Source organism: Terrabacter lapilli, from assembly GCF_039531305.1.
Classification (GTDB): domain Bacteria; phylum Actinomycetota; class Actinomycetes; order Actinomycetales; family Dermatophilaceae; genus Terrabacter; species Terrabacter lapilli.
The window spans coordinates 1098762-1203979 of sequence record NZ_BAAAPU010000007.1; the positions used below are offsets into that span (position 1 = coordinate 1098762).

Below are 105218 nucleotides of genomic sequence, written 5' to 3' on the forward strand. Positions count from 1 at the left end.
AGGCGGCCACACGTGGCCTCTCGACGGGTCAGGGGGTGGTCGTGGTGGGGGTGCCGTGCTCGATCTGGGTCAGGACGTCGGCGTCCTCGTCGTCCTCGTGGTCGAAGCTGACGCCGGAGTCGTACTCACCGGTGACGAGGTAGATGACGCGGCGGGCCACCGACACGGCGTGGTCGGCGAAGCGCTCGTAGTAGCGGCCGACGAGCGTCAGGTCGAGGATCGCGCTGCGCGACCACGACGTGTTCTCGTCGAGCAGCGCGGCGAAGAGCTCGCGGTGGAGGTCGTCCATCGCGTCGTCGTCCTTCTCGAGCGCGATGGCGGCCGCGACGTCCTTGCTCGCGATGATCGACCCGCACTTGGCGACGATCGCCTCGGCGACCTGGCCCATCTGCAGGATGTGCGAGCGCAGCTCCGGCGGCACGGCCGACTCGGGGGTGCGCAGGCGGGCCACCTTGGCGACGTGGCGGGCGAGGTCGCCCATGCGCTCGAGGTCCGAGCTCATGTGCATCGCCGTCACGACGATGCGCAGGTCGGTGGCGACCGGCTGCTGCCGGGCGAGCAGGTCGATCGAGAGCTCGTCCAGCTCGATGCGGATGTCGTCGAGCTTGCGGTCGGCCTCGATGACCGACTCGGCGAGGTGGACGTCGGCGTCGAGCAGCGCGGTCGTGGCACGGGAGATCGCCGACCCCGCGAGCCTGGTCAGCTCGACGAGCTGGTCCGAGATCTTGTCGAGGTCCTCGTGGAACTGGTCGCGCATGCTCTTCCTGTCGGTTGCCGGGCGGGCCGTCGGTGCGGTCGTCGGGGTGGTCGTCGGGGTGGTGCCGTCCGGGACCAGCGTGCCACCGCCGGAGGTGCGCGGACGGCATACGGGACGAGGGACACAGGTCCCGCACCGGTAGAGGTTCTCAAGGCTGCGTGAATGCGTGGGGACGCTCAGGTGAACAGTGGGTTCGTGTCGCGCACGCCGCGAGGCGGCGTGGTCGGCGAGCGCCCGCGCCGTGCGTACGCTGAGTGTCGTGGATCCGACGACCGCGGCAACGCTCGGTGGCATCGCCGGCCTCGCCCTGGGCGGCGTGGCCATGGTAGCCGTACGCCTGTCCGACCGGTCCGCAGCGGCCGAGGCTCCCGTCCCTCCCGCCCCGCCGTTGCCTCCCGGGGTCGGCGACGTCATCGCGGTGCTGCGCTCGAGCGGCATCCTCGTCGACTCGTCCGACCGGGTCGTCAACAACTCGCCGGCGGCCGTGGCCCAGGGCCTCGTGCGCGGGCAGGAGCTCGTCCACCCGGAGCTGCTCCACCTCGCGCGCGCGGTCCGGCGCGACGGGGTCATCCGCGAGGCCGAGCTGACGCTGCAGAAGGGCATCGGTGACGGGCGCCTCGTCGTCGCGGCGCGAGTCGCGCCGCTGGGAGCCGACCACGTGCTGCTCCTCGTCGAGGACCGGTCGAAGGCCGCTCGCGTCGAGGAGATCCGCCGTGACTTCCTCGCCAACGTCAGCCACGAGCTGAAGACCCCGGTGGGTGGCATCTCGCTGCTCGCCGAGGCCGTCCTCGACGCCCACGACGACCCGGAGGCCGTGGCCCGGTTCGCCAGGCGCATCAGCGTGGAGTCCGACCGGCTCACGCGCCTCGTCAAGGAGATCGTCGAGCTCTCGCGCCTGCAGGGTGCCGACGTCATCAAGGACCCCACCCTCATCGACGTCGGCGCCTGCGCACGCGATGCGACCGACCGCAGCCGCCTCATCGCCGACGAGCACCGCATCGAGCTCGTCACCGCGATCGACGAGGGCTGCGAGGTGTGGGGCGACGCCGAGCTCGTGACGACGGCGATCAGCAACCTCGTCGGCAACGCCATCGCCTACTCCGACTCGGGCACGCGTGTCGGCGTGATGGTGCGCCGCGCCCGTCAAGGCGTCGTCGACGTCTCGGTGACCGACCAGGGCCTCGGCATCGCGCCCGAGGAGCAGGAGCGGATCTTCGAGCGCTTCTACCGCGTGGACACCGCACGCTCGCGCGCCACCGGCGGCACCGGCCTGGGCCTCGCCATCGTCAAGCACGTCGCCGACAACCACGGCGGCAACGTGTCGGTGTGGTCCGAGCCCGGCCGCGGCTCGACGTTCACCATCGAGCTGCCCGCAGCCAACGCGTCCGCAGCCATCGAGCCCCCTGCTCCGGCCGTGCCCGCCGCGCGTGCCGCCAGCGCCGACGCACCGGTGACACAGAGCGCCGCAGGTGCCGAGGACCGCCTCGACACAGCAGACCCCGAGCACCACATCTCCGCCTGACGGCAGCCCGACCGGCTGCTGCCCGACCCCCGAGAGGCACGCCCTTGAGTCGCATTCTCATCGTCGAGGACGAGGTGTCGTTCTCCGACCCGCTGTCCTACCTGCTGAAGAAGGAGGGCTACGACGTCGCGGTGGCCGAGACCGGCCCCGACGGTCTGGCCGAGTTCGACAAGAACGGGGCCGACCTCGTGCTGCTCGACCTCATGCTGCCAGGCCTGTCCGGGGTCGACGTGTGCCGGGCGCTGCGCCAGCGCTCCTCGGTGCCGGTCATCATGCTGACCGCGAAGGACAGCGAGATCGACAAGGTCGTGGGCCTCGAGATCGGCGCCGACGACTACGTGACGAAGCCCTACTCGAGCCGTGAGCTGCTCGCCCGCGTCAAGGCGGTGCTGCGCCGACTCGCCGAGCCGGAGGACCTGATGCCGTCGACGCTCGAGTCGGGGCCGGTCCGGATGGACGTCGAACGGCACACCGTCACCGTGGACGGCCGATCGACGTCCTTGCCGCTCAAGGAGTTCGAGCTGCTCGAGATCCTGCTGCGCAACTCGGGCCGGGTGCTGACGCGGATGCAGCTCATCGACCGCGTCTGGGGCAGCGACTACGTCGGCGACACCAAGACCCTCGACGTCCACGTCAAGCGCCTGCGCGCCAAGATCGAGCCCGACCCGGCCAACCCGGTCCACATCGTGACGGTGCGCGGGCTCGGCTACAAGTTCGAGGCCAGCTGAGCCGTCCCCCGCCTCACCGTCGCGAGACGCGGCCCCGCCGTCCATGCGACGCATCCCGGAGCGGCAAGCGCGACGCCCGGCACCACCGAGTGGGCCGGGCGTCGTGAGCGCGAAGCGACGAAGGTCAGCTGCCCGTCGGGGCGGGCGTCACCGTCGAGTAGTAGTCGGTGGCAGGCAGGACCGGCACCTGGACGACCGCCGTGCCGCCGGTGCTGGACACGATCTTGAGGGGGACGAGGCGCCCGGGCTTGGCGTTGACCTGGCTCAGCTGCAGGCCCTTGTCGGCGAAAGTCACCTGCTCGGAGGGCTTGAGCTGCAGCTCGGAACCGGTGGGAGGCGTCGCCGCGGTGGGGTCGGCCTGGACCGAGATCTGGACGGTGACGTCCTGCTTGCCGTAGTTGTAGGCCGACCCGTTGACGACGACCGGTCCGGTGCCGTCGCCGACGAGGGAGAGGTCGCGCAGTGCCAGGTCGCCGACATTGGTGTTGACGCCGTCCGCAGGCTGGTAGGACACCTGGGTCTGCAGGGGCGAGTTGAGCTCGCAGCCGGCCGTGACGGCAGCCAGGGCGACACCGACGAGCACGGCCGACGCGCGGCGGACGGAGGGACGACGCGCGGGGGTCGGGGCGAGGAATCGACGCTTCACGGGCGACAGCCTACCCACGCGCGTCCGCGCGTACCCGTCGGGTTCCCACCGGCGTGCCGGGGGTCGGCGCCGGCGGGTGCAGCATGCCGACGTCGGTTCTGTCAAGACGTCAGATTCGGTGCCTCTGACCGCCTCTGTGGCTCTGACCTGCGCAGATGCCAGATCCTGAGATCGCGATGGACCGCGCTTCGTGATAATCTGGAGGTCGCGAAAGGGGAAAACAGCACATGGTTTTCAAGGTCGGCGAGACGGTCGTGTACCCCCACCACGGGGCTGCACTGATCGAAGAGATCAACACACGCACGATCAGGGGAGAGGACAAGCTCTACCTGAAGCTCAAGGTCGCCCAGGGTGACCTGACGATCGAAGTGCCAGCCGAGAACTGCGACCTCGTGGGTGTCCGCGACGTGGTGGGCCAGGACGGTCTGGACCGCGTGTTCGAGGTGCTGCGCACCCCGCACACGGAGGAGCCCACCAACTGGTCGCGTCGCTACAAGGCGAACCTCGAGAAGCTGGCGTCGGGCGACGTCATCAAGGTCGCAGAGGTCGTTCGCGACCTCTGGCGCCGTGACCAGGACCGCGGTCTGTCGGCCGGCGAGAAGCGCATGCTCGCCAAGGCGCGCCAGATCCTCGTGTCCGAGCTCGCGCTCGCGGAGAAGACCGACGAGGAGAAGGCCGAGACCATCCTCGACGAGGTCCTCGCGTCCTGACCCGGGCAGCTCCCTGAACAACGAGACCGGAGCCGGTCGCGTCGGCGTCATCGTCGTCGCGGCCGGCTCCGGTTCGCGTCTGGGGGCCGGGGTCCCCAAGGCGTTCGTGCCCCTCGAGGGCGTTCCCCTACTGGGGCACGCCCTGCGGGGGGCACTGTCGTGTGCGGCCGTCGACGAGATCGCCGTGGTGGCACCGGCCTCGCACCGCCAGCAGGCGCACGCGATCGCCGAGGGCGTATGCCGTGGGCTCGGGTCGTCGACGCCCGTCACCGTCGTGGTCGGCGGGGCCGAGCGCGGCGACTCGGTGGCCGCCGGGCTGCGGGCGCTCGGCGCGGACGTCGACGTGGTGCTGGTCCACGACGCGGCGCGCTGCCTGACACCGGTCGACGTCTTCGACCGGGTCGTCGCGGGCGTGCGGTCCGGGGTGGTCGCGGTCGTGCCCGGCGCGCCGGTCGTCGACACGATCAAGCAGGTCGACGCCGACGGTTTCGTGGTGGCCACCCCCGACCGCGCGGCCCTGCGGGCAGTGCAGACGCCGCAGGGCTTCCGCAGGGACGTGCTCGAACGGGCCCACGCCGGGGGGAGCGACGCCACCGACGATGCCGGGCTCGTGGAGCGGCTGGGGGAGCGCGTGCTCGTCGTCGACGGCGACCCGCGGGCCCTCAAGGTCACCACCCCCGCCGACCTCGAGGCGGCCGCCCGCCTCCTCACCGCGCCCTGACGTAGCCGACCGCACCCGCTCGTCCTGTCGTTCGAGGTTTCGGCGATCACCGGTGACCGCTGAACCCCTCGAATCGGGCAGACGCCTATCCTCGGCACCGTGACGAGCGAGCAGACGACCGACCACTCCACCAGCACCCGGCCGCTGGCCCTGATCACCGGTGGTGGCACCGGCATCGGTGCCGCCATCGCCCGGCGCCTCTCGCACGACGGCTACGACGTCGTCGTTGCCGGACGCCGCCGCGAGAAGCTCGACGCTGTGGTCGCCGCCATCGAGACCGACGGCGGCACCGCCCGTGCGCTCGTGCTCGACGTGACCGACGCCGACTCGGTGGCCCGGGGTGTGGGCTCGCTCGAGCGCTGCGACGTCGTGGTCAACAACGCCGGGGGCGCCCTCGGCGTCAGCCGCGTCGAGGACTCCGACCCCGAGGAGTGGCAGACCATGTATGCCACCAACGTCGTCGGCACCCTGCGGGTCACGAAGGCCGTGCTGCCGATGCTGCGCCGGTCGCCGCGCGCGACGATCGTCGACATCAGCTCCATCGCCGGCGAGCGCGTCTACGAGGGCGGCGCCGGCTACGTCGCCGCCAAGCACGGCACCTCGGTCGTCTCGGAGACCCTTCGCCTCGAGCTCAACGGCGAGAACATCCGGGTCGTCGACATCCGGCCCGGCATGGTGCACACCGAGGAGTTCTCGCTCACCCGTCTGCACGGCGACCGGGCCGCGGCCGACAAGGTCTACGAAGGGGTCGACCGTCCGCTCGTGGCCGAGGACGTCGCCGAGTGCGTCGGCTTCGTCGTGGGCCTGCCGCAGCACGTCAACATCGACACGATGGTCATCAAGCCGGTGGCGCAGGCGGCCCCGCACAAGGTGCACCGCGGGTCCATCGACTGGAAGACCGCGCGGTGACCACCCCTTCCGGCGAGGCCGCCCACCCCGCCGACCCCGCCGGGCCGGGCGGACCGGGCCCGACCCCAGCGCTCCCGCGCGTCGGCATCGGCGTCGACGTGCACGCCTACGCTCCCGAGGGGTCGGACCGCGAGCTGTGGGTCGCGGGCCTGCAGTGGCCGGGGGAGCGGGGCCTCGACGGGCACTCCGACGCGGACGTCGCGGCCCACGCGGCGTGCGACGCGATCTTCTCGGCCGCGGGGATCGGCGACCTCGGCGCGCACTTCGGCACGTCGCGTCCCGAGCTCGCAGGCGCCTCGGGCGTCACCCTCCTCGCCGAGGCTGCGCGCCTGGTCCGGGAGGCGGGCTACGAGATCGGCAACATCGCGGTGCAGGTCGTCGGCAACCGGCCCAAGGTCGGCACCCGGCGCGCCGAGGCCGAGGCGGCGCTGTCCGAGGCGGCCGGAGCGCCAGTGTCGGTCAGCGGCACCACGACCGACGGGCTCGGCCTGACCGGGCGCGGCGAGGGCGTCGCAGCCATCGCGACCGCGCTCGTGGTGCGCCGCCGCGGGGGCTGACCTGCATCGACGGATGCTTGGTCGTGCGCCGCAACGGGTACACCGACAGGTGGAGCGGCGACTGCCTGCCCCATCGGGGTGACCAGGAGGACGGCATGACTACCAGCACCATCATCTGGATCATCGTGGCGGTGATCGTCGTGATCGCGGTCATCGCCTTGGTGATGTCCCGCAGCCGAGGCCGGCACGTGGAGGCCAAGCGCGACAAGGCTGCCGAGATCCGGCAGGAGGCCGCCGAGCACGACCAGGAGCTGCGCGAGCGCGAGGTCAGCGCCACCGAGGCCAAGGCCCGTTCGGAGCTCGCCCGTGCGGAGGCGGAGAAGCGTCGGCTCGAGGCCGAGCGCCTCGAGGCCGAGGCCCGCGAGCACTCGGGCGACGCCGAGGCGGTCCGGCGCGAGCGTGACGAGCGGATCCGCCAGGCCGACCTGCACGACCCGGACGTGCGCACCGACAAGGAGGGCTACCGGGTCGACGAGGACGGCAACCGCCTCGAGGAGACCCGGGGGACCGACGGCCTCGGCACCGAGAACCACGTCAACGACCGTGACTACGGGACCGGCGCGCACGAGGAGACCGGCGGCACGACGCGCGACCGCTGAGGCGACCTCGCTGAGGCGACCACGCGGCATACGCGACCGGGCGGGTCCGAACCGCCCACTCGACGTAGCGACGTGCCCACCCGACTTCTGGCGAAGTCGGGTGGGCACGTCGCTACCGCCCGCCGGGACGGCGCGGGCGTTTGGCAGGATCGAGGCGACCGTACCGACGAGGCCGAAGGAGCCGTCATGCCCCAGACCGTCAAGGGCGTCATCAGCCGCAGCAAGGGGGCGCCCGTCGAGGTCGTCGACGTCGTGGTGCCCGACCCGGGCCCGGGCGAGGCCGTCGTGAAGATCGAGACGTGCGGTGTCTGCCACACCGACCTGCACTACCGCGAGGGCGGCATCAACGACGACTACCCGTTCCTGCTCGGGCACGAGGCGGCCGGCTACGTCGAGGCCGTCGGCGAGGGCGTCACCGAGGTCGCGCCCGGCGACTTCGTCATCCTCAACTGGCGCGCCGTGTGCGGCCAGTGCCGCGCCTGCGCCAAGGGCAAGCCGTGGTACTGCTTCAACACGCACAACGCGAAGCAGAAGATGACCCTGACCGACGGCACGGAGCTGACGCCGGCGCTGGGCATCGGGGCCTTCATCGAGAGGACTCTCGTCGCCGCGGGCCAGTGCACCAAGGTGCCCGAGGCCGACGCCGCCGCGGTGGGCCTGCTCGGCTGCGGGGTCATGGCCGGGTTCGGCGCGGCCGTCAACACCGGAGGGGTGACCCGTGGCGACTCGGTCGCGGTCATCGGCTGCGGCGGCGTCGGCAACGCCGCCATCGCCGGGGCCCGGCTGGCCGGTGCGACGACCATCGTGGCCGTCGACATCAGCGACGCGAAGCTCGAGCAGGCGAGGAAGTTCGGCGCCACCCACACGGTCAACAGCGCCGAGACCGATCCCGTGGAGGCGATCCGCGGCCTGACCGGCGGCAACGGCGCCGACGTCGTCGTCGAGGCGGTGGGACGCCCCGAGACGTACGAGCAGGCCTTCTACGCCCGTGACCTCGCCGGCACTGTGGTTCTCGTCGGCGTCCCGACGCCCGACCAGCAGGTCACCCTGCCGATGATCGAGATCTTCGGCCGCGGCGGCGCCCTGAAGTCCAGCTGGTACGGCGACTGCCTCCCGAGCCGGGACTTCCCCATGCTCGTCGAGCTCTACAGGCAGGGCCGCTTCGACCTCGACGCCTTCGTCAGCGAGCGCATCGGCCTCGGCGACATCGAGGCGGCGTTCGAGAAGATGCACGCCGGCACCGTGCTGCGCTCGGTGGTGGAGCTGTGAGCGCCGACGACGCAGGCTCAGGGCAGACCCCGGCGTCGCCGGCCGCGGTCCGGGTCGACCACACGACCACCGAGGGCACGTTCAGCCTCGACGGCGGCACGTGGGAGGTCGAGAACAACGTGTGGGTCGTCGGCGACGACACCGAGTGCGTCGTCATCGACGCCCCGCACGACGCTGCCCCGATCCTCGACCTCGTCGGCGACCGGCGCCTGACCCACGTCCTGCTGACCCACGCGCACGACGACCACGTCACCGTCGTCCCGGAGCTGCTCGAGGCCCACCCCGACGCCGTGGTCGCCCTCCACCCCGACGACCGGGTGCTCTGGGACCAGGCCCATCCCGACCTGGCGCCGACGCGCGACCTGGCCGACGGCGACGTGGTCCACGTGGGCGACGTCGAGCTCGCGGTGCTGCACACGCCGGGTCACGCGCCCGGCGCCTGCTGCTTCTACGCGGCCGACCTCGGCGTCGTCTTCACCGGCGACACGCTCTTCCAGGGCGGCCCGGGCGCCACGGGCCGGTCGTTCTCCGACTTCCCGACCATCGTCGAGTCGATCCGGGAGCAGCTGCTCTCCCTGCCGCCCGAGACCGTCGTGCTCACGGGACACGGCGACTCCACCACGATCGGCGCCGAGAAGGACGACGTGGAGGAGTGGGTGCGCCGGGGCCACTGAGCCCACGTCGGCCGCGCGAGCCGGCCACCCGGCATACGCCATCACCCCGCGGTGACGAAGCGCGAGGGCGTATGCCGCGTGGTCGGGCGCCGTGCGCCGCGCCGATAGACTGCGCCGGGTGAGCCTACGACTGTTCGACACCGCAACCCGGGAGCTGCGCGACTTCACGCCGCGCGAGGCGGGCAAGGTCGGCATCTACATCTGTGGCCTCACGACGCAGGGTGCGCCGCACATCGGGCACATCCGGTTCGCCGTCGCCTTCGACGTGCTGCGCCGCTGGCTCGAGATCGGCCACCGCTACGACGTCACGCTGGTGCGCAACGTCACCGACATCGACGACAAGGTGCTGCGCAAGGCCGCCGAGGCCGGTGAGCCGTGGTTCGCCCTCACCTACCGCAACGAGCGGCTCACGGCGCAGGCGATGGACGCGCTCGGCATCGAGCCGGCCACCTACGAGCCGCGCGCGACCGGGCACGTGCCCGACATGGTCACCCTCATGGAGACCCTGATCGAGAAGGGGCACGCCTACGTCGCCCCCGACGGCAGCGGCGACGTCTACTTCGACGTGCGCTCGTGGCCCGACTACGGCTCGCTCACCGGCCAGTCCCTCGACGACATGGCCAGCGCCGACGACGCCGACCCGCGTGGCAAGCGCGACCCCCGCGACTTCGCCCTCTGGAAGGGCCACAAGTCCGACGAGCCCGAGAGCGCCTCGTGGCCGACGCCGTTCGGCGCCGGCCGCCCGGGCTGGCACCTCGAGTGCTCGGCCATGGCGCGCCGCTGGCTCGGCGACGAGTTCGACATCCACGGCGGCGGGATCGACCTGCGCTTCCCGCACCACGAGAACGAGCAGGCCCAGTCACGGGCGGCGGGCCTCGGCTTCGCGCGCTACTGGCTCCACAACGCGTGGGTCACCGTGAAGGGCCAGAAGATGGGCAAGTCGCTCGGCAACGCCCTCGAGGTGCTCCACCTGCTCGAGGAGACGCGGCCGATCGTGCTGCGCTACTACCTCACGGCCGCGCACTACCGCTCGACGATCGAGTACCACCCCGGCTCCCTCGACGAGGCCGCCGCAGCCGTGGAGCGCATCGAGGGCTTCCTCGAGCGGGCCGGCCGGCGCGGTGCGATCGAGCCGGTCGCTCCCGCCGAGCTGCCCGCCGCGTTCGTCGAGTCGATGGACGACGACCTGGGCGTCAGCGGCGCGCTCGCCGTCGTCCACGACACCGTTCGGGCCGGCAACAGCGCGCTCGACGAGGACGACGACGAGGCGGCCCTGGCCGCGGCCGGCGCCGTCGTCGCGATGACCGAGGTGCTCGGCGTCAACCCGCTGGCGCCCCACTGGGGCTCGGGCACGAGCCGGGAGGACGCCGCCGCGGAGCACGCCCTCGAGGCGCTCGTGCGCGCCCAGCTCGACGCGCGCCAGGCCGCCCGCCAGGAGCGCGACTTCGACCGCGCCGACCAGATCCGCGACCAGCTGACCGCCGTTGGCATCGAGATCACCGACACCCCGTCCGGCGCGCAGTGGTCGCTCGCGCGTGCACCCCGCAGCGAAGCGGGCGCGGCCACGGACGCCGCATCATCCTCGACCCACCTCATCAGCGCGGCCCGCGGGGCCGAGAAGGCACAGGGCTGACATGCCAGGCAACTCCCAACGTCGCGGCGCCGTCCGCAAGAGCAGCAAGGGCGCGACCGTCGGGTCCGGCGGCCAGCGCCGTCGCGGGCTCGAGGGCAAGGGGCCCACGCCCAAGGCGGCCGACCGCGAGTACCACCCCGCGCACAAGCGGGCCAAGGCCGTGGCCAAGCGGTCGGGCTCCGGCTCGGCGTCCGGCCCCCGGGGCGCGTCCCGTCCCAAGAGCCGTTCCAAGGCCTCGAGCGAGATGGTCTACGGCCGCAACTCCGTCGTCGAGGCGCTGCGCGCCGAGGTGCCGGTGGCGACCATGTACATCGCCACCCGGATCGACACCGACGACCGCGTCCGCGAGGCCCTCAAGCTCGCGACCGAGCGCGGCCTCGCCATCCTCGAGACGCCGCGCGGCGAGCTCGACCGGCTCACCGACGGCGGGGTCCACCAGGGCCTGGCGCTGCAGGTGCCGCCCTACGACTACGCCCACCCGAGTGACCTGCTCGACCCCGAGATGCCCGGCATCCCGCTCGTCGTGGCCCTCGACGGCATCACCGACCCGCGCAACCTCGGCGCGATCGTGCGCTCGGTGGCGGCCTTCGGCGGCCACGGCGTCGTCGTGCCCGAGCGTCGCTCGGTCGGCATGACCGCCTCGGCGTGGAAGACCTCCGCCGGCGCTGCCGCCCGCATCCCGGTGGCGCGCGCGAGCAACCTCACGCGGGCCCTCGAGGAGTTCAAGAAGGCCGGCTTCTTCATCCTCGGCCTCGACATGGACGGCGACGTCGAGCTGCCCGACCTCGCGCTCGCGAGCGAGCCGCTGGTGATCGTCACCGGTTCCGAGGGCAAGGGCCTCTCCCGGCTGGTGCGCGAGACGTGCGACCAGATCGTCTCCATCCCGATGAGCTCGGCGGTCGAGTCGCTCAACGCCGGGCTGGCGACGGGCGTGACGCTCTACGAGATCGCCCGCCAGCGCCGCCGCTGACGTAGGCCGCGTGCGGTATGGGGCTGTGAACTCGGGAACTTCGGGCGTACCTCCCACGCTGTTCACGGTGGCGCTCGATAGAGTGCTGCCGAAGTCAACTACGCCCTGTAGTACAACTGGGGCGCACCGCTGAGCGCTGCCGTCGGGCAGCCGGAATCGAGGGACGTACTCGTGGCGAACACCAACCGCGCCGAGACGGCAGCCCGAGCAGCGCAGCTGCGCGCCGAGGCCGCCCGCCAGGACCGCCAGCGCAAGCAGGTGATCGCCGCCGTCGTGGCCGTGGTCATCGTGGTGCTCGCGGTGGTCGTCGGTGTCGTGGTCGCGAACCGGCCCAAGGACGCTCCGGCCGCAGCCGGCACCAGCAGCGGGGCGGCGGCGCTCGCGACGCTCGAGAAGCTGCCGGCGTCGGTCTTCGACAAGGCGCCGGCGCCCAACCCGTCGCAGGCGCCGGCCAAGCTGCAGGGCGGCACGCCGCTGACGCAGGACGGCAAGCCGAAGGTCCTCTACATCGGCGCGGAGTACTGCCCGTACTGCGCGATGGAGCGCTGGGCCCTGATCGGGGCCATGTCGCGCTTCGGCACCTTCAGCGGCATCACCGAGACCACGAGCTCGAGCTCCGACGTCCACCCGGACACCCCGACGTTCTCGTTCAAGGATGCGAAGTTCACCAGCGACGTCCTCGCGTTCGAGGCCGTCGAGACCCAGGACCGCAACGGCAAGCCGCTCCAGACCCTCGACGGTGAGAACGCGGCGCTCTTCCAGAAGTTCAACCCCGGCGGCGGTATCCCGTGGATCGACTACGCCGGCACGCACGCCACCTCCGGTGCGACGGTCGACGCCAACGCGATCGACGGCAAGACCTACGACCAGATCATCGCGGGCATCCAGGACCCGACCTCCGACATCGGCAAGACGATGACGCCCGCCATGAACATGATCACCGCGCAGCTCTGCGAGGCGACCAAGGGCAAGCCGGCCGACGTCTGCACGAGCGAGGGTGTGCAGTCCGCCTCCGTGCTGCTGAAGCGGTGACGTGGGATGAGCTCGCTGCGTGACGAGGTCGCCTCGGGGGAGGGCGTCGGCGCCGGGGCGCCGGCCGACGGACGGGCGCGCCCGGGCTGGCTGGCGCCCGTGTCGCTGGCACTCGCCGCGGTCGGTCTCGGCGTCTCGGCCTACCTGACCTTCGAGCACTTCACGGCGAACGCGACGCTCGCGTGCAGCATCGGCGGCCTCATCGACTGCGCCAAGGTCACGACGAGCGCCTGGAGCACCTTCATGGGGGTGCCGGTCGCCCTGCTCGGCCTCGTCTTCTTCCTGGTCACGCTGGTCCTCTGCCTGCCCCGGGTGTGGCGACGCCCCGAGGGCTGGCTCGACGCGGCCCGTCTCGGCTGGCTCACGGTCGGGCTCGGGATGGCGCTCTACCTGGTCTGGGCCGAGCTCTACCGCATCCACGCCATCTGCCTGTGGTGCACCGTCGTGCACGTGGTGACGTTCCTGCTGTGGATCACGGTCCTCTTCGGCCAGATCCTCTCCGGTCCGTCCGGCGAGCGGGCCCTTCCGGACGGAGGTATGCCGTCGCGCTGAGTCGCGACGGCCCTGATCGAGCCGGCACGGTCCACGCCTACCTCGACGACCGTCCGCGGAGCCGCCGGATGCGGTAGACCGACGTCGGCGCCAGCACGCCGGTGCCCACGACGGCCAGTCCCGCAAACGCCCAGTCCCCGAAGCCGGTCCCGGCCTGGTCGACGACGGACCCATCGGTCGCGAGCACGACGATCGAGAGCATCGCGAGCAGGGCCACGACGACGGTGGCTGCGACGGTGCCCATCGCGAAGAGCCCGTATACGAAGCGCAGTGACCGACGCACGGGCCGCGGGTGGCGGTACGCCTCGACCATCGCCTCGACCATCGCCTCGAGGAGTCCGCGAGGCAACGGCGCCGGCTCGAGGCGCTCCTCGCCGTCGAGCGGGACGTGGCTCTCCTGGGACAGCACCTGTGACGCGACCGGCGGCAGGCCGAGGAGCCGCGTGAGCTCCGCCAAGGGTTCGGGTCCGGGCCGGTGCAAGAGCGCCCGGAGGCGGGACGCGTCGTCGGGCGAGAGTGGATGTGGTGAGAGGGCTTGCACTGCCTCGGCCGCTGCGGTGGGGTCCTCGTCCGGAAGCCCGACGCTCTGCCATGGGTCGTTCCAGTCCCACGAGGCTGCCCGCCTCCCACGAGCGATACGGAAACCCTGGTGGAGACCACGTCTCCACAGCAGGATCGTCACATCCCGACTGCCGCCGGCATCGGCGAGGGCCCAGCCTGTGTCCGTGAGGTCGGCCACCTCGTCGGTGGGCGCGACTAGGATCCAGTCGTCCCGGCGGACGAGCCGCAACGGGCCCTGCGTTCGAGCCAGCAGCCGCACGAGCGACGGGTCGCACCTCGTGACGACGACGGATCGATCGGGCGGGGGAGGCTCGAGGGGCGGGAGCTCGAGAAGCCGTTCGAGGTCCCAGAGCAGTGCCTCGAGATCCAGGTCGCCGGCCAGGGTCTCGGCCACGTCTTCCGGTCGTGCGTCGCCGCGGAGGCCGAAGAGGAACGTCAGCGCGGCGGCCGCCTCATCGGACCGTGCCAGCGGCTCCGACCACCTGCGCGCGACGAGGGTGGGCTCGCCGTCGGCAGGGTGGATGCCGATGGTGAGCCCGTCGCCACCCTCGGACAGCACGACGTGGGACTCGGCCGGTCTCACGGGCAACGCATCGGCGCTCTCGTCGAGCCAGGCCGCGGTCCACCCGGTTGCGGATGAGGGGCCGACCCTGCCGGGGATCGCGGCATCGCGCAGGATGGCGACCGCCCGGGGCCGTGGGGCGTGGACGAGCAGGAGCACCACGGCATCCAACCAGAGAACGCCGGAGTGCTTAGGGTGCAGTCAGTCGAGCCGGCTGATGACCGGCATCTCCTCGGTGTCGACGCCCAGGATCGCCTTCTCCTCGGGCTTGGCCGGGAGCACCGTCGCGACGTAGTCGCGCAGCGCCTCGTCGATCGGGGTGTCGTGGCCCGCACGCTCGCTCATGTACCAGCGGTGCTCGAGCACCTCGTGGAAGATCTCGGCCGGCTCGAGGCGACCCCGCAGCTCGCGCGGCACGGCACGGGTGACCGGCTCGTAGACGTGCGTGAGCCAGTCGTGCGCGACGATCTCCTCGTCCTCGCCCTGGCGGTCGGTCGCGGCGGCGTACGCGTCGAGGTCGTTGAGGAGGCGGCGCGCCTGGTTCTCGCCGACGTCGAGTCCGGTCAGGCGCAGCAGGCGGCGCGAGTGGTGCCCGGCGTCGACGACCTTCGGCGTGATCGTGATCTCGGCGCCCCCGATGTCGGTGGCGATCGACAGCTCGTCGACGTCGAACCCGAGCTCGTTGAGGCGGCGGATGCGCTCATCGACGCGCCACCGGTCCCCGCCCTCGAAGCGCTCGCTGCCGGTGAGGGCCTCCCACAGCGTGTGGTAGCGCTCGATGATCGAGGCCGACACCTCGAACGGGTCGGCGTGCTCCTCGAGGAAGCCGCCGGCGGCGAGGTCCATCAGCTCGCCGGCGATGTTGACGCGGGCGATGTCGAGGTCGTGCTCCCGCTGCCCGTCGGAGAGCTTCGCGTGCAGCTCTCCGGTCTCGGCGTCCACGAGGTAGGCCGCGAAGGCACCCGCGTCGCGACGGAACAGGGTGTTGGACAGGGAGACATCGCCCCACCAGAAGCCCTCGAGGTGCAGGCGCACGAGGAGCAGCGCCAGGGCGTCCATCAGGCGTATGGCCGTGTCGGGCCGCAGGTTCTGGCTGTAGAGCGCGCGGTAGGGCAGGGAGAACTGCAGGTGGCGGGTGATCAGGCAGGCGTCGAGCGGCTCACCGTCAAGGCCCGTGCGGCCGTGCACCACGCCGAACGGCTCCACGCAGGGGACGTCGAGGCGACGCAGGTTGCGCAGCATGGCGTACTCGCGGTCGGCGATGTCGTCCTTGATCTCCTTGACCGCGAGGACCCGGGCGCCGCTCTTGACGAAGCGCACCACGTGGCGGGAGATGCCGCGGGGGAGGGCCGCGAGGTAGCTCTCGGGCCAGTCCTCGAGCGGTGTCGACCAGGGGAGGTCGAGCAGGGCTGCCTCGGGCCTCGCGGTCGTGATGTCCAGGCTCACGCGATCATCGTGGCACGCCGGCGCGACAGGCGTCGATCCGCCCAGAGCGCAAGGGAGCCGAGGCCGAGGAAGAGGACGGCGATGAGCGCGCAGTTGAGCAGCGTCCAGCCGTAGCCGATCTTCGCGACGTCGAGGAAGGGGTAGGGGTACCAGCCGACGAACGGGCCGAGCGCGAGCGCGGACGTCGACATCGTCACAGGCGGAGCCTAGGAGCCGTCTTCGCCGGAGCGCAGGATGTGTCGAACGTTGTGCGACAACGACGCCGGGCCGGCACCCACGAGGGGTGCCGGCCCGGCGGCATACGTTCTCTGCTCGCGTCTGGGACGCGTCAGCAGACGCGTCGGTCAGTCGCCGACGCGAAGACCCGACTCGGAGTTGAAGACGTGCACGTGGCCCGGCTTGGGCTTGAGGTAGATCTTCTCGCCCTTCTCCGGGGGGCGACGACCGTCGACGCGGGCGATGAACGGCACCGCGCCGGCGTTCTCGCCGGTGGCCTCGAGCAGCTTCTGCTCGGTGGAGCCGTAGATGTAGGCGTCGGCGCCGAGCTCCTCGACGACGTCGACCGTGACGGGGATGCCCGAGGCGTCGGACGACAGCTCGAGGTCCTCGGGACGCACGCCGATCGTGACGTCGCGGCCGATGCCGGAGAGGTCCTCGCGGGCGATCGGCACGGTGTGGCCGTGCAGGTCGACACCCGCCTCGTTGACCGGGACGTTCATCAGGTTCATGGCGGGGGAGCCGATGAAGCCGGCGACGAAGACGTTGGCCGGGTGGTCGTACATGCGACGCGGGCTGTCGCACTGCTGGAGGATGCCGTCCTTGAGGACCGCGACACGGTCACCCATCGTCATGGCCTCGACCTGGTCGTGCGTGACGTAGACCGTCGTGACGCCGAGGCGGCGCTGCAGCGAGGCGATCTGCGTGCGGGTCTGCACGCGCAGCTTCGCGTCGAGGTTGGACAGCGGCTCGTCCATGAGGAACACCTGGGGCGAGCGCACGATGGCGCGACCCATGGCGACGCGCTGGCGCTGACCACCGGAGAGGGCCTTCGGCTTGCGGTCGAGGTAGGGCGTGAGGTCGAGGATCTTGGAGGCCTCCTCGACGCGCTTGCGGATCTCCGCCTTGTCGACGCCGGCGATCTTGAGCGCGAAGCCCATGTTGTCGGCCACCGTCATGTGCGGGTAGAGCGCGTAGTTCTGGAAGACCATCGCGACGTCGCGGTCCTTGGGGGACAGGTTGGTCACGTCGCGGTCGCCGATCAGGATGCGCCCGGCGTTGACCTCCTCGAGGCCGGCCAGCATGCGCAGGGAGGTGGACTTGCCACATCCGGAGGGACCGACGAGGACGAGGAACTCGCCGTCCGCGATCTCGATGTTGAGCTTGTCGACCGAGGGGACGGGGTTGCCGGGGTACTGCCTCGTCGCGTTGTCGAACGTCACTGTTGCCATGGCTTCATTGCCTTCCTTCACCGGCAGGAACGTGCCGGACGATCCGTTGTAAAGGTGGTGCCGGCCCGGGTGGAACGGCACCTGCATCATGTCCCAGAAGCACCTGCTTCGCCAGCCCCGCGTCCGGTGCGCGGTTCGGGCGTCTTCGTGGTCCTTCGACGGTTGTGTCCAGAACGTTGCAAAAACTTGCTGCAAGCGGCTGGCACCCATCTGAAACTTCTTGCTACATTCCGGGCACCGGTGGCGGCGTGTGCCACCTGGCTTCAAAGGAGAATCCATGCACAAGCGTGCGCTCGGCGCTGCTGCCGTCACGGGTGTTGCCGCCCTGGCCCTCAGCGCCTGCGGTGGGTCCAGCCCCACCACCCCGTCCAACACGGCCGCCGGGACCGGCGCCGGCTCGAGCAAGTCCGCCACGACGACCGGCACCCCCGAGACGCCGAGCGGCACCGCCGCTCCCGTCCGTGACGCGAACGTCGACCTGGTCATCTGGACCGACGCCGACCGCTCGAAGGCCGTGCAGAAGTACGCGGACCAGTTCGCCGCCGAGAACGGCGTCACGGTCAAGGTCCAGATCTCGACCGACGTGCGCGCGCAGTTCAAGGACGCCACCAAGGTGGGCAAGGGCCCCGACGTCATCGTCGGTGCGCACGACTGGCTGGGTGAGCTCGTCCAGAACTCGACCGTCGCCCCCGTGAGCCTCAGCTCCGACGTCGCGGCCAAGTTCCTGCCGAGCGCCATCGCCGCCACGAAGTTCAACGGCCAGTCCTACGGCGTTCCCTACGCCGTCGAGAACATCGGCCTGATGTACAACAAGGACCTCGTCCCCAACGCGCCGAAGACCATGGACGAGCTCGTCGCCACGGGCCAGAAGCTCGTCAAGGAGGGCAAGGCCAAGCAGGTCATGTCCCAGTTCGTCTCCAAGGTCGGCAACGCGTACTTCGCCTACCCGTACCTCTCGGCGTTCCCCGACGGTGGCATCTTCGGCACCAAGCCCAACGGCGACTACGACCCGAACAAGCTGATCGTCAACAGCGCCGGCTCCGTCAAGGGTGGCGAGGAGCTCGCCAAGCTGGGCAAGGAGAAGGTGCTGTCGACCAACGTCGACGACACCAACCAGGACGCGCTCTTCGACACGAAGGCCGCCCCGTTCATGATCTCCGGCCCCTGGAGCGTCGCGAAGGCCAAGGAGGCGGGCATCAACTACGGCATCGCCCCGCTGCCGAGCATCGCCGGCGGCGGCACGATGAAGCCGTTCCTCGGTGTCCAGATGTTCTACGTGTCGAGCAAGGCCAAGAACGCCACCCTCGCGCAGGAGTTCGTCACGAACTACATCCCGCGCAAGGACGTCCAGCTCGCGCTCTTCGAGGTCGGCAAGCGTCCGCCGGCCCTCAAGGAGGCCTACGACCAGGTCGCCGCGAGCGACCCCGACGTCAAGGCGTGGTACGAGGCCGGCGTCGAGGGCAAGCCGATGCCGAACATCCCCGCGATGAACTCGGTGTGGGGCCCGTTCGGCCAGGCGACCGCCGACATCATCTCCGGCAAGGCCGGCGCCCAGGCTCGCCTGGACGCCGCTGCCAAGGAGATCGCGGCCAACATCGCGAAGGGCTGAGCCTCGTCGCTCTGCTCACGGGTTCCGGGGTCCGCCGCCACGGCGGGCCCCGGAGCCGGGCCCGAACGGGCCGTCAGGGGGCTCCTCAGGGGCTCCCTCTCGTGCATCTACGGCAACGGCGCCGGCTCGGCGCAAAAGGACGTGTGACATGACCAAGCCCATCGCGCTCGCGATCAAGTGGGTTCTCATCCTCGCGGTGATGGCCGGCATCCTCTGGATCGCCACCCAGCTCGCCGCCGCCGGCAACACGATGGCCGTCATCATCGCGGGACTGGTGGGGATGGGCATCCTCGCGGTCTACGCGACGAGGCGCGCCGTCCCGCTGAAGTACCTCGTGCCGGGCCTGCTCTTCATGGCCCTGTTCCAGCTGTGGCCGGTGCTCTACACCGCCAACCTCTCGCTGACGAACTACGGCGACGGGCACCTCTACAGCAAGGAGGCCTCGGTCAAGGACATCGTCGCGCAGTCGGTGCGCGAGGTGCCGAACACCCCCCGCTACAAGATGTCGATCGCGACCAAGGGTGGCGCCGACCCCGCCACCGGCGACCTCGTCCTGCTGCTGACCAAGCCCGACGGCTCGATGTACGTGGGCGACAAGTCGGGCCTGCAGCCGCTGCCCCCCACCGGTGTCGAGAAGACCTCCATCGGGAAGATCACCAAGGCGCCCGACTACACGGTCCTCACCGCCCGCCAGGCCAACCAGCGCAGCAAGGACCTCTCGACCATCGCCGTGCCGACGAGCGACGGGGGCGGCATCAAGCCGGTCGGCCTCTCCGAGGCGTACGAGGGCCGCTCCACCGTCACGTACGACGCCGCTGCCGACAAGCTGACCGACAGCTCGACCACGCCGCCGACGGTCTACGCGCCCAAGGACGCGCGGTGGGTCAACGTCGCCGACCCGAGCCAGTCCTACCCCCAGGGCTGGAAGGAGAGCGTCGGCCTGTCGAACTACACGCGCATCTTCACCGACTCGACGATCCGCGACGGCTTCCTCGGCATCTTCATCTGGAACGTCGTCTTCGCGGTCGTCTCGGTGCTGTCGACGTTCCTGCTCGGCATGCTGATAGCCCTGCTCTTCAACGACCCCCGGCTTCGGGGCAAGGGCATCTACCGGTCGCTGCTGATCCTTCCCTACGCGCTGCCCGGTTTCGTGACGGCGCTGGTGTGGAAGGGCATGTTCAACCAGGACTACGGCATCATCAACCAGACGCTGCACCTGGACGTCGACTGGCTCGGCACGCCGTTCGGGGCCAAGGCCGCCATCCTCATCACGAACCTCTGGCTGGGCTTCCCCTACATGTTCATCGTGTGCACCGGTGCCCTGCAGTCGATCCCGCAGGACGTGCGTGAGGCCGCCACCATCGACGGCGCCAACGCCTTCCGGACGCTGCGCTCGATCATCATGCCGCTGCTGCTCGTGGCCGTCGGGCCGCTGCTGCTCGCCTCGTTCGCCTTCAACTTCAACAACTTCGGGCTCATCTACCTGCTGACCAAGGGCGGCCCGTTCAACGGCCAGGACACGAGCATCGGCTCGAGCGACCTGCTCATCACGTACGCGTACCGCCTGGCCTTCTCGGGCAGCGCGCCCAACTACGGCTTCGCGGCCGCCGTGTCGGTCGTCATCTTCCTGCTCGTGGCGCTGATGAGCATCCCGGGCTTCCGTCGCACCAAGGCCCTCGAGGAGGTCAACTGATGTCGACCCTGAACGCTCCGATGCCGGCGGGCGCCACCGTCGAGACCGTCGAGGAGACCCGGACGGGGACCCCCACCCCCGCCTCGCCCAAGCGCAAGGGCCTCGGCGGCTCGGTGTGGTGGCGGCACGCCCTCGGGATCGTCGCCCTCATGTGGGCCCTCTTCCCGATCCTCTTCATCTACTCCGCGGCCACCAACCCGAGCGGCACGCTCAACACGGCGAGCCTTCTCCCGTCGGGCTTCTCGACGAAGAACTTCACCGACCTGTTCAACGACAGCTCGCGCCCGTTCTGGACCTGGTACAAGAACTCGATGGTCATCTCGCTCACGGGCGCGTTGGCCGCCGTCTTCCTCGGCGCCCTGGCGGCGTTCGCCTTCTCGCGCCTGCGGTTCAATGGCCGCCGCCCCGGCATGATGGCGCTGCTGCTGACGACGTTCTTCCCGGCGCTGCTGGCCATCGTCGCGACCTACATCATCTTCGCGGCCATCGGTGACGCGCTCCCGGCCTTCGGCCTCAACACGACGACCGGCCTCGTCCTCGCCTACCTCGGCGGCGCGCTCGGCGCCAACGTGTGGCTGCTCAAGGGCTACTTCGACACCGTGCCGCGCGAGCTCGACGAGGCGGCCATCGTCGACGGCGCCAGCCACGTGCGCATCTTCTTCACGATGACGCTGCGCCTCGTCATGCCGATCCTCGTCACGGTGTTCATGCTCGTCTTCGTCGGCCTCTACGGCGAGTTCATGCTGGCCAGCGTCTTCCTCACCGACGTGGACAACCAGACCCTCGGCGTGGGCCTCTACGGGATGACCCTCGGAAACAACGCCAACGAGCTCTTCGGGCGGTTCACGGCCGGCGCGCTGCTCGGCTCGATCCCCGTGATGCTGCTCTACCTGGCCTTCCAGAGGCAGCTCGTCGGGGGCCTGACGACGGGCTCCGTGAAGTGACCCCTGCCCCGGCCCGCCAGCAGAGCTGGCTCGGCGAGCCGCACCACGACGGGTCGGGGCGCTACGTCTCCAACCTGACGCCGCGCCTCGGCGACCGCGTCGACGTGCTCGTCCGGGTCCCGCTCGAGGCGCACGTCGACGCCGTGCACGTGCGCACGGCCCCCGACGGCGAGGCGACCTTCGCGCCGGCCCGGAAGGTCCGCACCACGGCCGCCGACGACTGGTGGCGCGCGACGCTGACCTGCCACAACCCGGTCACGAGCTACCGCTTCCTGCTGACCGGTGGCCCGACGAAGTACGCGTGGCTCAACGGCACCGGCGTGCACCACCGCGACGTGCCCGACGCGAGCGACTTCCGGCTCGTGGCCCACGACGCCCCACCGCCCGCCTGGGCCCAGGGCGCCGTCGTCTACCAGATCTTCCCCGACCGCTTCGCCCGCTCCGCCGGTGCCGACCAGCGCGAGGCGCCCGACTGGGCCATCCCGGCCGACTGGTCCGACCCGGTGGACACGAGCCCGAAGGCGGTCGCCCACCAGCTCTACGGCGGCGACCTCGACGGCGTCACCGAGCACCTCGACCACCTCGTCGACCTCGGCGTCGACGTCGTCTACCTCACGCCGTTCTTCCCGGCCCGCTCCAACCACCGCTACGACGCCTCCTCGTTCGAGGAGATCGACCCGCTCCTCGGCGGAGCCCCGGCGCTGCGCCGGCTGACCAAGGCGGCCCACGAACGCGGCCTCAAGGTCATGGGCGACTTCACGACGAACCACACCGGCGACGCGCACGAGTGGTTCCTCGCGGCCACCGGGCCGGGCGGCCGACGCAGGCCCGAGCGCGACTACTACATCTGGGAGGACGGCACCTACGTCGCCTGGCTCGGGGTGCCCTCCCTGCCCAAGCTCAACCACCTCAACGCCGCGCTGCGCCGCCGCATCTTCGAGGACCCCAAGGGGGTCGTACGCAAGTGGCTGGGTCGCTCAGGCGGCCTCGACGGGTGGCGGGTGGACGTCGCCAACATGACGGGCCGCTGGCGGGCCACCGACGTCAACCACGACGTGGCCCGTCAGATGCGCGACGTGATGGGACGTGTCGCGCCGGAGGCCCTGCTCGTCGGCGAGCACTTCCACGACTACACGCCCGACATGCCCGGCGACGGGTGGCACGGCGTGATGAACTACGCCGGCTTCTGCAAGCCGGCCTGGACGTGGCTGCGCCAGGAGCCGAAGAACCCGCGCTTCCTCGGCGCGCCGGTGCCGCTGCCGCTGCTCGACGCCGGAGCGGTCGTCGACACGATGCGCGACTTCACCTCCCGCATCGCGTGGCAGTCGCTCGTCCACTCGTTCAACCTCGTGGGGTCACACGACGTGCCCCGGATCCGCACGCTGGTCGGTGCGGAGTCGGTGGAGGTCGCCGCAGGACTGCTCTTCACCTTCCCCTCGATGCCGATGCTGACGTACGGCGACGAGATCGGTATGGAAGGCACGTTCGGCGAGGACGGGCGTCGGCCGATGCCGTGGGACGAGACCGCTTGGGACACCGAGACGCTCGCGACCTACCGCGGGCTCATCAGCGCGCGGAAGCAGTCGGTGGCCCTGCGCCACGGCGGCCTCCGCTGGGTGCACGCCGAGGGCGACGTCATGGTCTACCTCCGGGAGACGCTCGACGAGGTGGCCCTGGTCCACGTCGCGCGGGACGCCCACGAACCGGTGGTCCTGGACGCTCGCCACCTCGCCGGTGTCGAGAACGGCTCTCCGCTCTACGGGCCCGCGCCCAAGGTGGGCGCCAGTGCTGTCACACTGAGCGCTTCCGGGCCCGGGGTCAGCATCTGGACGTGGCGTCCGGCCGACGACGGCCCGCGGCACGTCCGACGAAGGGGGAGGTGACGTGAAGGCACGTCTGCGTGACATCGCCGATCAGGCGAACGTGTCCGAGGCGACGGTCTCGAGAGTGCTCAACGGCAAGCCAGGCGTTGCGGAGTCGACCCGGCAGGCGGTGCTGACGGCGCTCGACGTCCTGGGCTACGACCGCCCGAGTCGCCTGCGCCGCAAGAGCGCCGGGCTCGTCGGGCTGATCGTGCCCGAGCTGACCAACCCGATCTTCCCCGCCTTCGCGCAGATCATCGAGAACTCCCTGGCGCAGAACGGCTACACGCCCGTCCTGTGCACGCAGGTCGCCGGGGGAGTGCACGAGGACGACTACGTCCAGATGCTCCTCGAGCGCGGTGTCGCGGGCATCATCTTCATCTCGGGGCTGCACGCCGACACGACGACCAAGCCGGACCGCTACGTCGCCCTGCGCGAGCGCAACCTGCCGCTGGTGCTCGTCAACGGCTACATCGAGGGCGTCGACGCGCCGTTCATCAGCAACGACGACGTCGCCTCGATGGGCCTGGCCCTCGAGCACCTCGTGAGCCTCGGCCACCGCGAGATCGGCCTGGCGGTCGGCCCCGACCGCTACGTCCCGGTCATCCGCAAGATCGCGGGCTTCCGCCACTCCATGCAGGAGCTGACCGGCCGCTCCGACGTCGACGACCTCATCGAGCGGTCCCTCTTCTCCGTCGAGGGTGGGGCGTCCGCGGCGGGCCGTCTGCTCGACCGCGGTGCCACCGCGGTCGTCTGCGGCTCGGACCTCATGGCGCTCGGTGCCATCCGCGAGGCGCGCAAGCGTGGCCTCAACGTGCCGCGGGACTTCTCGGTCGTGGGCTACGACGACTCGACCCTCATCGCCTTCACCGACCCGCCGCTCACGACCGTGCGCCAGGCCGTCAACGCGATGAGCGCGGCCACCGTTCGGGCGCTGCTCGACGAGATCGCCGGGCAGCCTTCTCCGCGAGCGGAATACGTCTTCCGCCCCGAGCTCGTCGTGCGAGGCTCGACGGGCGCCGTGCGGCGCCACTGACGGCTCGGGCCGGCAGGGCGGCATACGCACTGAGGCTCCGGTCGTCCGGGCGCGCGTATGCCGCCGGGTCGAGCCCGCGGGTCAGCCCGCCCGGTGGGCAGCGGCGCAGGCGTCGTGCAGCTGCGTCAGCAGCCGCGCCACGGCCGGCTCGTCGTCGACGCGGTAGCGGGCGGCGGTCGAGCCGGTGCCGACCTTGACGGTGACGTCGTCGGGGCGGCGCATCCGGGTGAAGGCGTCCTCGTCGGTGACGTCGTCGCCGAGGTAGAGGCGCGCGACGGCGTCGACGTGGCGGCCGAGCGCCGTCACGGCGGAGCCCTTGTCGGCGTGGGACACGGACAGCTCGAGGACCGACTTGCCCTTGAGCACCTTGACCCCGGGGTGGTCCAGCGCGACGCGGCGTGCGTCGGCGATCGCCGCGTCACCGGTCTCCCGTGGGAGTCCGCGCACGTGCACGACCACGGCCGCGGACTTGTGCTCGACGTTCGCGAGCGGGTGGTGCTCCTTGACGAGCGCCTCGATGTCGGACCGCAGCTCGGTGAGGGTCACCTCGTCGTCGGGCGTCACGGCTGCGGCCTCCATGGCCTCGCGCACCGCCTCGCTGGAGGACTCCGCGCCATGGCTGCCGATGAGGACGATCGGCTCGTCCTCGCCGATCCCGGTGAGGGTGCGCAGCGTCCCGAGGTCGCGGCCGGACACGACGGCCACGTGCACGTCTGGAAGGGCGGCCAGCGCCCGCAGCGTCTCGATGGTTCCGGGCAGCGGCGTGGCCTGCATCGGGTCCGCGACCAGGGGCGCGAGCACCCCGTCGTAGTCGGTGGCGACCAGCACCCTGGCCGTCGCCGCCGCCCGGGCGAGGGCCTGCTCGAGCGGCTCCTGGTCCTTCACGAGCGGACCCGCGTGCGGTTGTCGGGCTCGGGCATCCGCGGTGTCTCCTCGGCGTGGGGCACGGGACGCTCACGCGGCTCGGGCACCGGCAGCTCGGGCGCCGCGGCGAGGGCCGCGAGGTAGCGGGCCGCCCAGCGCTGCACGTCGTGGTCGGAGACCCGGCGGCGCAACGCCTTCATGATGCGCTGCTTGTCCTTGGCTGGGGTGTTGATCGCCCGCAGGATGGTCTGCTTGAGGCCCTCGATGTCGTGCGGGTTGCACGCGAAGGCCTGGTGGAGCTCGTGCCAGGCACCGGTGAACTCCGAGAGCACGAGCGCGCCACCGAGGTCGTGCCGGCAGGTGACGTACTCCTTGGCGACGAGGTTCATCCCGTCGCGCAGCGGGGTGACGAGCATGACGTCGGCTGCGAGGAAGAGGGCCGCCATCTCCTCGCGCGGGTAGGAGTGGTGCAGGTAGTGCACGGCCGGGGCCCCGATCTTGCCGAGCTCGCCGTTGATGCGGCCGACGGTCTGCTCGATCTCGGCGCGCAGGAGGCGGTAGGCGTCGACGCGCTCGCGGCTGGGCGTCGCCACCTGGACGAGGGTGACCTCGGGTGGCCCGACGCGGCGCTCGCCCAGGAGCTCCTCGTAGGCCTTGAGCCGGTGCCGGATGCCCTTGGTGTAGTCGAGCCGGTCGACGCCGAGCATGAGGACCTCGGGGTCGCCGAGGCTGGCGCGGATCTCCTTGGCGCGCGCCATGACCTCGGGTCGCCTGGCCAGCTCCTCGAGGCCTTTGAAGTCGACCGAGATCGGGATCGCCGCCGCGCGGACCTGGCGGTTCTGGCCCTCGACGGTGACCCGGTCGCGCCTGGTCTGGGCCCCGAGGAGCTGGCGGCAGGCGCGGATGAAGTTACGGGCGTCGGCCTGGCGCTGGAAGCCGAGGAAGTCGGCCCCGAGCAGGCCGGTGAGCAGCTGGGTGCGCCACGGCAGCTGGGCGAAGAGCTCGACGGGCGGGAACGGGATGTGGTTGAACCACCCGATGCGCACGTCGGGGCGGAGCTCACGCACCAGCGCCGGGACGAGCTGGAGCTGGTAGTCCTGCACCCAGACCGTGGCGCCCTCGGCGGCCACTTCGGCGACCGCCTCGGCGAAGCGCTGGTTGACCCGCTGGTAGCTCGACCACCACTCACGGTGGAAGCTCGCGGGCACGATGACGTCGTGGTAGATCGGCCACAGGGTGTCGTTGGAGAAGCCCTCGTAGTAGTCGCGGACGTCCTCGGCCGACAGCGGCACCGGGTGCAGGTAGATGCCGTCCTCCTCGAACGGCTCGGGGGCGTCGCCGGCGTCGCCGGCCCACCCCACCCAGGCGCCGGGCTGCGTGCGCATGACCGACTCCATGGCGGTGACGAGGCCGCCGGGGCTCCGCCGCCACTCCACTTCGCCGTCATCGGTGACGATCTTGTCGACGGGCAAGCGGTTCGCCGCGATGACGAGGTCGTAGGTCGGCCGGTCGGGCGACACGCAATCAACTCCTGCACTCGAGGGCGTTTGCCGCGTCCGGCGACCCGCGGGCACCGGCCCGCGACCCGAGTGACGCGATCGCGTCTCACTCTAACGACGTAACGGTGGCGGCCGGGTGCCTTGCGGCCCTAGGGTCGAGTCAGGGCATCTCCGGCGCATCTCGGCGTGGTGGGGTGGGCCGCCGGAGGCGCATCGCACAAGGTGAAGGAGTCGCCGTGAAGATTTCGGACGTGCTGCGCCACAAGGGCAGCGAGGTCATCACCATCAAGCCGGGTGAGACGGTCTCGACACTGCTCGCCCTGCTGGCTGAGCACCGCATCGGAGCCGTCGTGGTGAGCGCCGACGGGACGACCGTGGACGGGATCGTGAGCGAGCGCGACGTCGTGCTCCACCTCCACTCGACGGGGACCAGCGTGCTGGACGGCCCCGTCTCGCGGATCATGACGAGTGACGTGACCACCGGGTCCGCCGACGACGACGTGGCCGACCTGGCCGGCACCATGACCGAGGAGCGCGTGCGGCACGTGCCCATCGTCGACGCCGACGGCAGGCTCACCGCCATCGTGTCGATCGGTGACATCGTCAAGCACCGCCTCTCGGAGCTGCAGTCCGAGCGCGACCAGCTGAGGGACTACATCAGCCACTGAGGGGTCGGCGCCCGACCCGGCGACCATGGCTTCCGCGACGCGGGCAAAGCGGGAGACTTCGGGGCGCGCTGTGGGTGTGTCCCGGCCACGGCGCCGCGGTCGCATACCGTAGGGACATGACTGCGTACGACCGGACCGCGCGGGTGCCGAGCCCCCGGCCCGGCACCCGCACCGGCGCGCTGCCCACGGCAGGGGGCGCAGCGGTCCAGCGGCCGGCGGCAGCGCAGCGCATCGGGCCCTACCGCCTCATCGAGGAGATCGGCGAGGGCGGGATGGGCGTGGTCCACCTGGCCCTCGACCCGAGGGGACGTGCCGTCGCGATCAAGGTGCTGCGCTCGCACGTGGCCCACGACGCCGATGCCCGCCAGCGCCTGGCCCGCGAGGTCGACACGCTCTCTCGCATCCGCGACGCCCGGGTCGCGACCGTCATCGACGCCGACGTCATGGCGCCGCGCCCCTACATCGTGACCCGCTACGTCCCGGGGCCCGCCCTCGACGAGGTGGTCGAGGAGCACGGCGCCCTCGCGCCCGCCGACCTGCTGCGTCTGGCGTGCGGCGTGGCCGAGGCCATTCGCTCCATCCACGCCTGCGGGGTCGTGCACCGCGACATCAAGCCGGGCAACGTCCTGCTCGAGGACGGCGACCCGGTGCTCATCGACTTCGGCATCGCCCACCTGCAGGACGACGTGCGCCACACCGTGGGGGGCCTTGTCATGGGGACCCCCGGCTACCTCTCGCCCGAGCTCGTCGAGGGCGCGGCCATCACCGACGCCACCGACTGGTGGGGCTGGGCGGCGACGATCACGTATGCCGCGTCCGGCCGCCCGCCGTTCGGGCGCGGCCGCATGGACGCCGTCCTGGCCCGGGTCCGTGCCGGGGCGGTCGACCTCGACGGCGTCGACCCGCGCCTGGTGCCGCTGCTGCGAGCCTCCCTCTCGCCGGACCCGCGCCGGCGCCCGCACGCCGACGAGGTCATCGCCGCCCTCGAGCTCTATGCCGCTGGACAGGCCGCCACCGTCCCCACGCCCCGGGGCGGGCTGTGGGACGACGGCCGCGGCGCCGCCACGCCGGGGGAGACCCAGGTCGTCGAAGGGGTCGGCACCGCCGTCCTGCCACCGGTGGCTCGCACCGCCGTCCAGCCGGCCATCGACCGGGTCGCCCCGTCGCTGCCGCCCGAGTCGGCGCGGTGGGCGCCGCCCACCTCGCGGCCGCGGGTGCCCCCGCCCGCGCCACCGGCCCGCGACCGGGGCTGGGACGACCTCCCCGACGAGCCGGGGCAGTGGGACGACGAGGAGGACTGGGAGGACCACGAGCCCGTCCAGCGCGAGGGCGACCCGCGGATCGGGATGCCCATGCGCACCGGCCTGCTCGCAGCCGCAGCGGTCGCCTGGGTCGGTGCCCTCATGGCGTGGCCCGGCATGGCCCTCGTGACGATCGCGGTCCTGTCCGCCGTGGCGCGAGCGACCGACCGTTCGGTGACCGCGCTGGTGCTCCGGCGCTACGACTTCGGGCGTCGGCGCAGCGACGTGCCCTTCGCCGTGGTCTCCAGCCCCTGGCACCTCGTCGTCGGAGCCGTCGCCACCGTGGTGGGGCTGCTCCTACCGGTCGCGGTCGCGCTCGCCGGCGTCTTCGCAACGGCCTTGATGCTGGCCGGAACCCAGGGGACCGACCTCGGGCCCGGCTCTCCCGCAACGCTGGCCGTCGGGGGCGCCATCGGCCTGCTCATGCTGTGGTGGGGCCCCGGCGGTGCCTCGCTGCGTCGTGGCTCGCGCTCCATGGCCCGCCGACTGGTGCCGGCCGGCCTTGCGGTGCAGGTGGTTTCGGGCGTCCTCATCGTCTTCGGTGCCGTCGCGGCGCTGGTCGCGCTCAGGCACGGCGCCAGCTTCTCGTGGAACCCGTTCGGCGCCAGCCCGTTCGGCCGCTGACCGGCTCGCGCAGCTGAGCCTGCAAGGGCGCACGGTGGGTCCGACGCGACCGCGTGGGACCGCGCCCGACGCATACGGCGTCTGTGTGCCCGCCGTGGGGACACCATGCGGTTCGTGTGCGCGTGTAGCGCACGGCTGCCCAACTGTGGGCCACGAACAGATCACGAAATTGTCTCGACGTGGGTTGTGCGGCGTTGAAACGTCACGTACCGTCAGTGCTCGGCGGCACCCCGGCCTTCGGGCCGGATGGGGGAATCGACATGTGTCCCTGCTCCGCTTCGTCGCGTCCGGCTCCACCCGTGCGCTCTCCACAACTTCACATGGACACCCAAAGAATCCGATCCCTGAGCGCGCCGAGCCTCGCCAGCCAGGGATGTAGCCCACACCGGTGGGCCGGGCGAGGACGGGGGACCCAGTGTGGCCAGAGAGTTCCCGTGCAACGACGCACGAGCACGACATCTGGCCTGGGGGTGAAGTCGCTTCCGCGACAGGGCACCTGACGCCCCAACCCGACAGCTAACCCCGCAGGCGCACGTCAGGAAGGAACACCACCAATGCAGTACCTGTCCAAACATGCTGCGGCGAAGAAGATCTCTGTGAAGCAGCGCCTTGCGGGAGTCGGCATCGCCGGAGCGGCCACCATCGTCGGCGGCCTCGCCACGGCGGGTTCGGCCAAGGCATCCTCGGTCTGGGACGCGGTCGCCGCGTGCGAGTCCGGCGGCAACTGGGCCATCAACACCGGCAACGGCTTCTACGGCGGCCTGCAGTTCACGAAGAGCACCTGGCTCGGCTTCGGCGGCGGCGCCTACGCATCGCGCGCCGACTACGCCTCGCGTGAGGCGCAGATCGCCGTCGCGCAGCGCGTCCTCGCCGTGCAGGGCCCCGGCGCCTGGCCCGTCTGCTCGGTGCGTGCCGGCCTGAGCCGCTCCAACGGGGGCGCCACCTCCAGCAACATCACCGCTTCGCGTTCCACGCAGCGTGCCCCGCTGACCACGAAGTCGACGGTCACGAAGAAGTCGGTCAGCAAGAAGAAGTCGTACGCCGGCACCTCCACGGTGAGGAACACGGCCCGGAACACGGCGACCGGCCCGTCGATCACCGTTCGCAGCGGCGACACCCTGGGCGAGCTCGCCCAGCGCTACCACGTGGCCGGTGGGTGGAAGGCCCTCTGGAAGGCGAACGGGGCCCGGGTCACCAACCCGAACCTCATCTTCGTCGGCCAGGTTCTGCGCCTGCCCTGAGTTACTGGTAGAACTGAGCCGGACGGCCTCGCGCGACCAACCCCTGGGTTGCGCGGGGCCGTCCTTCTGCGTCCGGCCCTCCCTCGGCCCCACGCTCGGGTGGGGCGATCGTTTGGGCGTATGCCGCCGCGCTCGGTTACGCTTTCGCCCGTCCCGGGGCTGTGCCGCGGGCCCGCTGGCGTGGCGCAATCGGTAGCGCACCTGTCTTGTAAACAGGTGGTTAGGGGTTCGAGTCCCCTCGCCAGCTCTCTGACCGGCACAAACATGCCTGAAGCTCCCCTTCCCGCCCGGCTGGGGCGAACCCGTCCACTGTCCTGGGTCCGTCGAGCCTGATGAGGGCGAGCCGCTGACCTACTTCCGCGACGCTCCTTGGCTGAGGGAGAGGGCACCGACCGACGAGGCCCTCAGCGGCGGACGACTACTCGTCCGCCGCTCTGAGGTGGGTCTCAGCCGAAGTACGGCGACGAAGGCGCCCAGAGGACATGCGTCTGGCCGTTCTGTGAGGTGCCGCCGCTGACGGGCACCCAGCTCTCGAGATCGCCGGCGTATCTGAAGAGATCAGATACGGCGGGGTCCGTCGGTGACTGCGGGTCAACTCCGTGGGCAGCGGTCCACGAGCCCCACTGGCCCGAGAAGGCGGCGGTCTCGAGGGCACCCATGACGGCCGAGGAGGAGCCACGCGACACGACCATGACCCGGCCGGATTTCGTGATGGCCACTGATGGCGCTCCGACCGTGCCCGCGGGCAGCTCGCGCCACGGACCGCTCCTGCCGTCGGCGGTGAGCGGGAGCGTCCGGATCCGAACCACCCCGTCGGTGCCGCGATAGGCCAGGACCCCGTCCAGGCCTCCTGGGTACGCCACCAGCGACGGCGTCGTCGCAACTCCGGTTGCCTCGGTCGTCCAACCGTGCAGCGTGCTGCCCTCGAAGCGGCCGAGGCGCAGGTCGCCGCCGCCTGTGACCACGCCGACCACGAGCTGCGCCCCGCCCGCGCGCGCGACCATGACCTGGACCGGGGCGAGCCCATCGATCCCGGTGTAGAGCCAAGGCAGGAACTCCCCTGTGTCGAGGAGCTGCCGCTTGACCCACAGCCGGCCCTGTGCGTCGACAGCGAAGTGGTACGCCGTCGTGCCGATCGATCCCGACGACGGCGAGGTGACCATGCGGCCGCCTTCGTCCGTGCTGGGGAGCAGGCTGAAGGTCGAAGGGCGCTGGAGCGCTGCGTGCATGGTGCCACCGGGACCGGTTGCCAGGACCGAAGCACGGCCATCGGTCAGCCGGGTCACCGAGGGAGTGCCGGCCGCACCGGGGAAGTCTGCGGTGACCTGTCCCAGGCCGCCGCTCTCGCCGTCGAACCGGCCCCAACGGAGCCCAGACCCGCTTTCGGGGATCATCACATCGACGGTGGGCGACGTGTTGACCGACGTCAGGCCCGGTCGGTCGGTGGGCGCGGTCCGCGGCGTGACCGTTGCCGGGACGAACGACGTGGTGTTGCGGCAGGCGTTGCTGCCCGCGGTCACCTGGCGCATGTTCTGCCAGCCCATGCCGATGCGACGGCCCGACACAACCCAGCTGGCGGTGTCCTCGCGGTAGCGGTACTGGCGCAGGTCACCACCGGAGGTGACCGCGAGCAGCACGTCCCCGCCGGGCGAGGTGAGCTTGGTGTAGATGTTCCACCCGGCGCCGACCGAACGCCGCTCGGAGAGGATGCGATCGCTCGTGGTCTCGTAACGGACCCGGTCGAGGGCGCCGTTGGTCCGGCGGACGAAGAGCACTCCGTCGCCGGCTCCCACGAGGGCCGCCCGGCTCGGGTCCGCCTGCAGCACCAGATCCTTGAGGGCAACGAGGCCCGTGTGGTCAGCGTCGAACCGGTAGGAGCGCAGGGCTCCGGCGTCGTCGAGGACGAAGATCGTGCCGCGCTCGTCCGCGGCTATCCGCTGGGCCCGCGACGCCGCAGCGAACTCGCCGAGGAACCCGAACTTGCGGCGCTGGACGTCCCATGTGCCGGCGGTCGTGCGGTGGTAGACGTACAGTCCGTCGGATCTCAGCGCGTAGACCCACCCGGACGGCCCGGCGAGGACGCGGCCGTAGACCTGCCAACCGCTCCCGATCGCCGATCGTGTCCCGAAGGCCGCCGAGCCGCTGGCCGCGTTGCCAAGGGGGTACTGGAAGAGCGTGCCGGCCGTGTCCACGGCGAGCACCGGTGCGGTCGACGCGCACGTGACGGTGTCGGCGGCGGCCGCCGCGCTGGTGGCGGTGAACGCCGCGGCCAGGGCCAGCGCGATGGTGGCGGCGCGGGCGCGCGTCATCGACTTCGGTGACATGTGTGTGTTCCTTCTCGACAAGCCGGGGCTGGGCCTCAACGGTTCGGTGCACACCCTAGGCTGGCGTGGGCCCCATCGGGGGCTTGGCTGCCGTCACCCTTTTCGGCGCGACCTGGAAGGCAGGTGGGGGCCTCCGTCGCAGGGCAGCCACACCCCACCGGCGTGGTCCCACGGGTGGCGTGAGGAAGTCCCGACCCGAGGGGGCACCGCCGCGGCGGTTGCACGATCGGCGGCCCGTGCACGCCACGCTGCCGGAGATGCGTCGAACCCAGCTCTCCGGCGTCACGGCCCTGCTGATGGTCGCGGTCACAGGTCGACCTCCAGCGCATCGGCACCCCTGTGTCGCCGATGGACAGGACCTTGGCCTCTGGGGCCTGATGCTCCAGGCGCGCAACATCGAGATCGGGAGACATGGGCACACGCTCTCCCAGCGCGAGCGAAGCCACCAGATGTGAAGGAGACGCCGATGCGCAAGGTCTCGAGGTCCGAAGCTGCATCCCACACGGCCATCCCGGGGTACGCCGACGCATACGAGCAGGAGATCGGCGACTGGACCGTCACCCTGGAGAGCGACCTCAGCGACATGGACCTCGCCCCGTTCTTCAAGGGGGCGCCGAACGACCAGTGCCAAGCCCACCACATGGGCTACGTCGTCAAGGGGCGGTTCGGCTACCGGATCGGCGACGGCGTAGAGGAGATCTTCGAAGCAGGCGAGGCGTTCGTGATCGAGCCGGGGCACACGCCGATCATGTTCGCGGGAGGAGAGTTCGTCGCCTTCACCCCCACGGACGAGGCCAAGCAGGAGGCCGCGGTGATGAGGCCCAACATCATGAAGTACGCGAAAGAACACGGGATCGAGCTGTAGACGAAGGGCTCGGCGCCGGGAACCTCGACGCCGTACTCCGCTGCTGCCTCCGGCTCCCGTCACGGGTCACCCTCGCTCAGTGCGCCTGAGAGGGGAGCCACGCGTAGCGTCGCTCCAGGGCGGCGCTTCGACCTCACTCTTGAACGACGCCGGAGCGGCCGCCGCGTCCTTGTCCGAGTGGACGAAGAGCGCGTCGAGGACCGTCATCAGCCTCCTCGGTGGGTCTGTCAGCTCTCGGTGCCGTTGGGCCGGTCCTGCTCGATCTCTTCGTCATGGGAGATCGGCCCCTTCTCGGCCTCTCTCGGTCGCTCGAAGAGGTTGGTGAGCCAACGGCGCTTGGGCGCTCGATGGCGTCCAGGCTGCAACTGATCGTCATCCTCGTCGGCAGGGGTGGCGTCCCCGTCCGAGGGCATGTCCGGTCGATCGGTCATCGAGGTCATCGAGGTCAGTGAGGTCGGTGAGGTCGTCGGGGTGGCAGAGGAGGCCGTGACGGCGTCGTCCGTGGCCACCCGAGCGGCATCGACCAGCTCCTCGGGGCGAGTGCCGAGGGGGAGCTGCAGCGCGTCCGCGAAGGCTGCTGCGCTGGCCGGCCGGTCCTCCGGCTTCTTCGCCAGTCCGGCCATCACCGTGGTGCGGAGCGGCTCGGGAACCGAGTCGGGCAGCGGCGGCGCGGGCCGGATGACGTGGGCCAACGCCGTGGTGATGACCGAGTCCCCGTCGAAGGGCGGCTGCCCCGTGAGCAGCTCGTGACCGATGACCGCCAGCGAGTAGAGGTCGCTGGCCGGCGTGGCGGGTTGGTTCTGCGCCTGCTCGGGCGACACGTAGTGGGCGGTCCCGAGGAACTCGCCGGCCTGCGTCAGCTGCGAGCCCTCGAGCGCCCGCGCGATGCCGAAGTCGGTGAGCCGCGCGTAGCCGTCGGCGTCCACGACGATGTTTGCGGGCTTCACGTCCCGGTGCACGACGCCGGCCTCGTGCGCGGCCTTCAGTGCGATCGCCATCTGGTAGAGGATGTCCCTCACCTCGGCAGGTGGCAGCTGCTTGCGCTCGCGGATGATGGCCGACAGCGGCTTGCCCTCGACGAGCTCCATGACGAGGTACGCGCTGTGCTGGCCCTCCCCGAAGTCGTGCACCGTGACGATGTTCGGGTGCTGCAGCGAGGCGCTGTGCAGGGCCTCGGCCCGGAAGCGCTCCAGGAAGCTCTCGGCTTCCTGGGCGTGCGGGCGCAGGACCTTGACGGCAACCGGCCGGTGCAGCGTCTCGTCCGTCGCCCGCCAGACCTGACCCATGCCACCGGTGCCGATCACCGTCTCGAGCCGGTAGCGCCCGGCGATGAGGAGTCCGGGTTCGTAGTTCACCGCGACCCACCGGGGCCGGCCGCAGGCGGCGCGGCGCCCATGCCGGGGACGGCGATGGTGACCCGCCGGCCCTCGTGGCGCAGACGCATCTACTTCCTGCTTCCTGGTTCGGCGCCGAGCCGTCCAGCCTCCATCGGCTGCAGCCCGGCCGGGTGGGCTGCTCATGGACCCTGGGCCACGGCGTGGTGGTGTTCTCACCGCCTATTCTCGCAGGATCTCAGGGGCCGCCTGCACGCCCCTGCGTCGAGCCCCAGGGCGCGGGCCCGGCCACGCTGTGCCGGCCCGGTGGCGCCGCGCGGGGGTCTCGTCCCTTCTGTGACCGCAAGTTCGCGGTTCGGCTGCGTCGTCACCGTGAGGGGTGTACCCCGGGATGAGGGCCATCGCCCGATCGGCCCTCAACCCACCCCAGGGAGGGGCTCATGCTCACCAAAGCCTCCGTCACCGCCAACATCCCCGCGGCCGACCTCGCACGGGCACGGTCGTTCTACGCCGAAGCGCTCGACCTGAAGCCGGTCACCGAGCTGGAGGAGGCCGGGATGCTCGTCTACCGCACCGACGGCGGGACCGAGTTCAGCGTCTACCAGACCGAGTACGCGGGTCAGGCCGGCCACACCGTCGCCCAGTTCCACGTCGAGGACGTCGTAGCCGAGGCTCGCGCCCTGCAGGCCAAGGGCGTCGCGCTGGAGACCTACGAGATGCCCGGCGTCCAGTGGGACGACGGCATCGCCGACCTGGGCGACATGGGCAAGGCCGCCTGGTTCAAGGACAGCGAGGGCAACATCCTCTGCCTGGACTCCGGCTTCCCGGAGGCCTGAGCCGGTCAGCCGCTGGCGAGTGAGGTGAACAGCTCGCCGTACTGCAGGAGGTGCCGGTCGCCGAGGAACTGACGGAGCACCCGGTCGTGGGCGGCCGCCCCCAGCTGCTGGCGCCGCCCGGGGTCCGCGAACAGGCCCGCGGCCAGGGTGGCGAAGCGCTCCAGGTCGGTCGGGTCGTCGAGCAGCACGCCGCTGACGCCGTCGACGATCTGGTCGACGATGCCGCCGACGGCCGAGGCGACGAGGGGCCGCTGCTTCCACATCGGCTCGGTGACGGTGAGCCCGAAGCCCTCCATCAGGCTCTTCTGCGCCACGACGGTCGCGTGCCGTTGCAGGGCGTTGACGAGGTGGGCGTTCTCGTCGACGTCGTCCATGGGCAGGCAGCACAGGTGCGCCCGCTCGCGCTTCGAGGGCGGGAGCCCGGCGCGCAGCTCCCGGCACTCCTCGAGCACCTGGGCGCCCTCGGGGTCATCGGTCACCCCGCGCACGTCCGGACCCACGAGCAGCAGGTGCACGTTCTGCGGGAACAGGTCCAGGTGGTCGGTGAACGCAGTGAGCACGCCGGCCATGTCCTTGAGGTGGTCCCACCGGCTGACCTGCAGCAGCACCTCCGCGTCCGGAGGGAGAGGCCGGTCCTCGTCCACGAGCAGCCCGCGGTGCGCGCGGACCGTGCCCGCCGTGCCGTCGCGGCGGACGAAGGCGAGGTTGCCGTCCCCGTCGGACCGCCGGACGATGCCGGCCCGGTCCAGGGCCCCGCGGATGCTGTGGGTCGCCATCGGGGCGTTCTTCGCGCTGAACGGGTCGAGCGACGGCGGGACGACGGTGACCTGGGGCGTCAGCCAGGGCGGCGCGTACTCCTTACGGGAGAAGACGCAGGCCTCCGCGCTCTCGATGAACGGTCGCAGGAACGTCCACCCCCGGTCGGTGTAGGCGTTGGACCGGTCCGACCCGATGTGGGAGCGCCAGATGACGTGGGCGCCGTGCTCGCGGAGCGCCTGCGCCATGCCCGCGGTCTGCGGGTCGTGCAGCAGCACGATGTCGCCCGGGCTCACCTGGCCCTGCCACCCCTCGAGGTTGCGGGCGAGCACCTCGCGGTAGTGGTCCTGGTCGGCCGGGTCGAGGTGGTCCAGGTCGCCGCGGAACCCGTGCAGCAGGTTGTGCAGACGCTTGGTGACGGCGAAGAACCTGTCGTCGCCCGTGATGACGAACCATCGGGTGTCGATCCCCGCGCCTCGCCCGTAGCCGACCAGCGTCTGCAGCATCTCGGCCACCCCGCCACCGCGCTCGGTGGAGCTGACGTTCCACACGGTGCGCCCCGCCAACGCCTCGGCCGTGCGTCGACCCGCCTCGCTCAGGAGGGCCACCCGCTCGGGCGGGAGGACCTGGGCGAAGCGGTCGAGCGCTACGGCACCTACCGAAACCTCACGCATACCCTCATCGTGAACCCGACGGGCGCCCTGTGTGGGCGTTCTGCCCTCAACTCGTCCCGGGCGCGGCCCCGTCGACGCGGGCCCCCTCGTCGGAGGTGAGGAGGACGACGTTGCCGTCGGGGTCGTCGACCATGGCGGCGTAGGGGCCGGCGGTCTGCGTGGGCGGCATACGGCCGGGGTGACCTGCCGCGACGAGGTCGGCCCACCGTCGATCGACGGAGGCGTCGTCGCCGACGTAGAACTCGAGCAGCTGCTGGTAGCCCCCGGCCGGGCGCGTCCACGCCGGGTCGTAGGTGGCTGCGAAGGAGGTCGTCAGCAGCAGGCTCACGCCGCTGCCCATCCGGTGGATGACGAGCGGTCGGCCGGGCTGTGGATCGGGGACCTCGAGGCCCAGGTCGCGGTAGAACGCGACGGACGCCTCGAGGTCACGGACCTCGAGGACGAGCATGCTCAGCTGGGTCTCCACCGGTCACCACCGTCCCCGGTGCACGACCTCGTCGAAGGGGCGCCGGTCCAGCCGCTCGATGACGCGCAGCGGCTTGTCCGACGGGTAGCCCACCGAGAGGAGGTAGGCCAGGAAGTGGCCCTCGGGGAAGCCGAGGACGGCCCGGGCCTGGTCCTGGTCGAGCGCGGCGGCATGGCCCGTGCCGACGCCCTGGTCGGCCGCGGCGACCATCATGGCGTAGGTGGCCTGGCCGAGGTCGTAGTGGAGGATGGCGGAGCGCCGGTCGTCCTCCGGCACCGGCGCCACGATCGCGATGGCGGCCGCCGCTCGGGCGACGTGCTGCGCACCCTGCCAGACCTTCGCCAGCTCGACGAGCTGCGCTCGGTCTGTGACGAGGACGAAGTCCCACGGCTGCCAGTTGCTCGCCGAGGGGGTGCGCCGGCCGGCCTCCAGGATGCGGTCGAGCGCCTCCTCGGGAACGGGCTGGTCGGTGAACTGCCGGACATTGCGTCGCGCCCGCATGGCGTCCCAGGTCTCCATGGAGCCATCGTGCGCCGAGAGCGCGGGGCGTGGCGGCGGTTTGCCGGCCAGCGGGTCAGGGGGTCTTGCGCGTGAAGGTGAGGTGGGTGACGCCGCTCGGGGCCGAGACCGCCTCGACGTCGAAGCCCTCCTCGACGGCCTCCAGGCCGTCCCAGAGACGGACGCCGCGGCCGAGCACGATCGGGACCACGACCAGGTGCATGTGGTCGACGAGGCCGGCGAGGAGGAAGTCGCGCACGACGGTGACCCCACCGCCGATCCGTACGTCCTGTCCGCCGGCGGCGGCGCGAGCCGTCTCGAGCGCCTCGGCGGGGGAGGCCTCGAGGAAGTGGAACGTGGTGCCGCCCTCCATCTCGATCGAGGGCCGGGGACGGTGGGTGAGCACGAAGGTGGGCGTGTGGAAGGGCGGGTTCGGTCCCCACCAGCCGTCCCATCCCGGGTCGTCCTGCCAGCCGGGCGGCCCGAACTTGTTGGCACCCATGATCTCCGCGCCGATGCCAGGGTCGTGGCGCTCGGCGAAGGCGTCGTCGACTCCGGCGGTGCCGGTCGGGTCCCAGGAGCGGGTGGCCATCATCCACTGGTGCAGCCGCTGGCCCGCGTGCCCGAAGGGCGCCTCGGCGCTCTGCGGCTCACCGGTGCCGAAGCCGTCGAGTGAGACGGAGAAGTTGTGGATCCGGGTGAGTGACATCGGTGTCCTCCTGGGGTCGGTGCGCGTCGACTGCCCTCAGCCGGTCCTCGGGCGGTGACACGATGATGCTCCTTCGACGGCGCGGCCGCGCCGTCGTATGCCGTCCGCTCGCGTATGCCGTCCGCTCGCCCTGCGTCGGATCGTCCCCCTCCCGACGAGGGGTCGACAGCCGACTGGCAGCCTTGTGCGACATGAGGGCTGTCGACGTGGAGACGCTGCGCCTGTTCCTGCACGTCCTGGCTGCCACGGTCTGGGTCGGCGGCCAGATCACCCTCGCAGCCCTGGTCCCGGCGCTCCGGGCGGCCGGGGCGGACGTGCCGAAGGCGGCGGCGAACGCCTTCAACCGCATCGCCTGGCCGGCGTTCGGGGTCCTGCTGCTCACCGGCATCTGGAACGTCGTGGCCGAGGGGGACAAGGGACCGGCCTACCAGCGCACCCTGATGCTGAAGTACACGCTCGTGGTCGCCTCCGGGGTGACCGCCTTCGTGCACGCCCGAGCCCGTTCGCGCCGGGCGATGGCGGTCTTCGGCGCGCTGACCGGACTCACGGCCGTGGCCGCGCTGCTCGTCGGGATCCTGCTCGCGGCGTGACTCGTCCGCGACGATCGGGAGGGGGCTGGTCGCGTCTAGGCTGGAACCGTGGGCAACGGCGGCGACGGGCCGCCCGGACGCCGCACGACGCTGCGGCTGGGCGGAATCCTCCGCGCGTCCGCAGGCGCCAGGCGCGCAGCCTCGGCCGGCACGGCAGCCCGGGCCGGGCTCGCCGTGGCCGCCGTGACGCTGTCGGCCTGCACCGCGGCGATGCCACCGGGAGTCGACCGCACGCCACTGCTCGCCAGCCCCGCCCCGGTGCTGACCACCATCGACGGGATGACCGCCGCTCCCGAGGCGGTCGAGTGCGTGAACGAGCGGCTGGACAGCCGTCGCAGTGCCCTGCCCGGCCCGCAGCTGTTCCCCCAGGCGTTCCCCGGGACCGTGAGCGTGCGCGTGATCCGACCCGGGCGCGACGCGTCGGACCCCGCCTGCGGCGCCACCCTCCCGGAGAGGTTCAGCTGCCGCGACGCGACGACCTGGGCCGATCCCGACCCGACGGAGTTCCTCCTCACGTTCGGCGCACGCCAGGTCAAGGTCGTGGAGGGGGCGTCCGCGGCCCGGACGCAGTCCTCGGAAGGCGGCCCTGGCCTCGGGCCGTCGAAGCGCTCGTTCACCTACGCCGAGTACGCCTTGCCGGAGGGCGACCCGCGCGGCGCGGTCGCGTTCGAGCGGCGGGTCTTCGACATCTGCGCGCCGGCCGGCGCCCGGGTCGTCTCCGGCCTGGAGGGGCACACCGCGACGATCGGGACGCAGACGGGCCCCGCCGACGTCGCGTTCCTCGCCGTGGGTGGTCGGCTCGCACAGGTGGCCCTCTCCGGCAGTCGGTGGGCGGCCGGCGAGCGGGACCACGCCTGGGAGGTCGTGGCACAGCACCTCTTGCAGGAGCGTTGAAGCGGTGGCGCTACCTCGGTCCGGCAGCCCGCCCGCACCCACCCGGTGCCGGTGCCGCGGACGCCCACCTCCAGTGAGGTCGGTGGTGCTCATGGAGTCATCCTCCGCGTCTCGGGCGGTTGTTACAGTGCGGTCGTGGGGCAGGCCATCGGCGCGGTCCGTCTTGCCGGCGGGACGCGGGTCGCCTACGCGACGAGCGGAGGCGGTCCGCCGCTGCTCTTCGTCCCGGGATGGGTCTCCCACCTGGAGCTCGGGTGGGCGCTGGCGCCGGAACGCCGCTTCTACGAAGGCCTTTCGCAGGGCCGCACTCTCGTCCGCTACGACCGCCCGGGCTGTGGCCTCTCCGACCCGGCGCCGGACCGTGACCTCGTCGGGCTCGAGCTCGAGGTGATCGCCGCGGTCACCGCCCGGTTGGGACTCGAACGCTTCGACGTTCTGGGAACGTCGATGTCGGTCCCGCTCGCCGTCACCTGGGCCCGATCGAGACCCGAGACTGTCGATCGCCTTGTGCTGTACGGCGGTTGGGTGGACGGCGACCGCATCGCGGACCCTGTCGTGCGAGCCCACATGCTGGGCCTGGTGCGCGAGCACTGGGGCCTGGGCTCGGAGCTGCTCACAGGGTTCTTCGCCCCCGACGCAGACGCCGCCTTCCGCGCGTCGCTGGCCGCGCACCAGCGGCATTCGGCGTCGGCCAGCGACGCCGAGCGCCTCCTCGGTGCGTGCTACTCGATGAGTGTCGCCGACGACCTGGCGGGGATCGGTGCCCGGACGTACGTGATCCACCGCGAGGGGGACCGGGCCGCACCCGTCCGAGAGGCACGCCGGCTGGCGGACGGCATACCGGGGGCGCAGCTCACCCTGCTTCCGGGTCGCGCGCACATGCCCTTCGACGGCGACGTCGACGGCCTGCTCGCCGTCATCCGCGAGTGCCTGGACCTCCCGGCGCTCCCGCCCGCGCCGCCGTCCGCGGCCGCCGTCCTGACCGCCCGGCAGCTGCAGGTCGCGCGCCTGGTGGCTGACGGTCTGAGCAACCGCGCCATCGCCCGGGAGCTCGTCCTGAGTGAGCGGTCGGTGGAGTCGCACGTGGACCGCATCCGAGCCCGACTGGGCTTCCGCTCCCGCGCGCAGGTCGCCGCCTGGTATGCCACCACCTACCCCTGAGTGCCCAGCACGGGCCGCGGGGGGCGGGTGGGCCGCCCACGTGCCGTGTTTCCACGGCTGACGGCGGCCGCCGAAAGGACGACGCTCGGAGCATGAAACGCACTCTCCTGCTTGGGTATGCCGCCCTCGCGTACGTCTTGTTCGTGGCCGTGCTCGCGTGGGCGGTCGCCTTCGTCGCCGACGTCGGCGTCGTCGTCGGCATCGATCACGGGCCGAGGGTCGCGACCGGCGCGGCGATCGCGGTCGACCTCGCGCTGCTCGGCGCGTTCGCGGTGCACCACTCCGTCATGGCGCGCCCCTCGGCGAAACGCGTCCTGACCCGGTTCGTGCCCGCCGCGGCAGAGCGCAGCACCTACGTCCTGTCGGCCGACCTGCTGCTCGCGCTGGTGTTCTGGCAGTGGCGTCCCGTCGGCGGCACGCTGTGGGACGTGAGCGCGCAGCCGTGGCGTGGCCTGCTGTGGACGCTCTACCTGGCCGGCTGGGCGCTCGCCGTCGCGTCGACGTTCCTCGTCGACCACCTCGACCTCGTCGGCCTGAGGCAGGCCGGGGCCCGCGACTACGTGCCGCCGGGCTTCACGACGCGCGGGCTCTACGCGCTCGTGCGACACCCGCTCATGCTCGGGCTGCTCGTCGCGTTCTGGGCGACACCCACCATGAGCGGCGGTCACCTGCTGTTCGCCGCGGCGGCGACGGCATACATCCTCGTGGGGATCCGCTTCGAGGAGGCCGACCTGCGGCGTTCCATCGGCGCGCCGTACGTCGACTACGCCCGTCGCACCCCGGCGCTCCTCCCGGTGCGCCGACGTGCCGTTCCGGGCGCCCGGGTGAACGAGCTCTGACCGAGGAGGGGTCATGGGTACGAGCGTGGTCCGGTTCGAGTCGCGGACGGTGGTCCGTCGGCCCGCGTCCGAGGTGTTCGAGTGCCTCACCGACCTGCCCGGCTACAGCCGGTGGATGCATCGCGACGGGGTGTTCGGGAGGGTCGAGCTGACGTCACCGCCGCCCGTCCGCTCCGGCACGACGTATGTCGACCACACCCGGATGGGCGCCTTCGTCGGGGAGGTGATCGTGCACGACCCGGCCTCGCGGCTCGCGTTCCGCGAGACGCTCTGCTGGTTCGGCCGACCAGTGGTGCAGGCGCGGCCGAGCTACGCCCTCGAGCCCTTCGCCGACGGCGCCACCGACCGCGCCACCGACCGCGCCACCGACCGCGCCTTCGACTGCGGTTGGACGGTGGTGCACCACACGGCCGAGGCCGAGCTGTACGGACCGATGCGGTTGTTCAGGCGCGCCGTCGCCTGGATGGTGAGCCGGGAGCGGACCCACACCCTGGTCTCCCTCGAGCGTGCGCTCGCGGCCGAGAACCCGCAACGGACCGGCTCACGCCAGCCGGGCGGCGGCCGCGTGCAGCCCGTCAGCCGCCGCGGGCGCGCTGCAGGCCGGCGCGCATGGTCTCGAGCGTGAGCCGGAAGTGCGCCTGCGCGCACCGGTTCGCCGCGTCGGCCTCACCGCGCACCACATGGCCCACCAGCTCGACGTGCTGGGCGAGCGCCTCGTCGTAGAACTCGCGAGTGTATGGCTCGAGGCCGAAGCCGAGCGTGGCCGCTGCCGTGAGGTGGGCGCTGAGCGAGGTCAGGTGCGGGTTGCGCGCCGCGGCCGTGATGAGCCCGTGCAGCCGCCGGTCGGCGTTGCGGGCCTGTGTCATCGACGTCGCGGCCCGGAACTCCTCGAGGGCCTTCTCCAGCGCTGCGACGTCGTCGGCCGTGCGCCGCTCCGCCGCGGCGCGGGCGATCATGCCCTCCGCCATGCACCGGTAGTCGTAGAGGTCGAGCAGCCGCGGGATCTCGGTCTCGAGCGTGCGCCGGGCGACGTCCGGTGCGACGTCCTCCCACGACGCCGAGGCGACGAAGGCCCCGCCGGCGCGCCCGCGTCGGGTCTCGATGAGCCCCAGCTCGGTAACGTGCTGCAGGGCCTGGCGCACCGTCGCCCGGCTGACCCCGAGCGAGGCGGCCAGGTCGCGCTCCGGCGGCAGGCGCTCGCCGGGGGAGTACTCGCCGACGGCGATGGCCGTGATGAGCCGGTCGGTCAAGGACGTGGCCTTGGTCCGCGGGCCGCCGCCGAGCAGGGCGACGGCATCCCCGTCGTCCCGCTCCGGATCGCTCTGCACGAGCGCAAGTCTAGGCATCCCGCTGTCAAAGGTCTTGTCACCAGACCATTTATCTGGTCCACTTTGGCCTGGTTCACCCGAGGAGGACCCATGGCAACGACGCGCGACGCGCGCTTCCCCGACCCCACCACCGAGGGCGAGGTCGACTTCCGCAGCCACCGGACGTGGTACCGCATCACCGGCGAGCTCGACCCGGACGCCGAGCAGGCGCCCCTCGTCGTGCTCCACGGCGGTCCCGGCGCCGCCCACAACTACACCCTGATGATGGCCAACCTCGCCGGGCGCGGCCGGGCGGTCGTGCACTACGACCAGCTCGGCTGCGGCGGGAGCACCCACCTGCCCGACGCCCCCGTCGACTTCTGGACCCCGCAGCTCTTCGTCGACGAGCTGCGCAACCTCGTCGAGGCCCTCGGCATCGACCGACGCTTCCACCTGCTCGGCCAGTCGTGGGGCGGGATGCTCGGTCCCGAGGTCGTCCTCGCCGACGACGCCGGCATCCGCAGCCTCACCATCTGCGACTCGCCGGCCTCCATGGAGCTGTGGCTCGAGGCAGCCAACACCCTGCGCGGGGAGCTGCCCGCCGACGTGCAGCAGACCCTGCTGGAGCACGAGGAGGCGGGCACCACCGACTCGCCGCAGTACGCAGCCGCCGAGAAGGTCTTCTACGACCGCCACGTGTGTCGGGTCGTGCCCAACCCGCCCGAGGTGACCGACTCCTTCGCCCAGATCGAGGCCGAGCCCACCGTCTACCACACGATGAACGGGCCCTCGGAGTTCCACGTGGTCGGGTCGCTCAAGGACTGGTCGGTCGTCGACCGGCTCGACGGCATACGCGTCCCGACGCTCGTCGTCGCCGGCGCGCACGACGAGGCCATGCCCCTGGTGTGGGAGCCGTTCGTGGAGCGCATCCCCGACGTGCGCTCGCACGTCTTCCCCGAGTCCAGCCACATGCCGCACGTCGAGGAGCCCGACGCCTTCCTCGACGTCGTCGAGTCCTTCCTCGCCCAGCACGACTGACCCTGCGCCCACCCGACGTCCCAGCCCACCCGACCCGGAGGTCACGCATGTCCAACGTCGACAGTCACACGCTCGGTGAGGGGGACCTCACCGAGTTCGGCTACAAGCAGGAGCTGAGCCGTGGGCTCTCCACGACCGACCTGCTCATCTACGGCCTCGTGTTCATGGTGCCGATCGCGCCGTGGGCCATCTACGGCACCGTCTACAACGAGGCGAAGGGCATGGTGCCCCTCGTCTACCTCATCGGCCTCGTCGCGATGATCTTCACCGCGCTGTCCTACGCCCAGATGAGCCGGGCCTTCCCCATCGCCGGCTCGGTCTACGCGTACGTCGGCCGCGGGATGCACCCCAAGCTCGGCTTCATCGCCGGCTGGACGATCCTGCTCGACTACCTGCTCGTGCCGACGCTGCTCTACGTCTTCGCCGCCGAGTCGATGTCCGGCATCTTCCCGGCCGTGCCGAAGTGGGCGTGGATCCTGATCTTCCTGGCGCTCAACACCGCCATCAACTACGTCGGCATCTCCTTCACCGCCCTCGTGAACAGGCTCTTCCTCACCGCCGAGGTGCTCTTCCTCGTCATCTTCGCCGTGATGGCCGTCGTCGCCATCGCCCACGGGACCGACGGCGCGCACGTCACGGCCAAGCCGATCTTCGACTCCGCCAACTTCTCGGCACCCCTCGTCGGCACGGCGCTGTCGATCGCCGTGCTGTCGTTCCTCGGCTTCGACGGCATCGCCACCCTGGCCGAGGAGAGCAAGGGCGGCCACCGCTCCGCCGGGAAGGCCATGATCGGCGGCCTCTTCCTCGTCGCCTTCTTCTTCATCAGCCAGACCTGGCTCGCGGGCATGCTCATCCCGAACACCACCTCGTTCCCGGACGACCAGGCAGGCAACGCGTTCTTCGACATCGTCGGCCGGATCAGCAGCAACGGGTGGCAGATCGCGTTCCTGGCCATGAACGCCCTGGCCGTCGGCATCGCCAACGCCGTGGCGGCCCAGAGCGCCACCTCGCGCCTGCTGTTCTCGATGAGCCGCGACGGCCAGCTGCCCCGCTTCCTGGCGCACATCAACACCCGGAGCAAGGTGCCCGAGCGCGCCATCCTGCTCGTCGCCGGCATCACCCTCGTGCTCGGCCTCTTCTTCGTCGGCCAGATCGGGCTCATCACCTCGCTGGTGAACTTCGGTGCCCTCACCTCGTTCCTGCTGCTGCACCTGTCCGTCATGACCTACTACGGCGTCCGCCGCAAGTCGCGCAACGTCGTCCTGCACTGGGTCGGCCCGGTCATCGGCTTCCTCATCATCGGCTTCGTGCTCTGGAACGCCGAGCCTGCCGCCAAGATCGGCGGCCTGGCCTGGCTCGTGATCGGTGTCGTCGTGCTGGCGTACTACAGCCGCAAGGGAATCGGCATCCTGCCCGAGCACCGCGCCGACGCCGCGGGCACCTCGCCGGACACCCTCGCCGAGCTCCACCCCGCCGCCGAGCAGAAGGGCTGACCATGAGCACCCACCTGATCACCAAGGACCACGCGCACGCCGGCTACTCGGCCGAGCACGAGCCGGTGCTCACCATCGAGCCGGGCACGGGGGAGCGCATCAGCTTCGAGACCGACGACGCGGCATACGCCCAGATGGAGCAGCTGCGCGACCTCGCGAAGGTCACGGCGACGATCAACCCCGTCACCGGCCCCGTCCACGTGACCGGGGCCGAGCCCGGCGATGCCCTGGCGGTGACGATCCACGACATCGAGATGGCCGAGCACGGCTGGTCCGTCTACATCCCCGGGGCGGGCGCGCTCGCCCGCCCGATGGGCGAGGAGTGGTACGTACGCCGCGTGCCCGTCCACGACGGGAGCGCGCAGCTCACCGACCGGGTGACCTGTGCCGTCGCCCCGATGATCGGGTGCATCGGCGTGGCGCCCGCCGAGGGTGAGATGTCCACCGTCATGCCGTCCTACCCGACCGGCGGCAACATGGACCTCACCGACGCGAGGCCCGGCTCCACCGTCTACCTGCCGGTCAAGGTCGAGGGCGCCCGGCTCGCCATCGGCGACCTGCACGCCGTCATGAGCCGCGGCGAGAGCTCCTTCGTCGCGATCGAGATCGCCGGGCGGGCCACCGTCAGCGTCGACCTCGTCAAGGGCATGGGGCTGCGCGCACCGCGGATCGACACCGGTGACGAGCTCGTCTGCGTCGGCCTGGGTGACCCGGTCCAGGACTCCATCGACCGCGCGTACGAGGACCTCTTCGCCGTGCTCACCGAGGAGCACGGCTACAGCAAGGGCGACGCGTACACGGTCATGAGCGCCCTCGCCCACACCGAGCTCGGTGGGCCCACGGGATCCGAGACCCCCGACCCGCTGCACCCCTTCCGGGCCATCGGGCAGGTCACGCTGGCGCGCATCGCGAAGCGCTACCTCGACCTCGCCTGAGGTGCATCCGGCTCACGGGTCCCGGCGCTCGCCGTCGTGCTGGGACCCGTGGGGGCGGAAGGTCACGTCGACCTCCTCGAACCCCTTGGTCCGCTCGGCCTGCGCCTGCTCCGTGTAGGCCCGCCGGTCGGCAGGCGTCAGCGTCACGTCGTCGGTGAACGGCGTCAGCAGGGCTCGCGGGTGCAGGCCGTCGGCCCGGACGACGTTGACCTCCACGCAGAGGACCACCATCGCCGCCGCCAGGTAGAGGAAGGCGAGCAGGCCCAGGACCACCGCGAAGACGCTGTTGGTGGCGCTCGCGTTCCTCACGACGTGCGAGACGAACACGACGCCGAAGGACTGGAGCAGCTGCCAGCCGACAGCCGCCCCCAGCGCACCCGGCAACACGTCCCCCACCGACAGCGGGCGGGTGGTGGCGAAGCGGAAGGCGAAGACGAACAGGGCGGCGTTGAGCAGCACGCCGGCAGCGAGAGTCAGCACCTTGACGACCACCTGCGAGGACCCCGACCCCGGGGTGCCCACCGCCGACAGCACCATGGTGCCGAGGATCGCGACGCCCACCGTGGCGAGGAGGACGAGGCTGCGGCCGCGCGCCTTGAAGGGGTTGGGTCGGTCGTTGCGCGGCACCCGCCAGGCGGTGTTCATGGCGTACTGCGCGGCCTGCGCGACGCCGAGGCCGCCGTAGAGCGAGACGAGGATGCCGACGACGAGGCCTGTCGCGCCACCGCCGAGCCGCCGGGGCTCGCCCAGCTGTGCGCCGACCACCGGGAACTCGGCCACCGCCGAGTGGATCACCCGCTGCTGCAGGTCCGGGTTGCCGGCGAGGACCAGACCGAGCACGGTGGCGAGCACCAGCAGCAGCGGGAACAGCGACACGAACCCGTAGTAGGCGATGAGCGCGGCAAGGTAGGGCCCCGAGTCGTCGAAGTACTTGTAGAGCACCGCGATCGGGAAGTTCGCTGCGCGATGTCTGCGCTGGAACCGATCCAGCCGCTCGAGGGCCACACCGGTCTCGTACCCTGCACGGGGTCCTGGCGCTCAGTCAGGACCTTCGCCAACGCCGTGAACGCCGTGGTCGTGCTCCTCGTCGCCTCCATGGTGTTCGACGAGATCCGCACGGCCCACTTCCCGGGCTTCACGTTCCCCTTCCCCGCCTGACGGACCCGAGGCGCGCAGGCGCTCGAGCCGGACCGCTACCGGTCCATGAGCGGGTCAGCCGTAGCCGGCTGACCCGGGCCAGCCGTTGGCAGCGACGTACCAGACGGCGGACGTCAGCACGACGGCCACGACGACCGTGAAGAGCAGGCCCCCCGCCACCGGCAGGAACCACCCTGGCGCCCGCCTGGCCCGCACCGCCACCACCTTGACCACCAGGGCACCGATGGCGACGCAGCCGAGCACGCCGTGCACGACCGTGCGCGTCGGCACGGACCCGCCGGACGCGAAGCTCCCGGTCTCCAGGCCGATCGCCCACAGGCAGTGGTACGCGACGACCACGATGAGCAGGAACGCGACGGCACCGGAGATGCGGTGGGCGGTGCCGAGCCAGGCGGGGGCCCTGACGCCGAGCCGGTCGTAGAGCCACAGCGCCCCGACGAGCTGGAGCACGGCGAGAACTCCGACCACGATGGACAGCGCGATCTTCATGGCGATGACGGATCCGAAGCCGAAGGCCGTCGTGCCGGCGAGCGTGGGGTCGTGCACCTTGCCGAAGACGCCGACGAGCAGGGCCACGACGGCCCCGGCGGCGAACCCGACCAGGGGGACGGTCATGTTCCTCGGCGCTGCACTGTCTGCCATTCAGTCAGGATGCTCCGGCGGTCGTCCCACCGGCAGGCGAATGGCCAAGCGCCCTGCCGGCCCGCTGCGCGAAGCGTCCGCGTCGATCCTCAAGAGGCGGGCAGGCTCTCGAGCCGGCTCGCGAGGTCGGTGAGGGACGTCGCGACGATGTCGGCGGCATACATCGGCTCCGGGTACGGCGCGCCCACGCGGTCGACCCACGCGGCGAGGAGCCCGGCCGCCTTGGCGCCGTGGACGTCCCACGGGTGGACGGCGACCAGCATGGCGTCCTCGGGTGCGACGCCGCACTCGCGGAGGGCGTACGCGTACGCGGAGGCAGCCGGCTTCCACGCCGGTGCGTCCTCGACCGAGAGCACGCGTTCGAAGTGGTCCCGGATGCCGCCGCGCGCGAGGAGGCCCTCCGCGACGTCGGCCGACCCGTTGCTGAGGGTGACCAGGCGCAGCCCCATGCCGGCCAGGGCGCGTATGCCGTCCCGCACGTCGTCGTGCAGCGGCAGCTCGAGGAAGCCCGCCATGACGTGGCGGCTCGCCGCCTCGACGTTGGCCTTGTCATGGAGGACGGTGCGCAGGGACGCGTGGGCGACGTCGGCGAACGACGGGTTGTGCCCGGTGACGGTCAGCGCGAAGCCGTCTCGCAGCAGTCCCGCGAACCAGGGAGCCGCGAGGTAGGGCGGCACCCCGACCTCGACGAAGCGGTCACCGAGGTGCGTCATGTCGGACAGCGTCTCGTTGACGTCGAAGATCAGGAGGCGCGGGCGGCGCTCGAGGGTCGGAGGTGGGGTGGAGGTCATGTCCCTCATCCTGTGCCCGCTGCCTCCGGCCTGCCACGCGACCCGCCCGGCTCGCCGGCTGGGTCGCACAGACGAGTGGGCGGCCGGGTGCGCCCGGAGCCGGGCGAGGGCTGGGTGAAGGGTCAGCGTCGCCGGAGGTGGACCAGGCACGCTCCCTCTCGCGCGAACGGCACGAGGCTCACCTGGACGTCCTCCGCCGCTGCACCGCCCTCGTCCGCCAGCGCCGCGCGGAGCATCTCCTCGTGCATCGTGCACACGACGCCCGGGTGTGCCCGCGCCGACGCGAGAACCGGACAGGTGCGCAGGGCGAGGTCGCCGGACGGCTCGGGCTGCGGGGAGAAGCCCGCGGTCCTCAGCATCGCGACCACGCGGTCGGCAGGGGCCACGTCGCCGGCACCGGTCTCCTGCGCCAGCTGCGCGGCCCACCGTCGACCGATCGCCCGGGCGTGGGCCTCGGCGTCCGGGGTGGTCGCCAGGTGCTCGGCCATCGCCGTCACCAGCTCGTCCGTGGCCACCGGCTCCGCCGCGCTCGAGGACTCGAGGACCAGGCGTCCCCGCTCGGTGAGCCGGTAGGCGTTCGCGGGTCGCCCACGCGTACCGCCGGTCAGGGCGACCCGGTCGAGCAGCCCATCGGCGACGAGGGCACCGAGATGGGCCCGGGTCGTGTTCGGGTGGCCGCCCAGCTGGTCGGCGAGCTCGCCGACCGTGGCGCCCTGGCCCGTGTCCCCGCGGGACGACGCGGCTTGCAGCACCCGCAGCCGGGCGGCCGACAGCTCCGGCAGCGCTATCGGCCCCGACGTGGCGGAGCGCACACCCGACCGGTTTGCCGCCGAATCGGCTGAGGGGTTATTTTTCACATGGCTAGTGTAATAAATGCCCGACGAGCCCGCATCCCCGAGGAGCCCCCCCGTGACCGCGTCCAACCCTCTGCCCGTCTCCGACGTCAGCAAGCCCGCGTGCGGCTGCGGTTGCACCGACGACGGCGAGCCCGAGCTCGACGTGCGCGCCATCCCGCACGCCATCCGACACGCCACCGTCTTCGGCGCGCTGACGGCCGTGCCGGTCGGGGGGTCGCTCCGCCTCGTCGCCCCGCACGACCCCAAGCCGCTCCTCGCCCAGATCGCCGAGCGCGAGCACGGCGCCTTCGAGGTCACCTACCTCGTGAGCGGGCCGGACGCCTGGACGCTGCGCCTCAGCCGCCGCGCCTGACTGACGACCTGGAGCTGACCGCCAGTGCCACTGTCCGACCGCCTGACCCGCCGCGGCGAGGAGCCGCCGGCCGCGCTCCCCACCGCGCGGCCGGCTGGTGCGCCCACCGGGCGATCAAGTGCCGCAACGCTTTCCGGCCGCGGCAGCTGGCCGCTACGTGACCACCCCACGACGCTGTGGCTCACCGCGGCGCTGGTGGTGGTGGGCGTCGGGCGCGGGCTGCCGGCCTCGGACTGGCTCGTCGTGCACCTCGTCCTGCTCGGAGCCGTCACCCACGCCGTCATGGTGTGGAGCACCCACTTCACGCAGGCGCTCCTCAAGACCCCACCGACGCTCGACGGGCGGCGCCAGCAGGGACGCCGGCTGGCGCTGCTGGTGCTCGGTACGGCTCTCGTGCTGGTCGGGGTCCCTGCCGGGTGGTGGCCGGTGACGCTGGGCGGAGCGACCTGCGCCGCCACCGCCGTCACGTGGCACGGCGTGCAGCTGTGGCGACGGCTGCGGGCCGCGCTGCCCGGACGGTTTCGCATCACCATCCGCTACTACCTCGCGGCGGCTGCGTGCATGCCGCTCGGGGCCACCTTCGGGGTGCTCCTCGCCCGACAGCCGGCAGACCCCTGGCACGGGCGACTGCTCGTCGCCCACACCGTCACCATGGGCCTGGGCTGGCTCGGCCTCACCGTCACCGGCACCCTCGTCACCCTCTGGCCGACCATGCTGCGCTCCAGGATGGACGACCGAGCGGAAAGGCTTGCCCGCCAAGCGCTTCCGATCCTCGGCGCGAGTCTCACCCTGACCGTCGTCGCCGCCCTCGTCGACGTCCGGTCACTCGCCTCGGCCGCCCTGCTGGGGTATGCCGCCGGGCTCGCCTGGTGGGGCCGTGCCCTCCTCGCGCCGGCCCGCCGCAGCGCCCCTCGGCGCTTCGCCACGGTCTCCGCCGCGGCCGCGCTCGGCTGGTTCGTCGCCACCGTCGTCGGGGTCGCCGTCCTCGTGCTGCGAGCGCCGGACTGGGCCGGCGTCGGTGAGCAGTACGACCGGGTGGCGGCGGCGCTCGCCGTCGGCTTCGCGCTGCAGCTCGTGCTCGCGGCCCTGAGCCACCTCGTGCCGGGCGTGCTCGGCGGCGGGCCGTCGGCGGTGCGCGCCGGTCTCGAGCCGTTCGAGCGGGCCGCGCCGTTCCGCGTCGTCGTCCTCAACGCCTCGGTGCTGCTGTGGGTCCTGCCGCTGCCGGCTCCGGCGCGGGTCGCCGTCGCGGTCGCGGCCTGCCTCACGGTCGCCTCGTTCCTGCCCCTCGTCGGGCTCTCGGTGCGCGAGTCGGTGCGCGCCCGCAAGGTCTCGGATCCCGTTCCCGCAGGTCCTGTCGCACGAGTTCCTCTGCCCGAGAAGCCGTTCTGGTCGTCGAACCAGATCCCCGCCGGCCTGTCCCTGCTCGCTCTCGCGGTCGCCGCGAGCCTCGGCCTGCCCGGCGCCTCGCCGGACTCGATCGCCACCGACGTCGCCCCGACCGGGCACACCACCACCGTTCGCGTCGTCGCCGAAGACCTGCAGTTCATCCCGTCGACGGTCACCGTCCCACACGGCGACCGGCTCGTCGTCGAGCTGACGAACCGTGACAGCACCACCACCCACGACCTCGTCGTCGACGCCGGAGTCCGCACGCCGCGCCTCGCCCCCGGCGCCTCCACACGGCTCGACGTCGGCGTGGTGAGCCGCTCGCTCGTGGGGTGGTGCTCGGTGGTCGGGCACCGGCAGATGGGGATGGTCCTGCACATCCAGGTCTCGGGTGCACGGGCGGACGCGGACGGTGCCTCCCCGACCGGCAGCCCGGCCATGGGGACCGCCGGTGGCCACTCGAGCCCGATGGCCGGAGCCCAGGGGCAGCCGGGGCACCTGGCCATGGACCCGGGCTTCACGGCATACGACCCCGTCCTGCCCGGGCTCACGACCGAGCGCACCCACCGGGTGACGCTCACCGTCGAGGAGCGCGAGCAGCAGGTCGCGCCCGGGCGGTGGCAGCGCCGGTGGACCTACAACGGCACCTCACCGGGTCCCACCCTGCACGGCCGCGTCGGGGACGTCTTCGTCGTGACCCTGGTCAACCACGCCTCGATGGGCCACTCGATCGACTCCCACGCCGGGTCGCGCGCACCTGATGCCGTCATGCGCACGGTGCCGCCGGGCGGGAGCCTCACCTACCGGTTCACGGCCACGCGCGCCGGTATCTGGATGTACCACTGCGCGACGATGCCGATGTCGGCCCACATCTCGGCAGGCCTGTTCGGGGCCGTCGTCATCGAGCCGCCGGGCCTGCCGACGGTCGACCGGTCCTACCTGCTCGTGCAGTCCGAGGCCCACCTCGGCGCCGGCACGGCGAAGGGGTGCCGCGAGCGAGGTCGACGCCGCCAAGGCGCAGTCCGACACCCCCGACGTCGTCAGCTTCAACGGCACCGCCGACCAGTACGACGCCCAGCCGCTGACCGCGCGGGTGGGGGACCGGGTCCGCTTCTGGGTGCTCGACGCCGGGCCCAACCGCGGAACGAGCTTCCATGTCGTCGGCGCGCAGCTCGACGCCGTCTACGCCGAGGGCGCCTGGCTGCTGCGGCCGGGAACCGTGGGCGGCAGCCAGAGCCTGTCGCTCGCTGCCGCACAGGGCGGGTTCGCGGAGACCGTCTTCGCCGAGCCCGGCCGCTACGCGTTCGTCGACCACGTCATGGCCGACGCCGAGCGCGGCGCCCACGGCACCGTGGTCGTGAAGCCGTGACAACACGGACACCCCGCCGGAAAGGAACCAGCTGATGTGCAGCTACTGCGGATGCGCGGACCTCGAGGTCGTCGGTCGGTTCATGGCCGAGCACGAGCACATCGTCAACCACCTCACCGCCCTCCGCGGTGCGCTCCACGACCCGGCCCTGCGGCGAGCCGCGGCTGACGACCTGGCCGCCCACCTGCTGCCGCACGTCGAGGCCGAGGAGGCGGGGCTCTTCACCGTCATGGCCCGCGACGAGCTCTTCACCGACCACGTCGCCCGGCTCTGCGGCGAGCACCACGAGCTCGACGACCTGCTCGCCCGCGTGAAGGACGGAGAGGTCGACCTCTACGCCCGGTTCGAGGACGCGCTGCGGGAGCACGTCAACCGCGAGGACAACGGGCTCTTCCCGGCCGCGGCGATCCACCTCGGCGGTCCCGAGTGGGACGAGGTCGAGCGTCTGACCCCCGGACCCTCGACGGCTGCGGGGCGCGCCGCGGCGGGCCGGCCCTAGTCGCCGGCGCGGCGTGAGGCCGTGCTGTCCACGGCGGACTCCTGGTCCGACCCAGGTCCGGCCACAGGCTCGGCGACAGGCTCGGCGACAGGCGCCCGGACCGGCTCGGCGTCGGGCTGGGCGTCGGGCTGGGCGTCCGGCTCGCCCTCCGGCGGGGCCTTGCTCGCGGTGGGCCGCTCATGACGGCCGCGGGCGCGCAGCGGGATGGGCCACCAGATGCGGTCGCCGAGGTCGTAGGAGACGGCGGGCACGAGCAGGCTGCGCACGACGAGGGTGTCGAGCAGCACGCCGAAGGCGACGATGAACGCGATCTGCACGAGGAAGAGGATCGGCAGCACCGCGAGCGCCGAGAACGTCGACGCGAGGACGATGCCCGCGCTCGTGATGACCCCGCCGGTGACGGCGAGCCCGACGAGGATGCCCGGTCGGGTGCCCCGGGAACGGGACTCCTCGCGTACGCGGGTCATGAGGAAGATCGAGTAGTCGATGCCGAGCGCGACGAGGAAGACGAAGCCGTAGAGGGGTGTCGAGGGGTCGGAGCCCGGGAAGCCGAAGACGTGGTTGAAGGCGACCGCCGCCACGCCCATCGTCGCGGCGAACGACAGGACGTTGGCGGCGACGAGGACCAGCGGCGCGATGATCGAGCGCAGCAGGAGCATGAGCACGACGAAGATGACGGCGAGGATCGTCGGGATGATGACCTTGAGGTCGCGCTCGCTCGCCAGGCGCACGTCGAGGTTGGTCGCGGTCTGGCCACCGACGAGCACGTCGGCGCCGACGCGGTCGAGGGACGAGCGGAGCGTCTCCACCGTGTTCTCCGCAGCGACGCTGTCGGCTGGAGCGTCGAGCGTCGCCTCGACGACGACCTGGCCGTCGACGACCTTGGGCGGCTGGCCGGGGACGAGGCCCACCTGCGGGTTGCTGACGCCCGGGGTCGAGCCGAGCACCTGCACGACGGCGTCCGCCTTGTCCTGCGGGGTGGCGACCTGGACGGGCGAGCCGGACCCGGCGGGGAAGTGCCGCGCGAGGACCTCCTGGCCGGTGACCGAGTCGACCTTCGTGAGGAACAGGTCGGACTGGGCGACGCCGCGCGCGTTGAGCGTCGGCAGGAAGGCGGCACAGGCCACGAGCGCGAGCAGCGTGACCACCCAGGTGCGCCGGGGGCGCCGACCCACCATGCCGGCCACGCGGCCCCAGATCCCGCGGGTGCCCACGGCGTCGGCGCTGTGCACGTGGTCGACGCGGGGGATCTGTGGCCAGAAGATCCGGCGTCCGATGAGCAGCAGCACCGCCGGCAGGAACGTCAGCGAGGCCACGAAGGCGCCGACGATGCCGAGCGCGCCCACCGGACCGAGGCCCTTGGTGCTGCCGAGGTCGGACAGGCGCAGGCACAGCAGGCCGAGGACCACCGTGGCGGCGCTGGCCGCGATGGGCTCGATGGCCGCACGCCATGCGATCTTCATCGCCGCCCACGTCGAGTCCTGGTCGTGCAGCTCCTCCTTGAACCGTGCGACGAGCAGCAGCGCGTAGTCGGTGGCCGCACCGACGACGAGGATCGACAGGATGCCCTGGCTCTGCCCGCTCAGGCTGATCGCGCCGTTCTTGGCCAGCGGGTAGACGACGAGGGCCGCGAGCGAGAGCCCGAACATCGCCGTGATGAGCACCGCGAAGGGCAGGATCGGGCTGCGGTAGACGATGAGCAGGATGACGAAGACGACGCCGAGCGCGACGAGCAGCAGGATGCCGTCGATGCCGCTGAAGGCGATGATGAAGTCGGCGAAGAACCCGCCTGCGCCGGTGACGTGCGTGCCCAGGCCGGACGCGCCCAACGTGGAGGTCGCGGAGTCACGCAGCGCCTGCGCGACGGCATACAGCGCGGTGTTGCCGGCCACCGTGTCCTCGGCCTTGTTCGCGAGGAACGACACGGGGACGAGCGCGGCCTTGCCGTCCTGGCTCGGGATGGCCGCCCGCGGCGGCGACTGCAGGAACTCCCCGACGGTCCGTGACGGGTCGGCGAGACGGAGCCCGGGTATGCCGGCGACGTACTTCTGCACGGCCGCGAGGTCCGCGGGGGTCAGCCCGCTCGGGCGCTCGACGACGACGAGGTAGGGCAGCGTCTGCGTGTCGCTCGTGCGCTGCACCAGCTTGCTCACCGACGTCGACTCGGCCGACGGGGGAAGGAAGTTCGCGTTGTCGTTGGTCGCGACCTCCGACAGCTGCCCCACCAGCGGGCCCCCGATGCCGCCGATCGCGAGCCACACCAGCACCGCGAGCGCGGCGACCCATCTCACGGCAGAGCGCCCCTTGGACCTGCTCGACCGTCGGCTGCCCCCGGGTGTGTCGCTCATGGACTCATCATGGGGCAGCAGTGCCCGTCCCGAACCAACACTGGACAAGCACCGGGCCGGCGCGGGCTGGGCAGCCGGGGCCCGGCCGTGCTCATGCCGGGACGTCGGCGCCGGTCGGGTCGACCTCCGAGGCCGCGGTGCGGGTCTCGAAGAACGGCGCCGCCAGGGCCGCGAGGGCTCCACCGATGAGGGGAGCGACGATGAACATCCAGACGTGGGTGAGTGACTCGCCGCCGTTGAAGAGGGCCGGCCCGATCGAGCGGGCGGGGTTGACCGAGGTCCCGTCGAGGGGGATGCCGACGAGGTGGATCACCGTCAGCACCAGGCCGATCGCGAGTCCGGCGAAGCCCGGTGCGGCGGCGCGGTTGGTGACGAGCAGGATGACGAAGACGAGCAGGAAGGTGAGCACGATCTCCAGCACGAACGTGCCGCCGGCCGAGATGGTCGGCCCCCAGTTGTTCGTGCCCAGGGCGCCGGTCTTGTCCTTGGCCCCGCCGAAGTCGGAGACCATGAGCTTGAGCAGGGCCGCGCCGACGATGGCGCCGACGAGCTGGGCGCCCCAGTAGGAGGCCGCCTCACCGAGGGTGAGACCCCTGCGCAGGAGGACGCCGAGGGTCACGGCAGGGTTGACGTGGCATCCCGACACCGGGCCGATGGCGTAGGCGAGGGCGAGCAGGACGAAGCCGAAGGCCAGCGCGACCCCGGCGAAGCCGATGGTGTCGATGCCGAACACGGCGGAGCCGACGGCGAAGAAGACGAGGATGAAGGTTCCGATGCCCTCGGCGACGGCCTTGCGGGCGAGGTCGGGCTTCGGACCGGACACGGAGCGGGTCTCAGGCATGGGTGTCCTTTCGTGGAGGGGCGAGCCCCCGAGCCCCCGGGACGCTCGTTGGCAGCGTAGGTCCGCGGAACAGCGGGAACCAGAGCCGTCGAACGTTGTTCGCCCACCCCGGGTGAGCGACGATCGGTCAGTGGTGGAGGAACTCCTCCAAAGCACTCGCGAACCGGTCCGGCTGGTCGAGGTGCGGGAAGTGCCCGGCGTCCTCGAAGAGCACCACCTGGGCGTTGGGGAACACCTCGTGGGCGCGCCGGGCGTGCCCGACCGGGATCATCCGGTCACGGGTGCCCCAGATGACCAGGGTGCGCAGCCGCTCGGCGCTCACCAGCTGTCCGCGGGCGCTGACGGTCTGGCCGCCCGGGTCGATGACGCCTCTTGTCGTGGCGAGGAAGGCGCGACGGCTCTCTCCGTCCGAGAGCGAGGTGAAGCCCTTCCACGCCGCCGAGACGTCGGTGCTCGGGCGCCACCCGAGCCCGCGGACGGCCTTGCCGACCGTCTCGACCCGCTCGCGGACCCAGGACGAGGCGATGACCGGCAGCACCAGCTCGGCCCCGGGCAGCGTGGCCGAGCGCAGCAGCGGGCTCACGGTGCGCCCGAGGCCGCCGCTCGCGACGAGGACGAGGGCCTCGACCCGCTCGGGGAAGAGGTAGCAGAACTGCATGGCGATGCCGCCGCCGAGGGAGTGGCCGACGAGGACGACCTTGGCGATCCCGAGGTGGTCGATCAGGTCACGCAGGATCGCGGCGTGCGACCCGAGCGAGTAGTCCCCGACCGGCTTGGCCGAGGCGCCGTGCCCGAACAGGTCGGGGATGACGACCCGGTGGGTGTTGTCGAGCCGGTCGACGAGGTGCGTCCAGTTGTCGTGCGAGCCGAGCAGCCCGTGGATGAAGAGCAGGGTCGAGCCGGACCCCGTGTCGACGTAGGACAGGTCGTGACCGCGCAGCCTCGCCACCTGGGCCGGAAAACCCGGGGCCGGGCTCGCTTCCGATCCCTGTGTGCTCACCATGCTGTGTCCTCCCCCCGGGGCGCGCCACCGCCGCTGCGGTCGGCAGCGCTCCCACCCCCAGCGTGCCCCCGTTCGCGTTGCGCCGCAGGGAGTCTGAGACAGACGTCACCGCACGCTGGGGACTTCCGGGGTGGGGTTGGTAGCGTCGCGGGCCATGATCTACCACCTGGCCGAGCAGGCCGACTGGGAGCAGGCGCAGCGCGAGGGCACCTACACGCGCTCGACGCGGGGCCGCTCGCTCGAGGAGGAGGGTTTCATCCACGCCTCGTCGGCGGAGCAGTGGCCGGTCGTCCGCTCGCGCTTCTACGCCGATGTCGCGGAGCCGCTGGTGCTGCTGCACATCGACGAGGCGCTCCTGGGGTCGCCCGTCGTGCGCGAGGTGGGCGACCCCGCCACCGGGGAGACGTTCCCCCACGTCTACGGGCCGATCGAGGTGTCCGCGGTCGTCGACACGACGCTCGTCGAGCCCCCTCACGCCTGACCGTCGAGGGGCCACGAACGGCCTCCTCCCGACCGTCGAGAGGCCACGAACGGCCTCCTCCCGACCGTCGAGAGGCCACGAACGGCCCTCTCCAACAGACCCGGGAACCCGTCGAGAGGTCGTGGGCGACAGTTCACTCCGGGCGGATGCGTCCCCGGCCCGACTTCACCTGGGCGCGCCGCTTCTTGCCCTCGATGCGGCGCTGCTGGGACCCGCGGGTCGGCTTGGTCGCCCGGCGAGCCGCGGGCGGGGGAGCGAGGCCTTCGCGCAGCAGGGTAGCGAGCCGCTCCCGCGCCGCTGCGCGGTTGCGCAGCTGCGAGCGGAACTCGGACGCCACGACGGTGACCCGGCCGCCGACCAGGCGGTGGGCCAGCGCTGTCGCGAGGCGATCCCGCTGAGCCGGCGTCAGCGCGGTCGACGTGTCGGGCTCGAAGACGAGCTCGACCCTGCTGTCGGTGGTGTTGACGCCCTGCCCGCCCGGTCCTGAGGAGCGGCTGAAGCGCTCGACCAGCTCGGTGGCAGGGATGACGAGCCCGTGTCGCAGCCCCGGACCGGGCGCGATAACGAGGTCACCGCCAGGCTCGTTCACCCCTCCATTGTGGCGCGCCGGCCCGCCCGCAGGTCCGGACCGGGCGCGCCACGAGGCGACGGGCCTCAGCGAGGCGGCATACGCAGGGCGCCGTCGAGGCGGATGACCTCACCGTTGAGCATCGGGTTGTCGACGATGTGGCGCACGAGGCTGGCGTACTCGTCCGGCCGGCCCAGGCGCGAGGGGTGCGGCACCTGCTTCTCGAGGGCCTCCTTGACCTCGCCCGGCAGGCCGGCGAGCATGGGCGTCTCGAAGGTGCCCGGTGCGATGGTCATGACGCGGATCGCCTTGTCCGCCAGGTCCCGCGCGGCCGAGAGGGTGAGCCCGACGATGCCGCCCTTGCTCGCGGCGTAGGCCGCCTGGCCGATCTGCCCGTCGAACGCCGCGATGCTCGCCGTGTTGACGATGACGCCGCGGTCGCCGTCGACGGGCTCGTTGGCGAGCATGGCGGCCGCGGCGAGGCGCAGCACGTTGAACGAGCCGACGAGGTTGATGTCGATGACGGTCTTGAAGGTGTCGAGCGCGAGCGGGCCACCACGGCCGATGACGCGCCCCGGCGTCGCGACGCCGGCGCAGTTGACGGCGATGCGCAGCTCGCCCAGCCCCGTGGCCCGGTCGATCGCAGCCTGCACCTGAGTCTCGTCGCGCACGTCGGCGGCGACGAAGACGGCACTCCCGTCACGCTCGGCGTTCAGCTCGTCGACCAGGGCGGGGGCCGTCGACCCTTCGAGGTCGAGGACGACGACGGTGGCGCCGTCGGCGACGAGGCGACGGGCGGTCGCACCGCCGAGGCCGGAGCCGCCTCCGGTGACGACGGCGACGGTGGACGAGTTCAGCTGCATGACAAGCCTTTCGGGCGTATGCGGTGTGGTCGGGTCAGCGGTTCGGGGCAGGCGGGCGGAGGGTCGAGGCCTCGTCGGCCCTGTGTCAGCGGGCGAGGAGGTGGCGCGAGATCACGAGCCGCTGGATCTGGTTGGTGCCCTCGAAGATCTGGGTCACCTTGGCCTCGCGCATGTAGCGCTCGAGCGGGAAGTCCTCGGTGTAGCCGGCGCCGCCGAGCACCTGGACCGCGTCGGTCGTCACCTTCATCGCGGTGTCGGTGGCCACGAGCTTGGCGACGGCGGCCTCCTTGCCGAAGGCCCGGCCGGCGTCCTTGAGCCGTGCGGCGTGGAGGTAGGTGGCGCGGGCCGAGGTGACCGCGGCCTCCATGTCGGCCAGCAGGAACGCCAGGCCCTGGAACTCGGCGATCGGCCGGCCGAACTGCTCGCGCTCGCTCGCATAGGCGGCCGCCGCGTCGAGCGCAGCCTGGGCGAGTCCGGTTGCGGCAGCGGCGATCCCGAGGCGCCCAGAGTCGAGGGCCGACAGGGCGATCTTCATGCCGTCGCCCTCGCGCCCGATGAGGCGGGCGCCGTCGACCGGGACGCCGTCGAACATGACCTGCGACACCGGGTCGCAGTGCAGCCCCATCTTGCGCTCGGGGGCCGCGAAGGACAGCCCGGCCGCGTCGCCCGGGACGATGAACGTCGACAGGCCCTTGCCGCCGTCGTCGGACGTGCGGGCGAAGGTCGTGTAGTAGTCGGCGTGGCTCGCGTGGGAGATCCAGGCCTTGGTGCCCTTGAGCGACCAGCCGCCGTCGGTGCGGGTGGCCCGGGTCGTCATCGACGCGATGTCGGATCCGGCCAGGGGCTCGGAGAGGCAGTAGGCGCCGAGCTGGTCGCCGGACAGCATGCCGGGCAGGAGCGCTTCCTGCTGCTCCGCCGTGCCGTAGGTCGCGACCGGGTAGGCCGTGAGGCTGTGCACGCTCACACCGACGGCGACGCTCATCCAGACCGAGGCGATCTCCTCGACGACCTGCAGGTAGACCTCGTAGGGCTGGGCGGCGCCGCCGAACTCCTCGGGGTAGGGCAGGGAGAGCAGCCCCGCACGGCCGAGGGTGCGGAAGACGTCCTCCGGGAAGGTGTGCGCACGCTCGGCGGCGTCGACCGCGGGAGCGAGGTCCTTGCGGCAGATCTCGCGGGTGAGCTCGATGAGGTCCGCGGCTTCGTCGGTCGGCATCAGCCTCGTCGCTGGCATGGCCAGATAGTAGGACGTCCGAGCATTGTGTCCAAAATGTGGGACGTCCCGACCCGCGACGGGCTCGACATAAAGGCGGTGCGGCGTTGCCGGCGCCGGCTCTAGCCTCGGAGCGTGCCGAACGTGCTGCTGCGCCCGCTGCGGGAGGCGGACGCGACCCGTACGTACTACGGGCTGACGGCCGTCTCGGCGTTCGCCTTCGCACTGTGCTTCACCCTCAACCTCGTCTTCCAGTACCGGGTCATCGGCCTGGACCCGTTCCAGATGGTGCTCGTCGGCACGGTCCTCGAGGCCACGACCTTCCTGTTCGAGGTCCCGACTGGCGTCGTCGCGGACCTTGTCAGCCGTCGACTGTCGGTCATCATCGGCTTCCTGCTCACGGGGCTCGCCTTCGTCGTGGAGGGCGGCATCGCGACGTTCGCCGCCGCGCTCCTCGGCAACGTCGTCTGGGGGATCGGCTACACCTTCGTCTCGGGCGCGCTGCAGGCCTGGATCACCGACGAGGTCGGGCCCGAGCACGTCTCACCGGTCTTCACGCGCGGGGTGCAGGTCGACCTCGTCGCGAGCCTCGTGGGCATCCTGGGCGCGGGTGCCCTCGGCCTGGTCGCGCTGCGGGTGCCGGTCATCGTCTCGGGGGTGGCGTTCGTCGCGCTGGCCGTCGCCCTCCTGCTCGTCATGCCGGAACGGAGCTTCGAGCCGACGCCTCGGGGGGACCGGGAGACCTTCGCCCACCTGCGGGCCCAGTTCCTCGCCGGGCTGCGAGTGGCTCGCCGCCGACCCGTCGTGCGCGCCCTTCTGGTCGTCAGCCTCCTCGCCGGGCTGGCCAGCGAGGTCTTCGACCGGCTGTGGCGGGTGAGGCTGATCGAGTCCTTCTCGCTGCCTGATCTCGCCGGCGGTGACGAGGCGCTCGCGTTCACCGCCATCGCCCTCGTCGGGACGGTCGTGTCGCTCGGCGCCTCGCTGGCCAGCAGTCGGTGGCTGCCGCGTCGGATCGTCGAGCAGCACCCAGCGATCCCGGTGGCCGCCGGGACCGCGCTCGAGGTGATGGCCGTGGCCGGCGTGGCTGTGCTCGGCAGCCTCTGGCTCGTCCTCGGCTGCGTGTGGCTGCGCGGCGCGAGCCAGGCGTTCACGGGGCCCATCGAGGACGCCTGGCTCAACCGCCACCTCGATCCCGCGACCCGTGCCACGGTCCTGTCGATGAACGGCCAGGCCGACGCCATCGGCCAGGTGGCGGGCGGGCCACCTCTCGGCGCGCTCGCCTCGCGCACCTCGATCCCGGTCGCGCTGCTCGTGGCCTCCGTCGTGCAGGCCCCCGCCGTGGCCGCCCTCCTCAGCGTCCGCAACGTGCCGCCCCGTCCGTCGGACGAGCCGCTGGAGGCGGTGCGCCAGGAGTGACGCGACGTCGTCACCGCGGGTAGGTGTGCACCTCGGTGGCCTTGACGGCCGCCCACACCTGCTGCCCGACCTGCAGTCCGAGCGCGGTCACCGACTCGAGCGTCACCTCGGCCGTGAGCGGGAGCTCGCCGACGAGCCCGACCCGGGCCGACTGGCCCTGCAACGTCAGCGAGGCGATCTGCAGGCTCCACGTGTTGCGCGCCGAGCCCTCCGGCTCGTGGCGGTGCAGCGAGACGGCGCTCGGGGCGATGGTCGCCCACACCGAGCCCTCGGTCGGGGCCGTCGTCACGAGCAGCCCGCCGTCGCCGGTGTGCACGTGCCCGTGCGAGTCCCCCTGGGCGGCATACAGGTTCAGCCCGACGACGGTCCCGACGTAGGCGCTCCGCGGTTCCCGCAGCACCTCGGCCGGGGTGCCGGTCTGGGTGACGCGGCCGTCCTCGACGAAGACGAGGTGGTCGGCGAGCGTCAGGGCGTCGAGGGGGTCGTGCGTCACGAGGACGGTGACCCCGTCGTATGCCGTCAGGCGGGCCGCGAGGTCGCTGCGGGTCCTCGCGCGCGTGTCGGGGTCGAGAGCGGAGAGGGGCTCGTCGAGGAGCAGCAGCGCGGGGTCGGTGGCGAGGGCGCGCGCCAGGGCGACCCGCGCCTGCTGGCCCGAGGACAGCTCGCCGGGCCTGGCCGTGGCCCGGTCGGCGAGGCCGACCCGGTCGAGCTCCTCTCGGGCACGGGCCCGGGCGCGCCGGCGGTCGACGCCGCGGCTGCGGGGGCCGTAGGCGATGTTGTCGAGCGCGCGCAGGTGGGGGAAGAGCAGGCTGTCGGCGAGCATCAGCCCGACCGCGCGCTGCTCCGGCGCGAGCCGTCGCCGGCCGTCGTCCCAGAGGTCGCCTCCCACGCGGATGTGGCCGTCGACGATGGGGAGCACACCCGCGAGGGCGAGGACGCTCGTCGTCTTGCCGCCTCCGTTGGGCCCCAGCACGCCGATGACCTGGCCGGGGGCAGCCGTGAGCGAGATGTCGAGCCGGACTGCCCCACGCTGCAAGGCGATCCGCGCGTCGAGGCCCTCGCCCCCGCGACCGCCGGTGCTCAGCGCAACCACCGCCCGCGCAGCACGCCGAGCACCAGGACGCTGACGGCCAGCAGCAGGATGCTGATCGAGACGGCCACCTGCGGGTCGCGCTCGAGCTCGACGTAGACGAGGAGGGGGAGTGTCTGGGTGCGGCCCGGGAAGTTGCCGGCGAAGGTGATCGTCGCGCCGAACTCGCCGAGCGCCCGGGCCCAGGCGAGGGCCAGGCCGCCGGCGATGCCGGGCAGCACGAGGGGCAGGCCGACCGTCCGCAGGTAGCGCAGGTCTCCGGCCCCGAGCGTGCGGGCCACCTGCTCGAGGCGCGGGTCGAGGCCGCGCATCGCCCCTTCGACGGCCAGCACGTAGTAGGGCATGGCCACGAACGTCTCGGCGAGCACGACGGCAACGGTCGTGAAGGGGATCTGGATGCCGAGGGGCGTGAGGTACTGGCCGAGCACCCCGTTGCGTCCCCAGGCCAGGAGCAGCGCGACGCCTCCGACGACCGGCGGCAGGACGAGCGGCACCGTCAACAGTGCCCGCACCCAGCTCGTGGCCCGGCTGTCCGAGCGGGCGAGGAACCAGGCCAGGGGAGTGCCGAGCAGCAGGCACAGCGCCGCGGTGGTCGAGGTGGTGGTCAGCGAGAGCCGCAGTGCCGGGAGGACGCTCGGCGTGGCGAGGTCGGACGGTATGCGTGCCCAGTCTGCCCGCAGCAGCAGCGCCGCGAGCGGGACGACGAGCAGCAGGAGGGCCAGCGCGGCAGGCGCGCCCAGGGTGACCCGTGAACGCCACGTGGCGGCATACCTCATGTCACGTCACCCTTCCGCGTAGCCCGGCGCGCGGCGCTCAGGGCGCGCCGAAGCCGAAGGACTGCAGGGTCGCTCGCCCCTCGGCGCTCAGGACGTAGGCCACGAACGCCTTGACCGCGGCGTCGTCGGACAGGGTGATGACGGGGTAGTCGAGGCGGGTGTTGAGCCGGGACGGGATCTCTACGCCCTTGACGCTCCCCTTCGCCGCCACCACGTCCGAGCGGTAGACGACGGCGGCGTCGGCCTCGGCGAGCTTGACCTTGGCGAGGGTCGCCTTGACGTCGACCTCCTTGCTGACGACGTCGGGCACGACGTGCGCCTTGGCGAAGGTGGCCTGCGCCGCCTTGCCGCACGGGACGGTGTCGGCGCAGAGCACGACCTTGACGTCTGGCTTGGCAAGATCGGCGATCGAGGTGACGCCCGCCGGGTTCGACGGCGGGACCGCGATCTCGAGCACGTTGGACGCGAACGTCGTCGAGTCCTTGGCCAGGCTCTTGTCCAGCGGCTTGGCCGCGGCGGTGCCGGCGAGCGCCAGCACCGAAGCGGGCGCGCCGTTGTCGACCTGCTGCACGAGCGTGGCGCTCGACCCGTAGGAGGTCTGGACGGTGACGCCGGGGTGGACGGCTTCGAAGTCCCTGGCCAGCTGGTCGAACGACTCGGTGAGCGACGCGGCGGCGAGGACGGTCACCGTGCCGTTGAGCGTGCCGGACGACGCGCCGCCCGACCCGGACTGCGTGTCGCCGGCGGAGGTGGCGGTCCCGCAGGCAGAGAGGAGCAGGGCGGCGAGGGCTGCGACGGCGCTGCGACTCACGTGCGAGGGGCGGCGGGTCGTCATGCCGGGATCTCCACGACGACGTGCGTCGACTTCACGCTCGCGACGGCCACCGAGCCGACCTCGAGCGCCAGGTCGTCGACCGACTCGCTCGAGAGCAGCGACACGATGCGGAACGGGCCGCACTGCAGCTCCACCTTCGCCATGACCGTGTCGCGCGTGATGGCGGTGACGATGCCGCGCATCCGGTTGCGGGCGGACGCGCCCCCGGTTGCGCCCACGGCCGCCGGGTGCGCGAGCTCCTGGGCGACGGCGGCGAGCTGGGCGCCGTCGACGGTGCGGCGGCCGGCGTCGTCGGTGGCGCCGTCGAGCCGACCGGAGTCGACCATGCGGCGGACGGTGTCGTCGGATACTCCGAGCAGGGCGGCGGCCTCGGTGATGCGCAGATGCGGCATGGGGGCCACGTTATACCCGCAGATGCGGCCACGGCGGGGCTAGCCGGGCGCCGAAGGTGGGGGGGTTGACACCGAGGCGCCGTGAGGCGTGTAATCAACTCATCAGTTGATCAAGGAGTTGGTTGACCATGACGCATCCGATGCCCGACGTCGACCTCGACCGCGCGTTCGCGGCCCTGGCCGACCCGGTGCGTCGCGCCATCGTGGCCCGCCTCAGCCGGGGCGCCGCCACCGTCAACGAGCTCGCCGAACCGTTCGAGATCAGCAAGCAGGCCGTCAGCAAGCACATCCAGGTGCTCGAGACGGCGGGGCTCGTGAGCCGCACCCGGGACGCCCAACGCCGGCCGGTCCACCTCGAGGCCGCCCGACTGGAGGCCCTCACCGCCTGGATCGACCGCTACCGGCTCGTCGCCGAGCAGCGCTTCCGGTCCCTGGATGCCGTCCTCGAACACACCGCCACGCCGGCCGCCCAGGCGCCACCGGCGTCCGCCACCGTCACCACACGCATACGTCCTCACGACACGACCGAGGACAGCACTCACGACAGCACGACAGCTCACGACACGACGCATGACAAGGAGCAGCAGCCATGACCAACGCACTCACCCTCGACATCCCGGCCGGTGTGCCCTGGATCGACTTCACCCGCGAGTTCGACGCGCCGGTGGAAGCGCTCTTCAACGCCCACCGCGACCCCGACCTCGTGCGCCAGTGGCTCGGCCCCCACGGCTACGAGATGCAGATCCAGCGGTGGGACTTCACCTCCGGGGGCGGCTACCACTACACCCACCGGGACGGCGAGAACGTCTACGGCTTCCGGGGGACCTTCCACACCGTGCGCGACAACGAGATCGCCATCCAGACCTTCGAGTTCGAGGGCGCTCCTGACGAGGTCGCCATCGAGTTCCTGCGGTTCGTCGACCTCGGCGACGGCCGCTGCCGCCTCGAGGGCCGCAGCGTCGGTCGCACCGTGGAGGGGCGCGACATGATGGTGGCCAGCGGCATGGAGAAGGGGATGGCCGAGGGATACGACCGCCTCGACGAGCTCGCCGGCCGGCCCGCCACCACCTCCGCCACGTCCTCCGACGTCCCGGCGCGAGGCTGAGCGCCGTGGACTGGACCCTCGAGGTCGTCATCGTTCCCGTCAGCGACCTGGGCCGTGCCATCTCCTTCTACCGCGACCAGGTGGGGTTCCACCTCGACCACGACACGGAGAACGAGCACATGCACGTCGCCCAGCTCACGCCGCCCGGCTCCGGCTGCTCGATCGTCGTCGGCAGTCTGCCGGCGCAGAACGCGATGGCACCCGGGTCCCTCCACGGGGTCCAGCTCGTCGTCGCCGACGCCGCGGCGGCCCGTGAGGAGCTCGTCACGCGAGGGGTGGAGTGCTCCGAGATCCAGGTGATCGACCCGCGCGACGGCGGCACCTTCTTCGGCTTCTCCGACCCCGACGGCAACTCGTGGGCGGTCCAGCAGATCGCAGCCCGCGCCGACAAGCCGCTCATCCCGCACGAGGCGCGCGGTCGCTTCGGCGCGGACCTCGAGCCCTGAAGCGCCACACAGCTCGCCGAACGACGCGTTCGGTCGTGAAGGCAGTGCTCCACCGCTGACTTCGCGACCGATCGCGGCGTTCGGGTTCGGAATGCGAACGTATGCCGTCACCGGGCCCGGGTTCCCGCGGGAGGCGGGCGGACGGCATACTTCAGGGCATGAGCAACGTCCCCCAGCAGCGGCTCCTGCAGACCGCGATCCCCGGCCCCAAGTCGGCCGCGCTCCAGGCCCGCAAGACGGCGGCCGTGTCCGCCGGCGTCTCCACCGGCCTGCCGGTCTACGTCGAGCGCGCCGGCGGCGGCATCCTCGTCGACGTCGACGGCAACCAGCTCATCGACTTCGGCTCCGGCATCGCGGTGACGACCGTCGGCAACGCCGCCCCGCGCGTCGTCGAGCGCGTCACCGCCCAGGTGCAGGACTTCACGCACACCTGCTTCATGGTCACGCCTTACGAGGAGTACCTCGAGGTCGCCGAGGCGCTCAACGACCTGACGCCCGGTGACCACGAGAAGCGCACCGCCCTCTTCAACTCCGGCGCGGAGGCCGTCGAGAACGCCGTCAAGGTGGCGCGCCACTTCACCGGCCGCAACGCCGTCGTCGCCTTCGACCACGCCTACCACGGCCGCACCAACCTGACGATGGCGCTCACGGCCAAGAACATGCCCTACAAGCACAAGTTCGGCCCGTTCGCCGGCGAGGTCTACCGCGCGCCGATGAGCTACCCGTTCCGCTGGCCGGGTGGACCCGCCGACTGCGCCAAGGAGAGCTTCGACGTCTTCGTGCAGCAGGTGCACGCCCAGGTCGGCGAGGACAACGTCGCCGCCGTCGTGCTCGAGCCGATCCAGGGCGAGGGCGGCTTCATCGTCCCGGCTCCCGGGTTCGTCAAGCAGGTGGCGCAGTGGTGCGCCGACAACGGCATCCTCTTCATCGCCGACGAGGTGCAGTCCGGCTTCTGCCGCACCGGCGACTGGTTCGCCAGCGAGCACGAGGACGTCGTGCCCGACCTCATCACCACGGCCAAGGGCATCGCCGGTGGCCTGCCGCTCGCCGGCGTCACCGGCCGCGCCGACGTCATGGACTCGGTCCACGGCGGCGGCCTCGGCGGCACCTACGGCGGCAACCCGATCGCCTGCGCCGCTGCACTCGGTGCCATCGAGACGATGAAGGAGGAGGACCTGTGCGGCCGCGCCAAGCAGGTCGAGGCCCTCTTCGTGCCGCGCCTCAAGGCGCTCGCCGAGAAGTACCCGCAGATCGGCGACATCCGCGGCCGCGGCGCCATGCTCGCGGTCGAGCTCGTCAACGGCCCGGGCGACCTCACGCCCAACGCCGCGCTGACCGGCGCCGTCAACAAGGCCTGCCACGCTGAGGGCCTGGTGACCCTCACCTGCGGCACCTACGGCAACGTCTTCCGGTTCCTGCCGCCGCTCGCTGCGAGCGACGAGCTGCTCAGCGAGGGCCTCGACATCTTCGAGAAGGCGTTCGCCGCCTCCGTCTGAGCCGCCACCCACCCGAGAACGTATGCCCTCCCGCTGACCCAGCGGGACGGCATACGTCGTCTGTGGGCTGAGGCGGGACCGATGACGGGAGGTTCCGTGGGTCTCCCGCCCAGGAGGGCCGCTTCAACGCCCCGCGTCCCGTCATCCGTCCCGCTGCCTCGAGGGCTGTGGACGGAGAGGCAGGCGTGGCCCGGGGACGGGCGAGTCTGGGGCGGTGCGCGAGGAACGTTCGGTGGCGGTTGCCGTGCAGAGGCTGGGTGGCACCTGCTCGTGGCGCGAGCTGCGCCGGGCGGTCCCGTGGCGCGCCATCGGACCGGCCGTGGCGGCCGGCCAGGTGGTGCGTCACGGCCATGGCGTCTACACGCTTCCCGGCGCCGAGGCCGCAGGCGTGGTTGCGCGGCGGCTGCACGGCGTGGTGTCGCACCGCAGCGCCGCCCTGCACTGGGGGTGGAAGGTCAAGTCGGTGCCCGCCCGTCCGGACGTCACGATCCCGGCCAACCGCAAGCTGCGGGAGAGCCAGCGTGGGCTGGCGATCCTGCACTGGCGGTCGCTACCGGCGTCCGAGCTGGCCGGCGGTGTGACGTCGCGGTCGCGCACCGTCGTCGACTGCTGCCTCGACCTGCCGTTCGACGAGGCACTGTCCGTCTTCGACTCGGCCTTGCGTTCGGGCGTGCGGAGGCGCGAGGTCACCGAGCTCGCGATGATGTTGGGCCCGCGGCAGCGGGCGCGCGTGCACAGGGTCGCCCGACACGCCGACGCCCGCGCTGCCAACCCCTTCGAGTCGGTGCTGCGCGCCATCGCCCTGGACGTGCCCGGCCTGTCGGTCGACCTGCAGGTGCGGCTGCGGTACGACGGCGTCTACGCGCGGGTCGACCTGGCGGACGAGTCGCTGCAGATCGTGGCCGAAGCCGACAGCCACGAGTTCCACACCGAGCGGAGTGCCTTCGCCCGCGACTGCCGGCGCTACGACGAGCTGACCGTCCGGGACTGGATCGTGCTGCGCTTCACGTGGGAGCAGGTCATGTTCGAGCCTGACTGGGTGCGAGGCGTGCTGGCGGCCGCGGTCGGGCTCCGGCGCCGTAGCCGTGCCCGGGACGGGGGACCGATGACGGGACGCAGCCTTGCTGCCGAGGCAGTATGAACGCGCGGGCTCTCGAACCTCCCGTCATCCGTCCCGCCACAGCGGGCGTATGCCGTCCCGCGGGGTCGGGCGGACGGCATACGTCGGCGCGTGGCGGGGGCTACGACCGGTCGAGCGGGGTCACGTCGGGGCGCTTGGCCTGGCGGTGGTCGCCGGAGGAGCGGCCGGTCAGGCGGCGGTGGACCCAGGGCCCGACGTACTCCTTGGCCCACTGGGCGTTGGCCTGCAGCGCTTCCCGGCGGCCGATCGGCGGGGCCGGCTCGAGGGGCGTGGCCCAGTCGGTCTCGGCCGGCGTGTGGCCGAGCGCCTCGAGCGCGGCGAGCGCGACACGGCGGTGGCCCTCGGTGGTCATGTGGATGCGGTCCTCGGACCACATCCGCCAGTCGCGCAGCGCGTGCAGGCCCCACTGGTCGATGACGTGGGCGCCGTTGCGGCGGGCGATGCTCCAGATGTTGGCCGAGTGGATCGCAGCGCGACCTCGCGTGGCCTTGACCAGAGGCGCATCGGCCGGGTCCACGGGCGTCGCCATGAGCACGTCCGCGCCGGTCGCCCGGATGCGGGCCACGGCGGCCTCGAGCCGGGCGGCCAGCCCGTCGAGGTCGGCCTTGGGGCGCAGGATGTCGTTGCCGCCGCCGACGATGCTGACGAGGTCGGGCTGCAGCGCGAGGGCGTCCTCGAGCTGAGGGCCGACGACGTCGTCGAGCTTGCGGCCCCGGACGGCGAGGTTGGCGTAGCCGAAGTCGAGGCCCTGCGCCCGCGCGATCTCGGACAGGTGCGAGGCGAGCCGGTCGGCCCAGCCGGCGTACTCGCCGTCGTGGCCGAAGGTCGGGTCGTCGTCGCACATGCCCTCGGTGAACGAGTCGCCGATCGCGACGAAGCGGGTCCAGACGGTGGGGCCCGAACCGTCGGGCGCTGGCTGGGTCATGTCAGGCTCCAGTCGATAGGTGGGGCGCCCTGCTGGGCGAGGAGGTCGTTGGTGCGGCTGAAGGGCCGCGAGCCGAAGAAGCCGGAGCGCGCCGAGAGCGGCGAGGGGTGGGCCGACTCGATGCGCGGCACGTCGCCGAGCATCGGGGCGAGCGACTGCGCCTGCCGGCCCCAGAGGATCGCCACGAGCGGACCGCCGCGCTCCACGAGCGCCGAGATCGCCTGTGCCGTCACGGTTTCCCAGCCCTTCCCCTGGTGGCTCGCCGACGAACCCGGGCGCACCGTCAGCACGCGGTTGAGCAGCATGACGCCGCGCTCGAACCACGGGGTCAGGTCCCCGTTGCCGGGCGTCGGCAGCCCGAGGTCGGTGCCCAGCTCCTGGTAGATGTTCTGCAGCGAGCGGGGGACCGGCCGCACGTCCGGTGCCACGCTGAAGCTCAGCCCCACAGGGTGCCCGGGCGTCGGGTAGGGGTCCTGCCCCACGACGAGCACGCGCACGTCGGGCAGCGGCAGCGAGAAGGCCCGCAGCACCCGGTCGCCGGCCGGCAGGTAGCCCCGGCCGGCCACGACCTCGGCGCGCAGGAAGGCCCCCATCGCGGCGATCGTGTCGGCGACCGGCTCGAGCGCCGGGACCCATGTCGGGTGGACGAGGTCGGACAGGGGGCGGGCAGGCACGGCCACACGCTACCCGCGCCGGCCGGGCACCGGTCGAGGTGATCCCGCCAGCCCCCGGCGCGCGCGATCACCTCGAACCGGGCAGGAGGCGACAGCACGCTGCGTTGGGTCGAGGTGATCCCGCCACGCCCAGGCGCGCGCGATCACCTCGAAGCGCGGGGCTGGGACAGAATCGACCCCGATGAACCCCACACTGCGCGGACCAGCCCTCGTCGACGACGCCGTGCTGCCCGACGTGCTCGTGCAGGTCGACGGCGAGCGCATCACGGCGGTCCAGCCCATCGAGCCCGGTGCCCCGCCCCCTCCCGGCGGCGACGCGGCCGAGCGGGTGAGCGGCACGATCGTGCCGGCATACGTCGACCTGCACTGCCACGGCGGCGGCGGCACCGCCTTCACCGACCTGCGCGACGACGCGGCGGCCGCGGCCGCCGCGCACCACCACGCCCACGGGTCCACGAGCCTGCTCGCGAGCCTCGTGACGATGAGCCCGCGCGACCTCGAGCGGGGCGTCGCGATGCTCGCCGAGCTCGCCGACGACGGCCTCGTCGACGGCATCCACCTCGAGGGCCCGTGGCTCGCCGAAGCGCGCTGCGGCGCCCACGACCCGACGCTGCTGCGCGACCCCTCGCTGACCGAGGTGGAGCGGCTCATCGAGCTCGGCCGCGGCCACCTCCGCCAGGTGACGCTCGCGCCGGAGCGCACCAACGGGCTCGACCTCGTGCGCTGGCTCACGTCCGCAGGGATCCATGCCGCGATCGGCCACACGGCCGCGACCTTCGGGCAGGTCGAGGAGGCCGTCGCCGCGGGTGCCGACCTCGGCACGCACCTGTTCAACGGCATGGACCCGATGCACCACCGCAAGCCGGGCGCCGTTGCGGCACTGATGCGCTCGGCTGCGCGGGGGCGCGTGACCGTCGAGCTCATCGCCGACGGCGTCCACGTCGCCGATGACACGATGCGCACCGTCCTCGACCTCGTCGGCGTCGACCACGTCGCGTTCGTCTCCGACGCCATGGCAGCGGCCGGCGTCGGCGACGGCGCCTACGTCCTCGGCGGGCTCTCCGTCGTCGTCGACCACGGCGTCGCCCGACTCACCCACCCCGACGGCAGTCCCGGCTCCATCGCCGGGGGCACCAGCCACGTCGCCGACATCGTCGCGCGCGCTGTTGCTGTCGGCACGCCCCTGCCGTATGCCGTCCGGCCCGGCACGCGCACCCCCGCCCGCGCGCTCGGGCTGGCCGACCGCGGGGTGCTGGCGCCAGGATCGCGCGCCGACCTGCTGGTCCTCGACGGTGCGGCGCGGCCGACCCGGGTCATGAGACGGGGCCGGTGGCTCGAGCCCGTGCTGCCCTAGGCTCGGCCGGTGACTTCTCCCCGCTGGTCCACCGCCGTCTTCGACCTCGACGGCACGCTCGCCGACACGATCCACCTCATCGTCGAGTCCTACCAGTACGCGTTCCGGACGATCCTCGGCCACGAGGAGGACCCCACCGTCATCCGCTCGTGGATCGGCCGGCCCCTCATCAACGCCTTCCGCGACCACTCACCGGAGCACGCGGACGAGCTCTACGAGACGTACCTGAAGTGGAACGCCGACAACACCGAGCGCCTCATCCGCGGCTACGACGGCGTGCGCGAGGTCTTGGGCGACCTGCACGCCGGAGGCGTCCACGTCGGCGTGGCCACGTCGAAGCGCCGGGAGTCGGCGCAGCAGGCGATGGACATCCTCGGCCTCAGCGAGCACGTCGAGGTGCTCGTCGCCATGGAGGACACGGAGCGGCACAAGCCCGACCCGACGCCGCTGCTGCTGGCGCTGGAGCGGATGGGGTGCGGCACCAACCACGCCGTCTACGTCGGTGACGCCGTCGTCGACGTGCTCGCCGGCAAGGCCGCGGGCATGGACACCGTCGCGGTCACCTGGGGCGCCGGTCGCGAGGAGGCGCTGCACGAGGTGCGGCCGACGGCCGTCGTCAACACCGCAGCCGAGCTGCGCGCCGCCCTCCTCGGCTGACCTGCTCGGCTGACCTGCTCGGCTGACCTGCGCCGATCCCCGGGCCCGTACGCGGCCCCTGGCGCAGGGCCTAGCATCTGTGCGTGCACAGCTTCGACAAGGACACGGACCACGTCGCCGTCGACAAGGTCCTCGACTACGCCCGTGAGCGGCTGCTCATGGACCCGATCCCGCTGGACGGGGCGCAGACGCAGGAGTACCTGCGCGCGGTGGCCGGCGAGACGATCACCCCGCACGGGCTGGGGTCGACCCGCGCCATGGAGCTCTTCGAGCACACCCTCGCGCCGGCGTGCCTGTCGACCGACCATCCGCGCTACCTCTCCTTCATCCCGTGCGCCCCGACGCGTGAGGCCGCGGCCTTCGACGTCGTCGTCGGCGCATCGTCGATCTACGGCGGGTCGTGGATGGAGGGTGCCGGCGCCGTCTACGCCGAGAACCAGGCGCTGCGCTGGATCAGCGACCTCGCCGGCCTGCCGGACTCCGCCGGGGGCGTCTTCGTGCCCGGCGGCACGGTGGGCAACCTGTCCGCGCTCGTGGTGGCACGGCATACGGCCCGCGCCCGCGCGACGGAGGCCGGCACCGGAGCCCGCCCCTGGCGCGTCGCCGCCACCGACAACGCGCACTCCTCGGTCGTGTCGATGGCTGCGGTCATGGACGCCGAGGTCTGCGGCGTGCACGTCGACGAGAAGCTGCGCCTCACCGGCTCGGAGCTGCGCAAGACGCTCGAGGAGCACGGGCCCGAGACCTTCTTCGCCGTCGTCGCGACGGCCGGCACGACGAACTTCGGCGTCGTCGACGACCTCGCCTCGGTCGCCGAGGTCTGCCGCGAGTACGGCCTGTGGCTGCACGTCGACGGTGCCTACGGCGGGGCCGGGCTCGCCGCACCCTCGGTGCGCCGGCTCTTCGACGGCATCGAGCACGCCGACTCGTTCATCGTCGACCCGCACAAGTGGCTCTTCGCCCCGTTCGACTGCTGCGCGCTCATCTACCGCGAGCCCGAGCTCGCCCGCATCGCGCACACCCAGGAGGCGGGCTACCTCGACGTCATCACCAAGTCCGCCGAGTGGAACCCGACCGACTACTCCATCGGCCTGACCCGCCGGGCCCGTGGCCTGCCGCTCTGGTACTCCCTCGCCGTGCACGGCACCGACGCCTATGTCGAGGCCATCGAGAGCACGCTCGAGGTCGCGCGGTTCGCCGCCGAGGAGATCGGGCGGCGGGACTACCTCGAGGCCGTCCGGGAGCCCGACCTGTCCGTCGTCGTCTTCCGCCGCCTCGGCTGGGGGCCGCAGGACTACCAGGCCTGGACCGACCGGCTGCTCGCCGAAGAGTTCGCCTTCGTCGTGCCGACGACCTTCCGCGGGGAGACGCTGACGCGCTTCGCGATCGTCAACCCGCACACGACGAAGGAGGACGTCAACGCCATCCTCGACACGATGTGCTGACGTCCGGGCAAGGCCCGGGAGCAGTACCACAGGGCTTGCGATCTCGCGACGCCACGCCACGCCGAAGCGAATGACACACCTGTCATTTCGGCTAAGGTATGAGCGGAGCCAACGCCATACGCAGCATCACGCCAGTGAGACGGGGACATGAGCACAGAACACGCCACGGCGCAGCCGCACCCCCACGAGTCCGAGGACGGCCTGAGCCCGCGCGACCTCGAGATCCTGGCGTTCGAGCGCCAGTGGTGGAAGTACGCCGGCTCCAAGGAGCAGGCCATCAAGGAGCTGTTCGACATGAGCTCCACGCGCTACTACCAGGTGCTCAACGCCCTCCTCGACAACCCGGCCGCCCTCGAGGCAGACCCGATGCTCATCAAGCGCCTGCGCCGGATGCGCGCCAGCCGCCAGCGGGCACGCACGAGCCGCCGCCTCGGCATCAACGTCTGACCAGCGCCTGACCAGCACCGGATCGAGGCCTGACCAGCGCCTGGTCGGTGCGTGACCCCTCCCGAGGGATGCGCCTGCGCCCCAGCCTGGTCGTGGTTGCGCTCGAGGTTGCGGTCGTGGCTGCGGTCCCTGACCGGGTCCGCGTGGTTCACTTCCCTCATGGCCGAGGTGACCATCCGTCGTGCATCGGCCGACGACGCCCTCGTGGTCGCGGCCCTGCACCTGCAGTTCGCCCGCGAGCTCGGTATGCCGTCCGAGCCGGGCTACCTCGACCGCTTCGTCGACGCGTGGCTGGCCGAGCGGCCCGACCGCCCGACGTGGATCGCCGAGAGCCGGGGCGAGCACGCCGGCATCCTCGAGACCCGCCGCATCCGGGCGCTGCCGTGGCCCGGCCGCAAGGACGTCTCGTGGCTGCACGTGGGCGGCCTCTTCGTGACGCCGACCTGCCGCGACCGGGGCGTCGGCCGGGCCCTCACCGAGGCGATGATCGAGTGGGCGCGCACCACCGACGTGAAGTGGATCCGCCTCAACGCCCCCGACGAGAGGGCCCAGGAGTTCTACGAGCGGCTGGGCTTCACCTCGCCGGGGCGGCTCATGGAGTTCGACCTGGGTGAGCCCCGGTGACCGCGCTGCGGCCCGGCCCGACCAACTCGCTCGTCGACGTCGCCGGCCTTCGCGTCGGTCACTGCACCCGCGACGAGCCGGGCTGGCTCACGGGCGTGACCGTGGTGCTCGCGCCCGAGGGTGGGGTGGTGGCGGGCGTCGACGTGCGCGGTGGTGGTCCCGGCACGCGCGAGACGGACCTGCTCGACCCCCGCAACCTCGTCGACCGGGTGCACGCCGTGGTCCTCGGCGGCGGGTCCGCCCTGGGTCTGGCTGCGGTCGACGGCGTCATGGCGGCCCTGCTCGACGACGGGATCGGCTGGCCGATGGGGGAGCCCGGGCACGTGGTGCCGATCGTGCCGTCCGCGATCCTCTTCGACCTCGGACGAGGCGGCACGTGGGGCCACCATCCCCGCGCGGAGGACGGGAGGGCGGCATACGCCAGGGCCTCCTCCTCGGCCGTGGGGCAGGGGTGCGTCGGTGCCGGCACGGGTGCCAAGGTCGGCGGCTTCAAGGGCGGGATCGGCTCGGCGAGCGTCGTGCTCGAGTCGGGCGCCACGGTCGCCGCGCTCGTGGCCCTCAACGCGGTCGGCTCGGCCGTCGAGCCCACCACCGGGCTGCCGTATGCCGTGGGCCTGGGTCTCGGGGACGAGCTGACCCACGTGGGTCGGCCGGGTGCGGCGGAGCTCGACGCGGCGAAGGCCCGGGCCGAGGCGGAGCCGGGCGGCGCCGGACGGCCCGGACTGGCCACGACGATCGGGGTGATCGCGACCGATGCGACGCTGACCAAGGCGCAGTGCCAGAAGATGTCGGGCATCGGACACGACGGCTACGCCCGCGCGCTCAAGCCGGTGCACACGCTCTTCGACGGCGACACCCTCTTCACGCTCGCGACCGGCGACCGGCCGGCTCCCGACCCGGTCGAGCAGACCCTGCTGATGGAGGCGGGCGCCGACTGCGTCGCCCGAGCGATCGTGCACGCCCTGCTCGCGGCGACGTCCGTCGACCGCTCCGCTGATGGAGGCGTGGCTCTGCGGTCGTGGTCAGACGCGTTCCCCTCCGCATTGAGCCGCTGAGCCGCCCAGCCCTTGAGCCGTTGAGCCGTTGAGGGCCCCACGTCACATCCAGGAGTCGAGCAGCTCGTCTCGCAGCGGTCGCTCGAGCATGGGACGGAGACCGGCGAGCTCGGCGTCGGCGCGCTGCACGAGGGACCGACGTGACTCCAGCGCGGCGGCATCGGGCTCGGTCGGTCGCGCCTCGAGGGCGCTGAGCCGCAGGTCCCCGCGCGGGTGGGTCGCCCGACCGCGGGGCCCTTCTGCACGCGCCCGGGTCCGCGCTCGGGCAACGTCACCGGCGGTGGGCGACGGGCGCTCGCGAACTGCTGCGAGGGCCTCGAAGGCGTTCTCCCGGCGGCGCACGGCCGCTCCCGCCATGGTGTGCAGTCCGGAGATGCCCATCGTCGTGAGGAGCAGCCGGACGACCGCCGTGGTGCCGGCCACGCGCGCGGCGCCGAGGTCCGCCGCGTGCGCGCGCGCCCGGCTGTCGCGGGAGGCGGTGCGCTCGAACGCGCGGAGCAGCAGCACGGCGGGGAACGACACCGCCCGCAGCACGCCCCGGCCCATGCCGTTCACGATGGCGTTGGAGTACGCGACGTCCAGGCGCGTGTCCTCGAAGTCCGTGACGGCTCCGCGTTCGAGGGGGACCAGCAGGGTGGCCAGGCGCTCGAGCACCCCGTGGGCGTGGGCGACCAGAGCCGAGCCTGCGCCCGCGGGGCCGCCCAGATGGGCCAGCTGGTGCCCGAGGAGTGCGATCCGCTCGTCGTCGGTGAGGCAGGTCCACAGCGGGAGCCCCACGACCAGGACGGGACGTCGCGTCGAGCTGCTCCCGACCAGGTGAGCACCGAAGCCGATGTCGACGCGGAGGCCGGTCGGGGGCCGCACTCCGAGCTCGGTGGCGACCGCAGCGACGAGTGCGTGGGTGTCGGGGAAGTCGCCCGGGTCGAGCTGCACGGCGTCACCCGCACGGGAGGGGCGGGGCGCCAGGGCGGCGACGAAGACCCAGCCGAGGACGACCGCGACCCACTGGACGGCGTTCTTCGGCGCAACGGTCGCCCACACGAGCAGGGCCACGGCCAGGGCGGCGACAGCCAGGACGACGACCGAGAAGGCCGTCACGGCGGTCGAGCGTGGACCCACGGGAGTGGGAGCCTCGGCGACGCGGCTCGACGGAGACGATGAGATGGGCACGGTCAGGGTCCTTCGGCGGCGGGTCGGTGCCCCCGGATGCTACGGGCGCCGTGCCTGCTGCGTGAGGTTTCGTCCGGTTTGGCCGTCTCGTCTCAGGGCGGCGGCGCGGCGAGCTGCGCCCAGACGCGGCGGACTGCGGCCTCGAGGTGGGCCGGCGGGTAGGGCAGGCGGGTGTCGGGCTCGTGCAGCGCCTCCTCGAGCGCGACCCCAGCGAGCCGCCGCTCGCGCAGCACCGCTGCCACCGCCGCCACCTCGTCGCGCTGCCGCTCGACGAAGGCCGCGTCGACCGGCCGGCCGTGCCCGGGCACGACGACGGTCGCGTCGCCCGCCGCGACGAGGTGCGCGGTCAGCGTGTCTGCCCAGTCCAGGGGCCAGGAGTCGTCACCGAAGGACGGGTGGTCGCTCTCCTCGACCAGGTCGCCGAGGAAGAGGGCACCCGCGTCAGGGACGAGGACGGCCACGTCTCCGTCGGTGTGGCCGCGGCCGGCATACGCCATCGTGACGACGCGGTCGCCGAGGTCGACGGTCGCGTTCGACGCGAAGGTGCGGTCCGGGCCACGCACGGGCGTGACCAGGACCTGGAGGAGGTCGGCCTCGGTGTAGCCGTACTCGGGCGCGGCGCTCGGGTCCTCGCGCACCGCTGCCCGGATGTGCTCGGCGTGCGCCTCGAGGCCGAGCGCCACGTTGTGGTGCGCGTGGACCGTGGCGGCGTCGAAGGCGACGTTGCCGAAGGTGTGGTCGAAGTGGACGTGGGTGTTGACGACGTGCCGGACGTCGATGTCGCGTCCGAGGCGCTGCCCCAGGCGGTGGATGTCGTCGAGCACCTCGCGGCCCTGCACGTCGCTCGCGCGGGTGTCGACGACGACCGCCCCGTCCCGGCCGAGCACCAGGCCCACGCCGACGTCCCACTGCGGGTAGCGGGCGAGGAAGACGCGGTCGGCGACCTCCACGAAACCGCGCGTGACCTGGTGCATCACCGCGGTCCTCCGCCGTGATCCACCTCTCGCACCGCTGCGTCGCCGGGCACCCGACCACCGTAGCGACATGCCGCCGAATGGGCCTTTCGGCACTCTTCCTCTACGGTGTGATGCCATGTCCAGCGATACCCGCAGCTCCATACGTGCCACCGAGCGTCGACGGCAGCGCGTCGTCGTCGCCGGCGTCGCAGGCGTTGCCGTCCTGACAGCAGGGGCGATCGCCTACTGGCCGGGTGGCGGTGGCCTCGGGGGCGCGATGACAGCCGGCTCCTCGGGGGCGCTTTCCGGCGACGCGACCGGCACCCTGAAGGACCAGGCCTGGGACCCCACCTCCGCGACCACGACCCCCGACGCCACTCGCGCCAGCCGGGGTGAGGCCCGCACCTCGCTGTCCCCGTCCGCCCAGCCGACGACGAGCGCGACCGCGCAGGCGCAGGCGAGCCAGGCGCAATCCGGTCAGACGCCCTCGGGTCAGGCGCAGGCGGGTCAGGCGCCAGCGGGTCAGGCGCCCGCGGGTCAGGCGCCAGCGGGTCAGGCGCCGTCGAGCCCGGCTCCGTCGAGCCAGGCTCCGCAGGCAGCCGCAGGCCCGTCGCCGACGAGCACGCCGGTGCTGCCCTCGACCTCCCAGCCCGGGTCGACCCCGTGGGCCACGCCGACTCTGATCCCGTCGACCACACTCCCGTTGACCTCGCTCCCGTCGACCTCGCTCCCGTCGACCTCGCTCCCGTCGACCTCGCTCCCGTCGACCTCGTCGTCGAGCTCCGCCACCCCGGTGCCGACCACGACGAGCACGACGGGGACGCCCACGGCCAGCCCGACGCCCGTGCCGACCAGGCCCAAGCACCACTGCGTCGTCCTCGTCCTCTGCTGAACCCCGTAGGCCCGGCCGACCGGTGAGGGCGCCTGACGGAGCGGCCGTGGCAGCCTGTCACCCATGGATTGCGTCTTCTGCTCGATCGTCGCCGGCGACCTGCCCGCCGACGTGGTGCTCGACGAGGGGGAGTTCCTCGGCTTCCTCGACCGCCGGCCGGTCTTCAAGGGGCACGTGCTGCTCGTGCCGAGGACGCACGTCGACACGCTGCTCGACCTTCCGGCCGACCTCCACGCCGGGCTGCTCGGTGCTGCCCAGCGCCTGGCGGCGGCGGCCGTCGAGGGCCTCGGCGCGCAGGGCTCGTTCGTGGCCGTGAACAACGTGGTGAGCCAGTCGGTGCCGCACCTGCACGTCCACGTCGTGCCCCGCACCAAGGGTGACGGGCTCCGCGGCTTCTTCTGGCCCCGGACCAAGTACGCGTCCGAGCAGGAGTCCGCCGAGTACGCCGCCCGGATCGCCGGTGCGCTCGCCCCGGCCGTGGGCGCCTGAGCCGAGCGGACGGCATACGCCCCGTCCGGGAGCGCCGAACGTTTGCACTCTCACTGGGAGAGTGCCAATAATGGCGTTAGCACTCTCCCAGTGGGAGTGACAGAAATGGGCCGTATGCCGAGGGGCTGGGTTCGCAGCGACATGAAGCTGGGAAGACCGGTCCCGTCCGTCGCGGGCGTCATGCGGGCCACCACCAACGTTTCGTGTGGGAGGAACCACCCGAATGGCCAAGACCATTGCTTTTGACGAAGAGGCACGCCGCGGTCTCGAGCGGGGCATGAACATCCTCGCCGACGCCGTCCGCGTGACCCTCGGCCCGAAGGGCCGCAACGTCGTCCTGGAGAAGAAGTGGGGCGCCCCCACCATCACCAACGACGGCGTCTCGATCGCCAAGGAGATCGAGCTCGACGACCCGTACGAGAAGATCGGTGCGGAGCTCGTCAAGGAGGTCGCCAAGAAGACCGACGACGTCGCCGGTGACGGCACGACGACGGCGACCGTGCTCGCCCAGGCGATGGTGAAGGAAGGCCTGCGCAACGTGGCCGCCGGCGCCAACCCGATGGCCCTCAAGCGCGGCATCGAGAAGGCCGTCGAGGCCGTCTCCGCCCGCCTGCTCGAGCAGGCCAAGGAGATCGAGACCAAGGAGCAGATCGCCTCGACCGCCAGCATCTCGGCGGCCGACGAGGAGATCGGCGGCCTCATCGCCGAGGCGATGGACAAGGTCGGCAAGGAAGGTGTCATCACCGTCGAGGACTCCAACACCATGGGCCTCGAGCTGGAGATGACGGAGGGTATGCGCTTCGACAAGGGCTACATCTCCGCCTACTTCGTCACCGACACCGAGCGCATGGAGGCCGTCCTCGACGACGCCTACGTGCTCGTGGCCAACAGCAAGATCGGCAGCATCAAGGACCTCATCCCGCTGCTCGAGAAGGTCATGCAGTCGGGCAAGCCGCTGCTGATCATCGCCGAGGACATCGAGGGTGAGGCCCTCGCGACCCTGGTCGTCAACAAGATCAAGGGCACGTTCAAGTCCGTCGCCGTCAAGGCCCCGGGCTTCGGCGACCGCCGTAAGGCCATGCTGACCGACATCGCCATCCTCACCGGTGGCCAGGTCATCTCCGAGGAGGTCGGTCTCAAGCTCGAGAACGCCACCCTCGACCTGCTCGGCAAGGCTCGCAAGGTCGTCGTCACCAAGGACGAGACGACCATCGTCGAGGACGCCGAGGACCGCTCGCAGATCGAGGGCCGCATCGCCCAGATCAAGGCCGAGATCGAGAAGTCGGACTCCGACTACGACCGTGAGAAGCTCCAGGAGCGCCTCGCCAAGCTCGCCGGCGGCGTCGCCGTCATCAAGGCGGGCGCGGCCACCGAGGTCGAGCTCAAGGAGCGCAAGCACCGCATCGAGGATGCCGTCCGCAACGCGAAGGCCGCCGTCGAGGAGGGCATCGTCGCCGGTGGTGGCGTGGCCCTCATCCAGGCCGCCAAGGCGCTCGACGAGCTCAAGCTCGAGGGTGACGAGGCGACCGGCGCCAACATCGTGCGCGTTGCGACCGAGGCCCCGCTCAAGCAGATCGCGATCAACGCCGGTCTCGAGGGTGGCGTCGTCGCGGAGAAGGTGCGCGGTCTCGACGCCGGCCACGGCCTCAACGCCGCGACCGGTGAGTACGGCGACCTGCTGGCCGCCGGCATCATCGACCCGGTCAAGGTGACGCGCTCGGCGCTGCAGAACGCGGCCTCGATCGCGGCGCTCTTCCTCACGACCGAGGCCGTCATCGCCGACAAGCCCGAGAAGGCCGCTCCGGCCATGCCCGGTGGCGACGACATGGGCGGCATGGGCGGCATGGGCTTCTGAGCCCACCGGTCCACCTGCCTCACGCAGCACGTCCGAAGGGCGGTTCCTCCTTACGGGGGAGCCGCCCTTCGGCGCGTCTCGGGCTCGGCGACGGAGGCGCGGGTCAGCGGGCGAAGAGGGCGCGCGTCGCGTTCTCGTGCTCCGCGTAGGCCGTCGATGCCCTGAGCGTCAGGCGGCCGACGTCGGCGAGGGCCTCGGTCATCTGGGCCTGGATGCGCTGGTAGTCGTGCATGACGCGCTCGAACTCGACCTTGGCGGGACCCTGCCAGTCAGCGCCCATGCCGGCCAGACGGCCGCGCAGCTCGGCGGTGCTCGACGTGATGGTGTCGGCGAGCCGGTGGATGTCGCCGGCCGCAGCCGCGATGCGTTCGGTGTCAACGACGGAACGGGACATGGGTTCACTCCTCGATCGGTGGGCCGACCGGACGGTGGCCGCGTGCTGTCGAGGCTAGGTCGGGCCGACGAGCCCGCGGGCGCGTCGTCCACAGGGCCGGGACGGGCACACGAGACCCCGCTGGCCTAGGCTGCCGTGCATGACGGTGTGGATCGACCAGCCCATCTGGCCGGCCCACGGTCGGCTCTTCGCCCACCTCGTCAGCGACGTCTCCTACGACGAGCTGCACGCCGTGGCACGTGCGGCCCGGCTGCACCCGCGGTCGTTCGACGGGGACCACTACGACGTCCCCGAGGCACGCTGGCAGGACGCCGTGGACGCCGGGGCGACACCGACCAGCGGGCTCGACCTCGCGCGCCGCCTCAACGCCTCGGGCCTGCGGCTGCGCAAGCGCAAGCGGGACCGTGGCGTGCGGCGGATCCTCGACGTGGCCTTCCCCAACGGTGCCAGCGACGTCGACCTCGTGGCGTCCGACGAGCCGCTCGACCCCTCGCGGGTGCTCGCCGCCATGGTCTTCGTCCGCGACCGCCGGGGCGACTTCGTCGTCGTGCACAGCGTCCGACGGGGGGAGTGGGGCTCGCCCGGAGGGTGGCGTGAGGACGACGAGACGCCCGTCGAGAACGCCGTGCGCGAGACGTTCGAGGAGACCGGGCTCACGCTTCGGCACTCGGACGTGCTGTCCTGTGGCTACGAGCGGTTCACCCCTCGCACCGACGACAACCTCTTCACGCGCGAGAGGCCCTACCTCCAGGTCTTCCGCAGCCGGCTCGACGACGCCCGACCGCCGATCAACGACGGCGACGACGGCATCCACGAGACCCGGTGGGTGACACCGGACGAGTACGCGCAGCTCTGCGGGCACCTGTTCTGGTGGCCGCTCGCGGTCGAGGTCTTCCCCGACCTGCGCGACCTCGCCCGCCCCCTCTGAGACGTACGTATGCCGCCCACCGGGGTGGACGGCATACGTACGCTGTCGTGGTGGGCGGGCCTGTCGGGCAGGCGCGCCCGCGGGCTCAGCGCTGGTTGGTGAAGCTCAGCGCGACGTCGAGGTCGGCCTCGCGCAGCATCCGCTGGACGGCCTGCAGGTCGTCACGGGACTTGCTCGACACGCGCAGCTCGTCGCCCTGGATCTGGCTCTTGACGCCCTTGGGGCCCTCGTCGCGGATGAGCTTGTTGATCTTCTTCGCGTTCTCCTGCGAGATGCCCTCCTTGAGCGGCACGTCGAGGTGGTACTCCTTGCCGGAGAGGCGGGGTCCGGCCTCCGGCACGTCGAGGTGCTTGAGGCTGACCTTGCGCTTGACGAGGTGGGTCTGCACGACGTCGAGGACTGCGAGACAACGCTCCTCGGTGTTCGCCTTCATCTTGATGACGTCACCGGCGAGGTCGACCGAGGCGCCGACGTTCTTGAAGTCGTAGCGCGTCGCGATCTCCTTGCTCGCGCTGTTGACCGCGTTCGCGATCTCCTGCTTGTCGAACTTGCTGACGATGTCGAAGGAGGAGTCGGCCATCGGTGGGTCCTTCCAGATGCGTGTGGCTGGGCTGTCGGACGGGTGGCCGTGGGCACGCGGACATGCCGGACACGTCGCCGTGGTCCCGATTACTGACCCCGCCCGATCTCTTGCTATCCTTCCAGACGCACCAAGGCAGGTTGTCCGAGCGGCCAATGGAAGCGGACTGTAAATCCGTCGCGAAAGCTACGAAGGTTCGAATCCTTCACCTGCCACCCAGTGCGCCGAGAGGCCCTGACCAGCGCAAACGCGGGTCGGGGCCTCTTGCATGTACCCCGGGAGGGTACGTGGCGCCACGGATTCCGAAGGCTATTCTGCAAGCCTCTGACCTGCGGAAACGTGAGAGCCGAATGGCTCCGCGGGGAATATGTGGGGAAATCGGGCCCGGGACGGGGCGTCTCCTACGGGCCTCCCGCCCGTGACCTGCGGCGATGCGGGGGAGGGGGGTATGCAATCGCGACGGACTTCTGCGCCGTGGCGATTCGAGGCCCTTGCCTTGCCGGCACGGCGGCTGCGCTGCTGCCCCCACAGGACTGACTCGTAGTGCCGCAGGACCACGTCCACGGTTGAGGCGTTCGCCCGAGCGTCACAAGTTGGGGACCAGCTGTCGTCTCGATCCCGGGACCATCTCGACATGCGAAACGCGGCAGGATCTTTTCCTACTGTTTTAGTGGGGTATTGGGCGCGGTCTCAGTGAGTTTGCCCGACCGGATCACATTGTGCCGCAACATGTTTGGTGTCTACCGAGTCTCTCTGTCGATGTGTGTGAACGGTCTTGCGCTCCGCATCCATGCGGTTGCCCGCTTCGTACCGGTGTGCGTACGCTCACCGCAGGTCACGAGTTCCAGTGCACAGCCCCGGCTTGCTGGACAGCAACCCTCCTCCGCGGCGGGGTGCTCCGGGTGAAGACCTGGCCGGTCGCTGATGGCGCCGGCAAGCGCGGACTCGTTGATCGGGTCCCGGAGACCCGAGGAGCAGAGATGACCGCACGGACGACCACCCTGGTGGCCCGTCGGCACGTCGACCTGCTCCGCGTCTCCAGCGCGCTCTGTCGTCGGTGACGCACCGCCTCGCCGACGTCGACTGACGTAGCCCCGGCGGTACGCGACCTGGCCGCCCGGCGACCCCGTGCGCCGGGCGGCAACGACGCAGACCTCTATCCACGCCACCCGTCCCCGACGGGCGTGCCCGTGTCCCCAGGAGACCCTCAGTGTCCACCACCTCCGTCCCGAGAACCGCTCAGGCGGCACCTTCCCCATCCGCTCCTGCTCCACCGCCCGCGACGGCCGTCCTCACCGCCGTGCCCGACACGTCGCCCGTCCTCACCGTGGTCCCTCGGCGCACGCCGTGGACCTGGGTAGGTGTGGCGGGCGTGCTCGTCCTCGTCGCGATGTTCGTCAACGGGCTGGCCACCAACCCCGGCTGGGAGTGGTCCACTTTCGCCGCGTACTTCGCCAGCGAGACGATCGTGCGCGCTCTCGGCACCACCATCCAGCTCACCGTGCTCGGGACCGTGACCGGTTTTGCCCTCGGCGTCGTCCTCGCGGCAATGCGCCTGTCCCACAATGGCTTCCTGCGCTCGGTCGCGTGGACCTACATCTGGGCCTTCCGCTCGATCCCGCTCATCGTGCAGCTGCTCTTCTGGTTCAACATCGCCTACCTCTACCAGACCATCTCCTTCGGGCTGCCCTTCGGCCCCTCGTTCGGCAGCGTCTCCACCAACGACCTGTTCGGGGCCCTCGGCGCCGCCGTCCTCGGTCTGGCACTGCACCAGGCGGCCTACGCCGCCGAGATCATCCGCGGCGGCATCCTCGCGGTCGACGAAGGACAGCGCGAGGCAGCCGCAGCCCTGGGCATCCCGCGTCTGCGCCAGTTCACCAAGGTGGTCCTGCCCCAGGCGATGCGCTCGATCCTGCCGAACGCCGCCAACGAGGTGATCAGCCTCTTCAAGGGCACCTCGATCGTGTCGGTGCTCGCGATCCCGGAGCTCTTCTACCAGGTGCAGGTCATCTACGGACGCAACTCCCGGGTCGTGCCACTGCTGCTGGTGGCCACCGTCTGGTACATCGTGCTGACGACGCTGCTGTCGGTGGGCCAGTTCTACGTCGAGCGGCACTTCGCCAAGGGCAGCTCCCGCACGCTGCCACCGACCCCGCTCCAACGGCTGCGCTCGCGCCTGACCGCGTACACCGTAAGGCCCGCCGGCGCCCACAGCGGGCATGGCCGGACGCGCCACCCCGAGACGGCGGAGGTGACCCGGTGAGCACCACGAGCACAGCCGCTCCCGTCATCGACCTGCGCGGCGTCACGAAGTCCTTCTCCGGACAGGTGGTCCTGCACGACATCGACCTGCGGCTCGAGGAGGGGACCGTCACCGTCGTGCTCGGCCCCTCCGGTTCGGGCAAGTCGACGCTGCTGCGCACGATCAACCACCTGGAGAAGGTCGACCGCGGCCAGGTCCGCATCAAGGACACCCTCATCGGCTACCGCCAGTCCGGCGACCGGCTGCACGAGCTGTCCGAACGGGAGGTCCTGCGCCAGCGCAGCCGCATCGGGTTCGTCTTCCAGCAGTTCAACCTCTTCCCGCACCTGACGGTCCTGGAGAACGTCGTGGAGGCTCCCGTCTCCGCCCAACGCCGCCGCCGTACCGAGGTGGAGGCCGAGGCGCGGCAGCTGCTGGCCCGGGTCGGTCTGGCCGACAAGGCCGCCGCCTACCCGCGCCAGCTCTCCGGCGGCCAGCAGCAGCGGGTCGCCATCGCCCGAGCACTGGCCCTGCAGCCCGACGTCATCCTCTTCGACGAGCCGACCTCGGCGCTGGACCCCGAGCTCGTCGGCGAGGTCCTCGACGTCATCAAGGAGCTGGCCCGCGACGGCGCGACCCTGGTCGTGGTGACGCACGAGATCGGCTTCGCCCGAGAGGTGGCCGACACCGTGGTCTTCCTCGACGGCGGCCGCCTCATCGAGCAAGGGCCACCGGCACAGGTCCTCGACAACCCACGCCACGAACGGACCCGCGCCTTCCTCGAACGCGTCCTCTGACCACGCCGCACCCGCGGCACTGACCCACCCCTTCACCACGACTCGCACCCCTCGGGTGCCGAGAGGAGCTCCACCATGCCCAACCACGCCTCCCGTCCGGTGCACGCCGACCCGGTCACGACCACCCTCACCACCTCCCGCACCAGCCGGACCTCGACCCTGCGACTCACGCTCACCGGCTTGGCCGCCCTCGCAGCGCTGACCGTGAGCGCCTGCTCCGGCCCCGCCGAAGCCAGCTCGGCCGGCTCGGCTCCGTCCGCCCGGCCCGGCGCCGCCGCGGCCGGCATCAACACCTCGCCGAACCAGCAGCGCATCACCGCCGCCAAGGACGAGAAAGCAGCCGCCCTGCTGCCCGCAGCGATCCGTGCGCGCGGCACCATCACCGCCGCCAACGCCGGCGCCGGCGGCGGCACCCCGCCGCTCGTCTTCACCGCAGACGACGACAAGACCGTCATCGGCGTCGAGGTCGACCTCGCCCACCTCTTCGCCGACAAGCTCGGACTCAAGGTCGAGACCCCGGCCACGAGCTGGGAGAACGTCTTCCTCGGCATCGACTCCGGCCGCTACGACGTCGCCCTGACCAACGTCACCGTCACCGAGGAACGCAAGCAGAAGTACGACTTCGCCACCTACCGCAAGGACGACCTCGCGTTCGAGGCACCCAAGGGCGGAACCTGGAGAGTCACCAGCGGCAAGGACATCGCCGGCAAGACCATCGCCGTCGGCTCCGGCACCAACCAAGAGAAGATCCTGCTCGACTGGAACAAGGCCAACGTCGCCGCCGGCCTGGCCCCGGCGAACATCAAGTACTTCCAGTCGCAGACCGACTACTACCTCGCCCTGGCCTCCCACCGCATCGACGCCTACTTCGGCCCCAACCCGAGCGTCGCCTACCACGTCGCCACGGCCGGCCAGACCGAGGCGATCGGGCACTTCTCCGGCGCGGGCGAGTCCCTGCAGGGGCTCATCGCCGTCCTGACGAAGAAGGGCTCGGGCCTGGCCGCGCCGTACGCCGCCGCCATCAACTCGGCCATCGCCGACGGCAGCTACGCCAAGGTCCTGGCCCGCTGGAACCTCTCGAGCGAGGCGGTGGCCAAGTCCGAGGTCAACCCTCCCGGGCTGCCCAAGACCAGCTGAGCCGGTCGACCACCCACAGCCCTCACCGAACCAGGAGACGGAAGCCCATGCGAACCACCCCGATCCACCCGCCGGCCCGGCGATTCCTCGTCCTCGCCGCCGCGCTGCTGACCACCGCCGCCTCGCTGGCGGCCTGCGCCGACCCCGTTGCCCCAGGAGCCCAGAAGGTCGATCCCAAGGACCTCGGCGGGTCCAAGGTCCTGCCCGTCGCCTTCGACACGTCCGCGAACCAGAAACGCCCCGCCGCCGCCCTCCGGCCCGACATCGCTGCCGAGCTGCCGGCCGACGTCCGCGCCAGCGGCCGACTCGTCATCGGCAGCGGCGGCGCCGGGGGAGGCATCCCGCCACTGGCCTTCACCGCCGACGACAACCGCACCCCGATCGGCGTAGAGGTCGACATCGCCCACCTCGTGGCCGACGTTCTCGGGCTCAAGCCCGAGGTCGAGACCACGAGCTGGGAGAACCTCTTCATCGGCGTCGACTCCGGCAAGTACCAGGTCGCCATCTCCAACGTCGGCGTCTCCGAGGAGCGCAAGGAGAAGTACGACTTCGCCGCCTACCGCCTGGGCCTGCACGCCTTCGAAGCCAAGAAGGGCTCCGGTCTGACCGTCCGGGGACCCGCCGACATCTCCGGCAAGAAGGTCGCCGTCGGCTCGGGCACCCTGCAGGAGGCGATCCTGCTGCGCTGGAACGCCGAGAACCAGAAGGCCGGCCGCGCCCCGGCCCAGCTCGTCTACTACCAGGGCGCCACCGAGTACTACCTCGCCCTCGACTCCGGACGCATCGACCTCTACCTCGGGCCCAACCCCACCGCCACCTACCACGTCGTCACGGCCGGCAAGACCCAGATCGTCGGCACTGTCTCGTCCAGCTACCCCATCCCCGGGAAGGTCGGCGTGCTGACGAAGAAGGGCAACGGTCTCGTCAAGCCCATCTCCGACGCCATCAACGCCGCCATCGCCGACGGGAGCTACGCCAAGGTCCTCCAGCGCTGGGGCCTGACGGCCGAAGCCGTCCCGGCATCCGAGGTCAACCCCGCCGGGCTGCCCAAGCCCGCCGCAACGAAGTGAGGACCAGCCATGGCATCGATCGTCACCCTGTCCGGTAGCCCGTCCGCACCCTCACGCACCGAGGCGGTCCTGGGCCACGTGGAGCGGCGGCTGCGCGCCCGCGGCCACGACGTCACCCGCATCGTCGTGCGGGACCTGCCCGCCGGCGCGCTCCTGCGAGCCGACGCTTCGGACCCACAGCTCGCAGGCGTCGTCGCCGCCATCGCCGCCGCCGACGGCGTCGTCGTCACGACTCCCGTCTACAAGGCCGCCTACACCGGCGTCCTCAAGGCCCTGCTCGACCTGCTGCCGCAGTACGCGCTGCGGGGTAAGACCGTCCTGCCCGTGGCGACGGGAGGAAGCCCGGCGCACGTGCTGGCCCTCGACTACGCCCTGCGACCCGTCCTGGTGTCCCTCGGTGCGGAGCACGTCACCCAGGGCTGGTTCGTGCTCGCCTCCGAGGTCACCGTCTATCCGCAGGACTCGGGCGTCCTCCTCGCCGAGTCTGCCGCCCGCAACCTGCACCTGGTCACCGAGTCGTTCCTGACCCACCTGGCACGGCAGCGCAGCCAGCTCGTCACGGAGACCGACGACGACGTGGTCCTGCGCGTCTCACCCCGCGACGACGCCGCCGCGCCCCTGCTGGAGGACCTCGTCGTCGAGTACGGGACCCGCTACGGTCTGTCGACACCGAACACGCAGCTGACCGAGGTCCCGATCAGCGACTTCGAGGCACCGGACGGCGCGTTCCTGGTGATCTCCCGCGCGGGCCAGACCATCGCCGGTGGCGCGATCCGCCGCTACGACCACGAGACGGCCGAGGTCAAGCGGGTCTGGACCCATGCCCAGTTCCGCCGGCAGGGCCTGGCCAAGCGGGTTTTGCACGAGCTCGAGCTTGCCGCAGCCTCCCTGGGGTACAGGCGGATCCACCTCACCACCGGGCCCCGCCAGCCCGAAGCCCGCGCGCTCTACCTCGCCGCCGGCTACCTGCCGGCCTTCGACCTGCACGCCGACCCGGAGTCGATCGGCCCGCACGCCTTCGACAAGGAGCTGCCCCCCGGCACCCGGCGCGTCGCCCTGCCCTCCGGAAGCCGGACGCCAAGCCACCCCGCCGATGCAGTGTCCGGGACGCCCCTCGACTCCGCCGAGCCCACGGCGCAGGTCCCCTGCTACCGGGACTGGGGCGCGGCGTGAGCCTGCGGCGGATCGTCGTCGTCGGTGCCGGCCCACGAGCCTTGGGCCTGCTGGAACGCGTCAGCGCCAACGCCGCCTTGCTCGTCCCGCCCGGGGAACGAGTCGAGGTGCACGTCGTCGACCCGCACCCGCCGGGTGGTGGGCGCATCTGGCGCGCCGCACAGTCGCCCCTGCTGTGGATGAACTCCGAGGCGCAGGACGTCACCGTCTTCACCGACACCTCTGTGACGTGCGAGGGACCCGTCGTCGACGGTCCATCGCTCGCTCAGTGGGCAGCCGGGGACGAGGCCAGTGAGGATGCGGCACAGCTTGGACCCCGGTCCTTCGCACCGCGTGTCGTACAGGCGGAGTACCTGGAGTGGGCCTGGCGCCGCACCGTGCAGACGCTGCCGGCCAGCGTCACCGTGCATGTGCACGCCGACCGGGCCGTGGCGCTCGAGGACGACGGGCCGACCCAGACCGTGACGCTCGCCACCGGGGCAACGCTCGCGGCTGATCTCGTGGTCCTGGCCCAGGGCTACCTCCAGCAGGCGCCGGGCTCTGACGAGCAGCGGCTGCTGGCTCAGGCGGAGCAGCACCAGCTCACGTACGTGCCCCCGGGGCACACGGCCGACCTGGACCTGGAGCACCTGCGCCCCGACGAACCGGTCCTCGTGCGCGGCATGGGTCTGGCGTTCGTGGACCTGTTCGTCCTACTCGCCGAGGGGCGAGGCGGCCGCTTCAGCGAAGACGGGGACCAGCTCACCTACCACCCCAGCGGCCGCGAACCGGTGCTCCACGTCGGGTCACGTCGCGGTGTGCCCTACCACGCCAAGCTCGGCTACGAGATCCGGTCACCCGCCGACGGGCCTGCCCCGCTGCGACACCTCACGCGTGAGCGCCTCGCCGGCATCGGGGACGGTGCGACGGCCCTTGACTACCGCACCCAGGTCTGGCCGCTGGTCGTGCTGGAGCTCGCGGTGGCCCACTACCGCCGGCTCTTCCAAGCGCACCCCGAACGGACCCGGGGCACCTTCGAGACCCTCGAGCGGGCTCTGGCCGCCACCGACGTGACAGGTGACGGCCTCACGGGCGTGGCTCGCGCCCACCTCACCGACCCTGAGGACGTCTTCGACATCGACCGCATCGACCGCCCGCTGCGGTCTTACGTCCACCCGCACACGGCCGCCTCGGAGGTGGAGCGGCTCGTCGCCGAGCACATCACCGGTGACCTGACGCGTCGAGCCGACCCGCTGCGCTCGTGCGACCGGGCCGTCTTCGACGCGCTGCTTGGCGTGTATGCCGTCCTCGCCGAGCTCGTCGTCACGGACCGGCTGCTCGACGAGGACCGGGTGCGCCACGTGGAGAGTCACTTCCACGGCCTGTTCTCCTTCCTCGCCAGCGGCCCCCCGCCGCGCCGGCTCGCGGAGCTGCTCGCGCTGCACCGCGCCGGGGTCGTCCGCTTCCTCGGGCCCGACCTCGAGCTGTCCGTGGAGGACGGCAGGTTCGTGGCCCGGTCGGGCGAGCGGGTGGTACGGGCCCGGGCTGCCGTCGACGCACGGCTGCCGCGCCCGGACAGCTCGCTCGTCACCGACCCGCTGGTGGCCGACCTGCTCCGTTCCGGCGAGCTTCGATCGCGCCCTGTGACTGCCGCCGACGGCACCAGCCTGGGGGCGGGGCAGCTCGTCGCGGACCCGCGCGCCCGCGGCGTCCGTGCCGACGGATCGATTCACCCTCGGCGCTTCCTCCTCGGACCAGCCGTCTCCGGCTCCGCCGGCGCCGGCGGATTCTCCCGGCCAGGCTTCAACGGCCCCGGCTTCCGCCAGAACGACGCGGTCGCCCGCGACCTGCTCACGGTCCCGATCAGCCGTCCAGTCGTCGCTGCGCCGCCCCTGCACACCGCGCCCCCGGCGAGCGTCACGAGACACCACCACCCCACAAGAGACAAGGACCACCGCCATGCCAGTTGAGTTCCTGGGCATCGCCGCCAACCACGACGGCACCGAGACCACCGCCCGCAGCGGCGGCGCGCTCGACCTGCCGTATGCCGTCAAGCTCGCCCGCGCCCACGAGGACAACGGCTGGGACCGCATCCTCTTCGCCTACCACTCGGGCTCACCGGACCCCGCCCAGGTCGCCGCGCACGTCGCTGCGAACACCGAGAGCCTCAACCTCGTCGTCGCCCACCGGCCGAACACCGCCTACCCCACCCTGACCGCCAAGACGTTCGCGACCCTCGACCACATCAGCGGGGGCCGGTTCGAGGTGCACGTGATCACCGGTGGCAGCACCGCCGACCAGGCCGCGGAGGGCGACCACCTGGACAAGGACGCGCGCTACGCCCGGACCCGGGAGTTCATCCAGATCCTCAAGCAGGCCTGGACGAATGACGAGCCGTTCGACTTCGCCGGCGAGCACTACCGGTTCGAGAACTTCCTCGCTGACATCAAGCCGCTCCAGACCCCGCGCCCACGCATCTCGTTCGGCGGGTCGAGCCCCGCGGCATACGCCGTCGGTGCCGCGGAAGCGGACGTCTTCGCCCTGTGGGGAGAGCCGCTCGCCGGCACCGCCGAGCAGATCGCGACGATCCGCGAGGCTGCGGCCGCCGCGGGCAAACCGCTGCCCACGATCCAGGTCGCCTTCCGCCCGATCCTTGCCGCGACCGACGAGCTCGCGTGGGACAAGGCCGAGCGCACGCTCGGCGCCATCCACGCCCGCAGCGCATACGGGAGGGACGCGCGAGGACGCCTGCGACGCAACGGCGCTCAGCCCGAGAACTCCGGTTCCCAGCGCCTCCTCGCCGCCGCGGGCGCCGGCGAGCGCCACGACCGGGCGCTGTGGACCGCCACCGCCGCCGCGACCGGTGGAGGCGGAAACTCGACCGCCCTCGTCGGCACTCCGGAAACCGTCGCCGCCGCGCTGCTGGACTACTACGACCTGGGCGTGCGCATCTTCTCTGCGCGTGGCTACCACCTCTACGACGACGCCGTCGACTTCGGGCGCCACGTCATCCCCCTCGTGCGCACCGAGGTTGCCCGTCGCGACGCCGAAACGGCGCGTGCGGCCCGTGAGGAGGCCGTCGCGTGACCGCCCGTCAGGAGTGGGACCAGTGGCGCGCCGCCCGGGAGGCTTCGCTGGGTGAGGAGCACGGGTGGCTCTCGCTGACCGGGTTCGCGTGGCTGCCCGACGAGCCGTCCGCCCTCCCCGGCCTGCCCGGGCTGTGGTGGGCCGGCGAGGACGGTGCGCACGTCCGGGCCGAGGAGCAGGACCGGCTCGTGACCGACGTCGGCCCGGTGCTCGGCAGGGCGTCCGCCGACGTCGCCGAGAGCGGTTCGCTCCACTGGGTGCGCCACGACGACCGGGTCGTCGAGCTGCTCCGGCGGGGAGGGCGTCTCGCGGTGCGCACGCGCGACCCGCAGGCCCCCGCTCGACTCGCTTTCAAGGGCGTCCCCACCTGGGAGCATGACCCGGAGTGGGTGCGGCCGGCCACCTTCACCCCGGCGCAGGAGCCCGTGACGGTGGAGGTGGCCACCGCACGGGAGGACCTCGTGCAGCAGGCGCGCGTCGTCGGAACGGTCGACGTCGACATCGCCGGCGTACGCCACCGGCTCAGTGCCGTGCCCGCCGGCGACGGGCTCGCTCTGCTCTTCCACGACGCCACCAACGAGGTCACGTCTGCGCCGTGGCGCAGTGTCGCGACCGAGGCGCCCGACCCAGGGGGCAACCTCGTCGTGGACTTCAACCGCGCGGTCAACCTGCCGTTCGCCTTCAGCGACCACGGCACCTGCCCGGCGCCGGTCAGTGGCAACCGGATCGCGGTGGCCGTGACGGCAGGGGAGAAGCGGCCGGCATGAGGTTCTGCACCTACACGCTGTTGGACACCAGCCCCGACCCCGTCACGGGGGTCGCCCGCACCCAGACGCAGGCGTTCGAGCATGTGGGCCTCCAGGCGGAGTGGGCCGAGGAGCTCGGCTTCGACGCGTTCGGGGTGGGGGAGCGGCACGCCCAGCGGTTCGTGTCCTCCTCGCCGCCGGTGGTGCTCGCCCACGTCGCCGCGCGCACGACACGCATACGGCTCATGACGACCGTCACCGTGCTGTCTCTGCTCGACCCGGTGCGCGTCGCAGAGGACTACGCGACGCTGGACCACCTCAGCGGCGGACGCCTCGACGTCGTCATCGGCAAGGGCAACGACCCGGACCAGAACGCGCTCTACGGCTACGACCTCGAGGGTCAGTGGGAGCGCAACGCCGAGAAGTACGAGCTGCTCCGTCGGCTCTGGCGAGAGGAGCGCGTGACGTGGTCCGGGCGCTTCCGCCCGCCGCTTGTCGAGGCCACCACGCAGCCGCGTCCTCTGCAGCAGCCGATCCCGGTCTGGCACGGCTCGGCGAGCTCGACCGAGTCGACCGAGCTGGCGGCGCGGTGGGGTGACCCATTGTTCTCCGCCAACGGCTTCCACCCGATGGAGAAGTACGCGGCCCTGGTGCGGCACTACCGCGAGCGGTGGGAGGCTCACGGCCACGACCCGGCCGGCGCCCTCGTCGGGGCTGGGTTCCTGGGGCTGCTGGTGGCCGACACGACCCAGGAGGCACTGCGGCTCTACGAGCCCGCGTTCGAGGCCTTCCGGCGCTCACCCGGTGCGGTGCACAACAGGCTGCCGTTCACCACCGTCGAGGAGTACACCCGGGACAGCTCCGCGCTGATCGGCTCGCCGGACGAGGTCGTCGACAAGATCGGGCGCTACCACGACGCGTTCGGCCACGAGCTCTCCGGCATCTCGCTCGACGTCCCCGGGCTGCCGGAGGCCGTCGCCCGCCGCAGCGTCGAACGGTTCTTCAGCGACGTCGCGCCCGTCGTCCGCCGCGAGCACCCGTCGCGGCAGGGAGCCGGACAGCAGACGGCCCGCGAGCCGGGTGGTCTGGGCAGCAACCCTCCCCGTGCTGGCGCCCCGGACGCGTGGGCCACGGCGACCACTCCGCCGTCTCCGGCGCAGGTCGGGTGAGCCGCACGTCGTCGCCCTGACCCCAGTTCCGCACACCGTCACGACCTCGAGGAGCCCAGCAATGCCTCTCAGAACACGAACCTCCCCCATCCGCCCAGATGGGCTCACCGGCTCGCCAGCCCACGCGCAAGGTCCGCGTCAGCCGGGCACCGCCGCCGACCTCGCGGCCACCGCCAGAGGCCTCGCCGGTGAGCGCACCCTGTGGGCCGGTCTGGTGGACTTCGACCCGATCAGCCGCTACTACGCGCGCATCGCCGCCGAGAGCGACCACGAGGCGTGGCTGCTCACCTGGCTACCCGGCCAAGGGACGGACTGGCACGACCACGGCCAGAGCGCCGGTTCTTTCATCGTCCTGCAGGGACAGCTGACCGAACGGGTCGCCACACCCAGCCGCCTGGGCGTAGCACCGCAGGTCGAGAAGGAGGCCCGCCGGCTGCGGACCGGACAGCAGCGGACCTTCGGCCCCTCCTACGTGCACCACGTCAGCAACGTCGGCCCGGACCCTGCGATCAGCCTGCACGTCTACGCCCCACGCCTGACGGTCATGACGACGTACGCGGTGAGTAGCGGGAACCTGCATCCGGTGGAGGTCCAGCAGAAGGGAGTCGACTGGTGAACGCCACTGCCTCGGCCGGTGGCACCCATCGCCCGCTGCACCTCGCAGTCGCGCTGGACGGAGCCGGCTGGCACCCCGCCGCCTGGCGCGAGCCCGGCGCCCGCGCAGGCGAGATCTTCACCGCCCGCCACTGGACCGACATCATCGCCACTGCCGAACGTGGCCTCATCGACTTCGTCACCATCGAGGACAGCCTGACCCTGCAGTCGGAGGACCCGTTCTCACGTAGCAGTGACTCGCGCACCGACCGGGTCCGCGGACGGCTCGACGCCCTGCTCATCGCAGCGTCCGTCGCGCCGGCCACGGAGCGGATCGGCCTCGTGCCGACGGTCACGACCACCCACACCGAGGCGTTCCACGTCTCCAAGTCGGTCGCCACCCTCGACCACGCGAGCCACGGCCGGGCCGGCTGGCAGGTCAAGGTGGGCGGGACGCCTGGCGAGGCCGGTCACTTCGGTCGCCGGACGCTCCCTGGCATCAGGCGTGACTTGGCCTCCGACCCGGTGGCCCTCGCGGCACTGCGAGAGCGGTTCGCGGAGGCGGCCGACCACATCGAGGTCGTCCGCCGACTGTGGGACAGCTGGGAGGACGACGCTGAGATCCGTGACGTCCCGACCGGGCGCTTCATCGACCGGGAGAAGCTCCACTACATCGACTTCGCGGGGCCCCACTTCAGCGTGCGCGGCCCCTCGATCACGCCACGTCCCCCACAGGGGCAGCCCGTGGTCACGGCCCTGGCCCACCACGCCATCCCCTACGAGCTGGCCGCAACGTCGGCGGACATCGTCTTCGTCACTCCACACGACGACGACCAGGCCACGGGCATCCTCGCCGAGGTCCGACAGGCCGAGCGGCGCGTCGGCCGGACCGGCCGACCGCTCAAGGTCTTCGCCGACGTGGTGGTGATCCTCGACCGGACGACCGACGCGGCGCTACGACGTCGACGGCGCCTCGACGAGGCAGCCGGGGCGCCCCTGTTCTCGGACGCCCACATCTTCACGGGAACCAGCCGCGAGCTCGCGTCGCTGCTCCTGCGCTGGCGGTCGCTCGGCTACGCCGGTTTCCGGCTGCGGCCGGCCGTCATCGCGGACGACCTTGTCTCGGTCGTCGACGGGCTGGTCCCCGAGCTGCAGGGGGCCGGCGCGTTCCGGACGGCCTACGGGCAGCGCACCCTCCGGGAGCGGCTGGGCCTGCCCGTCGCCGCCAACCGATACGCCAGCACCCCCGCGTGAGAAGGGAACTCTCATGACCGACCCCCGCAAGCAGGTCGTCCTCGGCGCGCACTTCCCGGGCGTCAACAACACGACCGTGTGGAGCGACCCCGCCTCCGGCAGCCACATCGACCTGGCGTCCTTCACGCACTTCGCGCAGACCGCCGAACGTGGCCGCCTCGACTTCCTCTTCCTCGCCGAGGGACTGCGCCTGCGTGAGCAACGCGGCCGCATCCACGACCTCGACGTCGTCGGCCGACCCGACACCTTCACCATCCTGGCCGCCCTCGCGGCTGTCACCGAGCATCTGGGCCTCGCCGGGACGATCAACACGACCTTCAACGAGCCCTACGAGGTCGCCCGACAGTTCGCCACCCTGGACCACCTCTCGGCGGGTCGGGCGGCCTGGAACGTGGTCACGAGCTCGGACGCCTTCACCGGGGAGAACTTCCGCCGTGGCGGCTTCCTGCCGCATGCCGAGCGCTATGAGCGGGCCGAGGAGTTCATCGCCACCGCCCGGGAGCTGTGGGACTCGTGGCCGGTGGACGCGGTCCGAGCCGACGACGACCAGTTCCTCACCGACCCCGCGGCGGGCTCGTTCGAGCACCGGGGCAAGCACTTCGACGTGGCAGGACGCTTCACCGTGCCCCGCAGCCCGCAGGGACACCCGGTGATCTTCCAGGCCGGCGACTCGAGCGACGGTCGGGAGTTCGCCGCGCGCAGCGCGGACGCCATCTTCAGCCGTCACTCCACCGCCGAGGCCGGGCGTGCCTTCTACCGCGACGTCAAGGGCAGGCTCGCGCGCTACGGTCGACAGGAACGCGACCTGCTCATCCTCCCGGCCGCGACCTTCGTGCTCGGAGACACCGACGCCGACGCCGCCCAGCGCGCCGCCGAGGTGCGTCGTCAGCAGGTCAGCCCGCAGACGGCGATCCTGCTGCTCGAGCAGGTGTGGAACCGTGACCTGTCCGGTTACGACCCGGACGGCCCCCTGCCGACGGTCGACCCTCTCGTGTCCGAGGAGACGTCGATCGTGCGAGGGCGGGCGCGCCAGGTCAGTGACCCGTTCGCCGAGGCAGCCAGGTACCGCGCTGTGGCCGAGGCCAGGGGCCTGAGCATCCGCGAGACCGTCATCGAGCTCACGGGTCGTCAGACCTTCGTCGGTTCGCCCGAGTCGGTCGCCGCCGCAATCGTCGACGCCGTGGCCACGGACGTCAGCGACGGCTTCATCCTCGTGCCCCACATCACCCCCGGTGGCCTCGACGGGTTCGTCGACGAGGTGGTGCCGCTGCTCCAGGAGCGCGGCGTGCTCCGGCACGACTACACAGCCGGGGCCACCCTCCGCGACCACCTCGGCCTGCCCCCGGCCCGACCGGCAACCGACTGGGCCGCGTGGGCGTCCTCTCGAGAGACGGTCACGGCCGGGGCCGCCGGGCCCGCCGTCAGGGAGACAGCATGACGAGACGAGACGCCCCCGTGGTGGAGCTCATCGACAACCCGCGGGCCCGGTCGCACACCCGGGCTCTGGCGGACGCCGTCGTGAATGCCATGGGGCAGACGCTGCCCATCGTCGGGGCCTCACCCACGGACGGCATACCGCCCGATGAGCCATTCGTCATCGAGCTCGGCGCCGACGTGCCGGCGCCAGCCGTGGTGCTCCTCGACGCCGGGATGGCCGACCAGGAGCACCACATCAGGCGGTGGGTGAGGACGTATGCCGCCGACCTGGGCGCGTCTCTTAGGGGCCCCTCCCAGCCGATCGGTGTCCAGACGTGAGCAGCGCTGGCGTCACCCTGCACTGGTTCCTGCCCACGGCCGGCGACAGCCGCCACCTGTTGAACCACTTCCACGCTGCACCGAGCCGCGGCACCGGCACCGCCAACTTCCGGGCGCCTACCTTGGACCATCTCGGCCAGATCGCCCGCGCCGCGGACCAGCTCGGGTTCACCGGGGTCCTGACCCCGACCGGGACCTGGTGCGAGGACGCGTGGCTGACCAGCGCCGCCCTGGCTGGGCAGACTCGCCGGCTACGGTTCCTCGTGGCCTTCCGGCCCGGTCTCATCTCGCCGACCCTCGCCGCGCAGATGGCGGCGGCGTTCCAGCGGCAGAGCGGCGGCAGGCTCCTGCTCAATATCGTCACCGGCGGCGACGACCTGGAGATGCAGCGCTTCGGCGACTGGCTCGACCACGACGAGAGGTATGCCCGCACCGATGAGTTCATCCGGGTGCTCCGCGGCGCCTGGGGTGCGACCCCACTCGATTTCGAGGGCGACCATTACCGGGTCGCTGGAGCCACGACCGCCGGTAGGCCCGACCCGTTGCCTGACATCTACTTCGGCGGATCCTCCGCGCCCGCTATCGAGGTCGCGGGACGGGTGGCCGACGTCTACCTCACATGGGGTGAGCCGCCGCACCTGGCCCGCGAGAAGATCGAGAAAGTCGGTGCCGTCGCGGCCACCGTCGGACGCACCCTGCGTTACGGCATACGGCTTCATGCCATTACCCGGGACACCGCGCAGGAGGCGTGGGCGGTGGCCGACCGGCTGCTTGCCCGCCTCAGCCCCGATGCCATCGCCAAGGCGCAGGCGCGGCTCTCGGCCAGCGGCTCGGTGGGCCAGCAGCGCATGGTCGCGCTGCACGAGGGCCGCACCGACCGGTTGGAGATCTCCCCGAACCTCTGGGCCGGGGTGGGGCTCGTGCGTGGGGGAGCCGGTACCGCGCTCGTCGGCAGCCACGAGGAGGTCGCCGACCGCATCGCGGAGTACCACGGGGAGGGGTTCGATGAGTTCATCCTCTCCGGCTATCCGCACCTCGAGGAGGCCTACCACGTCGCCGAGGGGCTCATGCCCGTGCTGCGCCGGCGCGGCCTGCTCGGGGATACTTGAGGCCGCGTTCCGGTCGTCGCCGTGGGAAAGGGACGGTGTCGCCGGGAGTGCACACGTACCTGTCGTTGCGCCGACGATCCCCTCGAGGTGGACATGACTGATCTGACCCTGTCGCATCCGTCGCCGGAGGTCACCTTCGCGCCCTCGGCGGGGCGCACGTTGGGCGTGGAGTGGGAGCTGGGGCTCCTGGATCCCGTCACCCTCGACCTGACCTCACGCGCTGACGAGCTGCTGGCCCAGGCCAACGCGGCCGACGACGACACCCACGCGCGACCGACGAAGTCGCGCTCCACCGTCACCAAGGAGCTGCTTCGCAACACGGTGGAGATCGTCACCGGGGTCTGCGAGAACGCCCAGGAGGCGTCGGCCGACCTCACCGGCGGGCTGCACATGGTGCAGGCGGCGGCAGCGGAGCTCGGGATCCTGCTCTACGGCGGGGGAGCACACCCGTTCGCCCGCTGGGAGGACCAGCAGGTCACCGAGGGCCAGCGGTACGCCACCCTCATCGACCGCACGCAGTGGTGGGGGCGCCAGATGGTGATCTTCGGGGTGCACGTCCACGTGGGCGTCACCTCGGCCGCCAAGGTGTGGCCGCTGATCAACGCCCTGCTCACCTACCACCCGCACCTGACGGCCCTGTCGGCGTCCTCGCCGTACGGGTCCGGGGCCGACACCGGCTACGCGAGCAACCGCACGATGCTCTTCCAGCAGCTGCCGACGGCCGGGCTGCCGTTCCAGTTCGAGACGTGGGCGCAGTACCGCCGGTACCTCCACGACGTGCACACCACCGGTGTCATCACCGACGCCAGCGAGCTGCGCTGGGACATCCGCCCGTCCCTGCGTCTGGGCACCATCGAGGTCCGCGCCTGCGACGGCCTCTCGCGCCTGGCAGACGTGGCGGCCGTCTCCGCTTTCGTGCACTGCCTCGTCGCGTACCTGGAGGACCAGCTCGACGGGGGTGTGCTCGACCGCCCGTTGCCGCCGTGGCACGTGCAGGAGAACAAGTGGCGAGCCGCCCGCTACGGGCTCGACGCGATCGTCATCCGAGACGCCGACAACACCGAGGTCCACGTCGTCGACGACATCCACGAGCTGCTCGAACAGCTGCAGCCGACCGCCAGCCGGCTCGGCTGCACCCGCGAGCTCGCCGGCATCGAGGACATCCTGCGCGACGGCGCCGGCTACCAGCGAATGCGCGACGCGGTCGCCACAGAGGGCGCCGGGGACCTCCGCGCAGCGGTGAAGGCGATGCTGGTGACTCCAGGTGGGTCAGTCTCGGACAGGTGAGGGCGCCCCGGAAGGGTGATCAGGGGTTCACGCGCCGACGCGCGCCAATCTCGGGGGGCAACGGCTGACTGGTCGTGCTGGGCGAGAGAGGCCGCTCAGTACGCGACGCTCATGTGCGCGCGGTGTCGCGTGGGACGTTCGATCTCGTCCACGATCGCCGCGGCGAAGTCGGCGCCCGAGATGGTGGAGCCGCCTTCCTCGTCGAAGAGCGCGACATCGTCGCCAACCCTGAAGCGGCTGCTTCGCTCGCCGGGCGCCCACGCGCCGTAGCTGGCCGCGGGGCTGACGAAGACCCAGTCCAGATCCTCGGGGGACTCCTCGGCGAGCAGGACCCGGGTCGCCTCTCCCTCCATGGCCTCGTCGCGGAACTCCTCGGGGATCTCGCCCTCGACGAAACGCGGTGCCCCCGGCGCGGGACGCAGCGAGCTGAAGCCGCCCACCTGGATGTACCGCGCCCCGGCCGCCGCCGACTCGCGGGCCAGGCCGCGGTAGACCTCTACGAGCCGGCCGGACATGTCCCCGCGCGGCGACAGCGCCGCCACCACCGCGTCGGCGCCCGGGATGACCCGCGCGGCAAGCTCTTCGGCGGCGCCGGTCTCGTACCGAACGCCTTCGATGGGTTCCTGTGGCTCGGACCGGCTCACCGACACGACGTGGTGGCCGCGCGCGGATGCCTCCCGTGCGATGTTGCTGCCGGTGAAGCCCGTACCCCCGAAAACGACGATCGTAGCCATCAGGATCTCCTCGCGCGCGAGACTGGTTGAGGTTTCAAGTTACATCCAGCGCGGGAAGTGGTCGACATGCGCTGGCGCTCGGTCCACAGCAGCTGAGGAATCCACGTCCTCATCCTCTCGGGCATCGTCAGTCACGCTGAAGGGGAGGCCGTCGTTGGCGCTGTCACCCACGGCCTGACCGCTGGCAGGCGGTGGGTGAGGAGGCGACGCACCCGGGCGGCGTGTCAGGTCTGCGTCCGACGGGCCTGCACTGCGGCGGTGAGGAAGTGCCGCACGGCCGGGATGACCTGGTTCGGGAACTCGTCCTGGGGGCTGTGGCCCGCCTCGTCGACCAGCAGGAGCTCTGCATGGCGGAGCCCGGAGACCAGCTCCTGCTGGCACTCGGGTGGGAAGACGAAGTCCTCACGTCCGGCAATGACGAGGGTCGGCGCCGTGATCTCGCCGAGTCGGTCCGTGACCGACCAGCCGGGCAGGAGAGTGCGTCCCGCGAACTGCAGCGGCTCGGGCCGCATCCGGGAGCGCCAGCCGCCGGTTGCCAGCTCTCGAAGCAGGCCCCGCCAGCCATGGTGAGGCATGTAGGCGCTGCTGATGCGCAGGAAGATGGGCAGGTACTCGGGCCGCTCGAACTCGCCGGTGAACCACCGTCGGACCAGCTCGGCCTTCGCCGCCCCGTAGCCGCGCTGTGCGAGCAGGCGCGGGGCGTTCTCGCGGGCCCAGTGGGCGTCGGCGCCGGTGTCGAGGAGCACCAGTCCGGAGACGCGGTCCGGGTATCTGAGGGCGTACTCCAGGGCGACGTGTCCGCCGAACGAGTGGCCCAGGACGGTCCACTCATCAAAGCCGAGATGCTCGCGCAGGGCATCGGCGTCGGCGGTCAGGTTCTCCCACGTCATGGACGAGACGGGCGGGCCAATCGAGCGCCCGTTGCAGCGGTGGTCGTACAAGATGAGGGTGTGCTCGTCGGCGAGCCGGCGGAACGCGCCCATGGTCCACAGGTCAGCACTGGGCCCGCCGTGCATCAGGACGAGTGGGTCACCGTGACCCACCACGTCGACGTAGAGGTCGACGTCGCGTAGCCGGACGTAACGGGGCCAGGTCTTGCGGTGCAGGAGTAGCGACATGACCGAGTTCCCTTCGAGATCAGTGTGTTTGGTCGGCGCTCGACCTGCGGGTCAGTCGCGCGACCCCTCCCGCGACGGTGGCGGCAGCGAGCCCTGCACCGAGCAGCCGGCGCGGGTTGCGTGTGTCACGCCGCTTGTCGAAGCCCATGAGGTCAAGCCAGAGCCGGCCCACTCTGCCCCCGTCGTCCGTCGTCGCGAAGACCACCGGCAGGGTGCCCATGCCGAGCGAGGAGAAGTCCACCCGGAACGCATACGGGTCCTTCGGGTCGTCCGGGTGCAGCACCATGCCTCGGCGCAGGGCGGGGACCGGGGTGAGGGGTTTGAGGACGAGACGACGATCCTCCACGACGACCTCCGCGCCGGCGCCCATGAGGGTTCTGGTGAAGAGGTTCGTCACCATGCCCGGTGTGGGGGCGTACCAGCCGCAGAGTTCGGCCCAGACGTCTGGCCGCGGCGTGATGTCGTGGCGTATCGGGTCCTCGGGCAGGTCGAGGAGCTCGCGCAGCACCGCGCCGACGACCTCGACGGGCGCTCCCCGGCCGCTCAGCCCGCCGGTGTTGGCGAGGGCCAGGACTCCTGTCCCGGCGCTGGGGGCGAGCGCCATCGCGGACAGGAAGCCGGAGACCACGCCGTCCTTGGCGGCGACGCGACGCCCGTCCTCCGCGGCGAGGTCGAACCCCAGCCCCATCCCCGGCAGGCGCGGGTCCGGCTGGTAGTGCGGGGTGAACAGCTGGGCCACGGTCTCCGGGTCCAGGATCCGCCCGCGCGGACCGGAGCCACCCTCCAGGAGGCAGCGCAGGTAGCACGCCAGGTCGGCCGCGGTGGAGTAGAGGCCACCGCCCCCGGGCGTGGGCACCTCCCTCACCCGAGCCGGCACAAGTCCGCGTCGTCGCAGGACGTAGCCGGTGGCCAGCCCGGGGCTCACTCGATCCGAGCGGGTCAGGTCGGTGTGCTGCATCCCGAGCGGGTCGAGGACCCGGTCCCGCAGGTACTCGCGCAGGGCCTGCCCCGAGACGTCCTCCACGAGCTGGCCTAGGTGTACCCGGCCACCACGTTGGTAGCGGCGTGCCTGGTTGAACGAACGAGAACCTCCGAATGGGA

105 protein-coding genes, 2 tRNA genes, 1 pseudogene and 2 riboswitches are annotated in these 105218 nt (G+C 71.8%); of the genes and pseudogenes, 69 read left to right on the forward strand and 39 right to left on the reverse strand.

All coding sequences use genetic code 11. The features are described 5' to 3' along the window. Nucleotides 1-28: 28 nt before the first annotated feature. A complete protein-coding gene (gene phoU, locus ABD241_RS13115) occupies nucleotides 29-757 on the reverse strand; it encodes a phosphate signaling complex protein PhoU (protein ID WP_344063154.1) in 729 nt (242 codons plus the stop codon). A gap of 259 nt (nucleotides 758-1016) precedes the next feature. On the opposite strand from phoU, the gene ABD241_RS13120 reads away from it, so the two are divergent. Both ABD241_RS13120 and ABD241_RS13125 read left to right on the forward strand, forming a co-directional pair. Next, nucleotides 1017-2279, forward strand: a complete 1263-nt coding sequence (locus ABD241_RS13120; RefSeq protein ID WP_344063157.1) for a sensor histidine kinase — start codon at nucleotides 1017-1019, stop codon at nucleotides 2277-2279. Nucleotides 2280-2323: 44 nt separating this feature from the next. Continuing rightward, nucleotides 2324-3007, forward strand: a complete 684-nt coding sequence (locus tag ABD241_RS13125; RefSeq protein ID WP_142181132.1) for a response regulator — start codon at nucleotides 2324-2326, stop codon at nucleotides 3005-3007. Between the two features lie 124 nt (nucleotides 3008-3131). On the opposite strand, the gene ABD241_RS13130 is transcribed toward ABD241_RS13125, so the two are convergent. Next, on the reverse strand, nucleotides 3132-3653 hold the full coding sequence (locus ABD241_RS13130) for a hypothetical protein (protein ID WP_344063161.1): 522 nt from the start codon (nucleotides 3651-3653) through the stop codon (nucleotides 3132-3134). Nucleotides 3654-3880: 227 nt separating this feature from the next. Between ABD241_RS13130 and ABD241_RS13135 the strand changes: the two genes are divergently transcribed. The 11 genes from ABD241_RS13135 to ABD241_RS13185 all read left to right on the forward strand — a co-directional run bounded on the left by ABD241_RS13135 (nucleotide 3881) and on the right by ABD241_RS13185 (nucleotide 13279). Then, the gene (locus tag ABD241_RS13135) at nucleotides 3881-4363 is read left to right on the forward strand and encodes a CarD family transcriptional regulator (protein ID WP_344063164.1); all 483 of its coding nucleotides are present in this window, start codon (nucleotides 3881-3883) and stop codon (nucleotides 4361-4363) included. 79 nt (nucleotides 4364-4442) lie between these two features. After that, nucleotides 4443-5084: a 2-C-methyl-D-erythritol 4-phosphate cytidylyltransferase gene (gene ispD, locus ABD241_RS13140; RefSeq protein WP_425580776.1), complete on the forward strand. Its 642-nt coding sequence runs from the start codon at nucleotides 4443-4445 to the stop codon at nucleotides 5082-5084. 99 nt (nucleotides 5085-5183) lie between these two features. After that, nucleotides 5184-5993 (forward strand): SDR family oxidoreductase, encoded by an 810-nt coding sequence (locus ABD241_RS13145; protein ID WP_344063166.1) that lies wholly within the window; start codon nucleotides 5184-5186, stop codon nucleotides 5991-5993. Between the two features lie 86 nt (nucleotides 5994-6079). Beyond that, complete coding sequence (gene ispF, locus ABD241_RS13150) at nucleotides 6080-6550, forward strand: 2-C-methyl-D-erythritol 2,4-cyclodiphosphate synthase (RefSeq protein ID WP_344063520.1); 471 nt, start codon at nucleotides 6080-6082, stop codon at nucleotides 6548-6550. A 95-nt stretch (nucleotides 6551-6645) separates the two neighbouring features. Next, nucleotides 6646-7149, forward strand: a complete 504-nt coding sequence (locus ABD241_RS13155; protein ID WP_344063169.1) for a hypothetical protein — start codon at nucleotides 6646-6648, stop codon at nucleotides 7147-7149. Nucleotides 7150-7335: 186 nt separating this feature from the next. Beyond that, entirely contained in the window at nucleotides 7336-8418 is a 1083-nt protein-coding gene (locus ABD241_RS13160; RefSeq protein ID WP_344063172.1) for an S-(hydroxymethyl)mycothiol dehydrogenase, read from the forward strand. Continuing rightward, complete coding sequence (locus tag ABD241_RS13165; protein ID WP_344063175.1) at nucleotides 8415-9092, forward strand: MBL fold metallo-hydrolase; 678 nt, start codon at nucleotides 8415-8417, stop codon at nucleotides 9090-9092. Before ABD241_RS13160 ends, ABD241_RS13165 begins: the two co-directional genes overlap by 4 nt. A gap of 118 nt (nucleotides 9093-9210) precedes the next feature. Then, nucleotides 9211-10725, forward strand: a complete 1515-nt coding sequence (gene cysS, locus ABD241_RS13170; RefSeq protein ID WP_344063178.1) for a cysteine--tRNA ligase — start codon at nucleotides 9211-9213, stop codon at nucleotides 10723-10725. 1 nt (nucleotide 10726) lies between these two features. Next, the gene (rlmB, locus tag ABD241_RS13175) at nucleotides 10727-11695 is read left to right on the forward strand and encodes a 23S rRNA (guanosine(2251)-2'-O)-methyltransferase RlmB (RefSeq protein ID WP_344063182.1); all 969 of its coding nucleotides are present in this window, start codon (nucleotides 10727-10729) and stop codon (nucleotides 11693-11695) included. Nucleotides 11696-11866: 171 nt separating this feature from the next. Then, nucleotides 11867-12727 carry a DUF929 family protein gene (locus tag ABD241_RS13180; RefSeq protein WP_344063185.1) on the forward strand — a complete coding sequence of 287 codons (861 nt, stop codon included), beginning with the start codon at nucleotides 11867-11869 and terminating at the stop codon, nucleotides 12725-12727. A gap of 6 nt (nucleotides 12728-12733) precedes the next feature. Then, nucleotides 12734-13279, forward strand: coding sequence for a vitamin K epoxide reductase family protein (locus ABD241_RS13185; protein ID WP_344063188.1), 546 nt, complete (start codon nucleotides 12734-12736; stop codon nucleotides 13277-13279). Between the two features lie 37 nt (nucleotides 13280-13316). On the opposite strand, the gene ABD241_RS13190 is transcribed toward ABD241_RS13185, so the two are convergent. From ABD241_RS13190 to ABD241_RS13205, 4 genes are all read right to left on the reverse strand, one after another. Next, entirely contained in the window at nucleotides 13317-14561 is a 1245-nt protein-coding gene (locus ABD241_RS13190; RefSeq protein WP_344063190.1) for a hypothetical protein, read from the reverse strand. Nucleotides 14562-14603: 42 nt separating this feature from the next. Next, a complete protein-coding gene (locus ABD241_RS13195) occupies nucleotides 14604-15848 on the reverse strand; it encodes a DUF4032 domain-containing protein (RefSeq protein WP_344063193.1) in 1245 nt (414 codons plus the stop codon). Then, a complete protein-coding gene (locus ABD241_RS13200) occupies nucleotides 15845-16039 on the reverse strand; it encodes a Pr6Pr family membrane protein (protein ID WP_344063524.1) in 195 nt (64 codons plus the stop codon). Before ABD241_RS13200 ends, ABD241_RS13195 begins: the two co-directional genes overlap by 4 nt. A gap of 153 nt (nucleotides 16040-16192) precedes the next feature. Then, the gene (locus tag ABD241_RS13205) at nucleotides 16193-17296 is read right to left on the reverse strand and encodes an ABC transporter ATP-binding protein (protein ID WP_344063196.1); all 1104 of its coding nucleotides are present in this window, start codon (nucleotides 17294-17296) and stop codon (nucleotides 16193-16195) included. Between the two features lie 277 nt (nucleotides 17297-17573). Here ABD241_RS13205 and ABD241_RS13210 point away from each other — a divergent pair, with 277 nt between their 5' ends. The 5 genes from ABD241_RS13210 (at nucleotide 17574) to ABD241_RS13230 (ending at nucleotide 24440) form a co-directional block, all read left to right on the forward strand. Next, nucleotides 17574-18905 (forward strand): sugar ABC transporter substrate-binding protein, encoded by a 1332-nt coding sequence (locus tag ABD241_RS13210; protein ID WP_344063199.1) that lies wholly within the window; start codon nucleotides 17574-17576, stop codon nucleotides 18903-18905. Between the two features lie 148 nt (nucleotides 18906-19053). Next, on the forward strand, nucleotides 19054-20598 hold the full coding sequence (locus tag ABD241_RS13215; protein ID WP_344063201.1) for an ABC transporter permease subunit: 1545 nt from the start codon (nucleotides 19054-19056) through the stop codon (nucleotides 20596-20598). Continuing rightward, nucleotides 20598-21542 (forward strand): sugar ABC transporter permease, encoded by a 945-nt coding sequence (locus ABD241_RS13220; RefSeq protein ID WP_344063204.1) that lies wholly within the window; start codon nucleotides 20598-20600, stop codon nucleotides 21540-21542. The genes ABD241_RS13215 and ABD241_RS13220 overlap by 1 nt, the downstream gene beginning before the upstream one ends. Beyond that, a complete protein-coding gene (locus ABD241_RS13225) occupies nucleotides 21539-23425 on the forward strand; it encodes a glycoside hydrolase family 13 protein (RefSeq protein WP_344063206.1) in 1887 nt (628 codons plus the stop codon). The genes ABD241_RS13220 and ABD241_RS13225 overlap by 4 nt, the downstream gene beginning before the upstream one ends. A 1-nt stretch (nucleotide 23426) precedes the next feature. Then, nucleotides 23427-24440, forward strand: coding sequence for a substrate-binding domain-containing protein (locus ABD241_RS13230; RefSeq protein WP_142181151.1), 1014 nt, complete (start codon nucleotides 23427-23429; stop codon nucleotides 24438-24440). Between the two features lie 81 nt (nucleotides 24441-24521). On the opposite strand, the gene otsB is transcribed toward ABD241_RS13230, so the two are convergent. Further along, a complete protein-coding gene (gene otsB / locus ABD241_RS13235; RefSeq protein ID WP_344063210.1) occupies nucleotides 24522-25325 on the reverse strand; it encodes a trehalose-phosphatase in 804 nt (267 codons plus the stop codon). Continuing rightward, the gene (locus ABD241_RS13240; protein ID WP_344063213.1) at nucleotides 25322-26824 is read right to left on the reverse strand and encodes an alpha,alpha-trehalose-phosphate synthase (UDP-forming); all 1503 of its coding nucleotides are present in this window, start codon (nucleotides 26822-26824) and stop codon (nucleotides 25322-25324) included. The genes otsB and ABD241_RS13240 overlap by 4 nt, the downstream gene beginning before the upstream one ends. Before the next feature lie 215 nt (nucleotides 26825-27039). On the opposite strand from ABD241_RS13240, the gene ABD241_RS13245 reads away from it, so the two are divergent. From ABD241_RS13245 to ABD241_RS13260, 4 genes are all read left to right on the forward strand, one after another. Next, the gene (locus ABD241_RS13245) at nucleotides 27040-27471 is read left to right on the forward strand and encodes a CBS domain-containing protein (RefSeq protein ID WP_344063216.1); all 432 of its coding nucleotides are present in this window, start codon (nucleotides 27040-27042) and stop codon (nucleotides 27469-27471) included. A 116-nt stretch (nucleotides 27472-27587) separates the two neighbouring features. Next, nucleotides 27588-29396 carry a serine/threonine-protein kinase gene (locus tag ABD241_RS13250; protein WP_344063219.1) on the forward strand — a complete coding sequence of 603 codons (1809 nt, stop codon included), beginning with the start codon at nucleotides 27588-27590 and terminating at the stop codon, nucleotides 29394-29396. Nucleotides 29397-29769: 373 nt separating this feature from the next. Beyond that, nucleotides 29770-29942: riboswitch (cyclic di-AMP (ydaO/yuaA leader) on the forward strand. Between the two features lie 50 nt (nucleotides 29943-29992). Continuing rightward, complete coding sequence (locus ABD241_RS13255) at nucleotides 29993-30637, forward strand: transglycosylase family protein (RefSeq protein WP_344063222.1); 645 nt, start codon at nucleotides 29993-29995, stop codon at nucleotides 30635-30637. A 174-nt stretch (nucleotides 30638-30811) separates the two neighbouring features. Further along, nucleotides 30812-30884, forward strand: a tRNA-Thr gene (locus ABD241_RS13260). A gap of 199 nt (nucleotides 30885-31083) precedes the next feature. Here the strand turns inward: ABD241_RS13260 and ABD241_RS13265 are convergent. Next, entirely contained in the window at nucleotides 31084-32961 is a 1878-nt protein-coding gene (locus tag ABD241_RS13265; protein ID WP_344063225.1) for a tachylectin-related carbohydrate-binding protein, read from the reverse strand. A 466-nt stretch (nucleotides 32962-33427) separates the two neighbouring features. Between ABD241_RS13265 and ABD241_RS13270 the strand changes: the two genes are divergently transcribed. Continuing rightward, nucleotides 33428-33826 carry a cupin domain-containing protein gene (locus tag ABD241_RS13270; RefSeq protein WP_344063228.1) on the forward strand — a complete coding sequence of 133 codons (399 nt, stop codon included), beginning with the start codon at nucleotides 33428-33430 and terminating at the stop codon, nucleotides 33824-33826. Between the two features lie 227 nt (nucleotides 33827-34053). Here ABD241_RS13270 and ABD241_RS13275 read toward each other — a convergent pair whose 3' ends face one another. Beyond that, nucleotides 34054-35181, reverse strand: a complete 1128-nt coding sequence (locus ABD241_RS13275; protein ID WP_344063231.1) for a serine/threonine-protein kinase — start codon at nucleotides 35179-35181, stop codon at nucleotides 34054-34056. Between the two features lie 419 nt (nucleotides 35182-35600). Between ABD241_RS13275 and ABD241_RS13280 the strand changes: the two genes are divergently transcribed. Further along, nucleotides 35601-35996: a VOC family protein gene (locus tag ABD241_RS13280; RefSeq protein ID WP_344063234.1), complete on the forward strand. Its 396-nt coding sequence runs from the start codon at nucleotides 35601-35603 to the stop codon at nucleotides 35994-35996. A gap of 5 nt (nucleotides 35997-36001) precedes the next feature. Here the strand turns inward: ABD241_RS13280 and ABD241_RS13285 are convergent, their stop codons facing one another. Genes ABD241_RS13285 through ABD241_RS13300 form a run of 4 tightly spaced genes read right to left on the reverse strand, consistent with a single transcriptional unit; the run spans nucleotide 36002 to nucleotide 39099 of the window. Then, nucleotides 36002-37426, reverse strand: a complete 1425-nt coding sequence (locus ABD241_RS13285) for a glycosyltransferase (RefSeq protein WP_344063237.1) — start codon at nucleotides 37424-37426, stop codon at nucleotides 36002-36004. Nucleotides 37427-37472: 46 nt separating this feature from the next. After that, on the reverse strand, nucleotides 37473-37892 hold the full coding sequence (locus ABD241_RS13290; protein ID WP_142181160.1) for a VOC family protein: 420 nt from the start codon (nucleotides 37890-37892) through the stop codon (nucleotides 37473-37475). Between the two features lie 3 nt (nucleotides 37893-37895). Further along, entirely contained in the window at nucleotides 37896-38411 is a 516-nt protein-coding gene (locus ABD241_RS13295; RefSeq protein ID WP_344063242.1) for a nitroreductase family protein, read from the reverse strand. A 55-nt stretch (nucleotides 38412-38466) separates the two neighbouring features. After that, entirely contained in the window at nucleotides 38467-39099 is a 633-nt protein-coding gene (locus ABD241_RS13300; RefSeq protein ID WP_344063245.1) for a dihydrofolate reductase family protein, read from the reverse strand. 191 nt (nucleotides 39100-39290) lie between these two features. Between ABD241_RS13300 and ABD241_RS13305 the strand changes: the two genes are divergently transcribed. The 5 genes from ABD241_RS13305 to ABD241_RS13325 all read left to right on the forward strand — a co-directional run bounded on the left by ABD241_RS13305 (nucleotide 39291) and on the right by ABD241_RS13325 (nucleotide 43208). Beyond that, the gene (locus tag ABD241_RS13305; protein WP_344063247.1) at nucleotides 39291-39689 is read left to right on the forward strand and encodes a hypothetical protein; all 399 of its coding nucleotides are present in this window, start codon (nucleotides 39291-39293) and stop codon (nucleotides 39687-39689) included. Nucleotides 39690-39737: 48 nt separating this feature from the next. Continuing rightward, nucleotides 39738-40583: a hypothetical protein gene (locus tag ABD241_RS13310; protein WP_344063250.1), complete on the forward strand. Its 846-nt coding sequence runs from the start codon at nucleotides 39738-39740 to the stop codon at nucleotides 40581-40583. 135 nt (nucleotides 40584-40718) lie between these two features. Next, nucleotides 40719-41744 (forward strand): alpha/beta fold hydrolase, encoded by a 1026-nt coding sequence (locus ABD241_RS13315; RefSeq protein WP_344063253.1) that lies wholly within the window; start codon nucleotides 40719-40721, stop codon nucleotides 41742-41744. Nucleotides 41745-41836: 92 nt separating this feature from the next. Beyond that, the gene (locus ABD241_RS13320) at nucleotides 41837-42583 is read left to right on the forward strand and encodes a methyltransferase family protein (protein WP_344063256.1); all 747 of its coding nucleotides are present in this window, start codon (nucleotides 41837-41839) and stop codon (nucleotides 42581-42583) included. 13 nt (nucleotides 42584-42596) lie between these two features. Next, nucleotides 42597-43208, forward strand: a complete 612-nt coding sequence (locus tag ABD241_RS13325; RefSeq protein ID WP_344063259.1) for an SRPBCC family protein — start codon at nucleotides 42597-42599, stop codon at nucleotides 43206-43208. On the opposite strand, the gene ABD241_RS13330 is transcribed toward ABD241_RS13325, so the two are convergent. Beyond that, on the reverse strand, nucleotides 43159-43911 hold the full coding sequence (locus tag ABD241_RS13330; protein ID WP_344063262.1) for a FadR/GntR family transcriptional regulator: 753 nt from the start codon (nucleotides 43909-43911) through the stop codon (nucleotides 43159-43161). The genes ABD241_RS13325 and ABD241_RS13330 overlap by 50 nt on opposite strands. Nucleotides 43912-44001: 90 nt before the next feature. On the opposite strand from ABD241_RS13330, the gene ABD241_RS13335 reads away from it, so the two are divergent. Genes ABD241_RS13335 through ABD241_RS13345 form a run of 3 tightly spaced genes read left to right on the forward strand, consistent with a single transcriptional unit; the run spans nucleotide 44002 to nucleotide 47356 of the window. Further along, nucleotides 44002-44928 carry a proline iminopeptidase-family hydrolase gene (locus ABD241_RS13335; protein ID WP_344063265.1) on the forward strand — a complete coding sequence of 309 codons (927 nt, stop codon included), beginning with the start codon at nucleotides 44002-44004 and terminating at the stop codon, nucleotides 44926-44928. 47 nt (nucleotides 44929-44975) lie between these two features. Further along, nucleotides 44976-46421 (forward strand): APC family permease, encoded by a 1446-nt coding sequence (locus tag ABD241_RS13340; RefSeq protein WP_344063269.1) that lies wholly within the window; start codon nucleotides 44976-44978, stop codon nucleotides 46419-46421. A gap of 2 nt (nucleotides 46422-46423) precedes the next feature. Continuing rightward, nucleotides 46424-47356 carry an acetamidase/formamidase family protein gene (locus tag ABD241_RS13345; protein ID WP_344063272.1) on the forward strand — a complete coding sequence of 311 codons (933 nt, stop codon included), beginning with the start codon at nucleotides 46424-46426 and terminating at the stop codon, nucleotides 47354-47356. A 12-nt stretch (nucleotides 47357-47368) separates the two neighbouring features. On the opposite strand, the gene ABD241_RS13350 is transcribed toward ABD241_RS13345, so the two are convergent. Continuing rightward, a complete protein-coding gene (locus ABD241_RS13350; protein WP_344063275.1) occupies nucleotides 47369-48298 on the reverse strand; it encodes a YihY/virulence factor BrkB family protein in 930 nt (309 codons plus the stop codon). Nucleotides 48299-48322: 24 nt separating this feature from the next. Between ABD241_RS13350 and ABD241_RS13355 the strand changes: the two genes are divergently transcribed. Beyond that, on the forward strand, nucleotides 48323-48514 hold the full coding sequence (locus ABD241_RS13355) for a hypothetical protein (protein ID WP_344063278.1): 192 nt from the start codon (nucleotides 48323-48325) through the stop codon (nucleotides 48512-48514). 54 nt (nucleotides 48515-48568) lie between these two features. On the opposite strand, the gene ABD241_RS13360 is transcribed toward ABD241_RS13355, so the two are convergent. The 3 genes from ABD241_RS13360 to ABD241_RS13370 form a co-directional block, all read right to left on the reverse strand. Then, nucleotides 48569-49156 carry a DUF6529 family protein gene (locus ABD241_RS13360; RefSeq protein WP_344063281.1) on the reverse strand — a complete coding sequence of 196 codons (588 nt, stop codon included), beginning with the start codon at nucleotides 49154-49156 and terminating at the stop codon, nucleotides 48569-48571. Between the two features lie 89 nt (nucleotides 49157-49245). Further along, entirely contained in the window at nucleotides 49246-49947 is a 702-nt protein-coding gene (locus ABD241_RS13365; protein ID WP_344063284.1) for a haloacid dehalogenase type II, read from the reverse strand. Nucleotides 49948-50069: 122 nt separating this feature from the next. After that, nucleotides 50070-50759 carry a helix-turn-helix transcriptional regulator gene (locus ABD241_RS13370; RefSeq protein WP_344063288.1) on the reverse strand — a complete coding sequence of 230 codons (690 nt, stop codon included), beginning with the start codon at nucleotides 50757-50759 and terminating at the stop codon, nucleotides 50070-50072. A gap of 97 nt (nucleotides 50760-50856) precedes the next feature. Between ABD241_RS13370 and ABD241_RS13375 the strand changes: the two genes are divergently transcribed. The 3 genes from ABD241_RS13375 to ABD241_RS13385 are packed head-to-tail and all read left to right on the forward strand — an operon-like array spanning nucleotide 50857 to nucleotide 54410. Next, nucleotides 50857-51156 (forward strand): DUF2249 domain-containing protein, encoded by a 300-nt coding sequence (locus ABD241_RS13375; protein WP_344063291.1) that lies wholly within the window; start codon nucleotides 50857-50859, stop codon nucleotides 51154-51156. A 24-nt stretch (nucleotides 51157-51180) separates the two neighbouring features. Beyond that, complete coding sequence (locus ABD241_RS13380; RefSeq protein ID WP_344063294.1) at nucleotides 51181-53946, forward strand: multicopper oxidase domain-containing protein; 2766 nt, start codon at nucleotides 51181-51183, stop codon at nucleotides 53944-53946. After that, nucleotides 53946-54410, forward strand: coding sequence for a hemerythrin domain-containing protein (locus ABD241_RS13385; RefSeq protein WP_344063297.1), 465 nt, complete (start codon nucleotides 53946-53948; stop codon nucleotides 54408-54410). The genes ABD241_RS13380 and ABD241_RS13385 overlap by 1 nt, the downstream gene beginning before the upstream one ends. Here ABD241_RS13385 and ABD241_RS13390 read toward each other — a convergent pair. The 3 genes from ABD241_RS13390 to ABD241_RS13400 form a co-directional block, all read right to left on the reverse strand. After that, the gene (locus ABD241_RS13390; RefSeq protein WP_344063300.1) at nucleotides 54407-56758 is read right to left on the reverse strand and encodes an MMPL family transporter; all 2352 of its coding nucleotides are present in this window, start codon (nucleotides 56756-56758) and stop codon (nucleotides 54407-54409) included. The genes ABD241_RS13385 and ABD241_RS13390 overlap by 4 nt on opposite strands. 91 nt (nucleotides 56759-56849) lie before the next feature. Continuing rightward, entirely contained in the window at nucleotides 56850-57599 is a 750-nt protein-coding gene (locus ABD241_RS13395) for an MIP/aquaporin family protein (protein WP_344063303.1), read from the reverse strand. A 127-nt stretch (nucleotides 57600-57726) separates the two neighbouring features. Further along, complete coding sequence (locus tag ABD241_RS13400; RefSeq protein WP_344063306.1) at nucleotides 57727-58602, reverse strand: alpha/beta fold hydrolase; 876 nt, start codon at nucleotides 58600-58602, stop codon at nucleotides 57727-57729. Nucleotides 58603-58756: 154 nt separating this feature from the next. On the opposite strand from ABD241_RS13400, the gene ABD241_RS13405 reads away from it, so the two are divergent. After that, nucleotides 58757-59083, forward strand: a complete 327-nt coding sequence (locus ABD241_RS13405) for a DUF952 domain-containing protein (protein WP_344063309.1) — start codon at nucleotides 58757-58759, stop codon at nucleotides 59081-59083. Nucleotides 59084-59216: 133 nt separating this feature from the next. Here the strand turns inward: ABD241_RS13405 and arfB are convergent, their stop codons facing one another. From arfB to ABD241_RS13420, 3 genes are all read right to left on the reverse strand, one after another. Continuing rightward, nucleotides 59217-59672 (reverse strand): alternative ribosome rescue aminoacyl-tRNA hydrolase ArfB, encoded by a 456-nt coding sequence (gene arfB / locus ABD241_RS13410; RefSeq protein WP_344063312.1) that lies wholly within the window; start codon nucleotides 59670-59672, stop codon nucleotides 59217-59219. Nucleotides 59673-59737: 65 nt separating this feature from the next. Continuing rightward, entirely contained in the window at nucleotides 59738-60514 is a 777-nt protein-coding gene (locus ABD241_RS13415; RefSeq protein WP_344063315.1) for an SDR family NAD(P)-dependent oxidoreductase, read from the reverse strand. 85 nt (nucleotides 60515-60599) lie between these two features. Beyond that, nucleotides 60600-61745 (reverse strand): acyl-CoA dehydrogenase family protein, encoded by a 1146-nt coding sequence (locus ABD241_RS13420; protein WP_344063318.1) that lies wholly within the window; start codon nucleotides 61743-61745, stop codon nucleotides 60600-60602. A gap of 114 nt (nucleotides 61746-61859) precedes the next feature. Here ABD241_RS13420 and ABD241_RS13425 point away from each other — a divergent pair, with 114 nt between their 5' ends. Further along, a complete protein-coding gene (locus ABD241_RS13425) occupies nucleotides 61860-63140 on the forward strand; it encodes an MFS transporter (protein ID WP_344063321.1) in 1281 nt (426 codons plus the stop codon). A 10-nt stretch (nucleotides 63141-63150) separates the two neighbouring features. On the opposite strand, the gene ABD241_RS13430 is transcribed toward ABD241_RS13425, so the two are convergent. From ABD241_RS13430 to ABD241_RS13445, 4 genes are read right to left on the reverse strand one after another with little or no spacing between them, the layout of a single operon-like run. Further along, nucleotides 63151-64233: an ABC transporter ATP-binding protein gene (locus tag ABD241_RS13430; RefSeq protein WP_344063324.1), complete on the reverse strand. Its 1083-nt coding sequence runs from the start codon at nucleotides 64231-64233 to the stop codon at nucleotides 63151-63153. Continuing rightward, nucleotides 64221-65006, reverse strand: a complete 786-nt coding sequence (locus ABD241_RS13435) for an ABC transporter permease (protein WP_344063327.1) — start codon at nucleotides 65004-65006, stop codon at nucleotides 64221-64223. Before ABD241_RS13435 ends, ABD241_RS13430 begins: the two co-directional genes overlap by 13 nt. Nucleotides 65007-65043: 37 nt before the next feature. Next, nucleotides 65044-65841, reverse strand: a complete 798-nt coding sequence (gene modA / locus ABD241_RS13440) for a molybdate ABC transporter substrate-binding protein (protein ID WP_344063330.1) — start codon at nucleotides 65839-65841, stop codon at nucleotides 65044-65046. Then, complete coding sequence (locus ABD241_RS13445) at nucleotides 65838-66233, reverse strand: TOBE domain-containing protein (RefSeq protein ID WP_344063333.1); 396 nt, start codon at nucleotides 66231-66233, stop codon at nucleotides 65838-65840. The genes modA and ABD241_RS13445 overlap by 4 nt, the downstream gene beginning before the upstream one ends. A gap of 140 nt (nucleotides 66234-66373) precedes the next feature. On the opposite strand from ABD241_RS13445, the pseudogene ABD241_RS13450 reads away from it, so the two are divergent. The 5 genes and pseudogenes from ABD241_RS13450 to ABD241_RS13470 all read left to right on the forward strand — a co-directional run. Then, nucleotides 66374-66694, forward strand: a pseudogene (locus ABD241_RS13450) (ArsR/SmtB family transcription factor); the annotation flags it as partial. Between the two features lie 128 nt (nucleotides 66695-66822). Continuing rightward, entirely contained in the window at nucleotides 66823-67338 is a 516-nt protein-coding gene (locus ABD241_RS13455; RefSeq protein ID WP_344063336.1) for an SRPBCC family protein, read from the forward strand. Nucleotides 67339-67343: 5 nt separating this feature from the next. Further along, a complete protein-coding gene (locus ABD241_RS13460) occupies nucleotides 67344-67784 on the forward strand; it encodes a VOC family protein (RefSeq protein WP_344063339.1) in 441 nt (146 codons plus the stop codon). A 158-nt stretch (nucleotides 67785-67942) separates the two neighbouring features. Next, complete coding sequence (gene gabT / locus ABD241_RS13465; RefSeq protein ID WP_344063342.1) at nucleotides 67943-69280, forward strand: 4-aminobutyrate--2-oxoglutarate transaminase; 1338 nt, start codon at nucleotides 67943-67945, stop codon at nucleotides 69278-69280. Between the two features lie 214 nt (nucleotides 69281-69494). Next, on the forward strand, nucleotides 69495-70421 hold the full coding sequence (locus tag ABD241_RS13470; protein ID WP_344063345.1) for a hypothetical protein: 927 nt from the start codon (nucleotides 69495-69497) through the stop codon (nucleotides 70419-70421). A 100-nt stretch (nucleotides 70422-70521) separates the two neighbouring features. Here ABD241_RS13470 and ABD241_RS13475 read toward each other — a convergent pair whose 3' ends face one another. After that, nucleotides 70522-71346 carry an SGNH/GDSL hydrolase family protein gene (locus ABD241_RS13475; protein WP_344063348.1) on the reverse strand — a complete coding sequence of 275 codons (825 nt, stop codon included), beginning with the start codon at nucleotides 71344-71346 and terminating at the stop codon, nucleotides 70522-70524. Continuing rightward, nucleotides 71343-72020: a uracil-DNA glycosylase gene (locus ABD241_RS13480; protein WP_344063351.1), complete on the reverse strand. Its 678-nt coding sequence runs from the start codon at nucleotides 72018-72020 to the stop codon at nucleotides 71343-71345. The genes ABD241_RS13475 and ABD241_RS13480 overlap by 4 nt, the downstream gene beginning before the upstream one ends. 181 nt (nucleotides 72021-72201) lie before the next feature. Here ABD241_RS13480 and ABD241_RS13485 point away from each other — a divergent pair, with 181 nt between their 5' ends. From ABD241_RS13485 to ABD241_RS13510, 6 genes are all read left to right on the forward strand, one after another. Next, nucleotides 72202-73374, forward strand: coding sequence for an N-acetylglucosamine-6-phosphate deacetylase (locus ABD241_RS13485; RefSeq protein WP_344063354.1), 1173 nt, complete (start codon nucleotides 72202-72204; stop codon nucleotides 73372-73374). Between the two features lie 9 nt (nucleotides 73375-73383). Further along, nucleotides 73384-74031: an HAD family hydrolase gene (locus ABD241_RS13490; protein WP_344063358.1), complete on the forward strand. Its 648-nt coding sequence runs from the start codon at nucleotides 73384-73386 to the stop codon at nucleotides 74029-74031. 83 nt (nucleotides 74032-74114) lie between these two features. Continuing rightward, nucleotides 74115-75476, forward strand: coding sequence for a pyridoxal phosphate-dependent decarboxylase family protein (locus ABD241_RS13495; protein WP_344063361.1), 1362 nt, complete (start codon nucleotides 74115-74117; stop codon nucleotides 75474-75476). Nucleotides 75477-75623: 147 nt separating this feature from the next. Next, nucleotides 75624-75923 (forward strand): nucleoid-associated protein NapA, encoded by a 300-nt coding sequence (gene napA / locus ABD241_RS13500; RefSeq protein WP_142181205.1) that lies wholly within the window; start codon nucleotides 75624-75626, stop codon nucleotides 75921-75923. A 159-nt stretch (nucleotides 75924-76082) separates the two neighbouring features. After that, entirely contained in the window at nucleotides 76083-76547 is a 465-nt protein-coding gene (locus ABD241_RS13505; RefSeq protein WP_344063364.1) for a GNAT family N-acetyltransferase, read from the forward strand. After that, nucleotides 76544-77602: a P1 family peptidase gene (locus ABD241_RS13510; RefSeq protein ID WP_344063367.1), complete on the forward strand. Its 1059-nt coding sequence runs from the start codon at nucleotides 76544-76546 to the stop codon at nucleotides 77600-77602. Before ABD241_RS13505 ends, ABD241_RS13510 begins: the two co-directional genes overlap by 4 nt. 42 nt (nucleotides 77603-77644) lie before the next feature. Here the strand turns inward: ABD241_RS13510 and ABD241_RS13515 are convergent, their stop codons facing one another. The 3 genes from ABD241_RS13515 to ABD241_RS13525 all read right to left on the reverse strand — a co-directional run bounded on the left by ABD241_RS13515 (nucleotide 77645) and on the right by ABD241_RS13525 (nucleotide 80589). Next, complete coding sequence (locus ABD241_RS13515) at nucleotides 77645-78772, reverse strand: M48 family metallopeptidase (RefSeq protein ID WP_344063370.1); 1128 nt, start codon at nucleotides 78770-78772, stop codon at nucleotides 77645-77647. 92 nt (nucleotides 78773-78864) lie between these two features. Next, the gene (locus ABD241_RS13520) at nucleotides 78865-79746 is read right to left on the reverse strand and encodes an MBL fold metallo-hydrolase (protein ID WP_344063373.1); all 882 of its coding nucleotides are present in this window, start codon (nucleotides 79744-79746) and stop codon (nucleotides 78865-78867) included. Between the two features lie 534 nt (nucleotides 79747-80280). Then, a complete protein-coding gene (locus ABD241_RS13525; protein WP_344063376.1) occupies nucleotides 80281-80589 on the reverse strand; it encodes a hypothetical protein in 309 nt (102 codons plus the stop codon). Nucleotides 80590-80683: 94 nt separating this feature from the next. Here ABD241_RS13525 and ABD241_RS13530 point away from each other — a divergent pair, with 94 nt between their 5' ends. Both ABD241_RS13530 and groL read left to right on the forward strand, forming a co-directional pair. Continuing rightward, nucleotides 80684-81109: an HIT family protein gene (locus ABD241_RS13530; RefSeq protein WP_344063379.1), complete on the forward strand. Its 426-nt coding sequence runs from the start codon at nucleotides 80684-80686 to the stop codon at nucleotides 81107-81109. A gap of 223 nt (nucleotides 81110-81332) precedes the next feature. Then, entirely contained in the window at nucleotides 81333-82964 is a 1632-nt protein-coding gene (gene groL / locus ABD241_RS13535; RefSeq protein ID WP_142181211.1) for a chaperonin GroEL, read from the forward strand. A gap of 103 nt (nucleotides 82965-83067) precedes the next feature. On the opposite strand, the gene ABD241_RS13540 is transcribed toward groL, so the two are convergent. Then, nucleotides 83068-83358 (reverse strand): WXG100 family type VII secretion target, encoded by a 291-nt coding sequence (locus ABD241_RS13540; protein ID WP_142181212.1) that lies wholly within the window; start codon nucleotides 83356-83358, stop codon nucleotides 83068-83070. A 139-nt stretch (nucleotides 83359-83497) separates the two neighbouring features. Between ABD241_RS13540 and ABD241_RS13545 the strand changes: the two genes are divergently transcribed. Further along, nucleotides 83498-84286 carry a DUF4031 domain-containing protein gene (locus tag ABD241_RS13545; RefSeq protein WP_344063385.1) on the forward strand — a complete coding sequence of 263 codons (789 nt, stop codon included), beginning with the start codon at nucleotides 83498-83500 and terminating at the stop codon, nucleotides 84284-84286. 85 nt (nucleotides 84287-84371) lie between these two features. On the opposite strand, the gene ABD241_RS13550 is transcribed toward ABD241_RS13545, so the two are convergent. Continuing rightward, nucleotides 84372-84866: a YajQ family cyclic di-GMP-binding protein gene (locus tag ABD241_RS13550; protein ID WP_344063388.1), complete on the reverse strand. Its 495-nt coding sequence runs from the start codon at nucleotides 84864-84866 to the stop codon at nucleotides 84372-84374. A 134-nt stretch (nucleotides 84867-85000) separates the two neighbouring features. Here ABD241_RS13550 and ABD241_RS13555 point away from each other — a divergent pair. From ABD241_RS13555 to ABD241_RS13630, 17 genes are all read left to right on the forward strand, one after another. Further along, nucleotides 85001-85081: transfer RNA gene (locus tag ABD241_RS13555), tRNA-Tyr, on the forward strand. Nucleotides 85082-85699: 618 nt separating this feature from the next. Next, a riboswitch (SAM riboswitch) is annotated at nucleotides 85700-85812 on the forward strand. A gap of 34 nt (nucleotides 85813-85846) precedes the next feature. After that, the gene (locus ABD241_RS20690; RefSeq protein ID WP_425580777.1) at nucleotides 85847-85927 is read left to right on the forward strand and encodes a putative leader peptide; all 81 of its coding nucleotides are present in this window, start codon (nucleotides 85847-85849) and stop codon (nucleotides 85925-85927) included. 239 nt (nucleotides 85928-86166) lie between these two features. Further along, nucleotides 86167-87129 carry an amino acid ABC transporter permease gene (locus ABD241_RS13560; RefSeq protein ID WP_344063391.1) on the forward strand — a complete coding sequence of 321 codons (963 nt, stop codon included), beginning with the start codon at nucleotides 86167-86169 and terminating at the stop codon, nucleotides 87127-87129. Beyond that, nucleotides 87126-87905, forward strand: coding sequence for an amino acid ABC transporter ATP-binding protein (locus ABD241_RS13565; protein WP_344063394.1), 780 nt, complete (start codon nucleotides 87126-87128; stop codon nucleotides 87903-87905). The genes ABD241_RS13560 and ABD241_RS13565 overlap by 4 nt, the downstream gene beginning before the upstream one ends. A gap of 75 nt (nucleotides 87906-87980) precedes the next feature. After that, nucleotides 87981-89042 (forward strand): ABC transporter substrate-binding protein, encoded by a 1062-nt coding sequence (locus ABD241_RS13570; protein ID WP_344063397.1) that lies wholly within the window; start codon nucleotides 87981-87983, stop codon nucleotides 89040-89042. 47 nt (nucleotides 89043-89089) lie between these two features. Beyond that, the gene (locus ABD241_RS13575; RefSeq protein ID WP_344063400.1) at nucleotides 89090-90112 is read left to right on the forward strand and encodes an ABC transporter substrate-binding protein; all 1023 of its coding nucleotides are present in this window, start codon (nucleotides 89090-89092) and stop codon (nucleotides 90110-90112) included. Between the two features lie 9 nt (nucleotides 90113-90121). After that, a complete protein-coding gene (ssuE, locus tag ABD241_RS13580; protein WP_344063403.1) occupies nucleotides 90122-91285 on the forward strand; it encodes an NADPH-dependent FMN reductase in 1164 nt (387 codons plus the stop codon). After that, nucleotides 91282-93234: an FAD/NAD(P)-binding protein gene (locus ABD241_RS13585; RefSeq protein WP_344063406.1), complete on the forward strand. Its 1953-nt coding sequence runs from the start codon at nucleotides 91282-91284 to the stop codon at nucleotides 93232-93234. Before ssuE ends, ABD241_RS13585 begins: the two co-directional genes overlap by 4 nt. Continuing rightward, nucleotides 93224-94351 (forward strand): LLM class flavin-dependent oxidoreductase, encoded by a 1128-nt coding sequence (locus ABD241_RS13590; protein ID WP_344063409.1) that lies wholly within the window; start codon nucleotides 93224-93226, stop codon nucleotides 94349-94351. The genes ABD241_RS13585 and ABD241_RS13590 overlap by 11 nt, the downstream gene beginning before the upstream one ends. Continuing rightward, nucleotides 94348-95118, forward strand: a complete 771-nt coding sequence (locus tag ABD241_RS13595; RefSeq protein ID WP_344063413.1) for a DUF1684 domain-containing protein — start codon at nucleotides 94348-94350, stop codon at nucleotides 95116-95118. Before ABD241_RS13590 ends, ABD241_RS13595 begins: the two co-directional genes overlap by 4 nt. Continuing rightward, nucleotides 95115-96266: an LLM class flavin-dependent oxidoreductase gene (locus ABD241_RS13600; RefSeq protein WP_344063416.1), complete on the forward strand. Its 1152-nt coding sequence runs from the start codon at nucleotides 95115-95117 to the stop codon at nucleotides 96264-96266. The genes ABD241_RS13595 and ABD241_RS13600 overlap by 4 nt, the downstream gene beginning before the upstream one ends. 61 nt (nucleotides 96267-96327) lie before the next feature. Beyond that, nucleotides 96328-96882 (forward strand): cysteine dioxygenase, encoded by a 555-nt coding sequence (locus ABD241_RS13605; RefSeq protein ID WP_344063419.1) that lies wholly within the window; start codon nucleotides 96328-96330, stop codon nucleotides 96880-96882. Continuing rightward, a complete protein-coding gene (locus ABD241_RS13610) occupies nucleotides 96879-98114 on the forward strand; it encodes an LLM class flavin-dependent oxidoreductase (RefSeq protein ID WP_344063422.1) in 1236 nt (411 codons plus the stop codon). Before ABD241_RS13605 ends, ABD241_RS13610 begins: the two co-directional genes overlap by 4 nt. Before the next feature lie 13 nt (nucleotides 98115-98127). Further along, nucleotides 98128-99552, forward strand: coding sequence for an NtaA/DmoA family FMN-dependent monooxygenase (locus ABD241_RS13615; RefSeq protein WP_344063426.1), 1425 nt, complete (start codon nucleotides 98128-98130; stop codon nucleotides 99550-99552). After that, nucleotides 99549-99869 (forward strand): hypothetical protein, encoded by a 321-nt coding sequence (locus ABD241_RS13620; protein WP_344063429.1) that lies wholly within the window; start codon nucleotides 99549-99551, stop codon nucleotides 99867-99869. Before ABD241_RS13615 ends, ABD241_RS13620 begins: the two co-directional genes overlap by 4 nt. After that, nucleotides 99866-100978, forward strand: coding sequence for an LLM class flavin-dependent oxidoreductase (locus tag ABD241_RS13625; protein ID WP_344063432.1), 1113 nt, complete (start codon nucleotides 99866-99868; stop codon nucleotides 100976-100978). The genes ABD241_RS13620 and ABD241_RS13625 overlap by 4 nt, the downstream gene beginning before the upstream one ends. Nucleotides 100979-101071: 93 nt before the next feature. Then, nucleotides 101072-102265, forward strand: a complete 1194-nt coding sequence (locus ABD241_RS13630; RefSeq protein ID WP_344063435.1) for a glutamate--cysteine ligase — start codon at nucleotides 101072-101074, stop codon at nucleotides 102263-102265. A 95-nt stretch (nucleotides 102266-102360) separates the two neighbouring features. On the opposite strand, the gene ABD241_RS13635 is transcribed toward ABD241_RS13630, so the two are convergent. From ABD241_RS13635 to ABD241_RS13645, 3 genes are all read right to left on the reverse strand, one after another. Then, nucleotides 102361-102999: an NAD(P)-dependent oxidoreductase gene (locus ABD241_RS13635; RefSeq protein WP_344063438.1), complete on the reverse strand. Its 639-nt coding sequence runs from the start codon at nucleotides 102997-102999 to the stop codon at nucleotides 102361-102363. 224 nt (nucleotides 103000-103223) lie between these two features. Beyond that, a complete protein-coding gene (locus ABD241_RS13640) occupies nucleotides 103224-104117 on the reverse strand; it encodes an alpha/beta fold hydrolase (protein WP_344063441.1) in 894 nt (297 codons plus the stop codon). 19 nt (nucleotides 104118-104136) lie between these two features. Then, nucleotides 104137-105218, reverse strand: a 1082-nt coding sequence (locus ABD241_RS13645) for a serine hydrolase domain-containing protein (RefSeq protein ID WP_344063444.1), incomplete at its 5' end; no start/stop codon positions are given.

Bases quoted from the DNA above. Each gene is read 5' to 3' on its own strand.
- phoU (WP_344063154.1), bottom strand. From the start codon at position 757: ATGCGCGACCAGTTCCACGAGGACCTCGACAAGATCTCGGACCAGCTC.
- ABD241_RS13135 (WP_344063164.1), top strand. From the start codon at position 3,881: ATGGTTTTCAAGGTCGGCGAGACGGTCGTGTACCCCCACCACGGGGCT.
- ABD241_RS13155 (WP_344063169.1), top strand. From the start codon at position 6,646: ATGACTACCAGCACCATCATCTGGATCATCGTGGCGGTGATCGTCGTG.
- ABD241_RS13160 (WP_344063172.1), top strand. From the start codon at position 7,336: ATGCCCCAGACCGTCAAGGGCGTCATCAGCCGCAGCAAGGGGGCGCCC.
- rlmB (WP_344063182.1), top strand. From the start codon at position 10,727: ATGCCAGGCAACTCCCAACGTCGCGGCGCCGTCCGCAAGAGCAGCAAG.
- ABD241_RS13185 (WP_344063188.1), top strand. From the start codon at position 12,734: ATGAGCTCGCTGCGTGACGAGGTCGCCTCGGGGGAGGGCGTCGGCGCC.
- ABD241_RS13200 (WP_344063524.1), bottom strand. From the start codon at position 16,039: ATGTCGACGTCCGCGCTCGCGCTCGGCCCGTTCGTCGGCTGGTACCCC.
- ABD241_RS13205 (WP_344063196.1), bottom strand. From the start codon at position 17,296: ATGGCAACAGTGACGTTCGACAACGCGACGAGGCAGTACCCCGGCAAC.
- ABD241_RS13210 (WP_344063199.1), top strand. From the start codon at position 17,574: ATGCACAAGCGTGCGCTCGGCGCTGCTGCCGTCACGGGTGTTGCCGCC.
- ABD241_RS13215 (WP_344063201.1), top strand. From the start codon at position 19,054: ATGACCAAGCCCATCGCGCTCGCGATCAAGTGGGTTCTCATCCTCGCG.
- ABD241_RS13220 (WP_344063204.1), top strand. From the start codon at position 20,598: ATGTCGACCCTGAACGCTCCGATGCCGGCGGGCGCCACCGTCGAGACC.
- ABD241_RS13250 (WP_344063219.1), top strand. From the start codon at position 27,588: ATGACTGCGTACGACCGGACCGCGCGGGTGCCGAGCCCCCGGCCCGGC.
- ABD241_RS13265 (WP_344063225.1), bottom strand. From the start codon at position 32,961: ATGTCACCGAAGTCGATGACGCGCGCCCGCGCCGCCACCATCGCGCTG.
- ABD241_RS13270 (WP_344063228.1), top strand. From the start codon at position 33,428: ATGCGCAAGGTCTCGAGGTCCGAAGCTGCATCCCACACGGCCATCCCG.
- ABD241_RS13280 (WP_344063234.1), top strand. From the start codon at position 35,601: ATGCTCACCAAAGCCTCCGTCACCGCCAACATCCCCGCGGCCGACCTC.
- ABD241_RS13285 (WP_344063237.1), bottom strand. From the start codon at position 37,426: ATGCGTGAGGTTTCGGTAGGTGCCGTAGCGCTCGACCGCTTCGCCCAG.
- ABD241_RS13295 (WP_344063242.1), bottom strand. From the start codon at position 38,411: ATGGAGACCTGGGACGCCATGCGGGCGCGACGCAATGTCCGGCAGTTC.
- ABD241_RS13300 (WP_344063245.1), bottom strand. From the start codon at position 39,099: ATGTCACTCACCCGGATCCACAACTTCTCCGTCTCACTCGACGGCTTC.
- ABD241_RS13305 (WP_344063247.1), top strand. From the start codon at position 39,291: ATGAGGGCTGTCGACGTGGAGACGCTGCGCCTGTTCCTGCACGTCCTG.
- ABD241_RS13320 (WP_344063256.1), top strand. From the start codon at position 41,837: ATGAAACGCACTCTCCTGCTTGGGTATGCCGCCCTCGCGTACGTCTTG.
- ABD241_RS13325 (WP_344063259.1), top strand. From the start codon at position 42,597: ATGGGTACGAGCGTGGTCCGGTTCGAGTCGCGGACGGTGGTCCGTCGG.
- ABD241_RS13335 (WP_344063265.1), top strand. From the start codon at position 44,002: ATGGCAACGACGCGCGACGCGCGCTTCCCCGACCCCACCACCGAGGGC.
- ABD241_RS13340 (WP_344063269.1), top strand. From the start codon at position 44,976: ATGTCCAACGTCGACAGTCACACGCTCGGTGAGGGGGACCTCACCGAG.
- ABD241_RS13345 (WP_344063272.1), top strand. From the start codon at position 46,424: ATGAGCACCCACCTGATCACCAAGGACCACGCGCACGCCGGCTACTCG.
- ABD241_RS13355 (WP_344063278.1), top strand. From the start codon at position 48,323: ATGTCTGCGCTGGAACCGATCCAGCCGCTCGAGGGCCACACCGGTCTC.
- ABD241_RS13360 (WP_344063281.1), bottom strand. From the start codon at position 49,156: ATGGCAGACAGTGCAGCGCCGAGGAACATGACCGTCCCCCTGGTCGGG.
- ABD241_RS13365 (WP_344063284.1), bottom strand. From the start codon at position 49,947: ATGACCTCCACCCCACCTCCGACCCTCGAGCGCCGCCCGCGCCTCCTG.
- ABD241_RS13385 (WP_344063297.1), top strand. From the start codon at position 53,946: ATGTGCAGCTACTGCGGATGCGCGGACCTCGAGGTCGTCGGTCGGTTC.
- ABD241_RS13390 (WP_344063300.1), bottom strand. From the start codon at position 56,758: ATGAGCGACACACCCGGGGGCAGCCGACGGTCGAGCAGGTCCAAGGGG.
- ABD241_RS13395 (WP_344063303.1), bottom strand. From the start codon at position 57,599: ATGCCTGAGACCCGCTCCGTGTCCGGTCCGAAGCCCGACCTCGCCCGC.
- ABD241_RS13400 (WP_344063306.1), bottom strand. From the start codon at position 58,602: ATGGTGAGCACACAGGGATCGGAAGCGAGCCCGGCCCCGGGTTTTCCG.
- ABD241_RS13405 (WP_344063309.1), top strand. From the start codon at position 58,757: ATGATCTACCACCTGGCCGAGCAGGCCGACTGGGAGCAGGCGCAGCGC.
- ABD241_RS13415 (WP_344063315.1), bottom strand. From the start codon at position 60,514: ATGCAGCTGAACTCGTCCACCGTCGCCGTCGTCACCGGAGGCGGCTCC.
- ABD241_RS13420 (WP_344063318.1), bottom strand. From the start codon at position 61,745: ATGCCAGCGACGAGGCTGATGCCGACCGACGAAGCCGCGGACCTCATC.
- ABD241_RS13435 (WP_344063327.1), bottom strand. From the start codon at position 65,006: ATGAGGTATGCCGCCACGTGGCGTTCACGGGTCACCCTGGGCGCGCCT.
- modA (WP_344063330.1), bottom strand. From the start codon at position 65,841: ATGACGACCCGCCGCCCCTCGCACGTGAGTCGCAGCGCCGTCGCAGCC.
- ABD241_RS13445 (WP_344063333.1), bottom strand. From the start codon at position 66,233: ATGCCGCATCTGCGCATCACCGAGGCCGCCGCCCTGCTCGGAGTATCC.
- ABD241_RS13455 (WP_344063336.1), top strand. From the start codon at position 66,823: ATGACCAACGCACTCACCCTCGACATCCCGGCCGGTGTGCCCTGGATC.
- gabT (WP_344063342.1), top strand. From the start codon at position 67,943: ATGAGCAACGTCCCCCAGCAGCGGCTCCTGCAGACCGCGATCCCCGGC.
- ABD241_RS13475 (WP_344063348.1), bottom strand. From the start codon at position 71,346: ATGACCCAGCCAGCGCCCGACGGTTCGGGCCCCACCGTCTGGACCCGC.
- ABD241_RS13485 (WP_344063354.1), top strand. From the start codon at position 72,202: ATGAACCCCACACTGCGCGGACCAGCCCTCGTCGACGACGCCGTGCTG.
- napA (WP_142181205.1), top strand. From the start codon at position 75,624: ATGAGCACAGAACACGCCACGGCGCAGCCGCACCCCCACGAGTCCGAG.
- ABD241_RS13505 (WP_344063364.1), top strand. From the start codon at position 76,083: ATGGCCGAGGTGACCATCCGTCGTGCATCGGCCGACGACGCCCTCGTG.
- ABD241_RS13520 (WP_344063373.1), bottom strand. From the start codon at position 79,746: ATGCACCAGGTCACGCGCGGTTTCGTGGAGGTCGCCGACCGCGTCTTC.
- ABD241_RS13530 (WP_344063379.1), top strand. From the start codon at position 80,684: ATGGATTGCGTCTTCTGCTCGATCGTCGCCGGCGACCTGCCCGCCGAC.
- groL (WP_142181211.1), top strand. From the start codon at position 81,333: ATGGCCAAGACCATTGCTTTTGACGAAGAGGCACGCCGCGGTCTCGAG.
- ABD241_RS13540 (WP_142181212.1), bottom strand. From the start codon at position 83,358: ATGTCCCGTTCCGTCGTTGACACCGAACGCATCGCGGCTGCGGCCGGC.
- ABD241_RS13545 (WP_344063385.1), top strand. From the start codon at position 83,498: ATGACGGTGTGGATCGACCAGCCCATCTGGCCGGCCCACGGTCGGCTC.
- ABD241_RS13550 (WP_344063388.1), bottom strand. From the start codon at position 84,866: ATGGCCGACTCCTCCTTCGACATCGTCAGCAAGTTCGACAAGCAGGAG.
- ABD241_RS20690 (WP_425580777.1), top strand. From the start codon at position 85,847: ATGACCGCACGGACGACCACCCTGGTGGCCCGTCGGCACGTCGACCTG.
- ABD241_RS13570 (WP_344063397.1), top strand. From the start codon at position 87,981: ATGCCCAACCACGCCTCCCGTCCGGTGCACGCCGACCCGGTCACGACC.
- ABD241_RS13575 (WP_344063400.1), top strand. From the start codon at position 89,090: ATGCGAACCACCCCGATCCACCCGCCGGCCCGGCGATTCCTCGTCCTC.
- ssuE (WP_344063403.1), top strand. From the start codon at position 90,122: ATGGCATCGATCGTCACCCTGTCCGGTAGCCCGTCCGCACCCTCACGC.
- ABD241_RS13590 (WP_344063409.1), top strand. From the start codon at position 93,224: ATGCCAGTTGAGTTCCTGGGCATCGCCGCCAACCACGACGGCACCGAG.
- ABD241_RS13600 (WP_344063416.1), top strand. From the start codon at position 95,115: ATGAGGTTCTGCACCTACACGCTGTTGGACACCAGCCCCGACCCCGTC.
- ABD241_RS13605 (WP_344063419.1), top strand. From the start codon at position 96,328: ATGCCTCTCAGAACACGAACCTCCCCCATCCGCCCAGATGGGCTCACC.
- ABD241_RS13615 (WP_344063426.1), top strand. From the start codon at position 98,128: ATGACCGACCCCCGCAAGCAGGTCGTCCTCGGCGCGCACTTCCCGGGC.
- ABD241_RS13620 (WP_344063429.1), top strand. From the start codon at position 99,549: ATGACGAGACGAGACGCCCCCGTGGTGGAGCTCATCGACAACCCGCGG.
- ABD241_RS13630 (WP_344063435.1), top strand. From the start codon at position 101,072: ATGACTGATCTGACCCTGTCGCATCCGTCGCCGGAGGTCACCTTCGCG.
- ABD241_RS13635 (WP_344063438.1), bottom strand. From the start codon at position 102,999: ATGGCTACGATCGTCGTTTTCGGGGGTACGGGCTTCACCGGCAGCAAC.
- ABD241_RS13640 (WP_344063441.1), bottom strand. From the start codon at position 104,117: ATGTCGCTACTCCTGCACCGCAAGACCTGGCCCCGTTACGTCCGGCTA.